Origin of the sequence: Chishuiella changwenlii (genome assembly GCF_900142565.1) — a bacterium.
GTDB lineage: Bacteria > Bacteroidota > Bacteroidia > Flavobacteriales > Weeksellaceae > Empedobacter > Empedobacter changwenlii.
The window spans coordinates 1-113,112 of the sequence record NZ_FRBH01000012.1 but is presented as its reverse complement, the minus strand read 5'-3'; the positions used below and the strand labels follow the sequence as shown (position 1 = coordinate 113,112).

The 113,112-nt window shown below is 29.6% G+C and carries 104 protein-coding genes; 52 read left to right on the top strand and 52 right to left on the bottom strand.

Going from position 1 to position 113,112, the window contains the following annotated elements:
- Positions 1–110 precede the first annotated feature (110 nt).
- Both BUA86_RS14475 and BUA86_RS14470 read right to left on the bottom strand, forming a co-directional pair.
- Positions 111–692, bottom strand: a complete 582-nt coding sequence (locus BUA86_RS14475) for a DUF5715 family protein (RefSeq protein ID WP_072933859.1) — start codon at positions 690–692, stop codon at positions 111–113.
- Between the two features lie 47 nt (positions 693–739).
- Positions 740–1,384 (bottom strand): DUF5715 family protein, encoded by a 645-nt coding sequence (locus tag BUA86_RS14470; protein ID WP_083580388.1) that lies wholly within the window; start codon positions 1,382–1,384, stop codon positions 740–742.
- Positions 1,385–1,641: 257 nt separating this feature from the next.
- On the opposite strand from BUA86_RS14470, the gene BUA86_RS14465 reads away from it, so the two are divergent.
- From BUA86_RS14465 to BUA86_RS16085, 3 genes are read left to right on the top strand one after another with little or no spacing between them, the layout of a single operon-like run.
- On the top strand, positions 1,642–2,517 hold the full coding sequence (locus BUA86_RS14465) for a carbon-nitrogen hydrolase (RefSeq protein ID WP_072933858.1): 876 nt from the start codon (positions 1,642–1,644) through the stop codon (positions 2,515–2,517).
- The gene (bla, locus tag BUA86_RS16090; RefSeq protein ID WP_072933857.1) at positions 2,507–3,235 is read left to right on the top strand and encodes a BlaB/IND/MUS family subclass B1 metallo-beta-lactamase; all 729 of its coding nucleotides are present in this window, start codon (positions 2,507–2,509) and stop codon (positions 3,233–3,235) included. The genes BUA86_RS14465 and bla overlap by 11 nt, the downstream gene beginning before the upstream one ends.
- Positions 3,236–3,238: 3 nt before the next feature.
- A complete protein-coding gene (locus BUA86_RS16085) occupies positions 3,239–4,300 on the top strand; it encodes an agmatine deiminase family protein (RefSeq protein WP_072933855.1) in 1,062 nt (353 codons plus the stop codon).
- 45 nt (positions 4,301–4,345) lie between these two features.
- Here the strand turns inward: BUA86_RS16085 and BUA86_RS14450 are convergent, their stop codons facing one another.
- Both BUA86_RS14450 and BUA86_RS14445 read right to left on the bottom strand, forming a co-directional pair.
- Complete coding sequence (locus BUA86_RS14450) at positions 4,346–4,729, bottom strand: hypothetical protein (RefSeq protein WP_072933853.1); 384 nt, start codon at positions 4,727–4,729, stop codon at positions 4,346–4,348.
- Positions 4,729–4,950 carry a VF530 family protein gene (locus BUA86_RS14445; RefSeq protein WP_072933851.1) on the bottom strand — a complete coding sequence of 74 codons (222 nt, stop codon included), beginning with the start codon at positions 4,948–4,950 and terminating at the stop codon, positions 4,729–4,731. The genes BUA86_RS14450 and BUA86_RS14445 overlap by 1 nt, the downstream gene beginning before the upstream one ends.
- 111 nt (positions 4,951–5,061) lie before the next feature.
- On the opposite strand from BUA86_RS14445, the gene rlmF reads away from it, so the two are divergent.
- Together rlmF and BUA86_RS14435 are read left to right on the top strand one after the other, a co-directional pair.
- A complete protein-coding gene (gene rlmF, locus BUA86_RS14440) occupies positions 5,062–5,976 on the top strand; it encodes a 23S rRNA (adenine(1618)-N(6))-methyltransferase RlmF (protein WP_072933849.1) in 915 nt (304 codons plus the stop codon).
- A gap of 88 nt (positions 5,977–6,064) precedes the next feature.
- On the top strand, positions 6,065–6,559 hold the full coding sequence (locus tag BUA86_RS14435) for a c-type cytochrome (RefSeq protein ID WP_072933848.1): 495 nt from the start codon (positions 6,065–6,067) through the stop codon (positions 6,557–6,559).
- Between the two features lie 57 nt (positions 6,560–6,616).
- Here BUA86_RS14435 and BUA86_RS14430 read toward each other — a convergent pair whose 3' ends face one another.
- Positions 6,617–7,627: a M20/M25/M40 family metallo-hydrolase gene (locus BUA86_RS14430; RefSeq protein ID WP_072933846.1), complete on the bottom strand. Its 1,011-nt coding sequence runs from the start codon at positions 7,625–7,627 to the stop codon at positions 6,617–6,619.
- Between the two features lie 140 nt (positions 7,628–7,767).
- Here BUA86_RS14430 and BUA86_RS14425 point away from each other — a divergent pair, with 140 nt between their 5' ends.
- Positions 7,768–9,669 carry an amino acid permease gene (locus BUA86_RS14425; protein ID WP_072933844.1) on the top strand — a complete coding sequence of 634 codons (1,902 nt, stop codon included), beginning with the start codon at positions 7,768–7,770 and terminating at the stop codon, positions 9,667–9,669.
- Between the two features lie 234 nt (positions 9,670–9,903).
- Here the strand turns inward: BUA86_RS14425 and BUA86_RS14420 are convergent, their stop codons facing one another.
- The 3 genes from BUA86_RS14420 to BUA86_RS14410 form a co-directional block, all read right to left on the bottom strand.
- Positions 9,904–10,155 (bottom strand): DUF6952 family protein, encoded by a 252-nt coding sequence (locus BUA86_RS14420; protein ID WP_072933842.1) that lies wholly within the window; start codon positions 10,153–10,155, stop codon positions 9,904–9,906.
- Positions 10,136–10,453, bottom strand: a complete 318-nt coding sequence (locus BUA86_RS14415) for a thioredoxin family protein (RefSeq protein ID WP_072933840.1) — start codon at positions 10,451–10,453, stop codon at positions 10,136–10,138. The genes BUA86_RS14420 and BUA86_RS14415 overlap by 20 nt, the downstream gene beginning before the upstream one ends.
- Positions 10,454–10,616: 163 nt before the next feature.
- A complete protein-coding gene (locus BUA86_RS14410; RefSeq protein WP_072933838.1) occupies positions 10,617–11,243 on the bottom strand; it encodes a peroxiredoxin in 627 nt (208 codons plus the stop codon).
- 376 nt (positions 11,244–11,619) lie between these two features.
- Here BUA86_RS14410 and BUA86_RS14405 point away from each other — a divergent pair, with 376 nt between their 5' ends.
- From BUA86_RS14405 to BUA86_RS16375, 5 genes are all read left to right on the top strand, one after another.
- The gene (locus BUA86_RS14405; RefSeq protein WP_072933836.1) at positions 11,620–12,339 is read left to right on the top strand and encodes a GLPGLI family protein; all 720 of its coding nucleotides are present in this window, start codon (positions 11,620–11,622) and stop codon (positions 12,337–12,339) included.
- A gap of 118 nt (positions 12,340–12,457) precedes the next feature.
- Entirely contained in the window at positions 12,458–12,847 is a 390-nt protein-coding gene (locus tag BUA86_RS14400; RefSeq protein ID WP_072933834.1) for a hypothetical protein, read from the top strand.
- Between the two features lie 168 nt (positions 12,848–13,015).
- On the top strand, positions 13,016–15,229 hold the full coding sequence (gene katG / locus BUA86_RS14395; RefSeq protein ID WP_072933832.1) for a catalase/peroxidase HPI: 2,214 nt from the start codon (positions 13,016–13,018) through the stop codon (positions 15,227–15,229).
- 163 nt (positions 15,230–15,392) lie between these two features.
- Complete coding sequence (locus BUA86_RS14390) at positions 15,393–16,166, top strand: isocitrate lyase/PEP mutase family protein (protein ID WP_072933830.1); 774 nt, start codon at positions 15,393–15,395, stop codon at positions 16,164–16,166.
- A gap of 4 nt (positions 16,167–16,170) precedes the next feature.
- Positions 16,171–17,223, top strand: a complete 1,053-nt coding sequence (locus BUA86_RS16375; protein ID WP_072933828.1) for a bifunctional transcriptional activator/DNA repair enzyme AdaA — start codon at positions 16,171–16,173, stop codon at positions 17,221–17,223.
- Between the two features lie 134 nt (positions 17,224–17,357).
- On the opposite strand, the gene BUA86_RS14380 is transcribed toward BUA86_RS16375, so the two are convergent.
- The 17 genes from BUA86_RS14380 to BUA86_RS14300 all read right to left on the bottom strand — a co-directional run bounded on the left by BUA86_RS14380 (position 17,358) and on the right by BUA86_RS14300 (position 44,115).
- Positions 17,358–19,478, bottom strand: a complete 2,121-nt coding sequence (locus BUA86_RS14380; protein ID WP_072933826.1) for a DEAD/DEAH box helicase — start codon at positions 19,476–19,478, stop codon at positions 17,358–17,360.
- Positions 19,475–20,437 (bottom strand): HamA C-terminal domain-containing protein, encoded by a 963-nt coding sequence (locus BUA86_RS14375; RefSeq protein WP_072933868.1) that lies wholly within the window; start codon positions 20,435–20,437, stop codon positions 19,475–19,477. The genes BUA86_RS14380 and BUA86_RS14375 overlap by 4 nt, the downstream gene beginning before the upstream one ends.
- A 135-nt stretch (positions 20,438–20,572) precedes the next feature.
- The gene (locus tag BUA86_RS14370) at positions 20,573–20,911 is read right to left on the bottom strand and encodes a cupin domain-containing protein (RefSeq protein ID WP_072933824.1); all 339 of its coding nucleotides are present in this window, start codon (positions 20,909–20,911) and stop codon (positions 20,573–20,575) included.
- A gap of 5 nt (positions 20,912–20,916) precedes the next feature.
- Positions 20,917–21,657 (bottom strand): rhamnogalacturonan acetylesterase, encoded by a 741-nt coding sequence (locus tag BUA86_RS14365; RefSeq protein ID WP_072933822.1) that lies wholly within the window; start codon positions 21,655–21,657, stop codon positions 20,917–20,919.
- A 353-nt stretch (positions 21,658–22,010) separates the two neighbouring features.
- Entirely contained in the window at positions 22,011–22,976 is a 966-nt protein-coding gene (locus BUA86_RS14360; RefSeq protein WP_072933820.1) for a pectinesterase family protein, read from the bottom strand.
- Positions 22,966–23,886, bottom strand: coding sequence for an alpha/beta hydrolase (locus BUA86_RS14355; RefSeq protein ID WP_083580386.1), 921 nt, complete (start codon positions 23,884–23,886; stop codon positions 22,966–22,968). Before BUA86_RS14355 ends, BUA86_RS14360 begins: the two co-directional genes overlap by 11 nt.
- Positions 23,873–25,540 (bottom strand): glycoside hydrolase family 28 protein, encoded by a 1,668-nt coding sequence (locus tag BUA86_RS14350; protein WP_072933817.1) that lies wholly within the window; start codon positions 25,538–25,540, stop codon positions 23,873–23,875. Before BUA86_RS14350 ends, BUA86_RS14355 begins: the two co-directional genes overlap by 14 nt.
- 2 nt (positions 25,541–25,542) lie before the next feature.
- Positions 25,543–26,355 carry a rhamnogalacturonan acetylesterase gene (locus tag BUA86_RS14345; RefSeq protein WP_072933815.1) on the bottom strand — a complete coding sequence of 271 codons (813 nt, stop codon included), beginning with the start codon at positions 26,353–26,355 and terminating at the stop codon, positions 25,543–25,545.
- A gap of 1 nt (position 26,356) precedes the next feature.
- A complete protein-coding gene (locus BUA86_RS14340; RefSeq protein WP_072933813.1) occupies positions 26,357–27,976 on the bottom strand; it encodes a glycoside hydrolase family 43 protein in 1,620 nt (539 codons plus the stop codon).
- Between the two features lie 2 nt (positions 27,977–27,978).
- On the bottom strand, positions 27,979–29,193 hold the full coding sequence (locus BUA86_RS14335; protein ID WP_072933812.1) for a glycoside hydrolase family 88/105 protein: 1,215 nt from the start codon (positions 29,191–29,193) through the stop codon (positions 27,979–27,981).
- Between the two features lie 12 nt (positions 29,194–29,205).
- Entirely contained in the window at positions 29,206–30,198 is a 993-nt protein-coding gene (locus BUA86_RS14330) for a DUF4861 family protein (RefSeq protein WP_072933810.1), read from the bottom strand.
- Between the two features lie 116 nt (positions 30,199–30,314).
- On the bottom strand, positions 30,315–31,925 hold the full coding sequence (locus BUA86_RS14325; protein WP_072933808.1) for a RagB/SusD family nutrient uptake outer membrane protein: 1,611 nt from the start codon (positions 31,923–31,925) through the stop codon (positions 30,315–30,317).
- 12 nt (positions 31,926–31,937) lie between these two features.
- Positions 31,938–35,039, bottom strand: a complete 3,102-nt coding sequence (locus tag BUA86_RS14320; RefSeq protein WP_072933806.1) for a SusC/RagA family TonB-linked outer membrane protein — start codon at positions 35,037–35,039, stop codon at positions 31,938–31,940.
- 93 nt (positions 35,040–35,132) lie between these two features.
- Positions 35,133–37,337: a pectinesterase family protein gene (locus BUA86_RS14315; RefSeq protein ID WP_072933805.1), complete on the bottom strand. Its 2,205-nt coding sequence runs from the start codon at positions 37,335–37,337 to the stop codon at positions 35,133–35,135.
- Between the two features lie 15 nt (positions 37,338–37,352).
- A complete protein-coding gene (locus tag BUA86_RS14310; protein WP_072933803.1) occupies positions 37,353–39,038 on the bottom strand; it encodes a DUF4957 domain-containing protein in 1,686 nt (561 codons plus the stop codon).
- Between the two features lie 13 nt (positions 39,039–39,051).
- Positions 39,052–40,875 (bottom strand): RagB/SusD family nutrient uptake outer membrane protein, encoded by a 1,824-nt coding sequence (locus tag BUA86_RS14305; RefSeq protein ID WP_072933801.1) that lies wholly within the window; start codon positions 40,873–40,875, stop codon positions 39,052–39,054.
- Between the two features lie 18 nt (positions 40,876–40,893).
- Positions 40,894–44,115, bottom strand: a complete 3,222-nt coding sequence (locus BUA86_RS14300; protein WP_072933799.1) for a SusC/RagA family TonB-linked outer membrane protein — start codon at positions 44,113–44,115, stop codon at positions 40,894–40,896.
- Positions 44,116–44,539: 424 nt separating this feature from the next.
- On the opposite strand from BUA86_RS14300, the gene BUA86_RS14295 reads away from it, so the two are divergent.
- Positions 44,540–45,559 carry a LacI family DNA-binding transcriptional regulator gene (locus BUA86_RS14295; protein ID WP_072933797.1) on the top strand — a complete coding sequence of 340 codons (1,020 nt, stop codon included), beginning with the start codon at positions 44,540–44,542 and terminating at the stop codon, positions 45,557–45,559.
- A 1-nt stretch (position 45,560) separates the two neighbouring features.
- On the opposite strand, the gene BUA86_RS14290 is transcribed toward BUA86_RS14295, so the two are convergent.
- From BUA86_RS14290 to BUA86_RS14240, 11 genes are all read right to left on the bottom strand, one after another.
- Complete coding sequence (locus BUA86_RS14290; protein ID WP_072933796.1) at positions 45,561–47,174, bottom strand: UxaA family hydrolase; 1,614 nt, start codon at positions 47,172–47,174, stop codon at positions 45,561–45,563.
- Positions 47,175–47,186: 12 nt separating this feature from the next.
- Positions 47,187–48,638 (bottom strand): tagaturonate reductase, encoded by a 1,452-nt coding sequence (locus tag BUA86_RS14285; protein ID WP_083580391.1) that lies wholly within the window; start codon positions 48,636–48,638, stop codon positions 47,187–47,189.
- A 19-nt stretch (positions 48,639–48,657) separates the two neighbouring features.
- On the bottom strand, positions 48,658–50,181 hold the full coding sequence (locus tag BUA86_RS14280; protein WP_072933794.1) for an MFS transporter: 1,524 nt from the start codon (positions 50,179–50,181) through the stop codon (positions 48,658–48,660).
- 53 nt (positions 50,182–50,234) lie between these two features.
- A complete protein-coding gene (locus BUA86_RS14275; RefSeq protein WP_072933792.1) occupies positions 50,235–50,903 on the bottom strand; it encodes a bifunctional 4-hydroxy-2-oxoglutarate aldolase/2-dehydro-3-deoxy-phosphogluconate aldolase in 669 nt (222 codons plus the stop codon).
- A 2-nt stretch (positions 50,904–50,905) separates the two neighbouring features.
- Positions 50,906–51,913 carry a sugar kinase gene (locus BUA86_RS14270; RefSeq protein WP_072933790.1) on the bottom strand — a complete coding sequence of 336 codons (1,008 nt, stop codon included), beginning with the start codon at positions 51,911–51,913 and terminating at the stop codon, positions 50,906–50,908.
- A gap of 8 nt (positions 51,914–51,921) precedes the next feature.
- Positions 51,922–53,319, bottom strand: coding sequence for a glucuronate isomerase (uxaC, locus tag BUA86_RS14265; RefSeq protein ID WP_072933789.1), 1,398 nt, complete (start codon positions 53,317–53,319; stop codon positions 51,922–51,924).
- Positions 53,320–53,337: 18 nt separating this feature from the next.
- A complete protein-coding gene (locus tag BUA86_RS14260; protein ID WP_072933787.1) occupies positions 53,338–54,120 on the bottom strand; it encodes a gluconate 5-dehydrogenase in 783 nt (260 codons plus the stop codon).
- A 5-nt stretch (positions 54,121–54,125) separates the two neighbouring features.
- On the bottom strand, positions 54,126–54,962 hold the full coding sequence (kduI, locus tag BUA86_RS14255) for a 5-dehydro-4-deoxy-D-glucuronate isomerase (RefSeq protein WP_072933785.1): 837 nt from the start codon (positions 54,960–54,962) through the stop codon (positions 54,126–54,128).
- Between the two features lie 363 nt (positions 54,963–55,325).
- Positions 55,326–56,330: a type I glyceraldehyde-3-phosphate dehydrogenase gene (gene gap / locus BUA86_RS14250; protein ID WP_072933784.1), complete on the bottom strand. Its 1,005-nt coding sequence runs from the start codon at positions 56,328–56,330 to the stop codon at positions 55,326–55,328.
- A 24-nt stretch (positions 56,331–56,354) separates the two neighbouring features.
- Positions 56,355–57,338 (bottom strand): 6-phosphofructokinase, encoded by a 984-nt coding sequence (pfkA, locus tag BUA86_RS14245; protein ID WP_262891213.1) that lies wholly within the window; start codon positions 57,336–57,338, stop codon positions 56,355–56,357.
- Between the two features lie 75 nt (positions 57,339–57,413).
- The gene (locus BUA86_RS14240; RefSeq protein ID WP_072933782.1) at positions 57,414–58,067 is read right to left on the bottom strand and encodes a DUF4294 domain-containing protein; all 654 of its coding nucleotides are present in this window, start codon (positions 58,065–58,067) and stop codon (positions 57,414–57,416) included.
- A 61-nt stretch (positions 58,068–58,128) separates the two neighbouring features.
- On the opposite strand from BUA86_RS14240, the gene BUA86_RS14235 reads away from it, so the two are divergent.
- Positions 58,129–59,220, top strand: a complete 1,092-nt coding sequence (locus BUA86_RS14235) for a M42 family metallopeptidase (RefSeq protein WP_072933780.1) — start codon at positions 58,129–58,131, stop codon at positions 59,218–59,220.
- Between the two features lie 68 nt (positions 59,221–59,288).
- Here the strand turns inward: BUA86_RS14235 and BUA86_RS14230 are convergent, their stop codons facing one another.
- On the bottom strand, positions 59,289–60,335 hold the full coding sequence (locus tag BUA86_RS14230) for a glucosaminidase domain-containing protein (RefSeq protein ID WP_072933779.1): 1,047 nt from the start codon (positions 60,333–60,335) through the stop codon (positions 59,289–59,291).
- Complete coding sequence (locus tag BUA86_RS14225; RefSeq protein WP_072933777.1) at positions 60,332–61,249, bottom strand: 1-aminocyclopropane-1-carboxylate deaminase/D-cysteine desulfhydrase; 918 nt, start codon at positions 61,247–61,249, stop codon at positions 60,332–60,334. Before BUA86_RS14225 ends, BUA86_RS14230 begins: the two co-directional genes overlap by 4 nt.
- A gap of 457 nt (positions 61,250–61,706) precedes the next feature.
- On the opposite strand from BUA86_RS14225, the gene BUA86_RS16150 reads away from it, so the two are divergent.
- From BUA86_RS16150 to BUA86_RS14190, 7 genes are all read left to right on the top strand, one after another.
- Entirely contained in the window at positions 61,707–61,868 is a 162-nt protein-coding gene (locus BUA86_RS16150) for a DUF5522 domain-containing protein (protein ID WP_178300429.1), read from the top strand.
- Complete coding sequence (locus BUA86_RS14215) at positions 61,865–62,599, top strand: DUF2911 domain-containing protein (RefSeq protein WP_072933774.1); 735 nt, start codon at positions 61,865–61,867, stop codon at positions 62,597–62,599. The genes BUA86_RS16150 and BUA86_RS14215 overlap by 4 nt, the downstream gene beginning before the upstream one ends.
- A 220-nt stretch (positions 62,600–62,819) precedes the next feature.
- A complete protein-coding gene (locus tag BUA86_RS14210; protein ID WP_143147341.1) occupies positions 62,820–63,080 on the top strand; it encodes a hypothetical protein in 261 nt (86 codons plus the stop codon).
- 304 nt (positions 63,081–63,384) lie between these two features.
- A complete protein-coding gene (locus BUA86_RS14205; protein ID WP_072933770.1) occupies positions 63,385–64,824 on the top strand; it encodes an ABC transporter permease in 1,440 nt (479 codons plus the stop codon).
- The gene (locus BUA86_RS14200; protein WP_072933769.1) at positions 64,825–66,171 is read left to right on the top strand and encodes a DUF3526 domain-containing protein; all 1,347 of its coding nucleotides are present in this window, start codon (positions 64,825–64,827) and stop codon (positions 66,169–66,171) included.
- Positions 66,165–66,860, top strand: a complete 696-nt coding sequence (locus BUA86_RS14195) for an ABC transporter ATP-binding protein (protein ID WP_072933767.1) — start codon at positions 66,165–66,167, stop codon at positions 66,858–66,860. Before BUA86_RS14200 ends, BUA86_RS14195 begins: the two co-directional genes overlap by 7 nt.
- Before the next feature lie 130 nt (positions 66,861–66,990).
- Positions 66,991–68,607: a glycoside hydrolase family 10-like protein gene (locus tag BUA86_RS14190; RefSeq protein WP_072933765.1), complete on the top strand. Its 1,617-nt coding sequence runs from the start codon at positions 66,991–66,993 to the stop codon at positions 68,605–68,607.
- A 145-nt stretch (positions 68,608–68,752) separates the two neighbouring features.
- Here BUA86_RS14190 and BUA86_RS14185 read toward each other — a convergent pair whose 3' ends face one another.
- Complete coding sequence (locus tag BUA86_RS14185; RefSeq protein ID WP_072933865.1) at positions 68,753–69,442, bottom strand: zinc metallopeptidase; 690 nt, start codon at positions 69,440–69,442, stop codon at positions 68,753–68,755.
- A 186-nt stretch (positions 69,443–69,628) separates the two neighbouring features.
- Positions 69,629–70,408, bottom strand: a complete 780-nt coding sequence (locus BUA86_RS14180; protein ID WP_072933764.1) for a T9SS type A sorting domain-containing protein — start codon at positions 70,406–70,408, stop codon at positions 69,629–69,631.
- 123 nt (positions 70,409–70,531) lie between these two features.
- Here BUA86_RS14180 and BUA86_RS14175 point away from each other — a divergent pair, with 123 nt between their 5' ends.
- From BUA86_RS14175 to BUA86_RS14150, 6 genes are all read left to right on the top strand, one after another.
- Positions 70,532–71,656, top strand: coding sequence for a GNAT family N-acetyltransferase family protein (locus tag BUA86_RS14175; RefSeq protein WP_072933762.1), 1,125 nt, complete (start codon positions 70,532–70,534; stop codon positions 71,654–71,656).
- Positions 71,656–72,813, top strand: coding sequence for a M14 family zinc carboxypeptidase (locus tag BUA86_RS14170; RefSeq protein ID WP_083580385.1), 1,158 nt, complete (start codon positions 71,656–71,658; stop codon positions 72,811–72,813). The genes BUA86_RS14175 and BUA86_RS14170 overlap by 1 nt, the downstream gene beginning before the upstream one ends.
- A 28-nt stretch (positions 72,814–72,841) precedes the next feature.
- A complete protein-coding gene (locus BUA86_RS14165; protein ID WP_072933760.1) occupies positions 72,842–73,390 on the top strand; it encodes a thioredoxin family protein in 549 nt (182 codons plus the stop codon).
- A complete protein-coding gene (locus tag BUA86_RS14160) occupies positions 73,383–74,003 on the top strand; it encodes a DUF4230 domain-containing protein (protein ID WP_229731915.1) in 621 nt (206 codons plus the stop codon). The genes BUA86_RS14165 and BUA86_RS14160 overlap by 8 nt, the downstream gene beginning before the upstream one ends.
- Before the next feature lie 120 nt (positions 74,004–74,123).
- Positions 74,124–75,164 carry a tetraacyldisaccharide 4'-kinase gene (lpxK, locus tag BUA86_RS14155; protein ID WP_072933758.1) on the top strand — a complete coding sequence of 347 codons (1,041 nt, stop codon included), beginning with the start codon at positions 74,124–74,126 and terminating at the stop codon, positions 75,162–75,164.
- Positions 75,148–75,960, top strand: coding sequence for a purine-nucleoside phosphorylase (locus BUA86_RS14150; RefSeq protein ID WP_072933756.1), 813 nt, complete (start codon positions 75,148–75,150; stop codon positions 75,958–75,960). The genes lpxK and BUA86_RS14150 overlap by 17 nt, the downstream gene beginning before the upstream one ends.
- A 56-nt stretch (positions 75,961–76,016) precedes the next feature.
- Here the strand turns inward: BUA86_RS14150 and BUA86_RS14145 are convergent, their stop codons facing one another.
- The 3 genes from BUA86_RS14145 to BUA86_RS14135 all read right to left on the bottom strand — a co-directional run bounded on the left by BUA86_RS14145 (position 76,017) and on the right by BUA86_RS14135 (position 78,331).
- The gene (locus BUA86_RS14145) at positions 76,017–76,739 is read right to left on the bottom strand and encodes a hypothetical protein (RefSeq protein WP_072933754.1); all 723 of its coding nucleotides are present in this window, start codon (positions 76,737–76,739) and stop codon (positions 76,017–76,019) included.
- 66 nt (positions 76,740–76,805) lie between these two features.
- Positions 76,806–77,240: a hypothetical protein gene (locus BUA86_RS14140; protein ID WP_072933753.1), complete on the bottom strand. Its 435-nt coding sequence runs from the start codon at positions 77,238–77,240 to the stop codon at positions 76,806–76,808.
- A 149-nt stretch (positions 77,241–77,389) separates the two neighbouring features.
- Complete coding sequence (locus BUA86_RS14135; RefSeq protein WP_072933862.1) at positions 77,390–78,331, bottom strand: MBL fold metallo-hydrolase; 942 nt, start codon at positions 78,329–78,331, stop codon at positions 77,390–77,392.
- Positions 78,332–78,557: 226 nt separating this feature from the next.
- On the opposite strand from BUA86_RS14135, the gene msrA reads away from it, so the two are divergent.
- Positions 78,558–79,091 (top strand): peptide-methionine (S)-S-oxide reductase MsrA, encoded by a 534-nt coding sequence (gene msrA / locus BUA86_RS14130; protein ID WP_072933751.1) that lies wholly within the window; start codon positions 78,558–78,560, stop codon positions 79,089–79,091.
- A 6-nt stretch (positions 79,092–79,097) separates the two neighbouring features.
- The gene (locus BUA86_RS14125; protein ID WP_072933749.1) at positions 79,098–79,514 is read left to right on the top strand and encodes an OsmC family protein; all 417 of its coding nucleotides are present in this window, start codon (positions 79,098–79,100) and stop codon (positions 79,512–79,514) included.
- Between the two features lie 94 nt (positions 79,515–79,608).
- On the opposite strand, the gene BUA86_RS14120 is transcribed toward BUA86_RS14125, so the two are convergent.
- Positions 79,609–80,148 carry an NADPH-dependent FMN reductase gene (locus BUA86_RS14120; protein WP_072933747.1) on the bottom strand — a complete coding sequence of 180 codons (540 nt, stop codon included), beginning with the start codon at positions 80,146–80,148 and terminating at the stop codon, positions 79,609–79,611.
- 132 nt (positions 80,149–80,280) lie between these two features.
- On the opposite strand from BUA86_RS14120, the gene BUA86_RS14115 reads away from it, so the two are divergent.
- Complete coding sequence (locus BUA86_RS14115; protein WP_072933746.1) at positions 80,281–80,841, top strand: Crp/Fnr family transcriptional regulator; 561 nt, start codon at positions 80,281–80,283, stop codon at positions 80,839–80,841.
- A gap of 70 nt (positions 80,842–80,911) precedes the next feature.
- A complete protein-coding gene (locus tag BUA86_RS14110) occupies positions 80,912–81,238 on the top strand; it encodes a DMT family transporter (RefSeq protein WP_072933744.1) in 327 nt (108 codons plus the stop codon).
- A gap of 3 nt (positions 81,239–81,241) precedes the next feature.
- On the opposite strand, the gene BUA86_RS14105 is transcribed toward BUA86_RS14110, so the two are convergent.
- The gene (locus BUA86_RS14105) at positions 81,242–82,174 is read right to left on the bottom strand and encodes an SRPBCC family protein (protein ID WP_072933742.1); all 933 of its coding nucleotides are present in this window, start codon (positions 82,172–82,174) and stop codon (positions 81,242–81,244) included.
- Positions 82,175–82,297: 123 nt separating this feature from the next.
- On the opposite strand from BUA86_RS14105, the gene BUA86_RS14100 reads away from it, so the two are divergent.
- The 5 genes from BUA86_RS14100 (at position 82,298) to arfB (ending at position 88,903) form a co-directional block, all read left to right on the top strand.
- On the top strand, positions 82,298–83,092 hold the full coding sequence (locus tag BUA86_RS14100) for a LytR/AlgR family response regulator transcription factor (RefSeq protein ID WP_072933740.1): 795 nt from the start codon (positions 82,298–82,300) through the stop codon (positions 83,090–83,092).
- The gene (locus tag BUA86_RS14095) at positions 83,079–86,111 is read left to right on the top strand and encodes a sensor histidine kinase (RefSeq protein ID WP_072933739.1); all 3,033 of its coding nucleotides are present in this window, start codon (positions 83,079–83,081) and stop codon (positions 86,109–86,111) included. Before BUA86_RS14100 ends, BUA86_RS14095 begins: the two co-directional genes overlap by 14 nt.
- A gap of 262 nt (positions 86,112–86,373) precedes the next feature.
- Positions 86,374–87,327 carry an aldo/keto reductase gene (locus tag BUA86_RS14090; protein WP_072933737.1) on the top strand — a complete coding sequence of 318 codons (954 nt, stop codon included), beginning with the start codon at positions 86,374–86,376 and terminating at the stop codon, positions 87,325–87,327.
- A gap of 1 nt (position 87,328) precedes the next feature.
- Positions 87,329–88,501: an MFS transporter gene (locus BUA86_RS14085; protein WP_072933736.1), complete on the top strand. Its 1,173-nt coding sequence runs from the start codon at positions 87,329–87,331 to the stop codon at positions 88,499–88,501.
- 9 nt (positions 88,502–88,510) lie between these two features.
- Positions 88,511–88,903: an alternative ribosome rescue aminoacyl-tRNA hydrolase ArfB gene (gene arfB / locus BUA86_RS14080; RefSeq protein ID WP_072933734.1), complete on the top strand. Its 393-nt coding sequence runs from the start codon at positions 88,511–88,513 to the stop codon at positions 88,901–88,903.
- Here the strand turns inward: arfB and BUA86_RS14075 are convergent.
- On the bottom strand, positions 88,893–89,180 hold the full coding sequence (locus BUA86_RS14075) for a DUF1294 domain-containing protein (RefSeq protein ID WP_072933732.1): 288 nt from the start codon (positions 89,178–89,180) through the stop codon (positions 88,893–88,895). The two genes, arfB and BUA86_RS14075, sit on opposite strands and share 11 nt — an antisense overlap.
- Positions 89,181–89,279: 99 nt before the next feature.
- Between BUA86_RS14075 and BUA86_RS14070 the strand changes: the two genes are divergently transcribed.
- Entirely contained in the window at positions 89,280–89,999 is a 720-nt protein-coding gene (locus tag BUA86_RS14070) for a 3-ketoacyl-ACP reductase (protein WP_072933730.1), read from the top strand.
- Positions 90,000–90,094: 95 nt separating this feature from the next.
- On the opposite strand, the gene BUA86_RS14065 is transcribed toward BUA86_RS14070, so the two are convergent.
- Together BUA86_RS14065 and BUA86_RS14060 are read right to left on the bottom strand one after the other, a co-directional pair.
- Positions 90,095–90,925, bottom strand: coding sequence for an ABC transporter permease (locus BUA86_RS14065; protein WP_072933729.1), 831 nt, complete (start codon positions 90,923–90,925; stop codon positions 90,095–90,097).
- Position 90,926: 1 nt separating this feature from the next.
- On the bottom strand, positions 90,927–91,826 hold the full coding sequence (locus BUA86_RS14060) for an ABC transporter ATP-binding protein (protein WP_072933727.1): 900 nt from the start codon (positions 91,824–91,826) through the stop codon (positions 90,927–90,929).
- An 80-nt stretch (positions 91,827–91,906) separates the two neighbouring features.
- Between BUA86_RS14060 and BUA86_RS14055 the strand changes: the two genes are divergently transcribed.
- From BUA86_RS14055 to BUA86_RS14020, 8 genes are all read left to right on the top strand, one after another.
- Complete coding sequence (locus tag BUA86_RS14055; RefSeq protein ID WP_072933726.1) at positions 91,907–92,785, top strand: ChaN family lipoprotein; 879 nt, start codon at positions 91,907–91,909, stop codon at positions 92,783–92,785.
- A gap of 484 nt (positions 92,786–93,269) precedes the next feature.
- Positions 93,270–93,803 (top strand): hypothetical protein, encoded by a 534-nt coding sequence (locus BUA86_RS14050; protein ID WP_072933724.1) that lies wholly within the window; start codon positions 93,270–93,272, stop codon positions 93,801–93,803.
- 336 nt (positions 93,804–94,139) lie between these two features.
- A complete protein-coding gene (locus tag BUA86_RS14045) occupies positions 94,140–94,430 on the top strand; it encodes a hypothetical protein (protein WP_072933722.1) in 291 nt (96 codons plus the stop codon).
- 11 nt (positions 94,431–94,441) lie between these two features.
- Positions 94,442–94,879, top strand: a complete 438-nt coding sequence (locus BUA86_RS14040; RefSeq protein WP_072933720.1) for a hypothetical protein — start codon at positions 94,442–94,444, stop codon at positions 94,877–94,879.
- A gap of 1 nt (position 94,880) precedes the next feature.
- Positions 94,881–95,387 carry a hypothetical protein gene (locus BUA86_RS14035; RefSeq protein ID WP_072933718.1) on the top strand — a complete coding sequence of 169 codons (507 nt, stop codon included), beginning with the start codon at positions 94,881–94,883 and terminating at the stop codon, positions 95,385–95,387.
- An 18-nt stretch (positions 95,388–95,405) separates the two neighbouring features.
- Positions 95,406–95,807, top strand: a complete 402-nt coding sequence (locus tag BUA86_RS14030; RefSeq protein ID WP_178300428.1) for a DUF3997 domain-containing protein — start codon at positions 95,406–95,408, stop codon at positions 95,805–95,807.
- A gap of 5 nt (positions 95,808–95,812) precedes the next feature.
- Complete coding sequence (locus BUA86_RS14025) at positions 95,813–96,004, top strand: hypothetical protein (RefSeq protein ID WP_072933715.1); 192 nt, start codon at positions 95,813–95,815, stop codon at positions 96,002–96,004.
- A gap of 18 nt (positions 96,005–96,022) precedes the next feature.
- Entirely contained in the window at positions 96,023–96,418 is a 396-nt protein-coding gene (locus BUA86_RS14020; protein ID WP_072933713.1) for a hypothetical protein, read from the top strand.
- 46 nt (positions 96,419–96,464) lie between these two features.
- Here BUA86_RS14020 and BUA86_RS14015 read toward each other — a convergent pair whose 3' ends face one another.
- Positions 96,465–98,342, bottom strand: a complete 1,878-nt coding sequence (locus BUA86_RS14015; protein WP_072933711.1) for an Nramp family divalent metal transporter — start codon at positions 98,340–98,342, stop codon at positions 96,465–96,467.
- A 252-nt stretch (positions 98,343–98,594) separates the two neighbouring features.
- Here BUA86_RS14015 and BUA86_RS14010 point away from each other — a divergent pair, with 252 nt between their 5' ends.
- The 3 genes from BUA86_RS14010 (at position 98,595) to BUA86_RS14000 (ending at position 102,378) form a co-directional block, all read left to right on the top strand.
- Positions 98,595–100,829, top strand: a complete 2,235-nt coding sequence (locus BUA86_RS14010) for a RelA/SpoT family protein (RefSeq protein WP_072933861.1) — start codon at positions 98,595–98,597, stop codon at positions 100,827–100,829.
- A 484-nt stretch (positions 100,830–101,313) separates the two neighbouring features.
- Positions 101,314–102,075: a type I methionyl aminopeptidase gene (map, locus tag BUA86_RS14005; protein ID WP_072933710.1), complete on the top strand. Its 762-nt coding sequence runs from the start codon at positions 101,314–101,316 to the stop codon at positions 102,073–102,075.
- Positions 102,076–102,078: 3 nt separating this feature from the next.
- Complete coding sequence (locus BUA86_RS14000) at positions 102,079–102,378, top strand: hypothetical protein (RefSeq protein WP_072933708.1); 300 nt, start codon at positions 102,079–102,081, stop codon at positions 102,376–102,378.
- A gap of 71 nt (positions 102,379–102,449) precedes the next feature.
- Here BUA86_RS14000 and BUA86_RS13995 read toward each other — a convergent pair whose 3' ends face one another.
- Together BUA86_RS13995 and BUA86_RS13990 are read right to left on the bottom strand one after the other, a co-directional pair.
- Positions 102,450–103,820, bottom strand: coding sequence for a peptidylprolyl isomerase (locus BUA86_RS13995; protein WP_072933860.1), 1,371 nt, complete (start codon positions 103,818–103,820; stop codon positions 102,450–102,452).
- Between the two features lie 307 nt (positions 103,821–104,127).
- Entirely contained in the window at positions 104,128–104,988 is an 861-nt protein-coding gene (locus tag BUA86_RS13990; RefSeq protein ID WP_072933706.1) for a beta/alpha barrel domain-containing protein, read from the bottom strand.
- A 63-nt stretch (positions 104,989–105,051) separates the two neighbouring features.
- On the opposite strand from BUA86_RS13990, the gene pepT reads away from it, so the two are divergent.
- Complete coding sequence (gene pepT / locus BUA86_RS13985) at positions 105,052–106,293, top strand: peptidase T (protein WP_072933704.1); 1,242 nt, start codon at positions 105,052–105,054, stop codon at positions 106,291–106,293.
- A gap of 88 nt (positions 106,294–106,381) precedes the next feature.
- Positions 106,382–107,050 carry a head GIN domain-containing protein gene (locus BUA86_RS13980; RefSeq protein WP_072933702.1) on the top strand — a complete coding sequence of 223 codons (669 nt, stop codon included), beginning with the start codon at positions 106,382–106,384 and terminating at the stop codon, positions 107,048–107,050.
- A gap of 68 nt (positions 107,051–107,118) precedes the next feature.
- Here BUA86_RS13980 and BUA86_RS13975 read toward each other — a convergent pair whose 3' ends face one another.
- Entirely contained in the window at positions 107,119–107,571 is a 453-nt protein-coding gene (locus BUA86_RS13975) for an SRPBCC family protein (protein ID WP_072933700.1), read from the bottom strand.
- Between the two features lie 105 nt (positions 107,572–107,676).
- Between BUA86_RS13975 and pafA the strand changes: the two genes are divergently transcribed.
- From pafA to BUA86_RS13960, 3 genes are all read left to right on the top strand, one after another.
- Entirely contained in the window at positions 107,677–109,317 is a 1,641-nt protein-coding gene (gene pafA, locus BUA86_RS13970; protein WP_072933698.1) for an alkaline phosphatase PafA, read from the top strand.
- Positions 109,318–109,538: 221 nt separating this feature from the next.
- Entirely contained in the window at positions 109,539–110,996 is a 1,458-nt protein-coding gene (locus tag BUA86_RS13965; protein WP_072933696.1) for an alanine/glycine:cation symporter family protein, read from the top strand.
- Between the two features lie 108 nt (positions 110,997–111,104).
- Positions 111,105–112,457, top strand: coding sequence for a DEAD/DEAH box helicase (locus BUA86_RS13960; protein WP_072933695.1), 1,353 nt, complete (start codon positions 111,105–111,107; stop codon positions 112,455–112,457).
- The last annotated feature ends 655 nt before the right edge of the window (positions 112,458–113,112 follow it).

The window sequence follows — 113,112 nt, the reverse complement described above, 5'->3', positions numbered from 1 at the left end:
TATTAATAAATTGAATTAATGCTATTTATGCATAATAAATTAAATATTTAAAATGCAATATTAATTTTTTGATTCTAGTTTTAAGAAATTGTTAACAAAAAAGAATTGTTTTAGTAATTTCTCACAATAATGTGAAAACATTTACTTTTACTCTCTTTTACGTAGTAAATTTTACCAGTACTTACATAAGATTTTAAAATATTTTCTAAATGATTTTGAAGTTTAGAATCAATTCTAACATTATGATTAAATCGGATATATGAGATGTCGAAAGAAGCACCAAAGTTGTGTGCACTGTCATTAGAAGAAGCATTGCTGTTAACTCCTCTTAATCTATTTTGATCCTGTAAGGTTCTTGTTAAAGAAGTAACAACAAAAAAGTTTTGTCCAGTAGTTTTTACAAAATCTCTGGCAATGTTACGAAGGACATCTTTTCCTTTAGGAATTAAAAAAGCGTGACTATGAGACAAATCTGCTATTCGCCATCCATAACCACGCTGTGCTATTCTAACCAATTTTCCTTGATTGGTATATTTATCTAATTGTTTATTGTCTTTTATGAGCTCTAATTTATGAGATTTTGCAGCCTCTAAATGTTGTACGTATTCTTTAGAAGGTTCTATAATTATTCTGCTTTGAGCAGAAACATAAAAAAATGAAATACAAAATAAAACGGCAAGTAAATTCCTCATATTAATTAATTATTCTTTGTAAAAATAACAAAGAAACTCAAAAAATACTACATTGTTGTCGATTTAAATTGTTCTGGATTACGAACTGTTACATGAAAACAATGTTGACGGTATTCTTTAATGTAATATATCTTACCATCTTCTTGCAATTGTTTTAAAATTGCTTCTAAATTTTCACGATGCTTTTTACTATAAGTATACTTGTTGTTGAATTTAGTGTAAGATAAATCGAAGGCAGCACCATAATTATGTGAACTATCACCTTTAGCTGCATTGCTATTAACTTTTCTTAAACTAGATTGACTTTCTTCTGACCTTGTAAGTGATGTAACTGCAATCGTTACATTATTTTCGTCTAGAAACTGTGAAGCTATTTTCTCTAAAACAGATTTTGCTTTCGGATTAAGAAATGCTTTACTGTGGGTTAATTTTTCTATTGTGTAACCATTTCCTTCCTCTGGTACAGCAACTAGTTTTTTTAAGATAACCATTCCGTCAATTTCGTCGAAATTTTCTATTATGGGCATACTAAAAGACTTTGCTGCTTCTAGATGATCGTCATAGGTTATTTTTTTTGTTGAAATGGAAATGGAATTTTTTGAAGTGTTTTCTGCTAAAATGTAACTTTCTTGGCTCTGAGCTGAACTGTATATTCCAAGGCAAAAGCAAGAAAGTGCAATCAATTTTTTCATATAAATAATTTATTACGGCACAAAAATAGAGGTTGCATTTTAATAAAAGGCTGTTAAAAATAATAAAATTAATGTAAAGTTTTATCAAAGGTTTCTTAAAATGGTATTGATTACTAATATTTTATTTTTTGTGAAGGTTAATAAAAGTTAATTAAATTAAGAAAAATATAAATTCTTTTATCCTTATTAGTTATCCTACTAAAATCCGTATTTTTGTACGATAATTATCACTTATTTTATACATCGATTAAGTTAATATGGCAAAGGTTAAAGTTGGTTTGGTACAAATGACATGTACAAAAGACAAACAAGAAAATTTAAATAAAGCAATAGAGCAAGTAAAAGTTGCAGCTGCAAAAGGTGCTCAAATTGTATGCTTACAAGAATTATTTACATCATTATATTTTTGCGACGTAGAGGATTATGATAACTTCGATTTAGCAGAAGCTATTCCTGGTCCATCAACAGATGCGTTATCTGTTGTCGCAAAAGAATTAGGTGTTGTAATTATTGCTTCATTATTCGAAAAACGTACACAAGGATTATATCACAATACAACAGCAATTTTAGATGCTGACGGAACATATTTAGGAAAATACCGTAAAATGCACATTCCAGATGATCCTGCTTTTTACGAAAAATTCTATTTTACACCAGGAGATTTAGGTTACAAAGTTTTTGAAACTAAATTCGGAAAAATTGGAGTTTTAATTTGTTGGGATCAATGGTATCCGGAAGCTTCTCGTATAACTGCATTAATGGGAGCTGATATTTTATTTTATCCAACAGCAATTGGTTGGGCAACAGATCAAGACGAGGAAACAAACAAAGACCAATATAATGCATGGCAAACAATTCAACGTTCGCATGCTGTAGCTAATGGAGTTCCTGTAGTTTCTGTAAACCGTTGTGGTTTCGAGCAAGATGGAGCTATGAAATTCTGGGGTGGTTCTTTTGCAACAAATGCACAAGGTCGTCTTTTATATTTAGCTTCTCATGAAAATGAAGAAACAGAAGTAGTTGAATTAGATTTAAACGAAACAGATTTTTTCCGTAAACATTGGCCATTTTTAAGAGATCGCCGAATTGATTCTTATCAACCAATCACGAAACGTTTCATTGATGAAGATTAATTCAATTTTTAAAAAACTATTTTTAAGTTGTTCATTCTTAATAGGTTCATTATTATTGGCACAAGAAAAACCATTAATAATAGAAGAATTAACACCAGAATTATATGTTCATACAACATATAATACGTTTAAGGGGACAAAATATTCAGCAAATGGAATGTATTTAATTACAAAGAAAGGAGTTGTTTTATTTGATACACCTTGGGATGAAACGCAATATCAACCCATATTAGATTCTATTAAAAAACGTCATAATTTACCTGTAATTGCAGTATTTGCTTCGCACTCTCACGAAGATCGTTCGGGCGGTTTTGCGTATTACAATAAATTGGGAATACCAACTTATGCAACAAAGCAAACAAATGCTATTTTAAAAAGTAATAATCAAGCAACTTCTACAAAAGAAATTAAGTTGGGTAAGACTTATAAAATAGGAGGAGAGCAATTTGTTATTGAATATTTTGGTGAAGGTCATACAGTAGATAATACAGTTGTCTGGTTTCCGAAGTATAGAATTTTAAATGGAGGTTGTTTAATAAAAAGTGCGGAAGCAGTAGATTTAGGAAATGTAGCCGAAGCTAATGTAAATGCTTGGCCAAATACAATAGATAAATTAATGCTTCAACATCCTATTATTCAGAAGGTAATTCCAGGACATGATAATTGGAGATTAACGCAACATTTAGAAAATACGATAAGACTCTTAAATAAAAATTAGATTTTGAAAACAATAGATACATCAAAATACCCAAAAGATTTAGGTTACAGATTTCCTGCAGAATGGGAAGAACATGAAGCAACATGGTTATCTTGGCCACATAAAGAGGCTTCTTGGCCAGATCGTATACATTTAATATATCCTGCATATGCAGAATTTATCGCCGAATTATCTAAAGGCGAAAAAGTTCGTATTAATGTAAAAGATGAAGAAATGAAAGCTTTTGCAATCTCGCATATAGAGAAAACAGATGCAGATTTAACACAAGTTGAATTCTTTTTTCACGAAACAAATGATGCTTGGTGTAGAGATCATGGACCAGCTTTTTTAATTAATAAAGAAAATAAAGAAAATCCGAAAGTAGTTGTTGATTGGGGATTTAATGCTTGGGGAGGAAAATATCCACCATTTGAGAATGATGATGTTATTCCAACAAAAATAGCTGAAGCATTTAATTTACCAGTTTTCTATCCGAGAATTATTATGGAAGGAGGATCTGTTGAGTTTAATGGAAAAGATACTTTGATGACATCAAAATCTTGTTTATTAAATGAAAATCGTAATCCAGAATATTCACAAGAACAAATAGAAGATTTTTTGAGAAATTATTATGGTGTTTCTCAAATTCTTTGGGTTGAAGATGGAATTGTTGGAGACGATACAGACGGACACATTGATGATACAATACGCTTTGTAAACGAAAATACAGTATTAACAGTTGTAGAAGAAAACAAGGAAGATGATAATTACGAGTTATTACAAGTAAATCTTCGTCAATTACAAGAAATGAAATTAGCAGATGGTCGTTCATTAAACATTATAGAATTACCAATGCCAGATGGCGTTTATTGTGAGGGAGAACGTTTACCAGCATCTTATGCAAATTTTTATATTGCAAATAAATCGATTATTGTACCAACGTACCGTTGTGCAAAAGATGATATTGCTTTAGAAATTATTCAAAAAGTATTTCCAGATCGTAAAGTTGTTGGAATAGATTCTACAGATATTATATGGGGATTGGGATCTTTTCATTGTTTAAGTCAACAAGAACCAAAAATATAAATCAAAACCGATTCGTAAGAATCGGTTTTTTTATTATATAGTTGTTTAACTAAAATCTACATGATAAACATCTGTTTTATTTCGAGGAATTTTTCGGTATTCGAAACCACCCGCTTGCGGTATTAATTCAACTAAATCAAAGGATTTACAGCTTTTTGGTAAACCATTAAAAATTAAAGTAAAATCTAAACTAGAGTTTTCTTCAATATAGGTCCAATTAGGATACATTGTAATTCCGTCAGCAAAAACTAATTGACAGCGTTTTCCTGTTGTATTATCAATTAAAAAAGTAGATGGCCAAATACGCGCTGCATTAGCATATTCATCAGCATTCATACGACAATGAATAATTACTTGACTTTCTTCTTCAATATTTGTTAAAAGTTCAGCATCAATAAAAATCTTTTCTTCAAGAATTGTTGCTCCCATTATTTTGCAATTTTTTTGATATATAATTCTTCTACTTTTTTTCTTGCCCAATCGGTTTTTCTTAAAAACTTTAAAGAAGATTTTAAACTTGGATTATCAATAAAACATCTAATATTTATTTGATTTCCAAGACCTTCCCATCCTCCATAATAGATTACCAATTCTTCTATAATATCATCTAAACGTTTTCCGTGAAGAGGATTATTTTTTTGACTTTCCATTGTGCAAAGATAATTATAAATAGATTACATGAAAAAGACAAACATGTAAAACCAGCATAATAATTACAATAAAATGCAAAGGTTGTCTTACTTTTGCATAAATATCTTTGTATGAGTACTCCTGAAAAGAAGAGTAAATTAAAAAAATTACATTCTCGTAATCGTCATTTAGCTCCTTATAATTTCGAAAAATTGTGTGCAGTTTATCAGCCACTTTCTAAATATATTAAACCAAATAAAGAAAACGAACCTACTATTACATTTTCTGATAGAGAAGCTGTAAAAGCATTAAATAAGGCTCTATTAAAAACATATTACGATATAGATTATTGGGAATTACCTAAAGATAATTTATGTCCTCCAATTCCTGGTCGTGCAGATTATATACATTATGCCGCAGATATTTTAGCAGAAAGTTTTGATGGTGTTATACCAAGAGGAAAAGATGTTAAGATTTTAGATATAGGTGTTGGTGCAAATTGTATTTATCCAATTATTGGAAATTATGAATACGATTGGAATTTTGTTGGTGCGGAATTAGATTACGAATCACATAAAAATGCAGAAGAAATTGTAAAGAAAAATTCTAGATTACGTAATAAAGTTGACATCAGAATGCAATTTAATCCTAATAATATTTTCAAGAATATTATTAAACAAGGAGAAAAATTTGATATGACAATTTGTAATCCACCATTCTTTAAATCGAATCAAGAAGTAATGGAGCAAACGATGCGTAAGATTAAAAATCTTGGAGGTACATCGGATCAAAAACCTATTCAGAATTTTGGTGGAAATAATTCAGAATTATGGTGTAGAGGAGGAGAGCGCTTATTTATTACTAAAATGATAAAAGAAAGTGTAGCTTATAAACATCAAGTAAAATGGTTTTCTACTTTAGTCTCTAAAAAAGAAAATGTTCGAATTTTAGAAGGTATCTTGAAGAAAGAAAATACAAGAGATTATCGTATTGTAGATATGCAACAAGGAAACAAAGTTTCTCGCTTGTTAGTTTGGCGTTTTTAAGTTTATTTAAACTTAATCCAAATTTTTTAAAGCTATATTTTAGGATGGATTATTGTTTTTAATTTGTGAGTATTAAAGAGACACAAAAATGAAAACAAAAAAAATCTTAGCTCCCTTAAGTGTAATTGCATTAATGTTAGTGATATTTTCTTTTACTACGAGTAGAACTATCGACAAAGGAAATAAAATTTCAGATCCACAATGGAAAAACTTAAAAGTTTTACCACAAAATATTTCAGAAGATAGTTTGAAAGGATTAATGAGAGGTTACAATGATGCTCTTGGAGTAAAATGTAATTACTGTCATGCAAATAATGCAGAAACTAAAAAAATGGATTTTGCAAGTGATGCTAAAAAAGAAAAGGAATATGCACGTCACATGATTTTAATGACACGTGAAATAAATGCAAAAAACTTTAATTGGAATAATGCTAAAAATCCTGAAACGATAAATGTTGTAACATGTACAATGTGTCATAGAGGAAATACAAGTCCTACAAAATCTCTGAAAGAAGCAGAAGAAGTAAAAAGTGTTACAGAAGTAACAAAACCTTTAAAAGAGGAAATTAAAAAATCTAAATAATCATCAAATTAAAAAATCTCCATTATGGAGATTTTTTAATTTGATGATATACCATCATTATTTCGTTGCTTTATCTACAACTGGTCTATTTTCAGCATTTGCTAAAATCCAAGCTGTATTAAAAGTTAATTGTGTACGACGTTTTAATAAATCATATTCAATTTTATCTGGTGTATCTCCTGGTTGATGATAATCATCGTGAACACCATTAAAAAAGAAAACAGATGGAACATTATGCTTTGCAAAATTATAATGATCAGAACGATAATAAAAACGATTCGGATCGTTTGGATCATCATAACGGTAATCTAAATTAATTCCTAAATCTTGGTTTGCCTTTTTTACAGCATTATATAAATCAGTAGATAACATATTAGAACCAATTACATAAAGAAAGTCTTTTGTTTCTTTATTATGTTCGTAATCAATTCGTCCAATCATATCAATATTAATATCAGCAATAGTATTTGCTAAAGGAAAAATTGGGTGATCAGAATAATATTTAGAACCTAATAATCCTTTTTCTTCTCCAGAAACATGTAAAAACAAAATAGAGCGTTTTGGTCTAATTCCTTTTTTCTCAGCTTCTCTAAAAATTCGAGCAACTTCCATTACACCAACAGTACCAGATCCATCGTCGTCAGCACCAGCGTATAATTTTCCGTTTTTTATTCCCTCATGATCATAATGAGCAGAAACAACTAAAATTTCTTCAGGTTTTTCAGAACCTTGTATAAATCCCATTACATTGCGCATTTCTCCTTTAACACGAGGAAATGTTCCTTCTGGGATTAATTGAAAATAATTATTATTTGGACCATTAATTCCTAATTCTTTATAATAATTAGAAATATAATTACCAGCTTTTATTTCACCTGCCGAAGCTGCATTTCTACCTTCCATTTCTGGACCAGCAATAATGTAAAGGTTCTTTTTAAGCTCAGCTTCAGAAATTTTTTCTGAATATTTCGTAAGCTCTTTTTCATACTTTGCTTGCGAAATTGGTTGAGTAGAAGTACAACTAATTAGCGTAGCAGTTAAGCTAATTGCAAATAAAAATTGTTTCATGTGAATTTTTGATTTAAATTTAAATTTAATCTAACCTAACAAAATAAAAAAGAAAATTTGTATAAAAAATCAATATTTATGCAAAATAAACACTGTTTTGATGTTGACTTTTTTATATTTGTCCGTTTTTTAAATCAATTATGTCACAATTATTCAGAAAAAAAACCGTAGAATCAATTTTAGCCGAATCACATAAGAATTCTGCTACAATGAAAAGAACCTTAGGGGTTCGGGATTTAACAGGTTTTGGAATCGCAGCTATCGTAGGTGCAGGAATCTTTAGTACAATTGGTCGCGCTAGTTTTGAAGGTGGTCCAGCTGTAATTTTCTTATTTATTTTTACAGCCATAGCATGTGGGTTTACCGCATTTGCTTATGCCGAATTTGCTTCGCTAGTACCAGTTTCTGGTAGTGCTTATACCTATAGTTATGTTGCTTTTGGAGAATTATTTGCTTGGGTAATTGGTTGGGCATTAATTATGGAATATGCCATTGGTAATATTGTCCTCGCCATTTCTTGGAGTGATTATTTTACCACCTTGCTCTCTGGTCTAGGAATACATTTACCAGAATGGATGACGATGGACTATTTTACAGCGAAAAATGGTTTTGAATTTGTGACAAACGAATTAGCGAAAGGAAAAACATTAGAAGGAATTGCAAATTCTCCTTATGCACAAGAAATCCCGAAGTATTTAGCATATAAAGATGCTCCATTTGTAGGATTTAATTTAGTTGTAGATATACCAGCTTTATTAATTACATTTCTAATTACTGCGCTTGTTTATCGTGGTATAAACGAATCTAGGAAAGCAAGTAATGCAATGGTAGTTTTAAAATTGGCCGTTGTATTTCTAGTAATAATTGTAGGAGCTTTTTATGTTAATCCTGATAATTGGAACCCATTTGCACCGAATGGAATAGGAGGTGTTTTAGCAGGAGTTTCATCTGTTTTTTATGCCTATATTGGTTTTGATGCCATAAGTACAACGGCAGAAGAGTGTAAAGATCCTAAGAGAGATTTACCAAGAGGTATTTTTGCATCTATTATAATTTGTACCATTTTATATGTGTTAATTGCAATGGTAATTACAGGGATGGTGCATTATTCTGAATTAAATGTTGGTGATCCACTTGCATATGTTTTTGATAAAATACAAGATTTAAAATGGCTTGCAGGAATTATTGCTTTTTCAGCAGTTATTGCAATGGCGAGTGTATTTATTGTTTTTCAGATTGGGCAACCTCGTATTTGGATGACAATGTCTAGAGATGGATTATTACCTAAGAAATTTTCTAAGTTACATCCTAAATTTAAAACACCATCTTTTGCAACTATTTTTACTGGTTTTGTAGTAGGTATTCCAATTCTTTTTACAGATTTAGAATTAGTGGTTGATGCTTGTTCTATCGGAACATTGTTTGCTTTTGTGTTAGTTTGTGCTGCTGTTCTAAGAATGGATGCTGATCCTAATGCTAAAAGAGGAAACTTTAAAACACCATTTATAGATGCGAAGTTTGTAATGCCAATTGTAACCTTTTTTGTTATTGCTGTTTGTGCGACAACATTTAAGGCAGATATGGCAGATTTCTTTACAAATAAACCACAACCAACTCCTGTAGAGAAATTTGTAGGGTCGTTAACATCAAAAGAATTAAAAGATTCTTACACAACTTTAAATAATATTACTGGAAATGAAGTAGAGTATTTAGATGATTACTTGAAAAGTTTAAGCTCAGAACAATACGAAAGTACATTACAAAAGTTACCAGTTTACGAAGACAAAAAAACAGAGAAAGGTTGGGATGTTTTTAAACATAAAATTCCAATGTATATTTTCTTGTTAATTTATATCTCAATGGTCATTCGTTGTTATTTTAAAAGAACATCTATTATTCCATTAGCAGGAATGTTATGTTGTTTTTATATGATGGCACAATTAGGTCTAAAAAACTGGTTAATATTTCTAATTTGGTTAGCAATCGGATTAGTTATCTATTTTGCTTATGGATATAGAAAGAGTAAATTGAGAAATATATAATCAATTATAAATAATTTATAAAGCTGTTTTTACGTTTGTTTAAACAGCTTTTTTATGATTAATTGATATGTGATTCTGAGTCTGTCGAATCATCATTTATATAGTAACCTATTTTTTCCCGCTGAAACAAGTAGCTTTCTACTTTTTAATCAATATATTATACAATAAAATCAATAAAAAAACCTCAATAGAAGTGAAAAACTATTGAGGTTTAATTTTATATTTTAAATGAGATTATTTATCAATAGATCCCATTACACGTTGCATAAAAGTATTAGCAGCAGTACGTTCGTCCATACCTTCATCTTCCATCATTTGTTTCATTTCAATTGCTCCACAAATGTTAGAAATCATTTCACCAATTATTTCCTGTTCTGGTTCTTTCACAGCAGGAGAATCAGCATAAACTTCTAAAACTTCTAATGTAGTTTCCATTGCTTCAATAGAAACATTTTTTGCTAAATTCTTAAATACCGGCAGCTTCATTTATTAATTCTTTTACAGCATCAATTTTAGATGCAGTTACTTGTCCTACATTTTCTCCTCCTTTAAAAACTGCGAAAGTTGGTAAATTTGGAACATCAGCTAATTTTCTTGATTCTACTAATTTCTCAGCATCAACATATAAAAATTCTGCTTGACCTTCGTATTCAGCCGCTAATTTTTTAAATTTTGGTTTTACTAAACGGCAATTACCACACCATCCAGCTCCGTATTGTACAATAACAATATTATTATCAGCAACAACTTGTGCTAAATTATCTTGTTCTAATTCTGCAAACATTTTATATTTTTTTATTAAAAATTGGTTATAAAAAAGGCTGTCTAAGGTTTTGAACTTAGTGATTTTTGTTGAAAATGAATTCATTAAAATCCTTGTGTCAATTTTATTAGACAGCCTTTATGTGAATTTTGGAATCTTAAAAAAGATAACCAATCATTTTTTATTAGTTAGCTGATAAGTAAGCAGCAACACCATCTTTTGTAGCGTTCATTGCTTCTTTACCTTCTTCCCAGTTAGCTGGACAAACTTCACCGTATTTTTCTACGTGTAAAATTGCATCTAATAAACGAACATACTCATCGATGTTACGACCTAATGGTAAATCGTTGATTGTTTCGTGACGAACAACTCCATTTTTATCGATGATAAAAGTTCCTCTGTATGCTACAGGAGCTCCTTCGAATGTAATAGAATCTTTTTGTTCGTTGTAAACGTACTCACCAGCTAATACACCGTAATCCATAGCAATTGTTTTTGCTAAATCAGCTACTACTGGGTAAGTTACACCTTCGATACCTCCGTTATCTTTAGAAGTATTTAACCAAGCTAAGTGAGATTCTTCAGAATCACATGAAGCAGCGATTACAACAGCATCTCTTTTTTCAAATTCAGCTAATTTAGCTTGGAATGCGTGTAATTCTGTTGGACAAACAAATGTAAAATCTTTTGGGTAAAAGAATAATACGATGTTTTTCTCTCCAATTGGTAAAGAAAAGTTTTCTACGATTTCATCTCCATCAATTACTGCTGGAGCTGTAAACAAAGGCGCTTTTTTTCCTACTAATGACATAATTTAATTTTTATATTTTGTTTTTACTTACTTAATTGAATAAAAATACAGATATTTTCTACCTTATTTTCTGACACAAATTTAGACGGATTTCTCAATTTCTCAATAGATTTTTCATTTCTATTTTAGATTAAACTATAAATAAAATTTATTAAGACATTATTTCTTTTTAATTGAGAATCGATCGTATTTTTTTAGCTCTCACCGCTAATTTACTACTATAAATCCTAAGTAAATATGATATTAATTATTAAGAAAGGGTTAAATATAGATATGAAATAATCCTATTAATTTTTAAATAATTAAAAAATAGATAAAACAATAAAGATTAGGTAAAGTTAATTTTATTTCTATATTTGTAGAAACAAAAACTAATATGATAAAATATTTAATCGTTCTTCTACCTATTTTCTCGTTTTCACAAGAAGCAATTAGAGTAGAGTATGAAATGAAGCAAGAGTTTGACAAACAAGCAAAAGATAAACTTGGAATAAAATATGCTGAAATATTGCAAAATTCTGAAAATAAGAGGTATTATTATGAATTGCTTGCCAATACAAAACAATCGCAATTCTTAGAAATAGAAAGAATTAACAATGACCAAAATTCTAAAGGAGCAACATTAGGTTTATCTACAAATGTAAGTGCTAATATCTATAAAGATTTTAACATGAACGTATTGTATGAAGAAAATACAATGAAATCTAAACTATTGGTTAAAGATTCTTTACAGCATTTTACATGGGTTTTAACAAAAGATGAAGCTAGTGTTTTAGGTTATAAAGTGAAGAAGGCAACATACAGCAATAATAATCAAATGGTAGAAGCTTGGTACACAACAGAATTACCTTTTCGTGACGGACCATCTCGCTTTTCGGGTTTACCAGGACTTATTTTAAAAGTAAACTTTAAATTACCTTTTGTAGCAGATATGGATACTAATGTTTCATTTACTGCAATTGATGTAAAACCATATTCAGGAAAAATAGAAATTTCAAACAAATTTAAAATTGTATCGAGAGAAGAGTTTAAGAAGGAAGTAGAGAAAAACAGCTCAAAATTTAATACGATATCTTCTGGAGTAGAAAAAGATTAATTCTGTAATGAAATTAAAATCGCAAATGTTTTTAATTTCATTACAGAATTTATAGACTTTATTACATATTGTCATTTTTAATCATTTCTAAATGTAGTTTTGGTGGTAAATAACAATAATGAAAAAAAATCTTTGCCTAATTACACTTCTTTTGTCAATAATAGGTTTTTCTCAAGAATCTCAGTCTAAAATAAAAGTTTCTTTATTTGAAGGAGCTGTAGTTGCAGGTTATGTAGATAACGGAGGTTTTATAAATTTTACAGGACCAAGTGTTAGTTATAAACACAAGGATTTTAAAATGAGTGTAGGGATGTTACCATCTCTTCGAATTAAAGAAGATAAATCTCCAGGAACTAAGAATAGTGTAGTAACACCAAATTTAGGAGGAGGACTAACATTTGTTTATAAAAAAATAGCTTTACAAATTCCATTTTATTACAATACGAAAACTTCAACTCAAGATGGTGCTTGGAAAATGGGTATAGGTGTAGGATATTCATTTAAATAATGTAATGTAGAATTTATTTAGATAAATTATAAATAATAGTTATATTAAATGATTCATAACATAATAATAATTTATAGTTAAATAGAATGATTCAATTTCATTTTCCTAGTATGATTTAGTATATTTATGATATTTACAACATAAAACAAACGAAAAATTTAAAATACTATGGAAAATTTAGGAGGGGATATTTCAAAATGTCCATTTCATAACGGAACAATGAATTCTCCAGTTGCGGGAGAAGGAACTACAAACCGCGATTGGTGGCCTAATCATTTAAAAGTTGATATGTTACGTCAACACTCATCACTATCAGATCCTATGGGAAAAGATTTTGATTATGCGAAAGAATTTGAATCGCTTGATTTAGAAGCTGTAAAAAATGACTTAAAAGCATTAATGACAGATTCGCAAGATTGGTGGCCAGCAGATTTTGGTCATTATGGACCTTTATTTATTCGTATGGCTTGGCACAGTGCAGGAACTTATCGTGTACAAGATGGTAGAGGTGGAGCAGGAGCAGGACAACAACGTTTTGCACCCTTAAACTCTTGGCCAGATAATGTAAGTTTAGACAAAGCACGTCGTCTTTTATGGCCGATTAAACAGAAATATGGAAAAAAAATATCTTGGGCAGATTTACTAATCTTAACAGGAAACATGGCATTAGAATCTATGGGATTCAAAGCAATAGGATTTGCTGGTGGGCGTCCTGATGTTTGGGAACCAGATATGGATGTGTATTGGGGATCAGAAAAAGTATGGTTACAAGAAAGCGGTGGAGAGAATAGCCGTTATTCAGGAGATAGAGATTTAGAAAATCCATTGGCAGCAGTACAAATGGGATTAATTTATGTTAATCCAGAAGGACCAGACGCTAATCCAGATCCACTTTTGGCTGCTCATGACATTCGTGATACTTTTGATCGTATGGCAATGAATGATGAAGAAACTGTTGCACTTATTGCAGGTGGGCACACATTTGGTAAAACACACGGAGCAGGTGATGCAGATCTTGTAGGAAAAGAACCAGAAGCTGCTGGTTTAGAAGAACAAGGTTTAGGATGGGCAAGTTCTTTTAAATCTGGAAAAGGAGGTGATACAATTACTTCTGGATTAGAGGTAACATGGACGCAAAGACCAACAGAATGGACAAATCTTTTCTTTGAAAATCTATTTAAATACGAATGGAAATTAACGAAGAGTCCTGCAGGAGCTCATCAATGGGAAGCAATAGATGCTCCAGATGATGTTCCTTTAGCAGATGATATGTCGCAAAAACAAAAACCAAGAATGTTAACGACAGATTTATCTTTAAGATTTGATCCAGCATATGAAAAAATTTCTCGTAGATTTTACGAAAACCCGGATGAATTTGCAGATGCTTTTGCTAAAGCTTGGTACAAGTTAACACATAGAGATATGGGACCATTAGACCGTTATTTAGGTCCAGATGTTCCACAAGAAGAATTTATTTGGCAAGATCCAATTCCAGCAGTTAATCACGAATTAATTAACGATTCAGATATTGTTACGTTAAAATCTAAATTATTAAACTTAGGTTTATCTATTTCTGAATTAGTTTCTACAGCTTGGGCTTCAGCTTCTACATTTAGAGGTTCTGATATGAGAGGAGGAGCAAATGGAGCAAGAATCCGTTTAGAGCCAATGAAGAATTGGGAAGTAAATAATCCAGTACAATTAAATAAAGTTTTAACAGCTTTAGAAGGAGTACAAAAAGAATTTAATTCAACAGGAAAAACAGTTTCCTTAGCAGATTTAATCGTATTAGGTGGTGTTGCTGCAATAGAAAAAGCTGCATTAGATGCTGGTCATTCTATTTTAGTACCATTCTCTCCTGGACGTATGGATGCTTCTCAAGAACAAACAGAAATAGAATCTGTAGCGTATTTAGAAACACAAGGAGATGGTTTCCGTAATTACCGTAAATCTAAAAATCCAGCAGTTTCTACAGAAGAGTTATTAATTGATAAAGCTCAATTATTAAAACTTACAGCACCAGAATTAACTGTTTTAGTAGGAGGTATGCGTGCATTAAATACAAATTATGATGGTTCTAAACATGGTATATTTACAGATAGACCAGGTCAATTATCAAATGATTTCTTTATAAATCTACTTGATATGAACACAGTATGGAAAGCAATGGACGAACGTAAAGAAATTTATTTAGGTTCTGATAGAAAAACAGGACAACCAAAATGGACGGGTACTCGTGCAGATTTAGTTTTCGGTTCTAATTCAGAATTACGTGCAATTGCAGAAGTTTACGGAAGTGCTGATGCGCAAGAAAAATTCGTAAATGATTTTGTTGCTGCTTGGGCTAAAGTAATGAATGCTGATCGTTTTGATTTGAAATAATAACAAGATAACTTTATAATAACAAAAAATGCTAATCGTACGATTAGCATTTTTTGTTATGACAAGTTTCTAAATAAATCAACATAAAAAAATACTTGTTAATTTTTCGGTTGTTTCATAATGGTATTCAAGACTAGTTTTGCTAAAAATAAGAACCGAAATAATGACAACAACTTATCAAAAATTTTTAGAATTACACCAACAAGATAAACCTCTAATCATAGGTAATGTATGGAATGTACAAAGTGCAAAAATGTTCGAAAAATTAAATTTTCAAGCCATTGGAACATCAAGTGCTGCGATTGCACATTCTTTTGGACATGAAGATGGAGAACAAATGCCTCTTTCGGATCTTTTATTTGTTGTTGAAAGAATTATAAAAAATATAAACCTACCATTATCTGTTGATATAGAATTTGGTTATGGAAATACTGCTGAACAAATAGCCGAGAATATAATAGCTTTAGAGAAATTAGGTGCTGTGGGAATAAATATAGAAGATAGTTACTTAGAGAATGGAGAAAGAAAACTAAAAGATATTGCTCTATTTTCATCACTTTTAAATCGTGTAAAAAATATTCTAAAGGATAAAGGAATATCAATCTTTATAAATGTTAGATGTGATACTTTTCTTCTGAATGGTCCAGATGCTTTTGAGTCTTCAATTGATAGAATAAAAAAATATGAAGAGGTGGGGGCGAATGGAATTTTTCTACCATGTATAAAGAAAGAGAGTGATATTGAAACAATTATTTCAGCAACTAAATTACCATTAAATGTGATGTGTACGACAGAATTACCTAATTTTGAAGTTCTTGAAAAAATAGGTGTGAAAAGAATTAGCATGGGAAATTTTTTGAATGATTATGTTTATAATTCAGCAGAAAATAAAACAATTGAGATTTTAAAAAATCAATCTTTTAATAGTTTATTTTAAAAATATGGAGTTGACAACAGAGATTATGTACAAAGCAATACTTGAAAAGGATACGTCTTTTGAAGGTGTGTTTTTTACTGCTGTAAAAACAACTGGTATTTTTTGTAGACCTTCTTGTACAGCTAGAAAACCAAAGTTGGAAAATATTGAATTTCTAAAAACATCTAAAGAATGTATGACGAAAGGTTACAGAGCGTGTAAAGTTTGTAAACCATTGGATACATTAAATCATACACCAAAGGAGTTTCAAGAAATTTTAGACGAACTTTCAGAGAATCCAACACTAAAATTTAAGGATTACGATTTAAAGCAAAGAGGTATAGAACCAAGTCAGATTAGAAGATGGTTTCTGAAAAATCATAACATTACTTTTCATGCATATCAAAGAATGTTTAGAATAAATTCAGCTTTCAAGAAAATTAAAAATGGAGAAAGTATAACCCATGCAGCTTTCGATTCGGGATTTGAATCTTTAAGTGGGTTTGGGGATAGTTTTAAAAATATTTTTGGAGTTTCTCCAAAAAAGGGAAATCAGCAAACAATCATCGATCTTAAACGAATTGAAACTCCGTTAGGAACTATGTTAGCTTGTGCAACAAACACTGGTATTTGTTTGTTAGAATTTACTGACAGAAGAATGCTAGAAACAAGTTTAAAATCAATCTCAAAGAAATTAAAAGCAACAATTGTCCAAGGTAATAATCAACATTTTGATCTTTTAGAAAGTCAATTACAAGAATATTTTAATGGTGAAAGGAAAGAGTTTACTGTTCCATTGCATATCATAGGTACTGAATTTCAAAATAAAGTTTGGTCTGTTTTAATGGACATTCCATATGGCGAAACAAAGGCGTATCAAGAACAGGCTATAAGCATTGGAAATCCAAAAAGTGTAAGAGCCGTAGCAAACGCAAATGGAATGAACACAATTTCGATTTTAATTCCTTGTCATAGAGTCATTGGTTCTGATGGCGATTTAAAAGGATATGGAGGCGGACTTTGGAGAAAAAAATACCTACTTGATTTCGAAAAGAAAAGTTATAAGTTTAATAATTAATGAAGGGTTTAATATATAAAGGCTGTCGTGGGACAGCTTTTATAATTTTTTATTCGTTTAAAAAAAGTTATACATAATTAGATAAAAAAATAATTATTATTGGCAATTTTATTTTATCATTCTTATTAGAATATTTATATATTTTCAAAAAAATTATCTAATATGAAAATATCAAAATTGTCTAAATATATAGAACAAGAATCTATTATTTGTTCTTTTCCAATAGATTTTAGTTGGATTATTGCTTCTTCAATATTCATTTCGCTAACTTCAAAATTAATTAACTTGCAATGATTAATTTTTTTTGATATCATTCTTGGTAGTCCGTATTCTTCTAATTCCAATATGACAGAGGGCATAAATGCATTAGAACATTTACTTATAAAACCAGATATATCAATAAAATTTTCTCTGTTAATTATTCTATTTAAATTATTAAAATCATTTAAGTATCCTGAAAAATTATGACATACTCTTTTTTCTAATGCAAAAAAATCATCAATTGTTAACCCTTCTTTTTTTAGATCAAGCATCAAATTGGGTAGAGATTTTTTCCAGTTTTTAGAAATAATTTGAATGAATTTTTTTGCTTGATTGAATTGTAATGAATTAGCATTGTTAGACCAACGTAAACTTTTAGAATTAAGATAACATAATTTACCAAGTATATATTCCCAATCTTCTGATTTAATACTTTTAAGCATTTTTAAACTTTTCCAATCGTTGTAATTGTCTCTCAATTCTACGCATATTTTGTAAATTAAATCTTCGTCATTAGAGTTTAGTGAATTTTCCTCTCTTAATTTTCGATATATACCTTTGCCTAGAATAGATTCTATTTTATTTATATTTTGATTTGCAATTTTTTGATTATCTAAACTTATTTTAGATAGATAATTCTCATCTTTTATACCACCGATGAGAGAATTATCTACTTCAATTGACAACTGTATACTGTCTAAATTTTTTAGTTTGGGTTCTACTAACTCATATACGTTTCCAATAAAATGTTTAAACATTCTACCAGCTCTACCTTTTATATTTTTATATGATAGTGGCGTTAAATTATTATTGCCTTGTCCACTTTTTATTGACCAAATGATCACATTTTTTGCAGATGTATTTACACCTTCAATTAATGAGGAAGTAGAAATAATGCTATCAAGCCCACTTTTTTCATCGTCAAATAAAATTACTTGATATTGTGTAATGGATCTATGTAATCTTCCATTATGAATTCCAATGCCTTTTAATATTAATTGAGCTAATGCCCATTCTGGGTCGTAATTGTTTTTTAACCAATTTGAAAAATCTACAATCAGTTTACTTTTTTTATCCTCATAATTGTTTAAAAATAATTCTTGTATTGTAGAAATTTCCTTAAATAATGCAGCATAAATAAGATTTTTATGATTCTTACAAATTTTCAGTAAGAACTGTTTCTTTATTTCCTCATTATTGTTTATTTCTTTAAATACCTTGTGATGCTTAAGAACTACCGTATTAAAATCTAACTTTTCAACAGAGATCATTCCTTCTGTAAATGGGTTTTCTTTAATAGACTTTATATTTGGTGCTAAAAAATATTTTTGCTTTGATTTGCTATCAAGTTTTATCAAAGCTTCTTGTAATTTAACAGCTCTTTCTTTATCGTTGCTTTTACTTATTTTGTAAAACTCATCAATAATTAATAAATCAATTTCTTGAATTATATTACTATAACTAACAGCTCTTTCTTGTGGGAAGATGAAAATATTTTTGTCAGATAGTTTAATATTTGGAGTTGTAATTATTTTATATTCGCTTCCAAATTTTTTACTAATTCGTTTTCTTGTTTCGTCAGTTAATGATATTGTTGGTACGATAATAACAACATTTTTTGGTTTTTTATTTGCAATGAAGGCATCAATAATAAAACTTTTTCCAAAACTAGTAGGTGCACTCAACGCAATATTGTCACCTCTTAATAATGATTTTAAGATTGAAGATTGTTCAAAATGAACTGTCTGTGATTCAATCCCTGTATTAACTTTGAAAGACTCTTTGGCAAAGGCATCACTCCAATTGCTTGTGTTTTCATCTATATATTGATAAAGCCCTACTTCTCGAATTAAATGATTCACTAATTCGTTCTTTTGAATTTTATTTTCCTTTAAATCGTGCAATAAATGAATTACACCGTCACGTGCTTTTAAATAATTATCTTCTTTGATATAATTAAAAAGCTCTTTACATCTATCAAAATACTCAATCATATCTCGGTTCTTAAAGATTCGGCTCTAGTCAAAAAGTTTGATATTATTGTTTTTTTGTCAGGTACAGGAAAAAATATAAAATGAAATTTAATTTTATCAAAGTTCACTATTGGTTTAACCTTCAGATTATCCTTAATGGCTTTATTGTAAAGTTTTTGATAGAATGACTGAACTCTTTCTTTCTGATATTCTAATAATTTATTGACATATACATCTGAATTTTCCTTTTGATTACTTGTTATATTACAAACGTGTAATAATAGAATAGGAACATTTAATCTCGCTTTGACATAATCAATTGGAGAATCTGTATCTAAAATACTTATGATTTTATCATATAAGTCTGAATTGTCTTTTAAGTAACTCTTTAAATCATTGCTGTTACTAAGTATTCTATTTTCTGTATCAAATGCTGATTCAGAAAAAATATTTAATACGGAGTTTACAATTTCATATAAGCGAGTGTCTTCTATACTATTATAAAATTTAGCTTCTCCGTACCAAATTGAAAATTCATTTTCATTTTCTAAAACAATATGCACGCTATCAGCACCCTTTGCATTGTCATTAGAGTTTTGTTTGTTGAAAATTTTAGGAACTACTGGAAGTGCTTTGTAATGATGATGCATAATTCCATAAAGTAAAATTTCAGCTAATTCACTACCTTCTGTATCCGTATCATTGTTTTTTTTATCAATAAGTCTAAGTTTTTTGGCAGCCTTAATTAAAGAACTGTAGCTATCATCAACAATATTATCTCTTTCTTTTTTTGACAATGCAGTTTGAGCAATGTTGTTAAAAATAAAACTCTGAAATTTTTGGAATTGCCATTTATTATCAGAAAAATCATTGGCTACGCTTAAAACTTCTCTTCCATCTATTATTTTAAAATCTACGTCAGGACAAAAGTCCTTTAAACTTTTATTTAAATGAATATTAAACTTATCTAATTTGGACATTAAGTTGTTTTTAGTTGAATTATTTTTGTTTTTAAAATTAAACATAACTCATTTTCAAATCCAAATATAAACCTATTTCAATGAAAACAACAATACTTAAAAAGTTATTTTATTGTGAACTTTGAGCAATAAGCATTATTTCATAAAATCTTCTCTATAAGGTGTAAAAGAATCAATCAAAATACCTTCTTCTAAACATACAACACCATGTTCTATGTTAGGTTGAGCGAAAAATCCATCTCCTTTATTAAGAATTTTGGTTTTATTGTTATTCGTAACCTCAAAAGAACCTTCGGCAACGTAAGTAATTTGAGAATGGAAATGTTGATGTAAGGTACCAATTGCGTCTTTTTCAAATTTTACGATTACCATCATTATTTGAGAGTTGTAACCGACAAATTGTCTTTTTACTCCATTCCCTAAGTCTTCCCATTCCGAATTTCCATCGAAAAATAAATCTTTTTTGTATTGCATATTTATTATTTCTTTACAAACTTCTCAAATCCAATATTTAGTTTTTCTAATGCTTTCAGTGCTTTTTCAGCAGTTAATGTAGCACCCAATTTAGATAAATGTGTATCATCATGTTTACCATCAGGATAATAATTAACTTCTTTTGGCTCGAAATGTAAATACAATTTTTTAGATTTCTCTGGACCATAAGTCAAAACAATTTCTTCTGTAGCTTGTTGTAAATCAACAAAAGGAACGTCTAAATCTTTTGCAACCATTCTTACAACGATAGGGTATAAATTATGTGTATCAATTAAAACACCTTTTTCATTGAAATTTCTACGAACAATAGACGTCATTAAAATAGGAATAGCTCCTTTTTCTCTTGTTTCTTTTACATATCGTTCTAAGTTTGAACGGTATTGAGTAGCAGGATTCGTATAGCGTATAGAATCTTCTATTTTCTGGTCATTATGTCCAAATTGTATAATCACATAATCTCCCTTTTTTAATTGATTGTGTACTTTATCCCAACGACCTTCGGTTCTAAAACTTTTAGAACTTCTTCCATTTGTCGCATGGTTTTGTATTGTAATCTTATTCGTTAATAAAGTAGGCAGGATTTGTCCCCAACCATGTTCAGGATTTTCGTTAGGATTCACTTTATCTGCCATTGTAGAATCTCCTACTAAAAATAAAGTTGGTTGCTGTGCTTTAGTTATTCCGATTAAACACAGAAAAATAGTAATTAAGTATATTTTTTTCATTTATTGTTTTTTTATTCGTTTGTTTAAAAATGTCTTAGTTCTCGATACAAAATTCTTTTAGAATTCCACTCGAACTGACATTTTTTAATAGTAGATTTAGAAATTTTTTTTCTGTCAGTTCGAGTGTTTTTTGTAGAAAAATGTATCGAGAACTTAGTCAGAAAATAAATAGTTTATATAAAAAAACATCATTTCAAACACATTATGAGATCCTGAAACGAGTTCAGTATGACTAACTGGATGTTCATATTTTTTACTTCTAATTTTATTACATTTCGACAGGCTCAATGTGATATCGATACTTTTAATATCCTTATATCTTACAATCTTAGACCTTAAGTCTATTAAGGAGTCTACTCAGGAATCCATCCTCTAAATATTTTCTCTATGGTATACTTATCCAATTCTTTTTTCTTTAGTTGATGCGACCATTTTACACGATCAGATGAATTTGCTCCATTTCCTTTACTTTCATATTCTGCATAATAAGCAGTTTTTTCTTTGTCAGGAAACATTTTATCGCCAGCCCATTCATTCCAACCTTGTGGTAAAATATGCTTTCCCATTTCAGTATTAATAAAAACTGTTTTAGCATAAGGTCGCCATGGTCTTCCTAAATAAACTTTGTTTACTCCTTCTTTTGAGATTAAAAAACAATCGAAGAATACATAACCATAACTATTATCTTTATCTGTTGCAGCAGCTGTAATAAAAGAATTTGCTAAACTTTTTATGGTACAGTTTTTAAAAACAGCGGTTGCTTGTCCAAAAATAAAATCAGTCGTTCCTTCTATGTAACAATTTTCATAATATTGTCTGCTGTGATTAGTAGCAGTATACAAGGTATCTTGACAACCTAATAAACGAAGGTTTTTCCCAATAAAATAATCTCCTTCTACATGTAAAGCTACCGCTTGTCCTTTTGTACAATGTGTATTTTGAATACTAAGATTCTCTATTTTAATTTTTTCTCCCGTAACTAAAACAGTATAAGAAGTAAAAGTTGTCATTTTTTGATGAGTGAATTCTTCTATTTTTCCAGAGAAATCATCATTAGTAATGATTGTATTTTCGCTACTTTCTCCTTTTAATGTTAATTGATGTTTATTGGATGGAATAACAATTTTTTCATGATAAGTTCCATTTTTAATAAAGATTAATGCTTCGGCAGGACCTAAATCTCGAGTAGAATTTATAGCCTCTTGTATAGTTGTATAATCTCCTTTTCCGTCTTGTGAAACAGTAATTGTTAAGTAAGGATCTTTTCCAAAAACAACTGAAAAAAGAAATAGAAAAGTGAAGATGATTTTATTTTTCATGTTGCTTGAATAATTTATTTAAAAAGTTTAAAGTAATCGTCAATGTTTCGTTAAACCAAGGTTTAGCTAACCAAAAAGAATGTGGCGAATCTTTAATCTCGTGCATTTCTGTATAAATATGATAGTTGCTCAGAATTTTCATCATATCATCTCTACCAGCGTGAAATCTTGGCTGAGAGCTATTAATAAATAGAGTAGGAGGCGTATCTTTTTCTACAAATTCTAAAGGAGAAGCTTCTTTCCAACGTTCGAAATTATCATCTTTCCAACCATCTAACCAATAGGCAGCGTATTGTCCTTCTTCTGCTTCTTTATGAATAAAAGAAACTATTCCGTCTATGTTTACAATAGCTTTTATTTTGGATGATTTTACACCAACTAAAGTTGCTATTTGCGCACCTGCAGAAGCGCCAAGAATACTTATTTGTTTGGGATTAACATGATATTCCTTTTTATTCTTAATGAGATAGTTAATCGCACTATATACATCATCAATAGCAGCAGGATATTTTGCTTCGTCTGCTAAACTATAATTAATTGTCATTGCAACATATCCATTACTAGCCAATTGTTGTGCCATATAACGTTGATTTTCCTTACTTCCAGAAATCCATCCACCACCATGAATTAATACAATTGCAGGATTTTTTTTGACTGAATTTTTAGGAGAATAAATATCTGCTTTTAAAGAAACATTTTTTTCTTCTTTGTAAATAATATTTTCTTTAACAACGATATTCTCTGGTAAAGCAATTGTATTGATAGGCTCAATAAAAGGATAGTTTTTTTTGAGTTTTTGATAAGTAGATTCTATTGTATAAGGCGAAGCCTTTGGTCGTTCAACTTGACCAAAGGCTATTGCCATATAAAGTGGAAAAATAAAAATATTAATGTATTTATTGAACCGCATTTTTTTGTACAGATTTTGAAATGTTCACTCTCTTTTTGTCAACACTTTTAGGAAGTTTAACTTTAGAAGTTTTATCTCCTGTTACATTAACTATCGATTTATCGTTTGTAGTTTCAAATTGAACAGAATTTAAATCAATATTTTTACTGTTGTAGATTGTTGCACCAGTTCCGTCAGAATAATTGAATTTCACATTTTTTAATTCAACGCCATCTGCATCAACAATACTTAATGCTTTTTTAGTATCGAAAGTAGAGTTCTCTATTTTAATATTTTTGATATTCATTTCATTTAAACCACTTATGTAAAGCGCTTCATGAGATGAAGTAACATTAATATTTTTAAAGAAAATATTTCTCATTTGCGGTGTTTCTTCAGTTACAGGAATTGCTTTTTCTGTACGTTTTTCGTCATCAGCATTCTGATCATCTTCTATAATAGGAGAGTTTCCTTCATAAAACATATTAAAACCAATTGCTTGCGCAGGAATGTTAATCATATCAACATCAGAAATATAAATGTTTTCAATAATTCCTCCACGACCTCTTGTTGTTTTAAAACGTAAACCAATATCAGTTCCAATAAAAGTAGCACCAGAAACATGTATATTACGTACACCACTAGACATTTCGCTTCCTATTACAAAACCTCCATGTGCATGGTAAACTGTATTGTTTTTAATAATTACATTTTCTGTCGGCATAGCTCTATCTCTACCATCTTTATCTTTTCCAGATTTTATACAGATTGCATCATCACCAACATCAAAAGTATTGTTATAGATTAACACATTTTTACATGATTCTAAATCTAATCCATCTCCATTTTGAGAATACCAAGGATTACGTACATTTAGGTTACGAATGATAATATTTGAACTCATTAATGGGTGAATGTTCCAAGCTGGTGAATTCTGAAATGTAGGACCATCTAATAAAACACGATCAGAACTAACAATACTTACCATTACTGGACGTAAAAAGTCGTGAACTTGTTCGTATTCAGCTTCAGTAATTTTGTCAGGAACATTAAAATTAGAACTTAATTTATATCCTAATTTAGAACTTTCAGATGGAAACCATATTTTTTTGTCTTCAGATAAAACACCACCAGAAGCAACTAAGTTTTTCCATTGGCTATCTGTTAATTTACCTTTTTTAACGTAACGCCAAGCATCACCATTTCCATCAATAGTTCCATTTCCAGTAATGGCAATATTTTCTACATTTCTAGCAGAAATAGGAGAAACTGTACGAATTGTATTTAAACCTTCGAAACTTGTTTTTACCAATGGATAATCTTTAAAATCTTTACTAAAAATAAGTAAAGCACCATCTGCTAAATGTAAATTGATATTACTTTTAAGTTCTATAGGACCAGTTAACCAAATTCCACGAGGTATAACAACTGTACCACCTCCTTTATTACTTGTTTCTGTTATTGCTTTGTTTATAGCTTCGGTGTTTTTAAAAACTCCACCAGCCTTTGCTCCAAACTGCGTAATTTGAACCGAATAATTTTTAAAACTCGTTTCTTTTACTCGTGGCATATTAAATTCTATTCCTTTGTAAATGTTCTCATCTACTTGTGCATTCATTTGCGACGAACAGCTAAGTGTTATCGCTAAGGCGATTAATTTAAAATATTTCCTCATTTTTAATGTGTTGTATTGTTAATGATCTTTTTTAATTCTGTAAATACTAAAGCAGCTACAGCTTTAGCTCCAGCTATCTGAAAGTGTGTATTATCTTTTTGTCCATCTGGATATGCTTCGTAAAGATTTGCTCCAAAATTCATAAAATATACATCACTTACATATTTTTCTCCTTTTTTAGAAAAGAACTGCATAGAAATTTCATTTAAATCTAAGAAAGGTACATTCATTTCTTTTGCAATTTCTTCCGCAGCTTTAGGATAATCTCCATGTACATTTTCTAAATGTCCATTTTTCCAAGGATAGTTTCTTGCAACTGGACTTAAGATAATTGGAATAGCTCCTTTTTGTCTTGTTTGAGAAACATACAAACGTAAGAATTCTTTGTATCCTTCTATATTTACATAACGTTCTTGTTTATTTTCTGCTGCATCATTATGCCCGAATTGCATTAGAACATAATCTTTTGCATTAAGATTATCGAAAACTTCTCTCCATCTTCCTTCCTGAAAAAATGTACGTGTGCTTCGTCCACCTTTTGCTTTGTCTTTAATAACGACTTCTTTGTTTTTTAAAGTCTTAATATCATTCAAACTATCTTTTACAAAAAATGGTTGAAATTCTTGTCCCCAACCAGCAATTGGATAACGAGATTTCATGTAATCTTTTCCCGGGTCATAATTCCCTGTATAATCGGCTACGGTAGAATCTCCTATTAAATAAATAGAGACTGTATTTTGCTGTTTTTTTTGAGCAGAGATTGTTAAAGCAATCAATAAAAAAAACAAATTGACAAGATTAAATTTATTTTTCATTTTACTTTTTATTATTTGTTATTCTGAAATAATCAAAATCTGCATAACCTCCACGTTTTGCATCTTTCAGACTAATACTATATAAGCCTACTTTAGCACCAATCCATTTTCCTGGTTTGGCTTGAAATGGTTCTCCTATATCAGTATATTTTTTACCATTTTCACTGTAACTAAATTGACAAATTCCGTTTGGATCATTCACTTTTACTTGTAAATAGGCTTCGTTACTTTTTAGTTTAGTTTCGAATAAAACTTTTTCGGGATTATTTTTCTCCGCTTTTTCAGCACGAATTAATTGTAAATAAAATCCATCTGGTTTATTTGTAATAACTATAGACTGATAATCCGTTCCCATAACCACTAATCCAGCAGTTTTTCCGCTTGTAGCATCTTCTGGTGTAAGTTTTACTTTTGTAGATGCAGTAAAGTTTGGTGATGGGAATTTCTGAGTCAATAAATTAGGAACATTCCATAAGTTATTGGCATTTTCTGGTGTTTTAATCGAAAATAAACGTAAAAACTTTTGATTGGCTAATTTACTGTACCAAACAATATTTGGATTTGCACTCCATTGCCATTGTAGACCAATATCTTTTCCATCAAATTCATCTGTTTCTGATGGAGTTTGAATAGGATATGTTTTGCCAACGTTTGGTTTTTTGTAAGTTAATACAGGTTCTCCAATTCCATTTTTATCATTATCAATTCCCATAAATGGCCAATCATTTATCCATTTCATTGGTTGTAAATGAACTATTCTTCCGCCAGCATCAACATCTTGAAAATGATAAAACCAATCTTCACCAGTTCCACTATCTACCCAAGCACCTTGATGAGGTCCATTTGTAGGTGTTTTTCCTTGTTCTAAAACAATTTTTTCTTCGTAAGGACCATATATATTTTTAGATCTCAATACCAATTGCCAACCAGTAGCTACACCACCAGCTGGAGCAAAAATGTAATAATACCCATTTCTCTTGTAAACTTTTGGACCTTCAACCGTTGGATGATTTTCGTGTCCATCAAAAATATGAGTGCCTTTATCAATGACTTTTGTTCCTTCGGCATTCATCTTTTTAATCGTTAATAAGCTTTTTACACCAGCACGACTTCCTGCCCAACCATGAATCATATAGGCATCGCCATTATCGTCCCAAAAAGGACAAGCGTCAATTAATCCTTTTCCTTCTTCAATTAGAATAGGATCTTCCCATTTACCAAAAGGATTCTTCGTTTTTACCATGTAAATTCCAAAATCTGGATCTCCCCAATAAATGTAATATTCATTTTTATGAAAACGAATACTTGGCGCCCAAACACCATCTCCACGTTTTGGAGTTGCAAAGTGTTCTTTTGGAAAAACATCTGGTAAAGCATAATTAACCAATTGCCAATTTACCATATCTTTCGAATGTAAAATAGGTAAACCTGGCGCTTCATTAAAACTAGAAGCAGTCATAAAAAAGTCTTCTCCAACACGAATAGCATCCGGATCCGAATAATCTGCATATAGAATAGGATTTTTATATGTCCCATTTCCTAAATCTGAAACCCAAGTTTGAGCATTTAAAAATTGAAAACTAAAAACTAAATAAGATGCGATGAAAAATCTTTTTCTCATGATTATTTATTTAATTCTAATGATGCTAAAATAAAAGGACCAGTTCCTTTAGGATCATTTGCACGAATAGGCTCGTTAATATAATAATCGTAAGAACCATCACGATAAGGATTTCCTCCTAAGCCAGCAACAGAACAACATTTTTCTAAACTAACAATTCCTTTTTCGTCAACTTTTATAAACTCCTTTAAAATACCATTGTATCCTTTCTGAGCATCTTTCATGTATTTTTTAGGAAGGTAACCTTTGTTAACACCTTTTGCCAAGGTATAAACAAACATTGTAGAACCTGTTGCCTCTAGATAATTTCCTTGTTTACCACCTAAATCTAACACTTGATACCAAGTACCAGAAGAATGCTGAACTTTTACAATAGCCTCAGCATATTGGTTAAGATAAGTTGTTAACTTTTTATATCCAGGGTGATTTTTTGGTAAGTAATCTAAAACATCAACTAAAGCCATACCATACCATCCCATGGCACGTGACCAAAAGTGAGGAGATAATCCTGTGTTTTTATCTGCCCATTTTTGTTCTTTACTTTCGTCCCAACCATGATAATATAATCCTGTTTTTGGATCGCGGTTATATTTCTCAATCAAGTCAAATTGTAAGACAATTTTATCGAATGATTTCTTCGCTTTCTCAGTGTTTTCAAATTGTGTTGCATAACGTGCATGAAAAGGTTCTGCCATGTAAACACCATCTAACCACATCTGATGTGGATAAATTTGTTTATGCCAATAACCACCTTCTGATGTTGTTGGTTGTTCTGCCAATTGTTTATCTAAAGTCTCTAAAGCAATTTTAAAACGATTCTCTTTTGTTTTATCGTATAAATCTAAAATAGCATCACCAGACTTTATCATATCCAAGTTATAATTCTTGAATTTATAGGTCTGTATAACTCCATCTTTGTCTATCATTCTATTCGCAAAATCGTAGATGTAATTATAAAGACTTTGGTTATTTGTTTGCTCGTAAACTTTGTACATAGCATCTAAAACCAATCCATTTGTATAACTCCAACGAGGTTTTGTTTGGAAGTCTAAAAGAGTAGGATCGGGGAAGCGAATTGTTTCCGAGATTGCCATTCTTTCTGACCATTTTAAATTTGAATTTACTAAAGAAGTATTTTCAGTTTTCTTTTGGCTTGAGCATGAAATACCTAAAAATAAGGCACAAGCGCTTAATGTATATGTGATGAATGATTTCATATTAAATGAGATTTATAAACGATTGTTTTTTTGTAATTGAGTTAATTTTACATTTAAATCATTGTAAAAATCTTTTTCATTATTAATTCCGTCTGGTTCTTGTTCCCAAGCAGCCAAAATATAATACGTTACTGTTTTTGTTGTTGGTTTAAACACGATTAAGTGATCATGCTGACCATCAACTAAATTATCTACTTCAGAAGTTTTATAGAAAATAGCCATACCAAGTAAATCTGTTTTGCTAACTAATGTTTGCGCACCATAGGTTGCGATATATCCCCAAGAACCATCTTCGCTTTTCTTTTTCTGTAAAGGAATTTCTTTAAATTTAACTATCCCTGTGCATAATCCATCTGTATTAGCAGAAGTTTTTAGTTCAAATTTAGAGAAACGATCATACGGAAAAATAGAAACATTTGCTTTTACATCTGTTACATGATTTTCAGTTTTCCATTGCGTATAATTAATTTCGTAGCCAGAAGATTTCTTTTCATTGTAAACTTTTACATGTGTGTCTTTTACATCATTTAAATGTGCAACTTCACCATTTATTAATCTACCAAATCCACCAATACCTAAAGCTTTACCAGATTTTAAGATATCTTGTCCCCAAGGTTGAGCATTGTGATAAGAATCGAATCCATCTTGACCAACTTCTTTTAAAACCGAAGTTTTTACTTTTTTTCCATAAATATCAACAGCATTTCTCCAATCTAAATATAAACGAAAAGCTACATTTTGATTTTCCCAACCTGGACCTTCATAACGGATATCAAACGAATGATCTGTATGATTTGGATCTAAGCTTAATTCTTGTACATTTTTAAAAGTTCCACCAACATATTCTTTGTGACCTCTTTTTCCATCAACCCATTGACCGCCTTCTTTTACAGAAATTTCGGAATATGTTAAACCATTTTGAGCTTCAACACTAGATTGATTTTGTTTGTTGCAAGAAAGAATGCTGAATGCGGCTAATACGATACAATATTTTAGATTTTTCATGTGTGATTTTTTTTATTAATATAGTTTATTTCTTTTAATGTTTTAGTTTAAGAAAAGATGCCCTTTTAACAAGGACACCTTCTTAAAATTCAAAATTGAAAAAATGAGAAAAAATTTTAATATGCCGGATTTTGTTTAAAATCTGGATTTTTATTTAAGTCAATTGCCGATTGAGGAATTGGTCTTAATATTTTTAATAAACCGTTATTTCCATTAAAATTAGCTTGTTTAACTAAGAAGTTGTGTAAAGAAGCTCTCTCTACTAATTTACCCGTTCTCTTTAAATCAAACCAACGATTATATTCTCCAAGCATTTCTCTTGCTCTTTCATCTAAGATAAAATCAATTGATAATTGACCTGCAGTTACATTTTGTACTCCAGCTCTACGACGAACTTCGTTAATACGATCTAATGCTAATGTTGTATTTCCTAATTTTAAATAAGCCTCAGAAGCAAGTAAATAAGTATCTGATAAGTGAGATAAGATAATATCTCTCGTACTAGAGTTTTTACCAAATTGAGCTTTTGGATCATCAAATTTCTTTACAGGAATTGTCTGATAATCGAAATTAGGATTATTTTCTGCTGCATACGTTCCATAATTATGGTATTCTACACCAGGATGAGCAGCAATGTATTGTGCTTTATAAGTTGCATCACCAGCATGCCATTTAGGCTCGTAATAATGTACAACTTTTAATGTACTACGATCTGGTTTATCAAAATAATCAAAATAGCGATCATATACTTCTGTCATAAAAGTAGCTTTCCATCTTGTATCATCTTCTGTGTATAAACCTATAGCAAATTGAGTAGGGCATAAGCTATATGTACGATAAGGTGCTTTACCAGCTACTTCGCTACCACCATGATATGGACCAAAATAACTTCCTTGTGGATGACCCAATGTTAAAGGAGAAGTAGCAGAAGAAGCGACACTGTACTGTACAGAGAAAATAACTTCTGCATTTATTTCATTTTCTGGTGTCCAGAAACGTTCGTATGTTAAAGACAATGGTTGTCCTGCAATAGCTTCGTCAGCATATTGTGCTGCTAAACGAAAATCATCGTTAGTACCATATGTTTCATATCCTCTAGTAAGATAAACTTGAGCCAATAAGTTTTTTACTGCTCTCGCATTTACTTTTCCAGCATAAACATTATTGTCTAATAATGGTAAAGCTTCTTCTAAATCTTTTATAATAAATTGGTAAACCTCTTCAGCAGAATTTCTTGAAAAACTTAATTGCGTATCTTGAATATAATCTTTAATTAAACTTACATCTCCATAGGTTTGTACCAATAAGAAATAAGAATTTGCTCTTAAGTATTTTATTTCACCTATTTGATGAGGTAATACATTTGTTTGAGCTGTTTTCTCTGAAAAATAGATTCCCATATTTGCTGTTTGTATAGCAGCATAACATGCTTTGTATAATTGATCTACTCCTTCTGAGAACGCATTTAAATTCGTGTACTCACTTAACCCAGGAGGCTCAGCAGTTCTACCACGAGCGTATAAATCTGTTCCAGCAACAAATAACCATGGATCTTTTCCGTATATATTTTTTAGTTGTCCATAATTCGCATTCACTAAAGATGAAAACCCGTTTGCTGTTAAATAATATTCGTCAGCAACAACATTAGAAAGATTTTCTTCTTCTAAGAAATCACTACAAGAATATGTTGTACTAAGTGCTAATAATAATATGAATATTTTTTTCATGATCGATCGTTTTTAAAATTTTAAACTTAAACCTAATTGATAAGTAATAGAACTTACACGTCCTACACCTAAAGAAGCAGTTGCCCATTCTGGATCATATCCATCGTATTTAGTAAATACAAATGGATTGATAACATTAGCATATACACGTAAAGAATTTAAAACACCAATTCTAGCTAGCGTTTCTCTTTTAAATGTATATCCAAGTGCAATATTTTTTATTTTTACGAAAGATGCATCTCTATAATATCCAACTTTATTATCTCTCCAATACGTTCCTTCATTTAAAGGTTGTGGTGCATAATTTGTAGATTGAGGAGTAATTCCTGCATTATTATTAGGAATAAACCAGTCCATATCTAATCTAGCTCTACCACGGTCGTAAACATTCGTAAAGTTTTCATGAAATGGCGAATACGCTAAAACACCTTGATTTGTAATTAATGATGCTGATAAATCAAATTGACCAACTTTTAACGTTGTAAAAATACTACCAGACCATTTCGGGTCAGAATTTCCAAGAATAACACGGTCGTCTGGCGTAATTCTACCATCTCCGTTTACATCTCTAACTTTTGCTTGTCCAACAGTTTGTCCATAGCTAGCAGCTTCGGCTTCTTGACCATATTGCCAAACACCATCATAAATATAATTGTAATATGAGTTAATGTTTTCACCTATAAATAAGTTATTTCCAATATCATCAACTTCACTTTGTCCGTAGATAGATTTAATCTTATTTACATTTTTTGAAAATGTGAAAGTCGTTTCCCAACTTACTTTTGGTGTTTGAATTATTTTTGTAGTTAAAGCAACCTCAACCCCTTTGTTACTTACAGAACCAATATTTCCATTAATATAAGGCCAACCTGTTTCGAAAGGTAATTGTTGTCTCATTAATAAATTATCAGATAACTTATCGTAAACATCTACAGATCCCGTAATTCTATTTCTAAGAAAACCAAAGTCTAAACCAACGTTAAACTCTCTTGTTTTTTCCCATGTTAAATTAGGGTTTGCAATTCTACCACTTATCCAACCATTTGCAATTGTACCTGCATAATCATAGAACAATTGTTCTGTTAGTAAGTTTACTGTAGAATAAGGATCAATTATATTGTTCCCTGTATATCCCCAACTTGCTCTTAATTTTAATTCAGATACAGCTTTACTACCTTTTAAAAACTCTTCGTTATTAATTTTCCATGCAACGGCTGCAGAAGGAAAATAACCCCATCTGTTATTTTCAGATAATAATGACGAACCATCTGCACGTACAGAAACAGTAAGTAAATATTTATCTAATAATGAATAGTTAACACGCAAAGCATAAGAACTTAAAGTTTGTTTTAAGTAATTAGAAGCGATGTTGAATGTACTTTGAGAACCTGAACCAATGTTATGATAGCCACTATCAAAAGGAATGTTACGAGAACTTTGTAATCCCGTTTCTGTTCTACTAGAATAGATACTCTGTAATGCTAAAATATTAAATTGGTGAATCTCATTAATATCAAAATTAGCATTTACTTGATTATCCCACGTGTAATTAAAATTCTCTGTTCTGTTGATCCTTGCAGAAGCTAAATTGTTATTATTTGCACCTACAGATGTTAATGCTCCCCATGCTTCACCTTTTCTTCTTGAATCGAAGTTAGCAGAATAAGTTGTTTTAACAGATAACCAATCTAACGGACGATATTCGAAAAAGAAATTACCAATACCATTCCATCTTCTTGTTTCGTTTGTCGTGTTATTAATCTCTAATATAGGATTATATGTAGATGTTTTGTCAATTACAAAAGCACCTTGTTGATTTTGTAATTTTCCTGGTAAAGGAGTTAATCTACTATTACTTTGAAACTCGTAAGGACTTAAGAAAGGATTTAATCTAAATGCTTCTTGCATTGCAATATCAGAACCATCTTGTTGCTCTGTTAAAGAGAAACTTAAAGTAAGCCCAGTAGAAAATTTATCGTTTATTTTATGATCTAAACCTAAATTAACGTTGTATTTGTCTAATGCTTCATTTTGTAAATTTCCTTTTTCTTTTTGTACACCTAAACCAATGTTATAGCCAATTCCATTTTCTGAACGACCAGACATATTGATGTAGTTGTTTTGTGTAACCCCAGAACGAAGAACAGCATCATACCAATCAAATGTTTCATTATTTTCTACACGTCTTAGTAGTTCGCTATTTCTAGTTCCTAAAACTGCAGTTCTTAATGTTTGTGCACTTACTTGTCCAGTAATAGGATCTTTTCCTGCTGTAGCTAAGTAAGCTGATTGATGATAATTCCACCATTTTTGTCCATCCATCATTTTAGGTAAACGCGCAACCGCCTTTACACCATAATACGTTTCATAAGAAACCGTGAATCTACCTTTAGCAGAAGATCCATTTTTAGTTGTAACAATAACAACTCCATTAGATCCTCTAGAACCATAGATAGCAGTAGAAGATGCATCTTTTAAGATATCGATACGAGCAATATCTTGTGGATTTAGAAAGTCGATATCCGTAGTAGGAACTCCATCAACAACGAATAAAGGTTTAGAAGCTTCATTCATTGAGTTGTTTCCTCTAATTACGATATCAAATCCATCTCCAATACGACCAGTAGAAGTTGTGATTTGTACACCTGGTACATTTCCTTGCATAGCCTCCATTGGATTTGTCATATTCCTTTCTGTCAGCTTAGTGGCATCGATTACACCAACTGATCCAGTAAGGTCAGATTTCTTCGCTTTTCCATATCCTACAACAACAACTTCATCTAAAGCTCTGTTCTCAGATTCTATATCTGGAGTGTTATCAAAAGGTATTAATGTAATATTAAAATCTTGTGTTCCTGAAACAGGAATTTGCATTTGCTGAAAGCCATCATAACTAATAGTTATAACAGCATCCTCTGGAACACTTAATTCATAAAATCCATTCTCATCTGTACTTGTTTCGTATGTTGTACCATCTACATAAACGTCAACTCCAACTAATGGACTTCCATCTGTAGTGGATTTTATAATTCCCGAAATGGTTTTGTTCTCTTGTGCAAAAGCCGCTATTGGCAGCAGTAGGAGAGCGAGTAGTTTTATTTTTGACTTCCTCATAATAATGTGTGATTTTTTGTGATTTTCTGTTATTTTGATTTTGTGGTTTCCTGTTTTTACTTACATAAAAAAATATTTAGTTATACGATTGTTTTATAGTTTCCAATCTCCAAGAACTTTTTCTCTCGAATAAAAGTTACTATCGTTTGGATTGATTTCTTTACTCCATTTTACTCTATTTTTAGAGGCTCCTTGTCCAGTAGAATTAATTTCTCCGTAAAATGCTGTTAATTCATTAGATGGTTTTCCCCAGTTATTCCAACCTTCTTGGTTAATAGAATGATCCATCTTTGTATTGATAAAAATTACTTTAGCGTATGGACGCCAAGGTCTTCCCAAATAATGAGAGTTTGCTTCTTCGCCTTTTACAACACAATTATAAAATACATAACCATAAGTAGTTTCTTGTAGTGTAGAAGCAGCTGTTATATAACCTTTTCCTTTATTCTGAAGTTCACAATTTTCGAAAAAAGCAGTTGCTGCTCCAAAAATATAATCTACCGTACCCTCTATATAACAGTTATAAAAATATTGTCTAGAATTAGGTTTTACTAAATAGACTGTATCTTGATCTCCTAAAAAATTGCAATTAATAAATTTTGTTTTATCTGCTTCTGTACGTATTGCAACAGCTTGCCCGACACGTCCAGCAGTATTTTGAAATGTTATATTTTCTGCTGTAAAATCGTCACCATAAACAAAAAAAGAAGCAGAACCTGAAGTTCCTATTTTCTCTCCGATGTTGTTCAATTTAGAAGCATGATCATCGTAAGTTAAAATAGTTTTCGTTCTATCTTCTCCAATAAATGTAATATTCGTTTTAGATGTAGGCAAGATAATTTTTTCTTTATAAATACCTTTTTTTATAAAAACCTTTACCGTTACCTTGCTGTAATCTGGTAAATTTAAAACTAAATCTTGTATGGTTGTAAAATCTCCCGTTCCATCTTTTGCAACAACAAAATCATATTCTTTTGCTCTTGCAGACATTCCTTGATTGATATTTTCTACAAGCGACTCTGCATAAACTTCTATATTAGAATATTGAGATGATAAATTAAATTTTGAGCCGTCTTTTACACCAACATTTAAGTTATTTTTCTTTTCCCATTCATCTGGCATACCATCATTGTCAGTATCAATAAAAGTTGTAGACTTTAATGGAGGAAAACCTCCAACTTCGTTTTGAGAATTAATTATTCCAGTTTTACCAGCTGGATAACCATTTTTTAAATAATCGATTAGTCTATTATCAACCGCATCTCGTACATAACTAGCACCTACATATTTTGTAACCAATTCTAATGCTTGTTGTGGAGAATGAGTTTTGATTTCATTTTTTCCGAATTCCGTTTTAGACATCGTTTTCTGAGGCTCATCACATTGAACACCACCGTCCCAATTATTTGCTGTAATCTTAGGAAAATCATTCACAAAATTTCCACCAACATAAAACTGTCCATAAGGGATTGATGGATTGATAATACGATTTTTGTGTTTAGAAGCTGGACCAGATTTAAAGTAATTATTTACAATATTGTATTTTCCTTTTTCACCACCATAAATATTATTATCTCCCCAGTTATAGATGACATTATTTCTGAAATCTACCATTTCATCAGCAGGATTCACTGTAGATGCTGAACCACTAAAACGCGGATTTCTACTGTTGTTACTCATAATTAAATTATGATGGAATGAAGCAGGTTCTCCTCCCCAAATACCTCCATATCCGTGTGCACCTTTTTGATGAACTGATTGATTAAGTGCTTCTGCAATGATAGACCACTGTATGGTTAGATTTTTTACTCTGTAAAAAGAAATATTTTCATCTGTTGCCCAACTAAAAGAACAATGATCAATCATTATATTCTCAATATTTCTACCACCTAATGCATCTCCTTCAACTTTTGCTAAATCACCTAAGCGGAAACGTAAATAACGTAAAATAACATTGTTAGATTTTATTGTAACAGGATAGTTAGCGATTGTAATACCATCTCCAGGAGCTGTTTGTCCTAAAATACTAAGATTTCCATTATTGATATCTAATGGAGATTTTAAGTTGATTGTCCCAGAAACGGCAAAAACAATTATTCTATCTTGCTTTTTTGTAATCCCTTTTCTTAAGCTACCTTCTCCAGAATCGTTAAGATTAGAAACAATGTAAACTTCTCCACCTCTTCCACCAGAGGCATACCTGCCAAATCCTTCCGCAGAAGGAAAAGCAGGTATGTTCTGAGCAAATGAACACACATTGAGGATTAATGATATGATTGTGATTAAAAATGTTCTCATTTGGAGTTTATTTTATTAATTCCACCATCTTGGATCTCCAATTGCACTTCCAGTAGAAGATGCTGTTCTTAAAGGAGAATTAGTTGGTAATTGGAAATTTAGTGTTGTATTTGTCCACGATAACTCTTGTTCTTGATTATTTGCGCTTGTTGCACTAGTAGGAAGAACAAGTTTTTGTAAGTCTGCAGTTTTTCCATTTGTCAAATTATAGAAATTATTAAAAGAAAATACAGCAGAACTGTTTGTAGCTAAACGAATTAAATTATTATTAGCAAAACTTCCACCGACACGTGGTGAGTTAGCTAAGATATTATTCGTGAAATTTAATTTAATTGGAACATTATTGTTATCTAATAATGGATAGATAGACGTTTGTCCAAAGCTATTAATTGTACAATTATTAATATTAATAGTTGCATTAGCAGAAGGTGTTGTTATACTTTCTCTGTATCTGATAAATAAATCACCAACTTCTGTAAATGTTGAATTTTCTAAGTTAACTTGATTAAAAACTAATTTATCTAAATGTAAAAAGCCATAAGTTGATGCAGGGAAATTTCTAAAGAATGAATGTTTTATTTCAAACTTATCCATTATATATCCACTATTAGGACCTCTGTTTGCTCTAAAAGCAGCAGTAGAAACATCATGAACTAAACAGTTTTCAATTAAGATATTTTCAAAATTTGCTCTTGCTGCATTATTATTACTACTTGTAAGATTTATTAAATAAGCCGCTTTATTTGTCGTTCCATCTAAATCGATGTTTTTAAGATGTAATCCTGCTCCAGTATCATTTAATGTAAATTCTTTAAATAATACTTTTGTATCTTCTGCATTACCTGATATTCCAATTAATGAAACTTTTTTAGCGTTAATTGTTATCACATTATCTCCCGTATTGTATGTACCAGGATTTAACCCAATAACATCGCCATCTTTTGCATTATTAACTAATGCTACAATATCATCGCCAGGATTAGCTACAATAGTATAGTTAGTGGAAGTTTTAGTTGTAAAAGTTTGAACACCTACACTTGTATTTCCTTTGTAGATTTCTACACTATATTTTGTATTTGGATTTAATCCTTTTACAGTTTTAGAAGCAGAAGCAGCTTCTGCAGGAGAAATCTCGCTTGTAATTGGTGTTCCATAAACAGGTTCTTGACCAGATGCTTGAGTAAATGGTGTAAATGTTAGTTTTGTAACACCATCTGTTTTATCCCAACTTAATGTAATTTGAGATTCTAATACATTCGGATCATAAATAGGATGAAGGATTTGTACTCCAATTATTTTGAATCGTGCACTTTTCGACCAGTAAGATTCTGGTCTATTAGGTAATGAATTTGCTTTTACACGAACAAATAAATCCTTACGAACAGGAATTTCTTGATCAGTTAATACAACTCCAGCCGAATCTGTAACTTTCGAAATCAAGATTTCGTTAACGTTTGTAAAAAGAGAATCTGTTGAAACTTCTGTTGTATATTCAACTTCTTCGTTATTTGCATGCAAAGAAGCCTTCCAAGTGATTTTTGATTGTGTTTCACCATTCACGGCAGTTAAAGAGAATGGAGTAAACATTCTCATTGGGTCTGTAGATTCAGATTTTAAATCATCATCAGTACAAGAAGAAACTACGGCTCCTGCGCAAAGCAAAGTTCCTATAAAATATAATTGATAAAGTGTTGTTTTCATTTTCAAAAAATTTTTAGTATCCGTAATCTTGTGTTAAATTATAATTTGTATTGATGATATCTTGGAAGATTGGTAACAATTCAGAATGATTTGCTTTGTAATATTGCATCCAACCTTTTCTTTCGTCGTTAATCATTGTTGCAACCATTGCAGTTTGCCAATTAATTCTAGTATATCCAGTAGGAGTAGAAGCGGCAGACGGCGCATAGAAAACATTTCCTTTGTCTGTCCCAACAAAATAAGTATCTAAACTAAGTACTGTTTGTTGAGCATTTTGAGAAGGCGTATAGCTTCCCACTTTGTAATAGATGTATTTAGGAACATTTACATATTCACCAGTTCCATCTAATAAACGTTGTAGTTTTTGTCTTGTTTGTGTTACAACATCTCCTAACAGGTTCCATCTAATTAAGTCATATTTACGAATAGATTCTCCACCAAATTCTAATAAACGTTCTTGAACAATTTCTTTGAAAAAAGCATCGTGTCCACCAACATTTACCTCTGGCATTTGAGAAGGATTTTGACTAAATGCTCTTGCTCTAACTTCTCTTAAAGCTTCTATTGCACTTGCAGTTGGACCAGCATTTAATTCGTTTTCAGCTTCTGCATACATTAATAAAACATCTGCAAAACGTAAAACAGGCCAATTGATTCCTAAGTTTTGAGAAGGACCAGTAACTTTAGTCCAAGACTTTCTAAATTTTCCGTCTGTTAAAGCATCAATCTTAACAACTTGAGATAAGTCATCAGCATTAATTTCGAAAACATTTATAGTTACATCACGACGTTGGTCGTAACGATTAAATTCGTAAAAATAAGTTGGTAATGCAGTAAGACCACCACCACCGTTCCATTTAGAAGCAGCATTGTGTCTTAAACCATTGTAATAACCTAACTTACTATCTGTACGAGAGTTTCCTCCGAATGCACCAACTTGAAAAATCATTTCGTTTGTATTATCCATTCTACCTTCATTGATTGCACGGAAAACATCTTCGTAATTTGGATTTAAATTGTGACTTCCACGTTGTTGCATAATGTCAAACGTTTCATCTCTTGCAATTTGATAATATTTGTTTGCATCAGTTCCTTTAACCATTTGTACAGGATTTCTACGTAAAGAATATCCAGCTCTTGCTAAAGCAATTCTAGCTCTTAAACCCTTTACATATGCTTTTGTAACACGAGATGTAGGATCATTAGATTCTGCTCTCCAAGGAATAACTTTTGAAGCTTTTTCTAAATCAGCTAATAAAACCTCATATACTTCATCGCGATCTGTTTTTGGTAAAAAAATATGTTCGTATTGAGAAGAAGGTTTGTCTTGAAAAGGAACATCTCCCCAGTTACGAATTAATTCATAATAAAATTGTGCGCGTAATGTTAATGCTTCTCCATAATAACGATCCATTAAAGCTTTGTCGCTATTACTTCCTGTAGTGTAAACTGTAGAATTAGGAATATTAAATATTAATAGGTTTGCGCGTTCTATACCCGTATATAATTGTCTAAATGGACGATCTAATTCTGTATTTGTTGCACAAGCTGCGTACATACTAATTCCACGTCTATCGTTACAACTGTAATCACCAGAAGTTTTAAAATCGTCGGCAGCTTGTCCAATGATTGATGAAATTCTATTTCCATAACCATTGTCTCCAGCAAGTTGATTGTAAACTGCTATTAAGGCAGAGTAAGTATAATCTGTATCATTATAAACTTCAGATTCTGATGTGTTAGAAGGACTATTTACATCTAAATAATCATCACAAGAATTAAAAGTTAATAAGATTAAACTTACACCTAAGATTTTTATATATCGTTTTGTATTCATTTTTTTTAATTTGAAAGATTAGAAAGTAACATTAATTCCAGCCAAGAAGAATCTACTTCTAGGATAAGCCGCATAATCTACACCTGGTGTAAGAGGACTTGTTCTTCTTGTATTTGCTTCTGGATCATATCCTGAATAACCTGTAATTGTAAATAAATTATTTACAGTTGCATATACTCTAAATTTACTAATGAACTTAGTTTTTGCTAACATGTCTTGTGGTAAAGAATAACCAACAGTAAGGTTGCTAAGTTTTAAATAAGAACCATCTTCGATTGCATAAGAATGTAAAATATAGTTACCAGTAGATGGAGACCAAAATGTTGCACTTTCATTCATTGCAGCCAATTGTGTAGGATCTGTTACTCTGTTTCCGTTGTTATCAAAATTTCTCCATGCTCCAGCAACCTCTTTCAACATATTATTGTCTTTGTATTGAAAGTGAGTTGTAAATTCCATTCTATTTGCGTTATACACTTTATTTCCTACAGAGAAAGTAAAGAATAAACTTAAATCGATGTTTTTATATTGAAATTGTTGATTAATACCTCCATAAAATTTAGGTTGAGAATTACCCAATACTTTTTTATCATTATCATCGATAATTCCATCACCATTAAGATCTTTTAATTTTAAATCTCCAGGTTTTACTGCCTTAGAACCTAATGCAGCAGCAGAGCTACTCGCTATACCAGGTTTTAATGTGTATTGTTGATTTGCTGGGTTGTAATCAAAATCTTCTACTTTGTACCATCCATCTGTTACGTATCCATAAAATTGACCAATAGGTTTTCCTACTTCAACTTTAAAATCTTGAATACTATTTACCCAACCAGAAGATTGGTAATAATACTCTAATCCTTCTCCAGTAACATCTTTACCTAGAGACTTTATAATATTTCTATTGTGAGATACATTAAAATTAGCTGTCCATTTAAAATTACCTTCTCTAATGATATCAGCACCTAAAGAGAATTCGATTCCTTTGTTTTCTGTTTCTCCAGAATTCTGATATTGAAATTCGTAACCTCCAGTTTGTGGAATTTTAGCTAATAACAATAAATCTTTTGTATTTGTAATATAGGCATCTATAGAACCATAAATTCTTTTATCAAAGAAACTATAGTCTAAACCAATATTTTTAGATATTGTTCTTTCCCATTTAGTACTCGCATTCGCTAAACGCTCATTTGGAGCTAAACCAGGAACAACAGCATTATCAAACGAGTAACCCCAGTTACTAGAACTGTTAAAGAATGTACTGTATAAAAATGGCTCTATTCTATTGTTACCAGATGTACCGTAGCTTAAACGTAGTTTTAATTCGTTAATCCAAGAAGAATCTTTCATAAAACTCTCTCTGCTCATGTTCCAAGCGAAAGAAGCAGAAGGGAAGTATCCCCATCTATTATCTGGTGCAAAAACACTAGATCCATCTGCACGTAATGTTAACGTTAACATATACTTTTTATCGTAAGCATAATTTGCCTGACCGAAGAAAGAAGCTAAACGATCTACTGTTACAGCAGTAGAAACAGGATCCTGAACCATACCAGTAGGAGGAACAGCACTCTGAATATTTGCAAACGCTTGTTGTGGACTAATATTTTTTGGTAACCATTTTACATAAACTCTGTCTGTATCACCATCCGTTTTTACAATCTCTTGCCCAACCATTACATTTAATTTGTGTAATGAACCTAATTTTGGTGAGTATTGTAATGTATTTGTACTTGAAATACGTTTACTTCTAGAACCTCTTAAATCAATTACTGGTAAATTAGCATTTGCGCGAGCAACATTAGTTATATTACCATAAAAGAAATTATCTTGACGATCACTTTGTACATAACCAAGTACAGTTTTAAAAGTTAAACCTTTTACAATTTGCCATTCAAAATATCCATTCATTAAAATATTTTGTCTTTCATCTTCTCTAAACTCATTATTTGTAAGTAAAACAGGGCTAGTAAGATTAGTTTGAGCAAAATAATCAGGATCAAAGAAATCGACAAACGACTCATTTCCTGCTCCTGCAAAAGGTTGATACCTAACGGTATTTCTTAATTTATTATTACTTTGTGAACCAGTATTAGAAGTTCCAGAACCTGTAACAACATCTTTACTATATCTAAAATTAATTCCAACTTTTACTTTGTCACTAACTTTAGTGTTCATTTTAAAGTTGGCAAGATGCCTTCTGTAACCAGAAGTAATCATAATACCATCTTCGTTCAGATAATTTAAATTTAAACTATAATCTGTTGTTTTATTTCCACCAACAACAGAAATATTGTGATTCTGAGAAAATGCTTTTCTTCCAAAAACTTCTTTTTGCCAATCTTTTGGCTGCATACTTTTGTAAATGTCCATATCACGGAATTCACCGTATCTATTTCTAAAAGCATCAGCAGATTGTTGATCGCCAGCAATATTATATAGTTCGTATTGATTTCTTACGAATTCATACGGAGACATTACATCTAATTTATTTTGTATCTCTCTATAACCCGTATAGTTAGTATATGATATTTGTGTAGGTAAATTAAATCCACTTTTTGTTGTAATTAAAATTACACCATTGGCACCACGAGCACCATAAATAGCAGTTGAAGCGGCATCTTTTAAAACATCTATAGATGCAATTTCTTGTGGAGATAATATAGATAAGGCATTTTCTACTTGTATTCCATCTACTATATATAATGGACTATTATCTTGTGTAATAGATGTACCACCTCTTACTCTAATACTAATATCTGCTCCAGGTGAACCTTCGGAAATACCAACTTGTACACCAGCTAAACGACCTTGTATTGCTTCGGCAGCAGAATTAACTGCCATATCTTTAATCTGATCAGAATTAATACTTGCAACAGCACCTGTTAATTCATCTCTAGAAACTGAAGTATATCCTACAACAACAACTTCATTTAAATCTTGATGATCCGTAACAGATTCTATTAATTGTATATCTATTAAACCATTTTTATTTACAGGTATAAGTTGCTTTTGAAAACCATCGTAGAGTATAGTTAATGTGGCATTATCAGGAACATTTAGTTCATAATGACCATTTTCATCAGTAAAAGTTTCGTAAGCTGTTCCATCTACAAAAATTTCAACTCCAACTAATGGTGATCCACTAGCAGAAGTAATATTACCTGTAACAACCATTTCTTCTTGTGCAAAACTTGCAACAGGAAGAAGAAGTAGCGATAATAGTTTAATTTTAGACATCCTCATTTTATAAATCGTTTATTATATTATGTGTTAATAGTTATCGATTATGTAATCGATTGCAAAGATTAAAATAATTAGGTGTACAGAGGACACTAAAATATAAAATATTTTTTAAAATAAAAACGATATATTAAAAAAAGTTAAAAAAAAACTAAATAACTTAAGTATCTGTTATTTAATTATATATAATAGATATTGGTAGGGTTTAGTGCTTCGCAAATAGCTTTAATGTTAATTATTGGTTATTATTATTAGATTTATTGAAGTTATTGATTACATTAAAATTACATTTGTAATCGATTACAAATGTAATTTTAGTCCAAATTTTTTATATATTAGTGTGTACAAAATACAATAAGATTTGTTGAATTATATTTAAAGTATCTTTGCACAGATTGAAAATTAATATTCGATTATACCTATGAAAAAAAGTGTTACGATTTACGACATTTCTAAAAAACTTAATATCAGTGCTGCTACAGTTTCTAGAGCATTAAACAATCATCCTAAAATTAGCCAAAAGACAAAGGAACTTGTGTTAAGTGCGGCTAAAGAATTAAATTATATTCAGAATACTTTAGCACAATCTTTAAAAAGTGGGAAGACCAACCGTGTAGGAATTATTGTACCATATATTAACAGCAGTTTTTTTTCGTCTGTAATTCGTGGAATAGAAGAGGAGTTAACGCCTCATGGCTATCATGTTATTATATGTCAAAGTCACGAAGATGTTAATTTAGAAAAGAAGCAACTTAGTACATTATTAAATGCACAAGTGGATGGGATTTTTATGTCTGTTTCTAAAACAACAGAAGATACAAAGCATATAGAAAATGCAAAAAGCAAAACTCCAATTATATTTTTTGATAGAAAGAAAGATATTGCTGGAATAAGTACCGTTGTAATAGATGATTATAAAGCTGGTTATTTAGCTACTGAACATCTTATAGAACAAGGTTGTCGAAAAGTATGTCATTTATTAGGTGACTTAAGATTAGAAATCTATCAAAACAGATACAATGGATATTTAGATGCTTTGAAAGACAATGGAATTTTATTGAATAAAGATTATGTAATTCCAATTGAAAGTTCTGTTGAAGATGGAATAGAAGCAACTAAAAAATTATGGAAACTTGCTTCACCTCCAGATGCTATATTTTCTGCTAGTGATTATGCAGCTTTAGGTGTTTGTCAGGAATTAAGAAATAATAATATCCGTATTCCACAAGATGTTACTGTAATTGGTTTTAGTAATGAACCTTTTACACAGTATATGGAATTGCCTATTAGTTCTGTTGATCAGACTCCTGATATAATGGGAAAAATTTCCGCTCAAGTATTTTTGGAATACATCAACGAAAATTTTTCAGGGATAAGCATAGAAAAAAAGGTAGTTCTAAATCCTCAACTTTATATTCGAGAATCATCTAAACGAAAATAAATTAAAGAGAAACTCCTCTTTTCCAGGGAATAAAATCGTTTTGATTTAATAATTGAGCTTTAGTTTTTATATCTCCACTTGCTACTTTTATAATAAATTCCAATAATTCATCTGCTGTTTCATCAATTGATTTTTTTCCTGTGATTATTTCACCGGTATTAAAATCAATGATGTCAGGCATTTTTTCAACCAATGCATTATTAGATGAAATTTTAATTACTGGAGCAACTGGATTACCAGTTGGTGTTCCTAAACCAGTTGTGAATAAAACAATATTTGAACCTGATCCAACTAAAGCAGTTGTACATTCAACATCATTTCCTGGTGTACACAATAAATTTAAACCAGGTTTGTGTATATATTCTGTAAAATCTAATACATCTTGAATAGGAGATGATCCTCCTTTTTTAGCTGCACCAGCAGATTTCATAGCATCTGTAATTAATCCATCTTTTATATTTCCAGGAGAAGGATTCATATCAAAACTAGAACCAGCAGCAATAACAGAATCTTCAAAATCTTTCATTAATTGTAAAAAACGTTCTGCGTCTTTTTCTTCGACACATCTATTTACCAATTCTTGTTCAACTCCACATAATTCTGGGAATTCTGATAAAATTGTTGCTCCACCGATAGCTGCCATTAAATCTGATAATCTTCCTAATGTTGGATTAGCAGAAATTCCAGAGAAACCATCAGATCCTCCACATTCTAATCCAAGTACTAATTTTGAAATAGGAGCAGGCTTGCGTTCAATCTCGTTTGCCTGTTTAATTGCTTCGTAAGAATCTTTAATAATTCCATTTAGCATTTCATCAACAGTTCCAGATTTTTGTTGCTCATATATCACAATTGGTTTCTGATTATTTGGGCTAATTTTTTCTAATGCTTTTTTGAAAATATCAATCTGTAAATTTTGACAACCTAAGCTTAAAACAGTTGCACCAGCAACATTCGGATTATTTACATAACCAGCTAATAATCTTCCTAATGCTTCTGCATCTTGTCTAATTCCTCCGCATCCACCTTGATGTGTAATGAATTTTACATCGATGTTTTTAAAAACGCGGTAATCTTCAACTTCATTTGTTTCTACAGTTTCGGTATTATCATTAATTAACGAACGTAATAACAATTGATGTTTAGAAGGTTTATCAAATAATAATTCCTTTTCGAAAATGTCTTTTAATGTTTCAACATTTCTATTTTCACAAAAAACTAAAGGAAAAACCAACCAAATATTTTCTGTACCAACTTGTCCATCTGGACGGTGGTAGCCCATAAATGTTTTGTCTATCCATTTATCTATATTAGGAGCTGTCCAAGAAGTTGTTTCGGTTTTACCTTCAACTTTTGCACTTTTATGTTTTACGTTTTCAGTTGTAATAACTTCTCCTTTTTTAATAGGGTAAAGAGCTCTTCCTACAATAACACCGTACATGTAAATAGAATCACCCTCCTCTAAATCTACAGAAGCAAATTTGTGTTTTGCTTTAGTATCTTTTAAAATAGTAAACTCTAAATCTTCAACAACAATTTTCTCATTCGCCGATAAATCTACCAACGCAACAATTACATTGTCTGTTGGATTTACTTTTAGTGCTTTCTTTTGCATATAATTGTCATATTATGATTGAAGATAAATTGAATATGCTTTTTCAATTCCTTGTTTATCAATTAATTCTAATGCTTTCGAAATCTCGTCTACTAAGTTTTCTACTTTTGTAAGATCTTGATCCCAAAACGTTTTATTTTGCAAAATTAATGTAGAAATTTCATTGTAATTAGTTGATTTCCATATTTTTTCAAACTCATTAGTAATTTCTATATCATCATTCACAGGTAAAACTTCATTGTTCCAATTTCCTTTGTAAAAGCGTAATAAACAAGCAAATGCAAAGGTGATATTTTTTGGTAATTGATTGAATTTTTCTACATATTCTAATAAAGTTGGTAGTACACGAACTTTAAATTTTGAAATTGAATTTAATGCAATACTTGATAAATGATGCTTAATGAATGGATTTCTAAATCGATCAAAAACATCTTCCGCATATTCTTCTAGTTCTGCTTTTGGCAAGTTTAAAATGGGGATTATCTCATTGTAAACAATTTCTTTTACAAAGTTACCAGAAATAGTGTTATCGATTGCATTTTTAACAGTATCAATTCCCAACATAATAGAAAAAGGAACCATTGCTGTATGTGCACCATTTAAAATTCTCACTTTAGACAAGCGATAAGGCTGAATATCATTTACAACAAGTATTTGTTCATTCGCTTCGTTAAACGGTATTTTATCTAATAAATCTTTATTTCCTTCAATTGCCCAAAACAAAAATGCTTCTGCAACAACTATTAATTCGTCTTTGTAATCTAATTGATTGGTATAGTTTATTAGATCATCTTTCGGAAATCCAGGAACAATACGATCAACTAATGTATTATGAAATGAATTTGAATTCTCTATCCAAGTAGAAAACTCTGGCTCTAGCTTCCATAGTTTTGCATAATCTAAAATATATCCTTTTAAAATAATTGCATTATTTTCAATTAATTCGCACGGAATAATAGTTAAACCTTTTTCCGGATTTCCATTAAAATGCTGAAATCTTTTGTATAAAAGAGCAGTTACTTTTGCAGGGAAATTTTTGTGAACATTATTTCCTAATTCATTTTCAGAATCATCGAAAACAATTCCAGCCTCTGTTGTATTAGAAAAAATGAATTGTAATTCTTCTTCTTTAGCTAAATCTATAAAACTTTGATAATCTTCGTACGGATTAATTGATTTTTGGATAGCAGAAATAATCTGTTTATGCTCAATTGTTTGTCCTTTTTTTATACCTCTTGTAAATAAAGTATATAAATTATCTTGTTCTTCGAAAGTATTAAACGAACTTCCTGAAGGAGTAACTTTTATATTGGCGATTCCTGCATTAAAATTGGCATCTTTATTCAGTTTATCAATTACATAGTCTGTAAAAGCGCGCATAAAATTTCCTCCTCCAAATTGTATAACTTTTATAGGAAGTTCTTCTTTACTATTTATTATTTCTCTTGTTAAATTAATTTCCAATTTATTCAATTTAAAATTGTTATTTGATGACTTTATATTTCGGAACTAAAAGCTTCATGACAATCCATGCTGTTAAATATGCTATACCGCAAACAGTAAAAATAATCATATAACCTTTGTCTATTCCGTCTACTACGATTGCTCCAGATTTTTCTAAATTAGTTAGTAAATCTTCTGGCATTCGTTCTGTACTATATTGTGGAAATTTTTCTAATAATGGAATTCCATCTATTGTTGTCCATGCTTTGTGCGAATAATCAAATAAAACACCCGATGATTTATTAATGATAAATGAACCTATTCCACCAGCCATTCCTCCAATTCCAACAATTGTAGCAACTGCACTTTTAGGAAACATATCACTAACTGTAGAAAAAATATTAGCAGACCAAGCCTGATGCGCTGCACCAGCTATACCAATAATAAGTACAGGAATCCAGAATGTTGTAGCTCCTAATGGTTGTGCGACGATTGCTAATAAAGGGAAAAAAGCGAAAATTAACATGGCACGCATACGACCAGCGTAAGGATTCATTTTTAATTTATCTACAAAATATTTTGGTAACCAACCTCCAATAATAGACAATAATGTAATCATGTATAATACAAATAATGGAATAGAACTTTGTGTACTGTCCATATTATAAACAGAACTTAAGTAAGCTGGTGTCCAAAATAAATAGAACCACCAAACACCATCTGTCATAAATTTTCCGAAAGCAAAAGCCCATGTTTGTTTGTATTGAAAACATTCTTTGAATGTTAATTTTCTTTCTTCAACTTTGATTGCATTTTCTGTAACTTCTTCATCTTGTTGAATATATTGTAATTCAGCTTCATTTACTTTTGGATGATCTTCTGGTTTTTGATAGATGAAAATCCAAAATCCCATCCATACAAATCCTAATCCTCCAATAATAATAAATGCCATTTCCCATCCCATAGATTTTGCAATGAATGGAATAGTAAGTGGAGCAGCTAATGCTCCGACAGTTGCACCAGCATTAAAAATACTAGTTGCTAAGGCTCTGTCTTTTTTAGGAAAATATTCTGCTGTTGCTTTTATAGCTCCAGGAAAATTTCCAGCCTCACCAATTGCTAAGATTAATCGAGCAAAAATAAATAAGGTTACACTTGTAGATATTACAAGCGATACATTACTCACTTTCTCTAAGGTATCTTTTGCTTCTGCAAAGCTAACGAACCAGTCTCCAGTGATCCATCCAGAAGTTGCAATTCCGCAAAACGCGTGTAAACAAGCTCCGATAGACCAGATTGCAATCGCATATAGAAAACCTTTTTTTGTTCCCATTTTATCTATAAATCGACCAGCAAATAACATACTTACTGCATAAAATATAGAAAATAAAGCAGTTATATTTCCATAATCGTTATTATTCCAATGAAATTCAGGAACTAAATAATCTTTCCAAGTTAATGATAGAACTTGTCGATCTAAATAGTTAATAGTCGTAGCAATAAATAATAAACTACAAATAGTCCATCTAAAACTACTTGGTTTAAGAGTCATATTGTTTCTCATTTTTTCGTGTTAAATTTTTGTGTGTGGTTTTGAGTATTGAGTTAAGTTTTATTTCATCTTATTGTTTTTATATATTCAATTGATTGTTTTACAGTTTGTTTTATTTGAGGATAATTAAAATTACCATCTGGCTCTTTTGTAAATAATTGAGAGCCTAAGCCAACACAATATGCACCAGCAGAAATCCATTCTTTTAAGCTTTCTTCAGTCGCATTTACTCCACCAGTAGGCATTATATTAGTCCAAGGCATTGGTCCTTTTACAGCTTTTATAAAATCTGGTCCACCAACTTGTGTAGCAGGGAATATTTTTACAACTTCTGCACCTAGTTCCTCTGCATATGATATTTCTGAAACAGATCCACATCCTGGCATCCAAGAAATTTTTCTTCTATTACAAACTTTAGCAACTTCAGGATTAAGTGAAGGAGCAACAATAAAGTTAGCACCTAATTGTATGTATAAAGATGCAGTAGGAGCGTCTAAAATAGATCCAATCCCTAAAATCATTTCAGGAAGCTCCTTTGCAGCAAATTTTGTTAATTCAGCAAAAACTTCGTGAGCGAAATCTCCACGATTCGTGAATTCGAAAATACGAACTCCACCTTCGTAACAAGCTTTCAAAATATTTTTACAGATTTCTACATCTTGATGATAAAAAACGGGAACAATTCCTGTTTCTTTTGCTTTTAAAGCAACTTCTATTCTTGTAAATCTTGCCATTTTTATCTTTTTATTCTTCCTCCTAAATTTCCATTAACCACTTCTAATACATCTGCTACAGAAGCTAAGTTTACATCGCCTAAAATTGTATGTTTTAAGGCACAAGCGGCATTCGAAAAATCTAATGCTTTTTGATAATCGAAATGCATCAATCCATAAATTAAACCTGCCGCAAAAGCATCTCCAGTTCCAATTCTATCTACCACTTGATTAACTTCAATTTCTGTTGTTTCAATGTATTGATTATCAACCCAAGCGCGTCCTTTTGTTAATTGATTACTTGCATCTTTACCGATTCTAACTTTATCAAAAACTTTTTGGATAGAAGGAGTGGTATTTAGTAATGTTTTTGAAGCCTCAATAAAACCATCTTTATCTGAAGAGAATTGAGTTCCTAAAATTTCATTTATTTCATTTACACCTCCAATAAAAATAGTTGAAAGACCAACTAATTCTTTTAAAACTTCTTGTCCTTTTTTACCGTAATTCCAAAGGTTGCTTCTATACGCAGGATCTGTTGTAATATTGATTCCTTTTTCCTTTGCGATTTCTAATCCCTGTTTAAGTGCTAAATAAGCATTTTCTGAAATTCCTGGCGTAATTCCAGTCCAATGAAAATATTCGCAATCTTGTAAAGCAGCATTCCAATCAATATCATTTGGGTTGATATTGGCAAATGAACCATTTAATCTATTGTAAGCAATTCTACTTGGACGAACAGCAGAACCAACCTCTAAAAAATATAGTCCTAGAGGATGTTCGTTTTTATTGACTTGAGAAATATTAATTCCAAGACTTTTCATGTAAGAAATAGCTGAATCACCTACAAAATCATTCGAAACGTTTGTTATATGCTTTACATCGCATCCAAATGTAGATAGCGAAGCAGCAACATTCATTTCTGTTCCTCCAAAGAAAAATTCTACTTCTTTGCTTTGTTGTAAAGTTTTATTGTTTGAAGGTGATATTCTCATCATTACTTCTCCAAAAGTCAAAATTTTATTGCTCATAGGATTTCTTAAAATTCAAAATATTCTTTTGCGTTATGGTAACAAATATCTGAAATTGTTTTTCCAACTAATTCAAAATCATTTGGTAATTCACCATTTTGCATTTCTTCTCCAAAAAGATTACATAATACTCTACGGAAATATTCGTGTCTAGGGAAAGATAAGAAACTTCTAGAGTCCGTTAACATTCCAATAAAACAACTTATAAGTCCCATATTAGATAAGGCGTTCATTTGTTTTATCATTCCATCTTTTTGATCTAAAAACCACCAACCAGAACCAAATTGAACTTTACCTTTTACACTACCATCATTGAAATTTCCAATCATTGTTGCAAAAATTTCGTTATCAGCAGGATTTAAATTGTAGATAATTGTTTTTGTTAGCTTATCATTTCCATCTAAACGATTTAAAAATTTAGATAAGTTTGCAGCTTGTTTAAAATCTCCAATTGAATCCCAACCAGTATCAGGACCTAAAACTCTATGCATTCTAGCATTATTATTTCTAAGCGCGCCTAAGTGAAATTGTTGAATCCACTTAAACTGATGATAAGTTTCTCCTAAGAATAGGAGTATAGCTGTTTTAAATTGCTCAATCTCTTTTGCAGTTAATACATCTCCATTTCTTTTCTTATCAAAAATATTCTTGATTTCTGCATCTGTAAATTCTTCATAAGAAATGTAGTTTAATCCGTGATCACATACTTTGCAACCGATTGCATTAAAGTATTCAATTCTATTGTACAAAGCATCAGTTAAATCCTTGTAAGATTTAATTTCGATACCAGCAGTTTCACCAAGTTTTTCTATATAAGCATTGTAATCATCATTTTCGATCAAAATAGCCTTATCTGGACGAAAAGCAGTACTTACTTTTGTTTTAAAAGAATCATTTTGTAATGCTTTGTGATACTCTAAATTATCAGTAGGATCTTCTGTCGTACAAACAGTTTCAGCATTTACCAAACTTAATAATCCTTGACAAGATTTATCTGCTTGTTGTAATTGTTGAGAAGTATTTTGATAGATTTCAGTCGCATTTTTTTCATTTAATAACTCATCAATACCAAAATATCTTTTTAGTTCTAAATGTGTCCAATGGTACAATGGATTACGTAGCGTATGAGGAACTGTTTTTGCCCAAGCTTCAAATTTTTCTTGATCTGTAGCATCTCCAGTAATAAATCTTTCGTTTATACCCATAGTTCTCATTGCTCTCCATTTGTAGTGATCTCCAGCAATCCATACTTTTGAAATGTTTTCAAAAACACGGTTTTCTGCAATATCCTTCGGAGGTAAATGATTGTGATAATCTATAATAGGAAGTTTTTCTGCATAGTTAAAGTACAGTTCTTCTGCATATTTATTTTGTAGTAAAAATGTATCTGTTATAAAAGATTTCATATTAATTTGTGATTTTTTTTATTCGTTAGAAGGTTTACCTATTGTAGCTAAAATTCCACCATCAACATAAATAATTTGTCCATTGATGAAATTACTAGCCTCAGAAGCTAAGAAAATTGTTGTTCCAGCTAAATCTTCTGGATTTCCCCATCTTCCTGTTGGCGTACGACTGATGATAAACTCATTGAAAGGATTTCCATCAACGCGTATAGGTTCCGTTTGTGATGTCGCAAAATATCCAGGACCAATTCCATTAACTTGTATATTGTGTTTAGCCCATTCTGTAGCTAAATTTCTTGTTAACATTTTAAGTCCACCTTTTGCAGAAGCATAAGCCGAAACATTATCACGACCAAGTTCGCTCATCATAGAACATATATTGATAATTTTTCCAGCCTTTCTTTTTATCATGCCTTTTACAACTAATTGAGACATGATAAAAGGACCAACCAAATCAACATCAATTACCTTACGAAAATCTTCAACAGGCATATCGACTGCTAAAACACGCTTAATAATTCCTGCATTATTTACTAGAATATCAATTTTTTGATGCTTTTGTTCTATTTCAGCAACTTTTTCGGCAGCCAGTTTTTCATCAGTTACATCAAAAATATAACCTGATGCTTTATAGCCTTTTTGTGTATAATGAGCTAATGCTTCTTCTAATTTTGATGGAGTAGTGCTTGTAATTACTAATTCTGCACCAGCAGAAGCTAAACCTTCTGCCATTGCCATTCCTAAACCATGAGTTCCTCCAGTTATTAAGGCAACTTTTCCTGTAAGATCAAATAAATTCATATCGCTTACTTTAATTCGTTTGTTTTTACACCATCCATATCACCGTAATCCATATTTTCTCCTGCCATTCCCCAAATAAAAGTATAATTTGAAGTTCCTGCTCCTGAATGGATAGACCATTCTGGAGAAAGTACAGCTTGATGATTGGTCATAAAAATATGACGAGTTTCTTCTGGTTGTCCCATAAAATGACTAACTGTTTGCCCTTCCTCTAAATCAAAATAGAAATAAGCCTCCATTCGTCTTTCATGTGTATGCGCAGGCATGGTATTCCATACGCTACCTTCGTGCAATTCTGTCATTCCCATTTGTAACTGACAAGTTTCTAATACACTGTTTACTAAAAGCTTATTAATTGTTCTTTTATTAGAATATTTTGTTTCTCCTAATTCTACAATCTCAGCTTCAGCTTTAGTTACTTTTTTTGTTGGATATGTATGATGAGCAGGAGCAGAGTTAATATAAAAGTAGGGTTGTTCGTTATCTACTTTATCAAAAATAACTTCTTTACTTCCTTTACCAATGTATAAAGCTTCTTTGTTACCTAATTCGTAAACAGTTCCATCTACGGTAACTTTTCCTTTTCCACCAACGTTAATAATTCCTAATTCTCTACGCTCTAAAAAATATTCAGCTTTTAAATCGTCTGTTGGTTCTAATGTTAATGCTTTAGACGATGGAAAAACTCCTCCAACAATTAAACGATCGTACATAGAGTAAACTAATTTGATTTGATCCTTTAAGAAAATATCTGGAATTAGAAATTGTTCTCTAAGTTCTTCTGTTGTGTATTTTTTTACATCATTTGGATGATGGGCGTATCTAAATTCTGAATTTGTCATAATTTTAAATTAAGGATTTATGTAATCGATTACATTTTGTAGTCTAAAAACTTATCTTTTTGACGTTTTGTAAAAATATAAAAACATTTTTAATATTGTACATAAAACACCAATAAAATTTTTTATTCAATATAAATGCTTGTTAATGTGTTGTTTTAGAGTTTTTTAAAGTAGTTTTTAATATATTTATTTTGAAGTAAGATGTACAAAGTAAAATGTATAAAGTAAAAAGTATAGAGTACAAAGTATAAAGTATAAAGTAAAGTGTGCAAAGTAAATTGTAGAATGAAATTATAATAGAAGAAATAAAAAAGCTGTTCCAAAATTTTGAAACAGCTTAATATTATTAAAAACTAATTTGTATTAGATTTTTGAGATGTGTTGAACTAAATCAACAACTTTGTTTGAGTATCCAATTTCATTGTCGTACCAAGCAACTAATTTAACGAAAGTAGGGTTTAACATAATACCTGCTTCAGCATCAAATATACTTGTTCTTGTATCACCAACGAAGTCTTGAGAAACAACAGCATCTTCTGTGTAACCAACGATTCCTTTTAAATCTCCTTCAGCAGCTTCACGCATAACTTTTTTGATTTCGTCGTAGTTCGTTTCTTTTGATAATTTTACAGTTAAATCAACAACAGAAACATCTACAGTAGGAACACGGAAAGACATTCCAGTTAATTTTCCATTTAATTCTGGAATAACTTTTCCTACAGCTTTAGCAGCTCCTGTAGAAGAAGGAATGATGTTTACCATTGCACTTCTACCACCTCTCCAATCTTTTGCAGAAGGTCCATCAACAGTTTTTTGAGTTGCAGTTGTAGCGTGTACAGTTGTCATTAAAGCTTCTTCGATTCCGAAGTTTTCATGAATAACTTTAGCTAAAGGTGCTAAACAGTTTGTAGTACAAGAAGCGTTAGAAACGATAGTATCTGCAGCAGTTACTTTATCGTGATTAACACCCATTACAAACATAGGAGTATCATCTTTAGATGGTCCTGTTAAAACAACTTTTTTAGCTCCAGCTTCAATGTGTTTACCAGCAGTTTCTTTTGTTAAGAATAATCCTGTAGCTTCAACAACGATATCAGCTCCAATTTCATCCCATTTTAAATTTGCAGGGTCTCTTTCAGCAGTAACTCTAATAGTTTGTCCATTAACAACTAAATTTCCGTTTTCTACTTTTACTTCACCTTCAAATTTCCCGTGAACAGAATCATATTTTAACATGTAAGCTAAATAATCAACATCTACTAAATCGTTGATACCTACAATTTCAATATCTTCTCTCTCTATAGCAACCCCAAATACTAGGCTACCAATTCTCCCGAATCCGTTGATTCCAATTTTAATTTTTGACATAGTTATATAATTTCCCTTTATATTTTATATTGCTAAAATGTTAGCCACTTTAATTAATTCAGTATCGATTTCGTTATGTTTTATAATTGCTTCATCGATAGGAGTAAACACAATTTTGTTTGAGCGAATACCCGCCATTAAATTAGTTTTACCTTCTAATAAACCTTCTACAGCTGCAATACCTAAACGACTAGCTAATACACGATCATGACATGTTGGTGATCCACCACGTTGAATGTGTCCTAAAACTGTTACACGAATATCATATTCTTGGTGACGAGCTTTTACTTGCTTTGCAATTTCGTAAACTCCACCTAATTGTTCTCCTTCGGCAATAATAACAATGCTTGATTTTTTTCCTGACTCTTCAGAACGTTCTAATGAATCACATAAATCTTCTACACTATCACGTTGTTCTGGAATCAAAATATCTTGTGCACCAGAAGCTATTCCACTATTAAGTGCAATAAATCCAGCGTCACGTCCCATAACTTCTACAAAAAATACACGGTCATGAGAAGTAGCAGTATCACGTAATTTATCTACAGCTTCTACAACTGTATTTAAAGCTGTGTCATATCCAATTGTGAAATCTGTCCCAAAAATATCATTATCTATTGTTCCAGGGATTCCAATAAATGGAACATTGTATTCTTTGTGAAAGATATTTGCTCCAGTAAACGATCCATCTCCACCAATAACAACCAATGCATCTAGATTGTTTTTCTGTAAATGTTCGTAAGCTTTTTTTCTACCTTCTGGTGTTCTAAATTCTGTTGAGCGAGCAGTTTTTAGAATAGTCCCACCTTGGTTAATTATATTTTTTACGGAACGAGGACCAAGTTCAATCATATCATTGTTGATTAAACCTTCATATCCTTGACGTATTCCGATCGATTCTATTTGATAATATTTACAGGCTCTTACAACGGCACGTAAGGCCGCATTCATTCCTGGCGCATCTCCCCCAGAGGTTAATACACCAATTCGTTTTATATTTTTTCCCACTTTTTCCCTTTATTAAATCAAAAGTAATAAAAAAACAGCAAATAATTGTAATCAACTAACTAGTTAAACAATAAATTAATCTTCATCTACTGGAATAAGAGTTCCATCCGCAAAATCTCGTTGAAGAATAACAGCTATATATAAATCCTCTCTTGTTCTTCTAGGATCAAAAGTTTGTTTTAGGTCAATATTAAATGCTCCACTAGCTGCATTATATAAGAAAGCGTTTAAACCTCCTCGTAATTCTTTAATTATCTCGTAGGTTGTTTTATTCGTTTCTTTGTAAATTAATTTAGTAAGGATTTGACCGCGAGAACTTGACATGTTCTTTAGTTGATTCTCAAATTGATCGGCTAATTCTTTTTGACGAGATTTTACAAATTTCTTTTTATCTCGTCTTTTATCCATTGTTTGTATTGTATCAGAAACATAATTATATTCTTTTACAGCTTTTCTTACATACGGCCAAACATCTCTAACACGTTTTCTTAGCCATAAATAATACTTTTTCTCTAAGTCTGTTTTTAAATGAACAGAATAATAATTTGATTCGTTTAAATGAATTGTATCTAATGGATTAAATGTAAAATCATCTAAATTAATTGAATCATTTTTTATCTCTTGAACAGGGTTTTTACCTCCTAAATCTAAACCAAAAATTTGTGCATCTAATTTTGCACTTAAAAATAGCGTAAGGAAAGTAATAATATAGTACAAATGATATTTCATATAAAAAAATCGTTCAAAAATTGTTCCTAAAATTACTACATTTGTTCGTAAAATATATAAAATGAGTGCAAATAATTTATTTGACGAGAAATCGTTAAATTTTTTGGAAAACTATCTAAATACTGCTTCACCAACTGGTTTTGAGAGTGAAGGACAAAAAGTATGGATGGATTATATTAAGCCATTTGTAGACGAAATAAAAACGGATAACTATGGTTCTGCTTATGGAGTTATCAATCCGGAAGCTAAATATAAAGTTGTGATTGAGGCACATGCAGACGAAATTTCTTGGTTTGTAAATTATATTTCTGATGATGGATTAATTTATGTTGTACGTAACGGAGGTTCTGATCATATGATTGCACCATCTAAAGTTGTAAACATTCATACTAAAAAAGGAATTGTAAAAGGAGTTTTTGGTTGGCCAGCAATACATTTACGTCAAGGAGGAAAAGAAGAAGCACCAACACAAGATAAAATTTGGATAGATACGGGTTGTACATCAAAAGATGAAGTTTTAGAACTTGGTATTCATGTAGGTTGTGTCATCACTTATCCAGATGAATTTTTTACTTTAAATGACCGTTACTTTGTTTGTCGTGCTATAGATAATAGAATGGGAGGGTTTATGATTGCTGAAGTAGCACGTAAATTAGCAGAAAATAAAGATAAATTAGATTTCGGTTTATATATTGTAAATGCTGTTCAAGAAGAAATTGGTCTTCGTGGTGCAGAAATGATTACACAAACAATAAAACCTAATGTAGCAATTATTACAGATGTTACACATGATACAACAACTCCAATGATTACAAAATCGAAGGAAGGTGAACAAAAGTGTGGAGATGGTCCTGTAGTTTATTATGCGCCAGCTGTACAAAATAATTTAAGAGAATTAATTTTAGATACTGCTGAAAAAAATAATATTCCTTTTCAAAGAGCGGTTAGTTCTCGTGTAACTGGAACAGATACAGATGCATTTGCTTATAGCAATGGAGGTGTTCCTTCTGCATTAATATCTTTGCCATTACGTTATATGCATACAACTGTTGAAATGGTTCATCAGTCGGATGTAAAAAATGTTATTGAGTTAATTTATGAGTCAGTAAAAACGATTAAAAACGATCAGAGTTTTAAATATCATACTGTTTAATACTTAATTTATATTAAAAGAAATGAGCCGCAATTTTGCGGCTCATTTCTTTTATATTGAAAAATAATTTATGCTTTTATTTTAGATTTTAAATTTAGCCTTTGTCCAACTCTTGGTTGATCTCCAGGTTCCATTCTATTATACTTGTAAAGATTCTTAACTTTTATTCCAAATTGTTGAGAAATAGTATACATATCATCTCCTTCTTGTACTTTGTAAGAATGGTCAGATCCTTTAGATTTCTTTTTACCAAAAAATACGATTTGTCCATTTTTTAATTTAGATCCCATTTGGATTTCATTAAAATTGGCGATTTCAGATGGAACTTTATTATATGTTTTTGCAATTAAAGCAATTGTTTCTCCTGCTTGTGCAACAACATATGGAATATTATTTTTATGATTTAAGATACGTGTACCAGGTGCTTTTTCTCTTACCTCGTATTCTATTTTTTTACTAACTTTTTCTTCTTTAGTAGTAACAGCTGGTAAAACAACCTCTGGTTTGTTAGATTTTGTATTGTATTTTTGAGTATTATTACTTGCTAGTAAATCGTCTTGATTATTATATAAGTTATATAATTTAGCATAGACCTCTTCAGTAGATATGTTATCAAACTGATCTAAATTGTATTTTTCTATTCGTGATATTAATTTAGAAGGGTATTTAGGATCTGTAGCATAACCCGCTTTTTTTAATCCATTTGCCCATGCACGATAATCTTTATCATCTAAAGTAAAAAGTGACTTGTAGTAAGGTCTTAATGCTAAAAATTTAGAATGATCTCTATAACTTTCTTCTACAGATTCATATTTTCTAAAACATTCACCTCTAGCATCATCATCATGGTAAATTCTTGGTTTATCAAGCGACCATTCTTCTGGTCCTTTACATTTTATTCCAAAATGATTATTGGCTTGATCTGCTAATCTACTTTGTCCTCCACCAGTTTCTAATAATCCTTGGGCTAATGTAATACTCGCAGGAACTTTATACAATTGCATTTCCTGAACAGCTAAAGCAGCGTGTTTACGAATGTAAGTTACGTCTTTACTTTCTTGTGCTTGAGTTGCGATTGTCGCTATCAAACTAAAAATGTATATCAACTTTTTCATTCAATAAGTGTTTTGTTCTTTTTTTTCAGAAGTTTATTCATTCCTTCAATTCCTTGTAATCCACCAGTATGAATCATTAAGATAGTTGAATTTTCTTCGAAATAATTATTTTTAATTAACTCCATTATCCCAAAAACCATTTTTCCTGTATAAATAGGATCTAATTGAATTTGGTTAATTCGTTTAAAATCATTTACAAAAGTAATTAATTCTTCGTTAACTTTTCCATATCCTCCAAAATGAAATTGATTAAAAATAGTAAAATTCTCTTTTTCTGTTAAGTTACGTATATCATTTACAATAAAATCACCTTTTAAACTAGGGAAGCCTAAAATGGTTTGATGGGGTTGCGAGCTTTCTATTACACCAGCAATAGTTCCTCCAGTTCCGATAGCGGTTGCTATATAATCAAAATTAAAACAGTTATCGTATAAAATTTCTTTACACCCTTTTATGGCTAAATTATTTGTTCCGCCTTCTGGTATAATGTAAGTATCTGGAAATTGTTTTTGTAATTTTTCTAAAAAATCTGGCTGATCTTTTTGTCTGTATTCTTCTCTTGAAATAAAGTGAAATTTCATTCCACATTTTTTAGCAAAACGTAACGTAGAATTTTCATCTATTTTATTTTCTAATTCTTCGCCACGAATTATTCCAACTGTTTCAAATCCGTGTAATTTTCCAGCAGCAGCAGTCGCTGCAATATGATTAGAAAAAGCGCCACCAAATGTTAGAATTTTTTTGAAACCTAATTCTTTTGCTTCAATTAAATTATACTTTAATTTTCTAAATTTATTACCAGAAATTTCGGGATGATTTAAATCCTCTCTCAAAATACATAGTTTAATATTTTGAGTAGTAATTGTAGATAAATTGATTTCTTGTATTTCCGCTTTATATTCGTTCCAAATCATTTTATAAATAGTTTAAAAAGCTATAAAATTTTCGGTTTTTCAAATAATTTAGATTGTCTTCGTTAGCGTAAGCTTCTTTTTCGAAACTTATATTTCTGTATGCTTTGTGTTGATCTTTTGATATAATTAACCGAATAAAATACTCGATTATGTACCAAATGTAAAACAGAAAAATTAAGAGTTCAAGTTGTTGAATAAGATGAATTTTCTCGTGATTAATAATAGTTGGATTGTTTTTTAGATTTTTATCTCTCAGAATAATAAATGGAAAAATAGCTATTCCAATAAAGTTTTTCCGAAATATTTGACGTAAAACAATAACAAACATAAAAATCGTTTAATTAAAGATAATCTTAAGAATGTACAACAAGCATAGCTTTCTACAAAAGTAACAATTTATAAAGAGAATTCATTTAAACTTTTTTTCAAATTATTTTGTAATTTCACAGGATTAGAAATGAAAAAGTTTGAAGAAGGAGATTATTATTTATCTCCAGAAGGTTTCCGAATTTTTACGGCTCAATATTTAAAAAAGAGAGGATATTGTTGCAAAAGTGGTTGCAAACATTGTCCTTATGGCTATGATAAAAAAACTGATAAAATAAAAAGTAAAAAATGAAAAATACATCAACAATTTTAGCTTTACTTGTTGGAACTTGTGCTTTTGCACAAATGAAGTTTCCAGCAGTTAGTTCGCATGCAGAAATAGAACAAAAAGTTGGATTAACTGAATTTGAGATTGAATATAATCGTCCAAATATTAATAACCGAGAAGTTTTCGGAAAATTAGTTCCTAATGGAGAAGTTTGGAGAACTGGTGCAAATGAAAATACGGTTATAAAATTTGATCAACCAATAAAAGTAAATGGTAAAGAATTAGCGGCTGGTGAATATTCTTTGTACACAATTCCAAATCAGAAAAGTTGGGATGTTATTTTTTATAAAGATGCTAAAAACTGGGGAAATCCTCAGGAGTGGAAAGAATCTAATATAGCTTTAAAAGTAAATTCTCCTGCTACAAAAACGAAAGGTGTAAAATTAGAAACATTCGAAATTCGTTTTACAAATGTACAACAAGATAAAGCAGATTTAGTTTTAGCTTGGGATGATGTTTCTGTTGTTGTTAAATTAGAAACAAATACAAAACAAGCTGTTTTAGATATGATTAAATCTCAGTTGAATGAAAATTCTCCTGCAAGAGATTTTTACAACTCTGCTAATTACTATTATACAAATAAATTAGATAGAGCACAGGCATTAAAATGGATTAATAAAGCAATTGCTAAAGATGCAAAAGCACCAAGTTATTTTGTTGAGTTAAAAGAGAAATTAGAAAAAGAAAAATATTAAATTCTTTTCTAAGAATACGATATAAGCTACCATTTGGTAGCTTTTTTTATAACTAGTTCTTATTAAAATGTAAACTTTTGTTTATATTTTTTTCATTGATAGTGATGATTTATAAAATTAATGTAATTTTGTCGCATTAATAAAAATGAGCGAGTTTCTAAGAAAAATACTGATACTTCCTTTACTATTGATGTTTTTAATAAATGTCAGTGGAATAGGAGTGTGTATAGAACATTCTCAGCATAGTAACTCAACTTCAACCAAATTACATCAAGATAACAAAGAAACGTGTATTGATAATGAAGATGTGTGTCAGTGTTTACTTCACATGCACATGAATCAGGTTTTAATGCCAAAAGTTATTGTTATAGATACCCCAATTAGTTCTATTATTGATAATGAAATGCCTCAACCAAAGGCAATCAATTATCGATGCTTATTAGACTTCTTTAGCTCTAGGGCACCTCCATATTTAGTATAGTAGTTTAATAGTTAAAACTAAAATAGGTTATGCGTTCATAATTTATTTTTTGTTTAATGGATTCTTTATGTTTTTACATGTTGATTCCTTTGTCTATTCTATCTATTAAAGTATGAAAATGAATGTTTTCATATTCACTATACATCAATGTTTATTACTGTTTTTTAACAGTAAAAAAATCTCAAATTTACACATCAGATTACGAATTGTTATTTATAAAATAATAATGATAAATATTGATATTCTAATGATAATCAATGCTGTTTTATTGAAATACTAACAGTTACTTATAAATTTTAAATAAATGTCAAACTTTAAACAAATCGCTCATAAAACACGAAAAGATCTGTTCAAAGGCAAGCAAAGTCTACTAATTGCCACAACTGTTCTTCTTTTTTGTTTTCTGAGTATCGGAATTGGATTCATAAAATACAATGAAACGTTTTCCAAAGTAAAAGAATATCGTGAAGAAACACGAAAAAATTGGGAAAGTAGACCAGATAAACATCCACATAGAATGGCACATTATGGGTATCTAGTTTTTAGAATTGGACATCCATTAAGTGTATTTGATAATGGTTTGGATGATTATTTAGGGAATGTAATTTTCTTAGAAGCACATAAACAAAATACAGCCAATTTATCAGAAGCAGGAAGTTCTGGTGTTTTAGTAAGATTTGGTGCATTTAGTAGTGCATTCATTTTACAATGTATTGTTCCTTTAATTATTATTTTTTTAGGATTTGGTTTAATTGTTAGGGAAAGGGAAGATGCTACGTTAAAAATTTTGAATGTTCAAGGTGCTTCTCCAAGAGCAATTATCTGGGGAAAAATTATGGGACTTTGGCAATTCTCTTTGTTATTTTTAATTCCTGTAATTCCAATTGTTTTTTTAGCTGCAATTGGAACAGAAACAAGTACAACGATTGATATTTTATCGAGAATCTTAGTCATCTTACCAGCTTACATGATTTACTATTTCTTTTTTTGTACACTAACGGTATTAATTTCTGCAAATAGTAAAGTCTCTTCTTCAGCTTTAATTAGTTTAATTGGTTGTTGGTTAGTTTTAGTGATTTTTTTACCGAAAATAGTTCAATTCACAGCTCAAAATTTATATCCAACACCATCAAGAATTGCATTAGAAACAGAAGTTGAAGAAGATGTTTTAAAAGTAGGAAATAGTCATAATCCAGATGATCCACATTTTAAACATATTAAAGATTCTTTACTAACAAAATATAATGTAAAAACAACAGATGAGCTTCCTGTTAATTACGGTGGAATTGTAATGAAAGAGGGAGAAAGAATTAGTGCAAAAATATACAAAGATCATTTAAACGAACTACAAAGAAAATACAATAGCCAACAAAAACTAAACGAATTGTTTGGTTTTATAAATCCTTTAATGGCAATTAAAAATATTTCGATGACTGCTTCTGGAACAGATTATTTTGCTTATCAACAGTTTCAACTGCAGGCAGAAGATTATCGCTATAAGCTAGCACAACGCATGAATGATTTACAAATAGAACATATTGCGAATGTTAAGCCATTACCAGGAGAAAAAGCCGCAATGGTTACTAAAGATAATTGGAAACAGTTTCCTGATTTTACTTATCAATTCTCTTCGTTAAAGGAGAGTGTTTTTTCTCAAATAATTCCATTTTTAGCGATTATATTTTGGTTGTTATTATGTGTTATAAGTGTTGAATTAAGTGCTAAAAAATTAAAATTAATCTAAATGAATTATTACTTATTTAAACAATTTTGTAGAAATAAAGCGTACATTATTTCACTTATTATTTTATTATTTGCAGGTTTAAGCTCTTTATATACTGGGAAAAAGTTTTTAGATAGAAATGAAGATATTATTGCTAAAAGCGCAGCTTACCAACAAGAAAGTCTTGATAAAAATTTATCATTACATAGCGACGACATAGGATTACTATTATATTATGTAAAGTTTAATTTGGTAAATGAAATGCCAAAATTAACGGCATTAAATATAGGCTTAAGAGACCTTAATCCTTCTATACAAGGAGTTACAATAAGAAACTTAGAAGAACAAAAGAACAATTCTGATTTCTTTAACCCAGCAAATGCAGTTGTTGGTAATTTCGACTTTTCCTTTGTCTTAATTTTTCTTTTTCCTCTTGTAATTATTGCATTTTGTTACAATGTAATTTCAGATGATCAAGAAAAAGGAACATGGAAATTACTGGTTGTGCAAAGTAAAAGTATAAAAAAACTTATCGATACTAAATTATTCATTCGCTTTCTAGCAATTGTATTTGTCTATTTTCTACTCTTAACTGTTGCAATATTTTACATTGCAATTCCGATAAATTATGATTTTATTATTTATAGCAGTGTAGGACTATTATATATTATTTTTTGGTTTGTTTTAAGTAGATGGATAATTAGTTACCAAAAATCATCTTCATGGAATGCACTTTCTTTAGTTATACTTTGGATGGGAATGAATTTTATTTTTCCAATGTTAGGAAATATGGTTATTCAAAAAGTATATCCAACAAAAGAAGGCTTACAAGCACAAATAGAACAACGTGAAGGTTATCATAACAAATGGGACGAAAAGAAAGCAGAAACAATGAAAAGGTTTCATGTCATTTATCCTCAATTCAGTCATTATAATGTAGATGAGAATGTTAGTTCATCCTATATTTGGTATTATGCCATGCAACATCTTGGAGATGTAGAATCTTCATTGTCATCAAAACAGTATAATCATAAAATGGAACAGAGAAATAATGCTGCGATATTCATTGGTTATATTTTACCAAATATTCAAACACAATTAGTGCAAAGTAAACTTGCTAAAACAGGAATGGAAAACCAATTAAATTATGCAAATGGTTTAAAGGATTTTCATGAAAAGCAAAGACTTTATTTTTACCCACATATTTTCGAAAATGATAATGCCGATGTTATCAATTGGAGTAAGCAAACTGTAAAAACATTTATTGATTCAGAAAAAATAAATTTAGACCGTGTTTTTACACCTTACTTAATCATTATAGCTCTACTATTAATTCTATCACAAAATAAATACAAAAAATTATGCTAAAAACTGTTCATCTTCATAAAAAATATAATGATTTTACAGCACTAAAATCTCTTGATTTAGAAATTGGTAAAGGAGAAATTTTTGCTTTACTTGGTCAAAATGGTGCAGGAAAAAGTACAACCATTAATATCCTTTTAGGGTTAATAAAGTCTACTTCTGGTGATGCATTTATCAATGGGATTTCTGTAAAAAATAATCCACAAGAAATTAAAAAACATTTAGCATATATACCAGAAACAGTATTGCTATATCCTAATCTTACAGGAATAGAGAATCTAGATTTCTTTTCTAAAATAGCAGGGTTTAATTATAGTAAAGAAGAATTATCTGATTTTTTAAAAAGAACAGGTTTACAAGAAATTGCTCACCATAAACCTTTGGGCGGATACTCTAAAGGAATGCGTCAAAAAGTTGGAATTGCTATTGCATTGGCTAAAGATGCAAAAGTTTTGTTGTTAGATGAGCCTACTAGTGGTCTAGATCCCATTGCAACAGCTGAGTTTACAGAAATAGTTCGTCAATTTGGACAAGAAGGAAGAACTGTTTTAATGGCTACTCACGACATTTTTAATGCAGTAAGTGTTGCAACAAATATTGGAATTATGAAGCAAGGAGAATTAGTTCAGAATCTGCCTTCAAAAACATTTTCTGCTGCGGAATTACAAGAATTATATTTAAAGACGATATAATTTAATTACAATAATATATATTATTATAAATACTTATTTTCATAAAAAATAGATGCACAGTTTTTTGTGCATTTATTTTATGGTATATTTAGTACATTTGTAATGTATAATAGTCGATACTACTGAAAGAATGAATAATAAAATTGGAAAAATAATAGGGTTATTTTGCTTTATCTTAATAATACTAAGTTCGTGTTCTACAAGTAAAACACATAAAAAAGTTGTTTATAAACGCGTACCAAAAACTACTACTAAACCAGTTCAACCAGTAAAGAAGCCAGAAACTCCGGTTGTAAAAACTGAAACAGAAAAACCTAACACAGGTGTTTTTAAAGTTACTTTACCAGAAGTTAACAGAGAGTTTCGCGCTGCGTGGGTTGCTACAGTTGCCAATATCAACTGGCCATCTAAAAGAAATCTTACAACAGAACAGCAAAAAGAAGAAGCTATAAAATTATTAGACATGTTAGAAGATAATAATTTTAATGCGGTAATCTTTCAGGCAAGACCATCGGCTGATGCATTATACAAAAGTAGCTTAGAACCATGGTCATATTTCTTAACAGGAGAGCAGGGGAAAAGTCCATATCCATATTATGATCCATTACAATTTTGGATAGAAGAAGCGCATAAAAGAGGAATAGAGTTACACGTATGGTTAAATCCTTATCGCGCACATCACAGTAGTGGAGGAGCGGTAACAAGTGAATCTATGGTAAAAAAATCTCCAGAAAATGTAGTACGTCTTAAGAACGGAATGTACTGGTTTGATCCTGCAGATAAAAAAACACAAAATCACGTTTCTGATGTCGTTCATGACATTGTTTCTAGATATGATATTGATGGAATTCATTTCGATGATTATTTTTATCCATACGCTTCTTACAATGGAGGAGCAGATTTTCCAGATAATTCGACTTGGAATATTTATGTAAAAAATGGAGGTAAATTATCTCGTGCAGATTGGAGAAGAGAAAACGTTAATACAATTATAGAACGTATATATAAAGAAATTAAAAAGGAGAAGCCTTACGTTAAGTTTGGGATTAGTCCTTTTGGAATTTGGAAACCAGGTTATCCAGCAGGAATCACGGGTTCTTCTCAGTACGATGAATTATATGCAGATGCAAAATTATGGTTAAATAAAGGTTGGGTAGATTATTTCTCGCCTCAATTATATTGGCCAATCAATTCAACAGGACAAAGTTTTCCTAAATTATTAGAATGGTGGAAATCAGAAAATACACATAATCGTCACCTTTGGCCAGGTTTAAATACGGTAGAAGTAAAAGTTTCTGATAGAACAACAGAAATTACAAACCAAGTAAAAATGGCTGGAGAGATATTGCAAAATAATGTTGGTGTTGTACATTGGAGTATTGCAGGTTTATCAAAAAATCCAACCATGTTATCTTATTTAAAAGAAGGGCCATATAAGCAAAAGGCGTTAATACCAAATATGAATTGGATTAAAGGAGATCGTTTAGCAAAACCAAGCTTATATATTAATAATAAAACAACAGATGTTGTAATGAACTGGAATGATAATAAAACATCTAATAATGTTTCTAAGTGGGTTTTATATACTCGTTATAATAATGATTGGGAAACAAATATTTTAGATAGTTCAAAAACTAGTCAAACAATATCTAAGCAGAAAAATGGTAAAAAATTAAATGCTGTTGCTTTAAAAGCTGTTGATCGTTTAGGAAATGAAAGTGATTATACGGCGGAGCAAATTAATTAAAATGTTTTATAAAGTACAGCGTACAAAGTAAAATGATTAAAGAGGAGGAGGAAGTTGTCTTCAAGATTATGAAGTATTTATATCATTAAACAAAAAAGGTTAACCAACGGTTAACCTTTTTTGTTTTGATATTTATATTTCAATATTAATCGCGTCTTCCGCCCATTGCCATCATTACAAAATATAATAATTGAGCTAATGAACCAATAGCAGCTACAAGATAAGTACGAGCAGCCCATTTCAAAGAATCCTTTGCGCCATCATATTCATTTGGTAATAACATATTTCTTCCTTTTAGCCAAGCTAAAGCTCTATTAGAAGCATCATATTCTACTGGCAAAGTGATAAATGCAAATGCTGTTGTAACAGCAAATAAAAATATACCAATCCATAATAATGTTGCATTTTTAGAAGAAATCATTACAACTAAACCTAACATCAAAATCCATTGATTTAATCGTGATGCAATGTTTACCATCGGAACCATTTTAGAACGAAGCTGTAGCATACTATAACCAACAGCATGTTGCACAGCATGTCCACATTCGTGTGCAGCAACAGCCGCAGCCGCAGCATTTCGTTCATGATAAACGACTTCTGATAAATTTACTGTTTTGTCTGCTGGGTTGTAGTGATCTGTCAACTGTCCAGGAGTAGAGATAACTTTTACATCTGTAATACCATTATCTGACAACATTCTTTCTGCTATTTCTCTACCAGACATTCCATTTGCTAAATGTACTTTAGAGTAATGCCTAAATTTGCTTTGTAGTTGGTTGCTTACAAACCAACTGATTAGCATAAAAAGACCAATAATAATGTAATAACCTGTCATGTATTTTAATTTTATTAATAGTTTATATTTAGTTACTGTCAAAAAGTATTCCAACCGTAATAATAAGACAAAAATACATTTTTTAGATTTTTATATCTAAAAAACAATAAAAAGTCAAGCAACAAAAAAGCGCTATTGAAAACTATTTCAATAACGCTTTATACTAAGTTAAAATATTAAAAGTGATTATTTTTTGATAAATTTAGTTGTTGTATTTCCATCTTTAGTCACAATATTAATAATATAATTTCCTTTAGATAGGTTAGATACATTTACTTTATCAGAATTATTTCCTGCTCCAACTTTTCTTCCTGTTAAATCATAAATTTCATATGATAAAACTTTAGCGTTAGATTTAATGTTTAATACATCAACAGCTGGATTTGGATAAACAGCTAATTTCTGTACTTTTCTAATGTCATCAGTTCCTAAACTTCCTTCACCAAATGTTACATTGTCTAATGTCATAGCCATATGATTGATTCTTGGAGTAAATTTGAACGCAATAAATTTTGCAGTTGTAGAAGAACCAAGCGCGACATTTTCATAACGAACTTTATTTTCTTCTGCCACTAATTCATATGCCTCAGTTACAGGAACAAATGTAGTGATGTCATTTTTATCTGTTAGTGTTCCGACTTGAATACTTCCTGTACTTCCTGGAAAAGAACCACCTGTAACAAATGCATCAAAAGATAATTTTTGAATGTCTGTAAATTCAGAAATCTCAGGTGTTACAAAATAAATTGGTACGTTTGGTGAAAACAAACTATAAGCTTGGAGATGAGAATTTGGAATCACATATCCTCTACTTGTTTCAGTTACTTTAGACGACCAACACTTTTGTGGTAATGCATCATTAGCAAATGTGCTAAAATCTTCGTTAATTTCTGTAACTGGTGTACAATCTTGTGCATAAGAAAAAGTTGCTAATGCAATTAATGGAATAAATAAAAGTTTTTTCATGTAAAAATTTTTTCCAAATATATATTAATTTTATTTATTCTAAATAAAAAGAAATAAAATTTATTGGTTATGTTTAAAATATATTTTTAATAAAATAGTCAAAACTTATTACATTTGTAGGCTATGAGCATTCGTATTAAAGAAGTACAATCAAAACATGATTTGGAGGTTTTTATTAAATTTCCAATGAACTTATATAAAGAGAATAAATATTACGTTCCGCCTTTTATTAACGAGGAAAAGGAAACATTAGATGTTTCTAAAAATCCAGTTTTTAAAGATGCAGAAGCACGTTATTTCCTAGCAGAAAAAGACAATAAAATTGTCGGAAGAATTGCTGCTATTATCAATTGGCAAGAAGTAAAAGGGCAAGGCAAAAACAAAATGCGTTTTGGCTGGTTTGATGTAATTGATGATATAGAAGTTACAAAAGCACTTTTATCTAAAGTAGAAGAAATAGCAAAAGAGAATAACTTAGACTACATGGAAGGTCCAGTTGGTTTTTCTAATTTAGAGAAAGCAGGAATGCTTACAATGGGATTTGAAAAATTAGCTACAATGGTTGGTTTATATAATTACGCATATTATCCTCAACATTTAGAATCTTTAGGGTTTGAAATGGCAAATGAGTGGGTAGAGTATGAATTACCTGCACCAACAATTTTACCAGAGAAAGTTGTTAAGTTTAATAAAATTATACGCGAACGTTATAAACTGAAGGAATTAAAGTTTAAAAAAACATCAGAAATTATTTCTTATGTAGACGAAATGTTCGATTTGTTAGATAAAACATACAGCGAATTAGACACTTATGTACCTATTGCTGATTACCAAATAGACTATTATAAAAAGAAATACATTCCATTTATCAACCCAGATTTTGTTAACTGTGTAGTAGATGAAGAAGGTAAAATGATTGCATTTGCTATAACAATGCCATCTTATTCTCAAGCTATGCAAAAAGCGAAAGGAAAAATATTCCCTTTTGGTTGGTGGCATTTAATGAAAGCAAGTAAGAATAACGATTCTGCTCAATTTTACTTGATAGGAATAGATCCAAAATTCCAAGGTAAAGGAGTTACAGCACTTATTTTTAGTGCAATGTTTGATACTTTTAGAAATAATAATATCAAATTCTTAGAAACAAATCCAGAATTAGCTGATAATGAGAATGTACAAGCATTATGGAAGCCTTATGATCCTGTTAATCATAAAAGACGTAAAACGTTTAAAAAAGCGATTAAGTAATGTTAGATATAAATCAATTAGAAAAAGATTATCCTAATTTTAGACAAGAAGGTTTTGATAAAAAATGGTTAAACTTTGAACAGTTAAATCATTACTTCTCTATAAAATCATCTGAAAAAGAGCAAATTGGTTCATCTTTTTTAGGTAATCCGATTTATAAATTATCATTTGGTACAGGAGAAAAAAGAGTATTAATATGGTCTCAAATGCACGGAAATGAATCTTCTGGAACTCGTGCAATGTTTGATGTAATTAATTTTTTTGAAGCAAATTCTACACTTGCTCAAACTATTTTATCTCAATTAACGATTGATTTTATTCCAATGCTTAATCCAGATGGAGCAAATGTGAATACGAGAAGAAATGCTGTTGGAATAGATATTAATAGAGATTTCTTAGCCAAACAATCAACTGAAATTCATGTTTTACTAAATCAAGTAGAAAAAGGGAATTATGATGTATTGTTTAATCTTCACGATCAAAGAACAATTTTTAATGTAGGACAAACAAATGAGCCAGCTACATTATCTTTCTTAGCGCCTTCTTTTAATTTAGAAGAAGAAGTAAATGATGTTCGTAAAAAAACGATGGGTATAATTCAAGCAATAAATTCTGATTTACAAAAAGTAATTCCAGGGAAAATTGGTCGTTATACTTCAGAATTTTACCCGATGTCAACAGGAGATAATTTTACCAAAATGGGGTATCCTTGTGTTTTGTTTGAGGCAGGACATTATCCAAACGATTATGAAAGAAATAGAACTAGAGAATACAATGCTTTGGCAATTATTTCTGGTTTAAATGCTTTAACAACAAAAACAGAGTTTCCTTATGATGAATATTCATCAATACCTCAAAACGGACAAAAATTTTTAGATGTTATTATTCGTAATGTTCTAATAAAACAAAATGAAAATTCTTCACTTATAGATTTAGGAATTTATTTTGAAGACGTTTATTCTGAAAAAAATAATTTAGTAGAACAAGTTGCAAAAATTATAGAAATAGGAGATTTAAGAAAATTTGTTGGTCATTTAGAATTAGATGCAGATAAAGAACTATTTAAAGGAATAGGAAAAGATTACCCATTACTTAATCAAATTGCAACATTTGAAATAGGAAAAATAAAGTGTGAAAATGGTCAGATTATTGACTAAATTTATATGCTTAAAAACTAAATTAACAATGAAAAAAATAATAATACTATCTCTCTTTTCAGCTTTAGCATTTACAAGTTACAGTTATGCTCAAGCAAAAGTACTTAATCAATCTATAACTAAAAGTGGAAAAAAAATGCTTGTAGGTGAATTTGAGCGTAAAGCTTTAGAAGATGTTGATTTTAAAAAATGGTATCAAGAAGAATATGATACTTACGAAGTTGAAAAACCAAAATTAGCTGGATTAAAAAACTTACAAAATTATACATTAGAGGTTTTTATAGGAACTTGGTGTCCAGATTCTCGAAGAGAATTACCACGTTTGTATAAAATTTTAGATGATATAAAATTCCCAGAAAATAAACTAACTACTTTTGCTGTAGATAGACAGAAAAAAAGCATAAACGGTGAAGAAGTTGGGAAAAATATTACACATGTACCGACAATTATCGTTTATGATAAAAATAAAAAAGAAGTTGGTCGTATTGTAGAATCTCCGGTTTCGGGTTATTTAGAAGAAGATTTGGCACAAATTGTGAATGGAACTCCATTGAAACCAAATTATTCAAATGATTAAAAATTTAAGCAGAGTAATTGTAATCATCGTTGCCTTTTTATTTGGTGTAATGATTACTTATTTTATTATCAATAAATTTAAAACAGAAGATTACAGCGAACAATCACACGTTATTGCATACCAGATAGAAAGGATGAATAAAATGGTTGTTGCTGAACAAACGTATTCTGATTTATATAACCATACATCAAAAAAATCGTTACCAGGTTTAGCTAGCTTTTATTCAGCAGATAAAAAAGTTACATTGTTGGTAAAAGCAAAAGCACAAGCAACGTACGATTTAAAAAAGATGGATATTAAACTAGATTCAGTTAATAAGAAAATTATTATTCAGTCTATTCCTCCAGTAGAAATAACAGTTTATCCTGATGTAAGTTTTTTTGATATGGATCAAAGCACATTCAATAAATTTAGTAAAGATGATTTGAATGGAATAAAAAAACGAGCTGTTGAACATGTTGAAAAAACAATAGATAAAACTTCATTAAAAAAAGAAGCACATCAGCAACTTATTCAAAATCTTGGAGATTTATATTTTCTTGCAAAAACATATGGTTGGACCATAGAAGATAAAACAACTTACGCAGGCGAACTTAAAAAAATATACGATTAATAAAAGAGCTTTTTCTACAATTAGAAAAAGCTTTTTTTTGGTTAAATTTTCAAATTGTATGATATATTTTTTTTAGAATATAATCGAAAAATAGTATTTTCGCTAAATAGAAAAACAAACATGAATTGGCGTAGACTTTTACTTCCTTTTTCTGCATTATACTGGATAGGAACTTCGGTTCGTAATGGGCTTTATAATACAGGAATAATGCGTTCTCAATCCTTTAATATTCCAATAATTAATGTTGGAAATTTAACTGTTGGCGGAACAGGAAAATCTCCTCATATAATGTACTTAATAGATTTATTGAAAAATGAAAAATTAATTGGTACATTAAGTAGAGGATATGGTAGAAAAACATCTGGTTTTTTAATTGCAAATTACTCTTCAAAGGTTTATGAAATAGGTGATGAACCTATGCAATTTTTTCAACGTTTTAAAAATAGAATATTAATAGCTGTTTGTGAAGATAGAGTTTTTGGTGCGCAAAAATTAATTGAACATTATAATGCAGAAGCTATTTTGTTGGATGATGCATATCAACATCGTGCAATAAAATCTGGATTTAACATAATGTTGACAGATTTTAATCAATTATATTATAAAGATTTTCTTTTACCAGCAGGAGATTTACGTGAGAGTAGAAGTGGAGTAAAAAGAGCTGATATAATTATTGTGACAAAATGTCCAGACCAAATATCAGAAGAGAAATTTAAAGAAATTTCATCTAAAATAAAATTGAGATCTCATCAACAATTGTTTTTCTCTAAAATTATCTATTCTAATAAACTGATTAGTAAGTTAGACGAAATAGAGAAATCTGCTTGGAAAAATCTGAATGTGATTTTAGTTACAGGAATAGCAAAAACAGAAGGACTAGTGAAGTTTGTAGAACAAAATTTTGCAAATGTTCTACATTTAGAATATCCCGATCATCATAACTTTAGTCAATCAGAAATTGAGTATATTTACACACGATACGAAAGTACGGAAGGTAGAAGTCGATTCGATAAAATTATTCTTACAACAGAGAAAGATTATATGCGTTTGATGGAAGAATCCATGATAAAAGAAGACTTGTATTATATTCCGATTAGTATTGATATAAACGATAAAGAAAAATTTAATCAAACTATTTTAGAGTATGTTAAACAGAATTAATGAAGCCGTAAAGCACATCAATAATTTATTACCAGATCAACCAGAATTTGTAATTGTTTTAGGTTCAGGTTTAGGAAAATTAGAAGATGAGGTAGAAAATAAAATTATCATTAATTATAAAGATATTCCAAATTTTCCACAAGTAACTGTAGAAGGACACAAAGGTCATTTAGTTTACGGAACTATTTTAGGTAAAAAAGTTCTTATGATGGCTGGACGTTTTCACTATTACGAAGGTTATACAATGGAGGAAGTAACTTTCCCAATGCGTGTTTTTAATGGATTAGGAATTAAAAAAGTTATTTTATCAAATGCATCTGGAGGAGTAAATCCTGCTTTCCAAGTTGGAGATATTATGTTATTAAAGGATCATATTAATATGATGCCAGAACATCCATTAAGAGGAAAAAATATAGATGAATTAGGACCTCGTTTTGTAGATATGTCAAAAGCTTACGACAGAGAAATGTTGAATGAAGCTGCTGAATTTGCAAAAGCAAATGATATTTTAGTTCATCAAGGAGTATATGTTGGTTTACAAGGTCCAACTTTCGAAACACCATCTGAGTATGGTTTAGTTCGTTTTATTGGAGGAGATGCTGTTGGAATGAGTACTGTTCCAGAAGTAATTGTTGCACGCCATATGGATATGAGAGTTTTCTGTCTTTCTATTATAACAGATTTAGGTGGACCAGAAATTTCTTTTGATGTATCGCACGAAGATGTATTAAATGCAGCTAATAGCGCAATGCCAAATGTAATAAAAGTAGTAAAAAGCGTTATCGAAAATTGCTAATCTTGTTACATTTCATCATAAAAAATAAAAGCCAGCTATAAGCTGGCTTTTATTTTTTATGATTTTGCGTTATTATTTAATGTTGTTATAAAATTAACAATATCATCAAACGTTGCTTCTTTTTCATTGAAACTAACATTGTTTTCTTTCGCCAGTTTTTTTAATGTCTTTTTTGTAAGTAAATTTCCAATACTACTTCTGTATCTTGATAAAAATGGACCTTTTTGGTTCGTAGTATCAATAAAAATAATTCTCGTATTGTTATTATTATTAGAAAAGTTTGTACCCCATTTGGTAGATTCTTTCATTAAAATACCATTTAAACCAAGTCCACCGTTTGAATTTCCTATTAAATTATTTATATATGAATTCTGTGGAATAAAGATTAAACAGTACTTACCAATGACATCAAATTTTACCCAAGTACTCCAACTATTAACATCAGTAGAATATCCTAAATTAAAAAAATAGTTTTCATTGTATTTTAAAGCCCATGATCTTGTTCCTTCTTCAAATTCCTGAAGAGTTTTTTTATCAATAATTTTTTGTGATTTTAAGATATTTGACGTTTTAGAAATAGAGTCAAATTGTTGTCTTGTTAGATTAGTTTTATTTTTTACCAAAGCAAATTTATCATTTGCGGTAATATTATTATTTATAAAATCATCTGTAGTTTTATAAAATGAAATAGGTAATGCAAATTTGTTATCAATTACAGAAACTTGTGCATTTATTATTAATGTAAGTAAAGATAGGAAAAAGGTAAATTTTTTCTTCATAAAAAATTATTTTTTGTTAGCGAAACAAATATAAACTTGTTATGAAGAAAAATTATTACTTAAAGATTATATTTTAACTTCTTGTTCAGAATTTGTACAATTACTATGTAAGATATAATCTATTAGTTTTCCATTTTCGAAACAAAGCAATATATCTTCTTCGTATATAGAAGTATGAGTTAATTGATTGAATTGAATTAACTTTCCTTGTGAAATTTTAATAATTCCAGAATACCAATCAGCAAAAACTTCTTCCTTTGTTGGGAAAATATAATTTAGCTCAACTTCGAACAAATCATCTAAATAACCTTTGAAATTAATTAAATATAATTCATCATTTCTTAATTCCCATTTTCCATAATACCCTCGCCAACAAGTTGGAGAAGGAGGTGTAAAATAGGGAGGATGATTTAAAGATTTAAAATAGCTATGCAATGGCTGTTCGGCAATGATAAACTGTTGTTGATCTATTAATAAAATTTCTCCTATTTGTGCAGTCATTTTTTTTTGTGGTTTACTCAAATTTAAAGTAGAGAACCCAAAAAATAAAATAACAAAATCACTATTTTATTGAAAACACAAAAATTGACCGACTAAAATAAATAATCAAAAATTATCCTGTCTTTAAATAATAAATATAATAATTGTTATTATTTAATCACGATTCTTTCACCTTGTTTTGGAAAAACATAATTAATTTTAAAAGGATTATTTTCTGATAATTCATTTATTATTTTTTGCTCATTATCACCTTTAGGTTTTATATGTGTAACAATAATTGTTAAGTCTTTAAGATGTTTTTTACCAACTTCTTTTGCTAATTTTTCCATCTCTTCGTTAATTAATTTTGGTGTTAAATGTCCAAAAAGTAAATGTTCGGGTTGAGCATTAGAAAAGGAAACTTCTAACATTAAAGTTTTTAGTTTTCCAGCTTTTATTTTAGATGCTATATTTTTCCAGATTATAGAAAGTTTATCAGATTTTTCTACTCTATCTGCTCCTGTATCGCCAAAATAAAGTACAGCATTTTTACTATTTTCGATTAAAATAGCAGCACTTTTTAAAGGATTTACATGGCTTAGTTCATAAACTGTTGCAGTAAAATTTGTATTTTCTATTGGAAAAGATTTTCCGATTTGAGAAGAGCGATATTGGTATTTATTAAGAATAGGACTCTCACCTTCATTTCCAAAATTTGCCCAAGCTGTATTGGTGAAATATTTACTTTTTAAAACATCAATTGTTTCTGTAATAGCATAAATAGGTTTTTTAGTATCTTCTGGCGAATTAATAATCATTCCAGAAAGATGATCCAAATGTCCATGAGAAATAAAGTATCCTTTTATATAATCTTTTAAAACAGTTGAATTATCTGTTGAAAATGTACCTTTTTCAATTCCCTTTTCAATTCCACTATAAATTGTACCAGCATCTAAGGCTAAATAATTAGTGGTATTTTCTTCTCCAATTAAATAAGAAGATAGGTTACTTTCGTTGCTTCCTCCATATACACCAAGAGGAACAATTTGTATATTTTGTGCCAAGGCGAAAAATGATAAACCAAAGCACAATGGAGTTAAATATTTTTTCATATCTAAAATAAAATTAATAGTATATTTTTCTATAAAAACTGTTGGCAAGTTACAATAAAAAATTAAGGAGGAAATTTCTTAGAAAACTATTTTATATGATACTTTATTGGAGATATAATCATTAAAAATAAAGTGATAATGTTATATATTTGTTATGCATTCTAATGTGAAATTTTTGTGCAAATTATTTAAATAAAATTAATAAAATAATATAAAGTCACTATTTATGGGAGTTGAGGTAGCAGTATTAGGAGCTGGGTGTTTTTGGTGCGTAGAAGGAATTTTTAATTCGATAAATGGAGTAGAGAAAGCTTTATCTGGTTTTGCAGGAGGTAACGTAGAGAACCCTACTTACAGACAAGTTTGTGATACAGATACAAATCATGCAGAAGTTGTAGAAGTTACATTTAATCCAGAGATAATATCATATAAAGAGCTATTAGAAATTTTTTGGAATATTCATAATCCAACACAATTAAATAGACAAGGGGAAGATGTTGGTACACAATATCGTTCGAGTATTTTTTATACTTCTGAGTTGCAAAAACAACAAGCAGAAGCATCTATTAAAGAATTTGATAATGGAACATTGTACGAAGATAAATTTGTAACTACAGTAGAACCTTTAGATAAATTTTGGCCAGCAGAAGATTATCATCAAGGATACTATAACGAAAATCCAGATCAACCTTATTGTTCAGCAGTTGTTGGACCAAAAATTGCAAAATTTAAATCGAAATTCAAACCGATTCTAAAATAATTTATAATGAAAATAGAATTAAACAGAATAAATAATGCTTCTCATTATGAAGCAACAGCAGCAAGTTCTTCTGTAAAAGTTAATATAGATGGACCAGAATCTATTGGTGGAGAAGGAAAAGGTGTTCGACCAATGGAATTGGTATTAATTGCATTAGGAAGCTGTAGTGTTTTTGATTTAGGAGAAATTTTAAAGAAACAACGTCAAGAAATTGAAGATATAAAAGTTGAAGTAGAAGGACAACGTAGAGAAGAAATACCAAACATTTTTACGAATATTCACATAACGTTTTATTTAAAAGGAAATATTGATTCTGATAAAGCAAATAAAGCCGCAGAATTAGCTGTAAAAAAATATTGTAGTGTACACGATATGTTGGCTAATGGTGGAATTGATATTACGTATGAGATTATTTTAAACTGATAGATAATATAGGGTAATATAAAAGCAAAAATCCGTCTTCATATTGATTTGAAAACGGATTTTTTACATGAAATAGTAAGTTATTAAGTATTTATTAAGCTATTACAAAAGAATTTTGAAAAATCTCAATTTTCTCTGCAATTGTATTTTTAAGCTCTTCGTTAGTAATTTCACCATTTTTAAAATTATCATTAAAAAATGGAAAAGTAGAACTTGCTATAATTTCTCCACTAGCAAACATTCCGAAATATTTTGTTGCAACTTCCATTACATTTCCACCACCATAACTTCCTGGAGAAGTACTTAATAATAAAAGTTTTTTCTCTTTTAAGAACGCCATATCGATACGAGAAACCCAATCTAAAATATTTTTTAAAGCAACAGAAAAATTACCATTATGCTCAGCTAAAGAAATAATTAAACCATCTGCAGCTTCCACTTTTTTATGAAAATCAACAGCTAATTCAGGAAAACCATTTTCTATTTGACGATCTATAGAATAAATAGGCATCTCAAAATCGTTAATATCAACTAAGTCAATTTCAACGTTTTCTAATTTTCCTAAAGTATAATTTAATAATTCTTTGTTTATTGAGTTTTTGCTGTTACTACCAGCAAATGCTAAAATTTTCATATTTTATTTTTGTTATTGTATGACGCAAATTTAAAACAGACCAAAATTATTTTTATTGATGTATGTTAGGATTTTAATTTTTTTTCAAAAAAAATATGTTCAAATGTTTATTTTTACTCTATAAACTATACCATGTATATTGAAGAAATTTTAAAAGATTTTTCTACATTAAGTAATGAATCTTTACAATTAATAATAAGTAAGATAAAATTAGTGTCGCTTCCTAAAAATACAATTTTAATGGATGCTGATAAAATTGAAAAAAAGGTTTATTTCATAAGAAAAGGAATGGCTAGAGCTTATACAATAGATGATGGTAACGAAATTACTTTTTGGTTTGGAAGAGAAGGAGATTGTATTCTTTCTATGAGAAGTTATGTTATAAATAAACCAAGCTACGAAACAATACAATTATTGGAAGATTGTGAATTGTATGAGATAGAAATGAAAGAGTTATTTGATTTATATTTATCAAATTTAGAAATAGCCAACTGGGGAAGAAAGTTTGCAGAAATAGAATTAATAAATACAGAAGAAAGATTCATCTCTAGGCAAATAGGAACAGCAAAGAATCGTTATGAAAAACTTTTAACAGAAAATCCATCTTTAATAAATAGAGTACAATTAGGATATATAGCATCTTATTTAGGAATTTCTCAAGTTACTTTAAGTAGAATTCGTTCCGAAATTTAATTGGTTTATTTTTTTACATATGTAAAAAAATAAACCAATTAAAGGATCCAACTTTGCATAAAAAAAGAAAATGAATTGGATTTTATTAATTTTAGGAGGGCTTTTCGAAATAGGGTTTACTTCTTCTTTAGGAAAGGCAAAAGAAACAACAGGTTCTACCATGTATTTATGGTATACTAGTTTTGCCATATGTTTGGTAGCAAGTATGACACTTCTAATAAAAGCCACTAAAACATTACCATTAGGAACAGCTTATGCCGTTTGGACAGGAATTGGAGCTGTAGGAACTGTATTAATTGGAATTATCTTTTTTAAAGAAGATATTAGCTTTTGGCGAATATTTTTTATTATTACATTAATAGGTTCAATATTAGGTTTAAAATTAGTTTCTCATTAGAAACTAATTTTCCGAAACCTTTTTAATGTGATTAAGTACACGATAATGTATTTTATGAATGATGTGATTACTCCATAATCTCCAATAAAATTCCGGATAAATATGATGCGTGTACCAAGTAGTACCAATTAATTCGGTTTTATTTTGACTAATTTTCTTTAATCTGAATTCCCCATTTTTCGAAATAAAATAATCATGTAAATGTGCTGCATCAAAATCCCAATAAGAAATTTCTTTCATTGGTGCAGGTTGTTCTAACACATCAAAAGCTAAATGATGTGGAGCATTCCAAGTTGTAATAGGCTCTACAAAACTACCAGTTGTAAAATTACAATACCTAATTGCACCTATTCCTTTACCATCAATTGTAGCATTAATTGGATAAGCAATTCCAGCTCTAAATAAAAGTTCTTTTGGCTCTTCTAATTCTGGGAAAGTAATTACATTTTCCCATACTTTTTCTATTGGTGCATCTATAATAATAGAAGTTGTTACATGAGATACTGATGGAATATTCTCTTTTTCTACAAATGATACTCCAATAATAGAAATAGAAAATAATACGATAATAGAATTAATATTTCTTACACTTTTATCAATATAAAGAAATGTTGTAAGTGCACCTATCGCAGAAAAAGCCAATAAAATAGGAGATGCCATTGCAACACAAATTAAACCTTCTATTGCTACTACCATTATTCCCAATGAAATAATCATAATGTTTAAAAAGCTTAATAATATTACTTTTTTTATGCTAAAAATATCATTTCTGTATTTTTTTAATAAAATAGTTGTTAAAAAGCCAATAAAAAAAGGTAACAAAAGAAAAATAGCTATACCATAAGATTCTGTTATTTTAAGTCCCACAAATAGAATAATTAATCCGACAAATACAGGGATATAGATATGTAAATAATTAGTAGAATTTTTTTTCATTTATAGATTGTTATGTTGCAAAAGTAGAGAAAATAAGGTTCTATTAATTTCAAATGATTGTAAAATTCATAAATATAAAGTAAATTTAAGGCTTATAGAATCGACAAAACCAAATCACCCCCAATGAAAAGTTACAAAGCACTAATAATTGATGACGAACATTTTGCACAAGAAGGTTTAAAGAAGATAATAGAACATATTTTTCCTGATTTTTTTATATCAATTGATTTAGCAATGTCTGTGAGAGATGGTGTAGAAAAAATAAAAGATAATAATCCTGATATTGTATTTTTGGATATTCATATGCCAGATGAATATGGTTTTAAATTATTCGATTATTTCGATGAAATATCTTTCGAAGTAATTTTTACTACTGCACATTCAGATTATGTTTTACAAGCGGTAAACCAATGGGGATGCTTGGGGTATTTAATGAAACCTATTGTTATTGATGAATTAAAAACATTAATTTATCGTTTTGAAAATAAACGAAATAATCCTTTAGAAATAAAAAATCAATCCTTATTAAAAGAAGATTTGGATGAAGGACTATCGAATGCGAATTTAAAATATTCTTTCAAAAACGAGCATGGTGTAATATTAATCTCTACAATTACAGAGGTTTTCGTTATCAAGATAGAAGAAATTGTATACTGCAAAGCAGACGATAGTTATTGCACCATATATACAAAAGATAAGGCTTTTGTTGTAACAAAAACTTTAAAAGACGTTGAATCATTAATTAATCAATCTAGTTTTTTCAGAATTAATAGATCTTATTTAGTAAATATAAATTTTGCAAAAAGAATAGATAAACGAAATAATATTTTAGAATTAAATTGTATACCTGAAACAGGAGAGAAGAATCTACCTGTCACAACTTTAGGATATAAAAATTTATCAAATGTCGTTTCATAAATATATATTATTCTTTCTATTATTGTTTTCGAAACAATTATTATTTGGTCAATTTATCTTTACTAAGCAATACACTTATAAAGATGGTTTACCATCAAATGAGATAAATTGTATTTATAAAGATTCCAGAAATATACTTTGGATAGGGACTCGCTATGGTGTTTATGTAAAAGACATGAGCGAGTTTAAAATGATAAAGCGATTTCAAGAAAAACAATTCAATAAAATTTCTAGTATTGTAGAAGATGGTGGAAAAAATATATGGTTTGCTAGTTATGGACAAGGTCTATTAAAATTTTCAGGAAAAAATTTTTCTGTAATCAACAAAGAAAATGGACTTGTTTCTAATAGAGTAAAGGGGTTATTTTATGATAAAGATTTTATTTATGTTGCAACACAAGGAGGCGTCTCAATTATCGATATAAAAAATAATAAAATTTATAATCCTTCTTTTGTAAAAAAAGATAATCTGATTTTCGAAGCATTATCATTTTTTAAATATAAAAATAAAATTTATGTATCCACTTCTGATCACGGAGTTTTAGAAGTTTCCTTAAATAATTTAAAATTAGTAAATCCATACAGTAGAATTAATTTTAGTTTTTTACATAACGAAGACTTTTTTTTAACGTCAGAAAGCGGATTGACTAAAATACCAATAAACGATTTTCTATTAAATAAATCTACATATAAAAACTATCAATATCCAACATTTAGAGATTATGCATATTCTGATGATGAAAAATCTATTTATGCTACAGGTTTCTTTTCTGCTACAGGTAATGGAATGGTTGCAGAAATTAAAAGTGACACGATAATAAACCAAACCGAAAAATTTAAAATCACTTCCGAATATATCAGTAATATATTAAATGATAGTCCAAGAAAAATACTATATATAGGAACAACAGATCAAGGATTGTATGAAGTACATTTAGATCATTTTCTTGATTTTACAAAGATAAATAATGAGAAAATAATCGGAATATATAACTACAATAATTCTCAATATTTTCTATCTCCGTTTGGTCTTTATTTGAAAAAGAATAATCAAACAAAAATTATTAAGAAAAGAGAAGAATTTTTCAGGTATGTGCATCAGAAAAGAGGAGATCATCAAAAAATAAAGACAGAAAATAATAAAAATTTCATTGAAATTGATTTTAATCTTCCAGAAGATAAACTACGATTTTATAAAGTAATAGGTCATTATAATTGTATATGGGTTGCAACTAATCTAGGAATTTTTCAACTTAATTTAGAAGGAGAGTTTGTAGATTATTTACCATATAGAACTTATCAATTTGCTTATTTTAATAATCAATTTATACAAGTTAATCCTCAAGGAGGAATTTTAATATTTGATAATATTAAAGAATTTAAGTATAAACATTTTTCTGCAAGTTTACCCAATGTTCCTCGTGATGTGTCAACCATATCTCAGAACGATAAAGCTGTATTTTTTGGATCAAATCTCGATGGATTATTTAAGTATGAGGACGGGAAATTTATTTCTTATTATCTAAATAATGAATTTAAGGAAAACAAAATAAAGCAGATAAAATGTATTTCTAATAATCAAATAATGGTTGCCACAGAGCTAGCTAAAGTATTTATTTTAGATATAAATGGTGATCATCTTAAAATCAATAAAGAATATAGTATAAGAGATTATGGAGGTATTAATATCTCTAAAATAGACAAGTTTGGTGATAATATTTTAATAGGAACAACTAATGCGCTTTTAGTTTTTAATCATGATAACTTTTTTACTGTAAATGAAGAGCAGGGATTTCTTAACAAGAATATGTATGCTTTAGATTATGATGGAAAATATGCTTATTTAGGAGTTGAAAATGGTTATTACACAATTAATTTAGATAGGGTAACAAAAAAGAGATATAAAAAAAATGAGATAATTATTACTAGTGTAAAAATTAATGATAAGTCACTTGGTAGAGAAAGATATTATTGGTTTAATTTGGTTGATAGGTATTTAGATTTAAAAAATGATGAGAATGAGATAAGTTTAGGTTTCTCTGTAAAGAATACATATTTTCCTAAGAATTATAAATTTCGTTATCGTTTAAATCCAAATGAACCTTGGAGTGAATATTTTAGTAATAATTTAATTTATTTTCACAATCTAAAATATGGTAGATATCATGTTGAATTAGAGATTACAGATATCTGTAATGATGATAAACAGATTATAGACTTTATAGATTTTAATATTGCAGAACCTTTTTATCTTAATATTTATTTCCTAATTATTTTAACGCTATCCATCGTATTTATTCTTTACCAGTATATTAATAGTAAAGTAGAAACCATAAGGAGATTTAATGACTTAAAAATAAATCAATTAGAAGAGAAAAATAAAGAAGAAAGAAAGAGATTGAAATTAGAAAATCAATTATCAGAAATAAAAATGAGTGCATTACAGTCACAAATGAATCCTCATTTTATTTTTAATGTACTTAGTTCTATTCAATATTATATTTTAGATAATGATATAGATAATGCACTTAATTCTTTAGGAAGATTCTCTCACTTAATCCGACAAATGCTTAATATTTCTACTCGTAATGAAATTAGCTTATCAGAGGAGATTGAGTTTTTAAAGCTATATGTTGAAGTAGAAAACTTCCGTTGGATGAATAAAGTAAGCTTTGATGTAGAAACAACATGTGGAATAGATATTTACAATGTAAAAATTCCTCCTATGCTTTTGCAACCATTAGTGGAAAATGCTTTTGTACATGCTTTTGATCAGAACTCTGTAAATCCTCAAATTATCTTAAAATTTTCATTTGATGAAAATTTATTAAAAATAGTTGTAGAAGATAATGGTAAAGGATTTTCTAATAAAAAGAGAAACGAAAAACTTTATGAATCTAAAGCATTAAGAATAATTAATGAAAGATTGAGGTTATTCAATCAAGACAAAGGAGAATATATTACGATTTCCTTTGAAAAATCACGTACTAGAGTATACCTATTGTTGCGTTTTAAGTAGCGAAATTGACTACCTTAGAATGTTATTTCACCCTCTTAAAATTATAATTAACGAAGTTTAAGTAGTTATATGAAGTCAATATAATACCAGCTGAGTATATTCGCGTATCGATTTCAAACTAAGTATTTAAAACTTAAACCTTATTTAACCAAACCTATGGAAATATTTTTAAGTACTCAGCGATTACAATTTTGACGTGTGAGTCAAAAAATGACAACGAAAAAAGCTACCATAACGGTAGCTTTTTTTTATATTTACCCTCATGAAGAAGGTACAATTAGGAGATACAGACTTACAGATTACTCCAATTATTTTTGGAGGTAATGTATTTGGATGGACTTTAAATGAGGAAGAGTCGTTTAATATATTAGATGCATTTGTTGAGAATGGCTTTAATGCCATAGATACATCCAACAATTACTCTCATTGGGTGAAAGGAAATGTTGGAACAGAATCTGAAAAAATAATTGGAAATTGGATAAAATCTCGCGGTAATAGAGATCAAGTTATTATTGCAACAAAAGTTGGTGGACGAAATCTTGTCCAAGAAAAATATAATAATACAAAGGCACATATAATAAAAGAGATAGAAGAATCTTTAATTCGTCTTAAAACAGATTATGTGGATTTATATCAAACACATTATGACGATACTGTTACTCCAGTAGAAGAAACATTGTCAGCCTATAATCAATTAATAAAAGAAGGTAAGGTTCGTTATATCGGAGCATCTAATTTTTCATCAGAAAGGTTAAAAGAATCTTTAGATAAAGCTTCTCTATTTAATTTACCATCTTATAAAACATTACAACCAGAATATAATTTATACGATCGTCAACGCTTTGAAGAATTTTTACAACCTGTTGCAGAAAAATATAACTTAGGTGTGATACCTTATTATAGCTTAGCAAGTGGTTTTTTATCTGGTAAATATAAATCTGAAGAAGATTTAGAACAAAGTCCTAGAGGAGAACGTGTAAAAAATTACTTAAACGAAAGAGGTTTTCAGATTTTAGCAGCTTTAAAAATTTTATCAGAAAAATATAATGTAAGCTATGCTGCATTATCATTAGCTTGGTTATTAAAACAAAAAACAATTGTAGCACCAATTGTTAGTGCAACTACGAAAACACATTTAGCAGCATTTTCAGAAGCTTTAAACTTAGAATTATCGCATGATGATGTTCAACTTTTAACAGAAGCAAGTCGTTATTAAAATGGAACATGAATTAAAACCTAAATTAACTCCTATAGTCTTATGGATAATGATTATTGGGAGTGGTTTAGTTGTCGCAAATAATTACTATAATCAACCTCTTTTATCCTTGATTTCTAAAGACTTTCATGTAAATGAAAGTGAAGTATCGAATATTGCAATGCTTACTCAGGTAGGTTATGCATTTGGTTTACTTTTTATTATACCATTAGGGGATTTATTAAAACGTAAGAAATTGATTGTAATCGATTTCTTTTTTATCATTTTATCGTTATTGGGAATGTATTTTTCTCCATCTGTAGAATGGCTATTTCCATTAAGTTTTTTAATAGGTTTTACTTCTGTTATACCACAAATATTTATACCGATGGCATCAGAATTATCAGAACCAAAAAAGAAGGCTGAAACTGTAGGTATGGTGATGAGTGGGTTATTAATTGGTATTTTACTTTCACGTGTTTTAAGTGGTTTTATAGGTGAATATTTAGGTTGGCGAGCTGTTTATTTAATAGCTGCATTTGTCATGTTTATTTTATGGATTTTAATCTCCATTTTTTTACCAGAAATACAACCTAATTATAAAGGATCTTACAAAGGATTAATGAATTCTATAATAGATCTTGTAAAAACTGAAAAAGAACTACGATTAGCATCTTTTAGAGGAGCGGCTGGTTTTGCTTCTTTTAGTGCATTTTGGACAACACTTGTTTTTCATTTAGAAGAAGCTCCGTTTTTTGCAAGTAGCGATGTTGCGGGTTCTTTTGGTTTAATAGGTGCTGTAGGTGCATTGTCTGCTGCATTTGTAGGAAGAATAAATAAATACCTGTCCACTTCTAAAATAATATTTTATTCAATTATTATCATGTTAATCTCTTGGGGATTCTTTTTTAAATTTGGATTTACATATTGGGGATTAATAGTTGGTGTAATTTTAATAGATCTTGGTTTACAATCTATGCATGTATCTAATCAGACAATTATTTTTAATTTAAATGCCAAAGCTAGTAATAGAGTAAATACTGTTTATATGACAAGTTATTTTATTGGAGGTTCTTTAGGTACTTATTTTGCAGCGAATGCTTGGACAAAATACCAATGGAATGGAGTTGTTTTTGTAGGTATATTTTTTGTAGTATTAAGTTTATTATCGCATTTAATTTTCTCAAAAAAATAAAGATTTGTTATGAAAAATTTTTCTTCAGAAATTTCCTATAAAACAGCTAGAAGCAGTGGAGCAGGAGGACAAAATGTAAACAAGGTAGAAACAATGGTTACTGCAAAGTGGCATATAGGGAATTCTATGTTTTTTACAGAAGAAGAAAAGGAAATTTTATTTGTAAAATTAAAGAATAAAATAAATACAGAAGGTTTTCTTCAGGTTAGTTCACAAGAGTCCAGATCACAGCTTGATAATAAAGAAAATGCGACAACTAAAATCTTAGAATTGGTAAAAAAGGCTTTAATTATCCCTAAAAAAAGAAAAGCTACCAAACCATCAAAAGCATCTAAAATGAGAAGATTAGATGATAAAAAACAACAATCAGAGAAAAAAGAAAATCGAAATTTTAGAATTTAAATAGTTTAAAATCCGAAGTATATAGCACATAGCAAACGGTTAACTGTAAAGAAATAATCAAAAATAATTTTAGTAAAAAAGAGATTTTTTTCGTCTTATGATGATATATTTTCATGGATAAAAGAGAACCTATTGTTCCACCAAATAATGTAGTCGTAAGTAACGTAAATTCAGAAATTCTCCATTTACCATTTTTAGCATTTATTTTATCTTGACGGAAAAATAAGTAAGAAATTACATTAATAGAAAGTAGGATAGTAAAAATATATTTTTCCATAATAAACTAAATATTATCGCAAATATAACAGAAATCTAATTTCTGTTTTTTAAACATTTATATAAATTTGAATACAATATCTCAAAATAATAATAAACTATGCAATCAATAAAAGGAAAAAAAGCCTTAGTGACAGGAGGAAGTAGAGGTTTAGGTAAAGCTATTGCTTTGGCATTAGCAAATGAAGGAGTTGATGTAGCCATAACTGGACGTAATAAAAATACATTAGAGGAAACTGTAAATGAAATTGAAAAATTAGGTGTAAAAGCAACTTATTCTGTTTTTAATGTAGCAGATAAAGGAGAAGTAAAAAAAGAAATTGAAACGTTGATCAATTCTTTCGGAGCATTTGATATTTTAATAAACAATGCAGGTATTGCTGCTTTTGGTAGTTTTATAGAAATGGACGAGGATGAATGGGAGGAAATCGTAAAAACTAATCTTTTCGGACCTTATTATGTATCTAAAGCTGTTTTGCCTTCTATGGTAGATTTAGGAAGTGGTGATATTATTAATGTATCATCGACAGCTGGTCTTAAAGGAAATGCTGTTACATCTGCTTATTCAGCATCTAAAGCTGGTTTAATCGGAATGTCAGAATCTTTAATGTTTGAGTTGAGAAAGAAAAATATTCGTGTTTCTACATTAACACCAAGTACAATTGCATCTGAAATGTCAAAAGATGTTTTAAAAATTACTGATGGTGATCCAGATAAAGTTCTACAACCAGAAGATTTTGCAGAATTAATTGTCGATATGTTGAAACTTAATAAACGAGCGCTTTTAGCTTCGGCTTCTTTATGGTCAACAAATCCATAAAAAATGCCCCTTAAAATATTTTAAGGGGCATTTTTTTATAACGGATTGTATGAAATTATGATTGTTTAAATTTTTGTATTTAATATCATTACAATTTATAAATCTCTTTTCTTGATAATAAACAATGTTAAACCAAGGAATAAGAAAATGTAGAAAACATTAGTTCCGAAAAATTCCCATTGTATATGATCTGGTGTAAATAATTTTCCTCCACTCATAAGACTTTGAATATCCATTGATGGAGAATCCAAAATCTCGCTATTAGAATTTAATGGTAGAAAATTTGTAAAGAATGTAAATTCTTCACCTGGTTTTGGAGGAGTTTTTCCAAATCGAACAAAAAATTCTACACCTTTTAAAATAGATTCTCCAATACTTAATACGATAAGTGATAAAATTGCAAACGCACTTTTTCTTAATAAGAAAGATAAGAACATTGCGAAAACGATGTACGCGAATATCTCTACAAAATATCCTGCTAAAAATTCTATTCCATTTACAAGATCAAATTTTTCGCTGAAAGAAGCTCCTAAACCAAGAACAAGTGCTGCAACAACAAAACTTGAAAATAAGGTAATAATAAGATTTAATATTATTTTAGAACCAAAAAATTCTGTTTTAGTTAAACCATCAATTGTATTTTGTTTAAATGTTCCGAAAGAGTATTCGTTTGTAATATTATTGATAACAATAATTGCTAAAAAGAATTTACCAAAACCAATTAACCAAGCAATATTATGCCAAATAGCTGGAAAATCTAACGCTCCTAATTTAATGAAATCTACTTCCATACCACTAATAGTTGGCTTAAAATTAGGTAAAGTAATTCCCATTAAAATAATCATAATAAAGTAGATGATAATAAAAATTCTTGTTCCTTTATTATAAAAAACTTTATTCCATTCTATGCTAAATAATCTTTTCATACTAGTTTTTTTGATTTTGAATTAATTGGAAAAATTGTTGTTCTAACGATTCTTTACGTTTCACTAAGTGACTAACAACAATACCTTGTTCGAATAATATTTTATTAATTTCTGCTGGATCTTTTTCTTCATTTAAAACAGCAATTACTTTGTTGTTCTCATTTTTTATTGTCGAAATAAACGGAAGATGAGACAAGGCATTCTGTAATGACTCTATATTTGTTGAAGCAACTTCTATACTTCCAAAACTAGAATTCATTTCTTCTACAGAACCTGCATAAAGCATTTTTCCTTGATTAAGAACAACCACATGAGAACAAACTTTCTCAACTTCATCTAACAAATGACTTGCTAATATAATTGTTGTTCCTTGTTCAGCAATTTTAATGATTAATTCTCTAATTTGAATAATCCCTTGTGGATCTAAGCCATTTGTAGGTTCATCTAAAATTAAAACCTCAGGGTCGTTTAACAATGCTCCAGCAATAGCTAAACGTTGTTTCATACCTAATGAATAGTGCTGAAATTTATCTTTTTTTCGTTCCAATAACCCTACTAATTCTAATTTCTCGTCAATTTTAGAATAATCAGCTTCTTTAATATCGGCAACAATCTCTAAATTTTTATGAGCAGATAAATAAGGATAAAATTTTGGACTTTCTATTATTGCTCCAATCCTTTTTAAAGAGTTATTATTAGGTTCTTCTTCAAACCATTTCCAATTTCCATTTGTAGGATTTAATGCATTTAAAATCATTCCTAGCGTAGTAGACTTTCCACTACCGTTTGGACCAAGTAATCCATAAACATTTCCTTTTTCTACCGAAAAACTAATGTCATTTACAGCGGTAAAGCTGCCAAATTTTTTAGTAAGATGATTAATTTCTAGTACTTTATTCATCGTAGTTTAATTTTGTTTTTATTATTAGTGTAAAAAGTTGTTATTTTGTTACAATTTAGAATTAATTTAAATAATATAAAATGCGAAAAATAGCAATTACTTTCTTATTTCTCTTAACAGTACTTGTAAATGCACAAGAATTAAAAGTTTATCAAATCTACAATCAAAAAGAAAAGAAAGTAGATTTTGGAAAAATGATTTCAGAACTTTCTAAATATGACGTCGTTCTTTTTGGTGAGCATCATAATAATGCCGTTAACCATTGGTTACAATTAGAAACAACAAAAGCTTTATATCAAAAAAAGAATGGTCAAATAACTTTAGGAGCCGAAATGTTCGAGCGTCATCAGCAAGAAGCCTTAACAAGTTATTTAACAAATAAAACAGATGATAAAACTTTTCAGTCTAGTACAAATCTATGGCAAAACTATAAAACAGATTATAAACCTTTAGTAGATTTTGCAAAAGAGAAAAAACTTCCTTTTATAGCAACTAATGTTACACGAAAATTTGCTTCTTATGTTTCTAAAAACGGATTATCGAGCTTGGATACAATTGCCGATACCGATAAAAAATACATAGCAAAACTTCCTTTCGAAATAGATTATGATGCACCAGGTTATCCAGAAATGATAAAAATGATGGGCGATCATGCTGGATTAAGAGCTAAACAATTTGTAGCAGCTCAAGCATTAAAAGATGTTACCATGGCAGAATCTATTTTATTAAATCAAAAATCGGGGAATTTATTTATTCATTATAATGGTGATTATCATTCTAAAAGTTACGGAGGAATTTATTGGTTTTTAAAGAAAGCAAATCCAAATTTAAAAATTGCTGTAATAGAAGTTTTAGAAGCACAAGACGGTACACTTTCTATTGATAAAGCAAAAGATGAAAGTTATGTTCCAACAGAATTTATAATTGTCTTTCCTTCAGCATCACCAAAAACGTTTTAATGAAAATAAATTCTTTATCTATATATACTGAAATAAGATAGAAGATCATATGAATTATAAAAAGAGATTAGCATTATGCTAATCTCTTTTTATTTATAATTATTAAATTAAATACTTAATATAGAGTTTGTTATATAGAAAATCTAGATTTTTGTGTTTTTAATAAATTTATTACGAGCGAATTAGCTTTATTTAATAATATAAATCAGATTTTTTTAGTCCTGATGGAACAGTGCTAGTTTTTTGTACCCATAAAGTGCAAAACATCTTAAAGAAAAATAAGATTACGAATGTTGAGTTAATGGACATTAATAAAATTCAAGCATATTCAGTAGGTAATGAATAAAATGGATTAATCCCCTGCTTGCGCGAGCGTCTCGCTCGTGTAAAGGATAATGTTGAGGAATTTTTATAATAGGTAAATAATGATAAAAACTGATTAAATTAAATTTTTAAATAAAACCCAATTATAAACTTAATATTCATGAAAACTTTAAAAGGATGCTTAATTTCGTTATTTATTTTTTTTATTTTCTGTTTTTCAATAACTTATTGTATTAAATATTTTACAATAAAATCATTTGAAAATAAATATGATGAAGTAAATAAATCTTGGATTCATTTACTAACTAATATAAATGATAAAAATGCCTATTTATACAAGAAAAGTTTGTTAAATGATAGTATTAATTTTTATGTTGAAAGAAATAATATTTATAAGGAGACTACTCAAAATAATATTAAAATTCAAGAAAATGAGTTTTATATAGATAAATATTCTCATGATACAGATTCTATAAATTCTTTATTGAATAGCTTAGTAAAAGATTATAATAATAAAGCTAAAAATTATAATTTTAGTAGACAGAGTTTTCCTAATTTTCTTTTTTTGAAAGGGAGTATTTATAATTTTACATTTAAATATTACTATATAAATTATGGAGAGATTAACGAAAATCCATTAATTAGGGAAGAAAGGGTTAATAATTTTATTGAAACTGGAGTTTTGAATGAGTAATTAATTTCCCTGCTGGTGTGAGTGTCTAGCTCATACCTTTAAAAGGAACACGTTTTATAAATTGATGTGTATAGATAATGCGAACACGAGCAGGATACTAGCGCTAGGTTGGGTTTACAATTATAACAAAAGATCATATAAATAAAAAGAGATTAGCATTATTTCTAATCTCTTTTTATTTATAGTTCTTAAATTAAATGCTTAATATAGAGTTTGTTATATAGAAAATCTAGATTTTTGTGTTTTTAATAAATTTATTACGAGCGAATTAGCTTTATTTAATAATATAAATTGTATTTTATAAGTATTAATTTATCTTAATAATAATTTACATCTATGGAAAATTTTCATACACAATCCGGAGGATTGATATTAGGAGCAATTAGAATGACTTCTCCACTTGCACAAATAGTTATCCGTGAAGATAGCTTGATAATTAATCACTCTCTCTTTTTTAAATTAGTATTTACTTCAGAAGATATTATTGATATTATACCCAATTATGACTTTTTTGAGAAAGGAGTTGTTATTAAACATAATAAATCAAAGTATAATTCTAAAATTATATTTAGAACATTTAAACCAGATAAATTAATAGAAGAAATAAAAAAAACAGGATTTTTTTAAACAAAAAAATAATGATTAGATATTTATTTATAGTAGTCTCTTGTTTAACTTTAATTGGAACACAATTAATGATTTATAATGTTTTCCGAGATATAAACAGTCAATTAAACAATTTTTTCGAGAAAGAAACAGTTACGTGTAAAATTGAAAATACAAGAGAACTTGAATCTGCTATAGGTAGAGGTACTTATACAGAAATACAAACAGATTGTGGAAATTATCCAATATTATTAGAAGATTTTACAAATAGTGATGTTATAAAAAAGGGAAGTTACTTATCAAAGAAACCTCAAAACAATGAATTTGAAGTTTTTTCGAATAATAAATCGTATCATTTCATTTTAACTTCTTACAAAGATTACGAAATGACGTTAAGAATTTTATTTTTTATTTCAACTGTCATAGTAATTTCGGTTACGTATTATAAGCTCTTCATAAATAAGAGTTAACATGAAAAAATGTATATTAATTATATTGTTTAGCTCTTTTTTGTTTGCTCAAAATACTGGCCAGAATAGTATTTACGAAATAATATTAAATCATGAATTTCCAAATAATTCTAAGAGACTTGTAATTCTTAATTATCAGCTTATACAATATGATAAATATAAAAAACTACTTTGTGAAGGAGGAATTGATTTTAAAAAGAATGAATTACTATGTTCTTTTAAAGATCAATCAACTTTCAAAAATATAGATCATATTTATATAAATCGAGAACACGAGGTATTCTATGAAAAAGATATAACAAAATATAATTACAAAAATTATAACAAAATACCTTTTGGTGTAACACAATTTTCTAATATTCTGAATACTGAAATTTCATCTAATTTAAAATTAGTGTACATAGAAAATTACTCTAGTGGTTGGGATGGTTTTGGTAAATTTTATCTTATGGAAAAAAGATATACTACATGGTTTATTAAGAAAATATATTTTTCTTGGATAGCATAATAGATGAATTTTTTAATTATGGAAAAATATTTTAAAATTGTAATTACGTTAGCTTTAATTAGTTCTTTTTCTTCTTGTAATGATATTAAAAGTAATCAAATTATAGGGAGATATTATTTAGTTGCTGTTGATACAAAAGATGATATGAGTATTGGCTATGAAGTTGATGAAAGTGGAAATACCGTAGATGTTGTTCCAGAAACAATATTTTCTGTTGGAAATAATGATAAATATATAATTGCAAAACAACACCCAAATACAAACAGAAAAATAACTAACTATTTTATAATTCCTATTTATAAAGAGTATACATATTTTCCTGAAAAGGGAGTAATTGGACCAATATCTTTAAATGAATTTATAGAAAAGCAAAAAGAATTAAATATATCAACTGTAACTTTTGATAAAACGATTAAATAATATTAATGATTTTAAAAAAACATATTGTTAAAAAATTAGCTCAAAGATTATCATTAAATTATTCAGATACTCAACAAGATTGGGATTTAGAAATGTCAGATTTAAACAAAATTGATGATTTCATTGAATTTTATAATTCCAATGATTTAGATTTTGAAGAAATAAAAATTTATATGTTGTTACCAATTATAGAATAATGAATTTATCAATTGAAAATGGATTTAACAGATATAATCAATAGAGTCGTAAAATTAGATTTATCTAATTGGTGCTTCAATTCTTTTTTTATTACAATAGATGAATTTAAACGTAAAGGTTTAAAGGTATCGTTTTGGGAAAATGAAGAAAACTGGGCTTCAATTAGTAATGCTGATAATATTACAGTAGGTTATCTATGGAATAAATACCCTTTATTATTTATAGAAAGTAGATATTTAAGCCTTTTAAGTGACACGTTTAATGAGAATAATGATTTAACTATAATTTCTGTAGATTCTCTACATTCAGATTTATTTAGAATGGATGATAATCTAGCTAGTTTATTTGATAGTTATATAAATTTAAATTCATTCACAGCAGAAGATTTATGGTTTGTAACAAATAGTAAATAATGGGAATATTTTAATAGGAGAGCAGTTAGTTTAAATAACTCCTCTTTTATTTTGCAATAAATAGTGGGATCTTTACTTTATGTCTTAATTTATTAATCGTTTCTCCAAAAATAAAATCCATAAATCCTTTATGGCCATGAGAACCAACAATAAGTAAATCTGCTTGTTGTTCTTCACAAATTTTAGCAATAGTATTTACACGGTTATTATATCCTAACTGAATAACTGTTTGTTTAAACAATGGACGAAGAATATGCGCATACTTCTCTAAACGTTTTAAATCAGATTGAGCCTCAGTATCATCCGTTTTTTCTCCTGTATATTTAACAGAAGCACTCTCAACAATATGAATTAAGATTAAAGTTGTATCTTGCTGTGCAAGTTGTGTAGCATAATTAATAATTTTATGATCTGTTTTAGAAAAATCTAATGCTATAGCAATACGAGAAAAATGTTGTGTTGTTATTTCGTTTAAAGTAAAAGGCTCAAAAGGTTCATGAATTTCTTTTATCTCCTCAGAATCCTTTTTTCTAATTATCGGAATAATAAAAGTAAGTAATAATAGTACTAATAAACCAACTTCTAATCCAACCAAAAATAATTTAAAGAGATACGAGTTATTATCTCTCATCCAATTATTAAATTCCTCGTAAACTAACTGAGCATTTAATATACAAATAATAAAAGCAATTGTCCAAGCAAAGAATTTTGTAATTGTAGAAATGGTAAATTTTCCCATTTGTTTTTTATCACTCACAAAATGAATAAGAGGAATAATAGCAAATGCCAATTGCATGCTCAAAATAACTTGACTAAATATTAATAACGAACCTACTTCATTTTCTCCAAAAATTAAAATAACTAATACAGCTGGTACAACAGCTAAAAGTCGCGTTAAAATTCTACGTAAAACAGGATTTATACGAAGATGTAAGTAACCTTCCATTACAATTTGCCCTGCCAAAGTTCCTGTAACAGTAGAACTTTGTCCTGCTAATATAAGTGCAACAGCAAAAAGTTTTGGAGCTAAATCTGTTCCTAAAGTAGTTCCTAATAAATGGTAGGCATCATTTAATTCAGCAACTTCATGGTAACCATTTTTATGAAAAACAGAAGCGGCTAAAATAAGAATAGCAGCATTTACAAAAAATGCTAGATTAAGTGCAATAGCGCTATCCCAAAAATTATATTTTAAAGCTCTTTTAATTGATTTATCGTCACGTTTTATTTTTCTTGTTTGTACCAAAGCCGAATGTAGGTAGAGGTTATGAGGCATTACAGTTGCTCCAATAATCCCTATACTTATGTACAAGGCAGTACTATTGGGAATAGATGGAATAAAGCCTTTTGCAACTTCACCAAAATCTGGTTTAGCTAAGAACATTTCGGTAAGGAAACATAAACCTATCATGGTAATTAATCCCACAATAAAAAGTTCCATTTTTCTCATTCCTAATCGTTGTAAATACAACAACAAGAAAGTATCTGCAAAACTAATTAAAACACCATATAATAAATCTATTCCGAAAAGTAAATTAAGTCCAATTGCCATTCCTAGAATCTCGGCTAAATCACATGCTGCAATCGCAATTTCAGCAAGAATATATAAAACGAAATTCATTCCTTTTGGGTAGGTTTCTCTATTGCATTGTGCTAAATCTTTTCTGCGGACAATCCCTAAACGTGTACACAAACTTTGTAAAAGTAAAGCCATAATGTTACTCATTAATAAAACCCAAATTAATGTATAACCAAATTGGCTTCCTCCGGCTAAATCCGTTGCCCAATTTCCAGGATCCATATACCCAACACTAATTAAGTATGCTGGTCCAAAGAAACTAAGTATTTTTTTAAACTTTCCCTTTTCAATTTTTACACTCTCGTGTACATTCTCTAATGACTTATTTTGGGCTTGTTGAGGCATTTCTATATTTTCAATTACTCAAATTTAAGTTAAATTGAATAGAAATTGTAGAATGTTTTCAAAGATTTTAATTGGCTAAGTATTTAGCATCTAATGCTCAAAATAAATATCAATAAAATATTTAAATTAATATTGTGTTATTTCGAGAGATTTTTCATCTTCACAAATAAGAAATATTGTATATTTATTACAGAAATTTAGAGGATATAGTGAGAATATATCTGCTTTTACTATTACCAAAACTAGAAAATGATGAACACTCCTCACATAATAACAGACGAACAGTTAGAAAAAGAGAACGTTGAGATAGCGAGACGCTATAGAGAAATGCTTCAGAACACCTATATAACATTATCTGATGAAGATAAGAAGTTAATTAGGCGAGCTTTTGATTTGGCTGTAGATGCGCATAAAGACCAACGTAGAAAAACTGGAGAACCATATATTTATCACCCAATTGCTGTAGCAAAAATTGTTGCAGATGAAATTGGTCTTGGAGCAACTTCTATTGCTGCTGCTTTAATGCACGATGTAGTGGAGGATACAGATTATACTGTAGAAGATATTGAGAAGTTATTTGGTGCCAAGATAGCGAAGATTATAGATGGTTTAACGAAAATTTCTGTTCTTAATAGACAAGATTTATCTATACAGTCTGAAAACTACAAAAAGCTTTTATTGACTTTATCTGAAGACGTTCGTGTTATTTTAATAAAAATTGCAGACAGACTTCATAACATGCGTACCCTAGAAAGTATGCGAGAAGATAAACAACTTAAAATAGCTTCTGAAACAGTTTTCATTTATGCGCCATTGGCACACAGAATGGGATTGTACAACATTAAATCAGAATTAGAAGATTTAAGTTTAAAATATACGCAGCCAGAAGCTTATTTAACAATCGAGCAAAAATTAACAGAAGCAAAAGCTCAGCGAGAAGATTACATTCAAAAATTTTGTGAAGTAATTTCAGAGAAGTTAGAAGCGGAAGGATTAGAATTTGAGATAAAAGGACGCTCAAAATCTATTAATTCAATCTACAGAAAAACAGTAAATCAAGGAATTCCTTTTGAAGAAGTTTTTGATTTATTTGCAATCCGTGTAATTTATAGATCAGACAAAAAGAATGAGAAATTCTTAGCTTGGAAAATCTATTCATTGATTACGGATTTATATATTCCAAATCCAAAACGTATGCGCGATTGGATTTCTCAACCTAAAACAACGGGTTATGAGTCTTTACACGTTACTGTTATGGGACCACAAGCACGTTGGGTAGAAGTTCAGATTCGATCAGAAAGAATGGATGAGGTTGCAGAAATGGGTATTGCTGCACACTACAAATACAAAGAAAATGTTTCGGATGATGATACAAAAGTAGACGAATGGATTCATCAGGTTCGAGAAATGCTTGAACAAGAGGATACAAAAGATGCAATTGAGTTTATGGATAATTTTAAATTCAATCTGTATTCTAAAGAAATCTACGTTTTTACACCAAAAGGAGATTTACACTCATTACCTAAAGGGGCAAGTTCCTTAGACTTTGCTTATTCTATACACTCCAATGTTGGTGATCATTGTTTAGGAGCAAAAGTAAATGGAAAATTATATCCATTATCTCACCAATTACAAAGTGGTGATCAGGTAGAAATTATTACTTCTACTCAGCAGAAACCAAAATTAGAATGGTTAGATTATGTTGTAACAAGTAAGGCGAGAAGTAAAGTAAAAGCATCATTAAATTCTGATAAACGAAAAGTTGCTGAAGAAGGAAAAGAGATTATTCAGAGAAAGTTAAGACATTTAAAAGTTGATTTTAGTGAGAATACAGTTAATCAATTACAACAATTTTTTAAATTAAGTTCTAGTCAAGATTTATTTTATAATGTAGCGATGGGAATCATTGATAATAATGATTTACGAAAGTTCGCTGAAAGAAATTCTGGATTTACTGGTTTAATTAATCGTTTCAGAAAATCTAGTTTCAATCCAACTAAAAAGGATGATGCTCCCGTAGATAAAACAAAACTAGATAGTTTAGTTTTTGGGAATGATGAAGAAAGATTAGATTACGAATTAGCAAGTTGTTGTAATCCAATTGCAGGAGATAAGGTTTTTGGCTTTATTACGGTTTCTAAAGGAATAAAAGTACATAAGGTAGATTGTCCGAACTCAGTTTCATTACAAGCTAATTATGCTTACCGTATTATAAAAGCAAAATGGATTGATTCTTCTCAACGTGAATTTAAAGCCTTAATTGAGCTACATGGATTAGATAGATCTGGTATGGTTAGCGACATAACATTGGTTATTTCTAAAAATAATTCATTGAATATGCACAGTATTAATCTTTCTGAGGATGCTGGTATTTTTGACGGAAAAATTACAGTATCTGTTAAAAATAAAGCTGAGTTAGAAAAAATTATGCTCGAATTAAAAAATATTGAAGGGATTCAATCTGTAAAAAGAACATATAAAAACTAATAACTTTTAAAAAAAAATAACAAATAAATCCGTTTATAAAAACGGATTTATTTGTTTAAAATCTTCTCCTTTTAAAACATGAAGTTGTTTAAATCTTCAACTGTTTTTATTTTAATTATTTAATTAATTCTATTATTATACCTAGTAATTCAGCTTCTTAATGATTTATAGCGAAATGAGATCCTGAAACGAGTTCAGAATGACATACAGGACTTAAACTAAATTTATCATTCGTAATATTTAGTTTTGTCATAGAAATCAACAAATTATACTTCCACAGGTTCACCACGACAAGCTTGAAATCCGTTATTAATTTATCTAAATTGAATTAATAATTACAGTATGTCTCAAACTAATTAATTTTCAATTTCACACTGAATAATGCTAATTAGAACTAAAATTTATTAAAAATATCATATTTCGTTTATTTATGAAGTAAATTTGCAAAAGATTTCAATTACCGAAATCAGATTTAATATAAGCAATGATAATAGAAACGGAAGAAGAGTTAAATGGGATAAAAAAAGTCAGCGAAGCTGTAGCCATTACTCTTAAGGAGATGAAAGATTACGTGAAGCCAGGAATTTCTACAAAAGAATTAGATTTATTTGGGGCTTCTATTATGCAAAAATTAGGATGTAAATCTGCTCCATACGAAACATATAAATTTCCTGGTTATACATGTTTAAGTGTAAATGAAGAAATTTGCCATGGAATTCCATCAGAAACAAAAATTCTAAAAGAAGGAGATGTAATTAATATAGATGTTTCAGGAGAACTTGCAGGTTTTTGGGCAGATAACGGAGGGTCTATTGTTGTAGGAGAGGATGTAAATGGTTATCAAAAAATAGTTGATGCTTCTATTTCTGCTTTACAAAAAGCGATTGCAGCTGTAAAATCGGGTGTAAAAATTGCTGATATTGGTGGAATTATTGAAAAAGAAGCAAAAAAACATCATTATAAGGTAATCGAAAATTTAACAGGACATGGAGTAGGGCTGTCTCTACACGAAGAACCTTTAGATTTATTAAATTATAGAGATGTAAACGATAAACGTAGACTTCGTAAAAATTCTGTAATTGCATTGGAAACATTTATTTCAGAAAACTCTAACGAAGCAATAGAACAAGCTGATGGATGGACTATGATAGGAAATAATCCTGGCGTTTTTGCACAACATGAACATACAGTTTTAGTAACATCCGAAGGTCCTATGATTTTAACATTAATGAATGAAAACTGGTAGAATATGAAGAATAACGATTATATAAAAATTGATAGAGAAATTGTAAAAAAAATGAGCGAAGATATACAAGCTTATTTAGTAGAAAACAATTTAGAGAGAGTGAAGACATGGAAAATGATGCCTTTTCTAATTGAGAAAGGTTACTTTCCTCATGATAGAAAGAAAGGTTATCCTTTGAGACAAGTTTTAAATGATTTAAACAAATCTAACGAATTGCACTTAATCCCTCAAGCTGCACCAGAATTTTTGGAAGTTGAGAATAAGAAAACATCTATTTATTGGTATTTTTCTCCAGTAAAATAAGAGATAAAATAAAAGAATAAAGCATAAAAAAAGCATCCTTAAGGATGCTTTTTTTATTTTATATGAAAGAATTATTTTACATTCTTTTTCTCCCAATCGATAGGGAAGTTACAACTTTGGTATTCTGCTCCAATTTTAATGTAAGCGTCACCAACTTGTCTTTTAACCCAATCCAATAACATCGTTCTTTCTTTGTCTTGTACAGCAAATTTTTGAATTCTGTAGTAATCTTGTTCATAGTTAATTTTATGAGCAGGATAAGATTTGTTTAATTTTAAAATTCTTAATGCTTTTCTGTTTTCGAAATCATCTTCAAATACTTGAGAAATATCTTCATCAGCTAATGTTGTAATAGCAGAAAACATTGGTAATGGTAAAGATATTTTTTCAAAACGATCATCACCAGAATTTTGATTCATTAAGTTACCAGAGTTAAATTTCGTGTATTTATCATCAGAGAAACGTAATGCAGCATCTTTAAATGTCATTTTGCCATCGTTAATTAATAAACGAATAGAATCTAATTTATTTGTAGCTTTTTTAATTTCTTCCTCTGTAGGTTTTAAAGAAATTAAAATGTGACGTAAGTCTAATTCTTGTCCACGACGCTTATCTAATTTAATAATGTGGTATCCAAAATCTGTTTTAAATGGTTCAGAAATTTCACCTTCTTGTAAATTAAATGCTACAGCGTCAAATTCTTTTACCATTTTACCACGAGAAACTTTTTTATATTCACCACCATTACTAGCAGAACCTGGATCTTCCGAATATAAAATAGCTTTTGTTGTAAAAGAAGCACCTTCTTCTATTTCTTTTTTAATCTCTTTTAATTGATCAATAATTTTTTGTTGATTTTCCTGAGAAACCTCTGGGAAAAGAACAATATGACTTAAAGAAACTTCATCTTTTACATCTGGTAATTCACCTTGGTGTTTTTCAAAAAATAAACGAACTTCTTCTGGAGTAGCATCTGCACCTTTCACAACCATTTCCCTTTTGTTACGAGCGTAAATGTTATCTTCAACAATATATTTAGTTTCATTTTTCATTTCCGCCATTGTACGGAATCCAAAATAATCTAAAATTTGTTTTTCACCACCAGCTTGAGCAACCCAACCTTCAATTTGAGAATTTAATTGGCGTGTTACTTCATCTTGTGTAACTTTTATTAAAGTATCTTGTTTTGCACGGTCAACTAACATTTTGTCTAACATAATGTCATTTAAAAAATCACATTTATTGTCAACTTTAACTCCTTGTTGTTGAGACATTAAATAATCACGATCAACATCCGATTCTAAAACAATTTGGCTACCAACAACAGCAGCAATTCCGTCTACTTTAGCTAGACGCTTAGGAGTTGATTTTGCTGTTTGTGCAAAAGTATTTACCGCAAATAATGTTGCAATTAACAACATCATACTCGATTTAAATTTCATATACTTTAATTTCATTTTAATTTTCATAAAGTTCGGTTTATATTCAACCGATGAGCAAATTTAACTTTTTTTGTTAAAGTCCAGCATATTTTAATTTCCTTTAACAAAAGAATTCGTTTTTTAATTTATTATTAAGATTAAATCAAGAGTCTATTTAAATTTATATTGTAATAGTGTTTATAGATTATTTTAAAGCGAGAATAGGCAAATTTTGTAATGATAATTGGGTTTTATCATGAAAAATTTAACGAATTCGTAGTTAAAAAGAAATATAAACAAATTATATAGATAAATTTTAAATAGACTCTTAGCCAAATGTTTTTAATGAAACATTCCATGCTGATTCAAAATCAAATAAATTAAGACCATGTTTTTCTTTGTGTTCGTTTGCAAAAGTAATTAATTTTTCTGTTGGCATATTTCCAACCATATTACTTTTAGACATAGGACAACCACCAAGACCTTTTATTGCACCATCAAATTTTCTACAACCATTGTTATAAGCTGTTTTTACTTTCTCATTCCATTCACTGTAAACAGTATGGAAATGCGCTCCAAATTCAATTTCTGGATAAAGAGGAACTAAATTCTGAAATAAACTATCTATTGTATCTGCTTTGGCAACACCAATTGTATCTGATAAATTGATAGATGTAATTCCTATGTCCGCAAATTTTCTAGACCAGTTTGTTACTAATTCTTCATTCCAAGTTTCACCATACGGATTTCCAAAAGCCATTGATAAATAAATTAACAATTGTTTTCCATTGTCAATAGCAATTTGATTAATCTCCTTAATTTGATCAAAAGATTCTTGTTGACCTTTATTCGTATTGTATTGTTGGAATTGCTCAGAAATAGAAAAAGGAAACCCAATAATGTCTACTTTTTCGTGTTCAGCACCTTTTACAGCACCACTTTTATTTGCAACAACAACAGATAATTTAGATTTTGATTGAGATTTATCTAAATTGTCTAAAACCTCTTTTGTGTCTGCCATTTGTGGGATTGCTTTTGGAGAAACAAAACTTCCACAGTCAATTGTATCAAAACCAACAGTTAATAAACGATTTATGTAATCAATTTTAGAATCTGTAGGAATAAAATCTTTCCACCCCTGCATAGCATCACGCGGACATTCTATAATCTTAAAATTTCGTTCACTCATTTTTTTGTTTATTTGCGCTTTAAAGGTAGATAATTTACTAATTTTGACAAAAATTAAAAACGCATGCAAACAGAATGGAGAGAAAAGTTGGTTAACCGCTTTTTAAAATATGTAAAAACTTACACAGAAAGTGAAGCATTTTTAGATAAATTTCCTAGTACAGATCGTCAATGGGATTTAGCAAAATATTTAGTTGAAGAATTAAAACAAATTGGTTTAGAAGATGTTTCTATCGACGAAAATGGATATGTTTTTGGATATGTTCCTTCAACTGTAGACCATGAAGTTCCAACAATTGGTTTTGTTTCACACATGGATACATCACCAGATTTTTCTGGAGAGAATGTACAACCTCAAATTTGGGAAAATTATGATGGTGGAGATATTAAATTAAATGAAAAAATGATTTTATCACCTTCAGAATTTCCAGAGTTATTACAATACAAAGGACAAACAATTATTTCTACAGATGGTACTACATTATTAGGAGCTGACGATAAAGCGGGAGTTGCTGAAATTGTAACGGCTGCAGAATATTTAATTGCTCATCCAGAAATTAAACACGGACGTATTGCAATTGGATTTACACCAGACGAAGAAGTTGGTCGTGGAGCAGATTTTTTTAATGTAGAAAAATTTGGTGCAGAATGGGCTTATACGATGGATGGTTCTGAGATTGGAGAATTAGAGTATGAAAACTTTAATGCTGCTTCTGGAATTATTACAATAAAAGGAAAATCTGTTCATCCTGGTTACGCAAAAAATAAAATGATTAATGCTGCAAATATCGCAATGGAATTTGCTGCACAGTTACCAAATGACGAAGTTCCTGAATTAACTGATGATAGAGAAGGATTCTTCCATTTAGCAAAAATGACTGGAAATGTAACTGAGGCTAAATTAGTTTACATTATTCGTGATCATGATATGGAACAATATGAAGCTCGTAAGGCTTTATTTTTACAATTAGCTGCAGATATTCAAGAGCGTTTTGATCATGAAGTTATTACAGCTGAAGTTTCAGATCAGTACTTTAATATGATAGAAAAAGTAAAAGATAAATTTCAGTCAGTAGAAATTGCAGAACAAGCATTAAAAGATACAGGAATTACACCAAATATAAAACCTATTAGAGGTGGAACAGATGGTGCTCGATTATCTTTTATGGGATTACCTTGTCCTAATATTTTTGCAGGAGGTCACAATTTCCATGGACCTTACGAATATGTTCCTGTAGAATCTATGGAAAAGGCTACAGAGGTTATTGTTCGTATTGCAGAATTAACTGCTGAGAGAGCAAAATAATTTAATTTTAATTAAATACTTAAAATTTTCTGTTTTGGTTTGAAATTTGTTTTTAATTTCACAATAACAAAACAGAAAATTTTTTTTTATGAAAAATATACTTTTAGCTACTGTAGCTTTATTTGGATCTTCTTTTGCAATGGCGCAAGAGAAAGTAAACATTGGAGATTTTAACACTCTTAAAGTTTATGATAAGATTCCTGTAGAATTAATTTCTTCTAGTAGTAATTATGTAGAATTGGATGGTGTTAATTCAAGTGATATTAAAGTTGAAAACACAAAAGGAGAATTAAGAATAAAATTGTCTGGAACAAAATTAATGCAAGGTGATGAAGCAAACGTAAAAGTTTATTATAAATCATTGTACGATATTCAAGCAAGTCAAGGTTCTAAAATTCATTCTGATGATGTTTTAAAGTCAAAGACATTAAACTTAACATCTAATGAAGGATCATCTATTAAATTACCAATTGAAGCTGGTAAATTAGAAGTTAAGATAAACTCTGGAGCAGAAGTTATCTTAACTGGTAGTACAGAATTTCAGACTGTAGTAGCCAATTCTGGAGGAAAGTATTTTTCGAAAACTTTAAAAGCTGAAAATTCAACTTTAACAACTAATGCTGGAGGTGAAATAGAAGCAACTTCTACAAAATCTGTTGAAGCAAAAACGAGAGCAGGTGGTAGAATTGATATTTATGGTAATCCAAAAGACCGTAACCAAAAGAAAGTTGCGGGAGGAAAAATTAATTTTAAATAATAATAATTTAACCGTTAATATAGTAAAAAAGGATGTTCAATTTATTGAACATCCTTTTTTCGTTAGTATTAATTAATTTCTTGTTTTTCAGAACTAATATTCTCAACATAGTTTTTTAAAGCAATTCGAATAATTTCTTCCCAACCAGCAACAAAACTATCTCTAGAAAAATTTTCATCATCTGGAGGAAAAGATTCAACACCTTCATGTGTTAATAATAATGTTGTTTGTGGTCCAAACTCATCTTTTAATTCTGATAGTTCAAATGTTACAACAGATTCTCCTTTATATACAGGATATACCCATGTATATGAAATCTTTTTATTCGGAATAACTTCTATAATTTTACAATGATGTAAATAAGAACCTCCGTAAAACTCGAATTCAAACCCTGGTATAGCTTCAAAATGTTCAATGTCAAAATACCATTTATCGAAAGCTGTTTTATTGGTTAAAGCAAACCATACATCAGCTACCGATGCATCAAATATTTCTGTAATAGTAATTGGTCTTACACTCATAATTATTATTTTTTAATTAGGTTATCTAAATATTTTATTATTAATTATTATTTAAAACTGTGCCAAAAATTTAATTGCTACATTTGTTATCGTAAATTTTTAAAAATGAAAATAAATAAAACTTTTTTAAGTGTTTTAGGGCTTTTTGCGGGATTATCAATGTATGCACAACAAGAAGTAAACCGTCCTAAATTAGTTGTAGGAATTGTAGTAGACCAAATGCGTTGGGATTATTTATATCGTTACCAAGATAGATATTCTAAAGGAGGTTTCAACAGAATGATGAATGAAGGTTTTAGTAATGAGAATACTTATATTCCCTATGTACCTACTGTAACTGCAATAGGGCATAGTTCTATTTATACAGGATCTGTACCAGCTATTCATGGTATTGCAGGGAATGATTTTATTATTCAGGCAACAGGACAAGAAATGTACTGTACACAAGATGATAGTGTAACAGGAGTAGGGACAGCAGGTAAAGCTGGAAAAATGTCTCCAAAAAATTTATTAGTATCAACAGTTACAGATCAATTAAAGTTAGCGACTAATTTTCGTTCTAAAGTTTACGGAGTTTCATTAAAAGATCGTGGAGGAATTTTACCAGCAGGACATTTTGCAGATGCAGCATTTTGGTTTGATGGTGAAACAGGAAACTGGATTACAAGTTCATATTACATGAATGAGTTACCAAAATGGTTAGAAAACTTTAATGGACAAAAACTTGCTGAAAAGTATTTAGATAAATGGAATACATTATATCCTATTAATACTTATGTGCAAAGTGAAAAAGATGGAAATCCTTATCGTGAAAATTATAAAGGAGCAACTAAAATGCAATTTCCTTATGATTTAAAATCATTGAAAAAAGATAATGGAATTGGATTAATTCGTAATACACCTTTTGGAAATTCATTAACAAAAGATATCGCGATTGCTATTATAGACAACGAAAAACTAGGACAAAACGAAAAAGGAATAACAGATTTTTTAGCAGTTAGTTTTTCTTCTACAGATTATGTAGGTCATCAATTTAGCCCAAATACAATCGAAACAGAAGATACATACTTACGTTTAGATAAAGATTTAGAAACATTATTTAATCACTTAGATAAAAAAGTTGGTAAAGGAGAATATGTTGTTTTCTTAACAGCAGATCATGGTGGAGCACATAACCCTAAATATTTCCAAGATAAAAGAGGAAATGCTGGATATTTCCCTACAGGAGAAGTAAAAAAAGGATTAAATGCTAAACTTACAGAAGAATTTAAAATTGGTGATCTTGTACGTTCTCTTTCTAATTATCAAGTACATTTAAATTATCAAGCAATTGAACAAAATAATTTGAACGAAGAAGCTGTAAAAGATGCAATTGTAAAATATATGCGCAAAGTAGATGGCGTTTCTTTTGTTTCTGATATGGATAAAATAGACCAAACACCAATTCCTGCAATTATTAAGGAACGTATGGTTAATGGTTACAATAGAAAAAGAAGTGGAGCTATTAATTATATCTTAGAACCACAATGGTACGGAGGAAAATTAAATGCAGGAGGAACAACTCACGGTACTTGGGGATCTTATGATGCACATATTCCATTTGTATTAATGGGATGGGGAATTAAACATGGAGCAAATAATAATCCTGTTCATATGACAGATATTGCGCCAACTATTTCTGCATTATTACACATAGAAGAACCAAATGGAAATATTGGGAAACCAGTAACAGAGGTTATTCAGTAAAAATAAGATAGAAAATTAAAACGTTTTTAAACGTATTTTTTATACAACCCCAAAAAGTTAATCGCTTTTTGGGGTATTTTTTTATTTTAATAATTGATAATTAGTTGCTTGTGTTTAAATAGAAAGTTTAAAAAAAAGAATTAAATCTTAAAAAAAAATAGAATATTATAATATTTTTTAGCATTTTAGCAAAATCAAACCAACCAACCAATTTAAATCTTATGGATGAATTAGTCAATTCAATCAACAGTTACGTGTGGTCTTACGCGTTAATAGGTCTTTGTGCCGTAACAGGAATATATTTTTCTATAAAAACAAAATTTCTACAAATTTTTTATATAAAAGATATGGTTCGCTTACTCTTTTCAGGTCAAAAATCAGAAAAAGGAATATCACCTTTTCAGGCATTTTCTTTAGCAATTTCTGGTAGAGTAGGAACAGGAAATATTGTAGGAGTTGCAACTGCAATTGCTATGGGAGGACCTGGAGCTATTTTTTGGATGTGGTTTATAGCATTTCTTGGAAGCGCTTCCGCTTTTATAGAAGCAACTTTAGGACAACTTTACAAACAAGACATTGATGGAGAATACCGAGGAGGACCTTCTTACTATATAGAGAAAGGTTTGGGAATAAAATGGTATGCTGTTTTATTTGCTGTTATAACAGTAATTAGTTGTGGATTACTATTACCAGGTATACAATCTAATAGTATATCATCAGCATTAATTAATGCATTTGATGTTCCGACTTATGAAATGTCAGGAATACCAATTAATATTGTAGGAATAGGTATCATCTTGTTATTAGCAATAATTATTTTTGGTGGCGTAAAGCGTCTAGGAAAAGTTGCAGAATTTGTAGTTCCATTTATGGCAGGAGCATATATTTTAATGGCAATTGTTATTATTGGGATGAATATTCAACAGATACCTAATGTGTTAAAATTAATTTTTTCTTCTGCTTTTAATCAAGAATCATTGTATAGTGGTGTATTTGGTTCAGCAATTGCTTGGGGAATTAAACGAGGAGTATACTCTAACGAAGCAGGACAAGGAACAGCTCCGCATGCTGCTGCCGCTGCTGAAGTTGGACATCCAGCTGAACAAGGTTTAGTGCAAGCTTTTTCTGTATACATTGATACTTTATTTGTTTGTACTGCAACAGCATTTATGATATTATTTACAGGGAAATATAATGTAAATGATCCTTCTGTAGCAGGAAATTTCCTTACACAAAATGTACCAGGTGTTGATTATACTGGATTTACACAGGCAGCTGTTGCTCATCATTTTGGATCTTTTGGAAATAGTTTTGTAGCTATCGCTTTATTCTTCTTTGCTTTTACAACTATAATGGCTTATTACTATTATGCAGAAACGAATATTACTTATTTTCTTAAAGGTAAGAGTTCTAAAGGATATATTTGGGCTTTGAGAATAGGTTTTCTTATTGCAACATATTACGGAACAATAAAAACCGCTGAAACTGCTTGGGCAATTGGAGATATTGGAGTAGGATTAATGGCTTGGGTAAACATTATTGCAATTTTATTATTAGGAAATGTTGGTCTAAAAGTATTGAAAGATTATAAAGATAAACGTAAAAAAGGAATTAAAAATCCAGACTTTGATCCAGAAGAACTTGGAATTAAAAGTGCTGATTTTTGGATGAAGAAATAATTATAAAAAAACTTGAGTTTCCTCAAGTTTTTTTATTTTTTATTAAATTCAATCAATTAGTAATTTTACAGTAGACGCAGTTTCGTAAAGAAAACTTATCTTTGCAAAATGGAAATTACATTCGCAGATTTCGAACTAACAAAACAATTGGATTCGGCTTTAGAAAAGTTGAATATCACAAAGCCAACTCCCATTCAAGAAAAATCATTTAAACCGATTCTTTCTGGAAGAGATATTATGGGAATTGCACAAACTGGTACAGGGAAAACATTAGCTTATTTACTGCCTTTATTAAAAACATATCAATATTCTAAAACCAATCAACCAAAGATTGTTATATTAGTTCCTACACGCGAATTAGTTGTTCAGGTTACAAGTATTTTAGAGAGTTTAGCAGAGTTTATTAATGTTCGTATTTTAGGAATATATGGAGGTGTTAATATTAATACACAGAAATTACTAGTTTACGAAGGTTTAGATATTCTAGTCGGAACACCAGGACGAGTTTTAGATTTGGCTATAGACAATGTTTTGTCTTTTAGAGAGATGAAAAAACTAGTTGTTGATGAGTTTGATGAAATGTTAAGTTTAGGTTTTCGCGCTCAATTAATTCATTTATTTACAATGATGAGCGATAAACGTCAGAATATTTTATTTTCTGCTACAATGACAGATCAGGTAGATGATATGTTAAATGAATATTTCAAAAATCCTATCGAAATTTCATTGGCTCGTTCAGGAACACCATTAGAAAAAATTACACAAACAGTAATTCCTGTTGAAAATTTCAATACAAAATTAAATTTAATTGTTCACCAATTAGAAGATAAAGCGAAGTATGAAAAGGTATTGATTTTTGCTAATAATAAAAAACATGCCGATTTAATTTACAATCATTTAGATGAAGTTTATCCAGAAGAATTTGGAGTAATTCATTCTAATAAATCGCAAAACTTCCGTTTAAGAACAATGGAAGCTTTTACAAGAGATGAATATCGTGGTATTATTACAACAGATATTATGGCTCGTGGACTTGATATTCCAGATGTTTCGCATGTTATTAACTTCGAAATTCCAGATGTACCAGAACAATATATTCATAGGATAGGGCGTACTGGTCGTGCTGATAAAAATGGACATTCTATTTCTTATTTCACAGAAAAAGAAGTAGATAGTTTAGATGCGATTGAGGAATTAATGGAAAAGGAAATTGAACAATTAGTATTTCCTGAAGAAGTTAAGATTAATCCTGTAAAACGCGAGTTTGAAAAAGATGTTGTAAAAATGAAAGCGCTAACAACTGTAAAGATTGAAGAAAGAGGTGCAGCATTTCACGAGAAGAAAGATAAAAATAGAAAGGTAAATTTAGGAGGTCCAACAAAAAGAAAGCCACCAAAATCTAAACCTAAAAACCGTGGTCAGCAAAAACAAAAAGCTAAAGCAAGAAAAAAAGGGAAATAATTTAAAATCTATTTTCTTTTAAAAGAATAAAATTTAAAAAATGGAAACTAATATTTTAATATTAGTTTCCATTTTTTATTTTCTAGTCTAAGTTCTCGATACAATTTTTCTTTATTTCATTTCGAAAAATCACTCGAACTGACAGAAAATTGTGTTGTAATTTTTAAATTAGAGGATGTGATGTTGAAATGAATTCAACATGGCAAAGTGTAGTAAATATAAAAATACTCTGTACTCTCTACATTTTACTTTTCCTGTCTATGTTCTCGATATAATTTTTCTTCATTTCATTTCGAAAAATTACTTGAACAGATATAAAATTGTGTTGTAATTTTTAAATTAGAGGATGTGATGTTGAAATGAATTCAACATCACAAAGTGTGTTTTTAAATACTAATTTGTTATATTATAATAAATCCGTCATTTCGAGTGAAATTCGTTTAGAATTTTGTATCGAGAAATAATAAGGATTAATAGATTTTCCAGTCTAAGTTCTCGATACAATTTTTCTTCATTTCATTTCGAAAAATCACTCGAACTGACAGGAAAAAAATACCTTTCTAACTTCTAACTTCTAACTTCTAACTTCTAACTTCTAACTTCTAACTTCTAACTTCTAACTTCTAACTTCTAACTTCTAACTTCTAACTTCTAA

Bases quoted from the DNA above. Each gene is read 5' to 3' on its own strand.
- BUA86_RS14100 (WP_072933740.1), top strand. From the start codon at position 82,298: ATGAAAAGTTACAAAGCACTAATAATTGATGACGAACATTTTGCACAA.
- BUA86_RS13965 (WP_072933696.1), top strand. From the start codon at position 109,539: ATGGATGAATTAGTCAATTCAATCAACAGTTACGTGTGGTCTTACGCG.
- BUA86_RS14275 (WP_072933792.1), bottom strand. From the start codon at position 50,903: ATGGCAAGATTTACAAGAATAGAAGTTGCTTTAAAAGCAAAAGAAACA.
- BUA86_RS14415 (WP_072933840.1), bottom strand. From the start codon at position 10,453: ATGTTTGCAGAATTAGAACAAGATAATTTAGCACAAGTTGTTGCTGAT.
- BUA86_RS14120 (WP_072933747.1), bottom strand. From the start codon at position 80,148: ATGAAAATTTTAGCATTTGCTGGTAGTAACAGCAAAAACTCAATAAAC.
- BUA86_RS14445 (WP_072933851.1), bottom strand. From the start codon at position 4,950: ATGGAAAGTCAAAAAAATAATCCTCTTCACGGAAAACGTTTAGATGAT.
- katG (WP_072933832.1), top strand. From the start codon at position 13,016: ATGGAAAATTTAGGAGGGGATATTTCAAAATGTCCATTTCATAACGGA.
- BUA86_RS14370 (WP_072933824.1), bottom strand. From the start codon at position 20,911: ATGCAATACAAAAAAGATTTATTTTTCGATGGAAATTCGGAATGGGAA.
- BUA86_RS14095 (WP_072933739.1), top strand. From the start codon at position 83,079: ATGTCGTTTCATAAATATATATTATTCTTTCTATTATTGTTTTCGAAA.
- BUA86_RS14105 (WP_072933742.1), bottom strand. From the start codon at position 82,174: ATGAAAAAAAATTCTACTAATTATTTACATATCTATATCCCTGTATTT.
- BUA86_RS14140 (WP_072933753.1), bottom strand. From the start codon at position 77,240: ATGACTGCACAAATAGGAGAAATTTTATTAATAGATCAACAACAGTTT.
- BUA86_RS16375 (WP_072933828.1), top strand. From the start codon at position 16,171: ATGGAGTTGACAACAGAGATTATGTACAAAGCAATACTTGAAAAGGAT.
- lpxK (WP_072933758.1), top strand. From the start codon at position 74,124: ATGAATTGGCGTAGACTTTTACTTCCTTTTTCTGCATTATACTGGATA.
- BUA86_RS14180 (WP_072933764.1), bottom strand. From the start codon at position 70,408: ATGAAAAAACTTTTATTTATTCCATTAATTGCATTAGCAACTTTTTCT.
- BUA86_RS14425 (WP_072933844.1), top strand. From the start codon at position 7,768: ATGTCACAATTATTCAGAAAAAAAACCGTAGAATCAATTTTAGCCGAA.
- BUA86_RS13980 (WP_072933702.1), top strand. From the start codon at position 106,382: ATGAAAAATATACTTTTAGCTACTGTAGCTTTATTTGGATCTTCTTTT.
- BUA86_RS14190 (WP_072933765.1), top strand. From the start codon at position 66,991: ATGAATAATAAAATTGGAAAAATAATAGGGTTATTTTGCTTTATCTTA.
- BUA86_RS14335 (WP_072933812.1), bottom strand. From the start codon at position 29,193: ATGAAATCATTCATCACATATACATTAAGCGCTTGTGCCTTATTTTTA.
- BUA86_RS14305 (WP_072933801.1), bottom strand. From the start codon at position 40,875: ATGAATACAAAACGATATATAAAAATCTTAGGTGTAAGTTTAATCTTA.
- BUA86_RS14050 (WP_072933724.1), top strand. From the start codon at position 93,270: ATGAAAACTTTAAAAGGATGCTTAATTTCGTTATTTATTTTTTTTATT.
- BUA86_RS14200 (WP_072933769.1), top strand. From the start codon at position 64,825: ATGAATTATTACTTATTTAAACAATTTTGTAGAAATAAAGCGTACATT.
- BUA86_RS14030 (WP_178300428.1), top strand. From the start codon at position 95,406: ATGGAAAAATATTTTAAAATTGTAATTACGTTAGCTTTAATTAGTTCT.
- BUA86_RS14020 (WP_072933713.1), top strand. From the start codon at position 96,023: ATGGATTTAACAGATATAATCAATAGAGTCGTAAAATTAGATTTATCT.
- BUA86_RS14390 (WP_072933830.1), top strand. From the start codon at position 15,393: ATGACAACAACTTATCAAAAATTTTTAGAATTACACCAACAAGATAAA.
- BUA86_RS14240 (WP_072933782.1), bottom strand. From the start codon at position 58,067: ATGAAATATCATTTGTACTATATTATTACTTTCCTTACGCTATTTTTA.
- BUA86_RS13990 (WP_072933706.1), bottom strand. From the start codon at position 104,988: ATGAGTGAACGAAATTTTAAGATTATAGAATGTCCGCGTGATGCTATG.
- BUA86_RS14045 (WP_072933722.1), top strand. From the start codon at position 94,140: ATGGAAAATTTTCATACACAATCCGGAGGATTGATATTAGGAGCAATT.
- BUA86_RS13960 (WP_072933695.1), top strand. From the start codon at position 111,105: ATGGAAATTACATTCGCAGATTTCGAACTAACAAAACAATTGGATTCG.
- BUA86_RS14115 (WP_072933746.1), top strand. From the start codon at position 80,281: ATGTATATTGAAGAAATTTTAAAAGATTTTTCTACATTAAGTAATGAA.
- BUA86_RS14010 (WP_072933861.1), top strand. From the start codon at position 98,595: ATGAACACTCCTCACATAATAACAGACGAACAGTTAGAAAAAGAGAAC.
- BUA86_RS14405 (WP_072933836.1), top strand. From the start codon at position 11,620: ATGATAAAATATTTAATCGTTCTTCTACCTATTTTCTCGTTTTCACAA.
- BUA86_RS14000 (WP_072933708.1), top strand. From the start codon at position 102,079: ATGAAGAATAACGATTATATAAAAATTGATAGAGAAATTGTAAAAAAA.
- BUA86_RS14015 (WP_072933711.1), bottom strand. From the start codon at position 98,342: ATGCCTCAACAAGCCCAAAATAAGTCATTAGAGAATGTACACGAGAGT.
- BUA86_RS14355 (WP_083580386.1), bottom strand. From the start codon at position 23,886: ATGCGGTTCAATAAATACATTAATATTTTTATTTTTCCACTTTATATG.
- BUA86_RS14325 (WP_072933808.1), bottom strand. From the start codon at position 31,925: ATGAAAAAAATATTCATATTATTATTAGCACTTAGTACAACATATTCT.
- BUA86_RS14300 (WP_072933799.1), bottom strand. From the start codon at position 44,115: ATGTCTAAAATTAAACTATTATCGCTACTTCTTCTTCCTGTTGCAAGT.
- BUA86_RS14330 (WP_072933810.1), bottom strand. From the start codon at position 30,198: ATGAAAAATCTAAAATATTGTATCGTATTAGCCGCATTCAGCATTCTT.
- uxaC (WP_072933789.1), bottom strand. From the start codon at position 53,319: ATGAAATCTTTTATAACAGATACATTTTTACTACAAAATAAATATGCA.
- BUA86_RS14450 (WP_072933853.1), bottom strand. From the start codon at position 4,729: ATGGGAGCAACAATTCTTGAAGAAAAGATTTTTATTGATGCTGAACTT.
- BUA86_RS14310 (WP_072933803.1), bottom strand. From the start codon at position 39,038: ATGAAAACAACACTTTATCAATTATATTTTATAGGAACTTTGCTTTGC.
- BUA86_RS14465 (WP_072933858.1), top strand. From the start codon at position 1,642: ATGGCAAAGGTTAAAGTTGGTTTGGTACAAATGACATGTACAAAAGAC.
- BUA86_RS14165 (WP_072933760.1), top strand. From the start codon at position 72,842: ATGAAAAAAATAATAATACTATCTCTCTTTTCAGCTTTAGCATTTACA.
- BUA86_RS14170 (WP_083580385.1), top strand. From the start codon at position 71,656: ATGTTAGATATAAATCAATTAGAAAAAGATTATCCTAATTTTAGACAA.
- BUA86_RS14400 (WP_072933834.1), top strand. From the start codon at position 12,458: ATGAAAAAAAATCTTTGCCTAATTACACTTCTTTTGTCAATAATAGGT.
- BUA86_RS14430 (WP_072933846.1), bottom strand. From the start codon at position 7,627: ATGAAACAATTTTTATTTGCAATTAGCTTAACTGCTACGCTAATTAGT.
- BUA86_RS14345 (WP_072933815.1), bottom strand. From the start codon at position 26,355: ATGAAAAATAAATTTAATCTTGTCAATTTGTTTTTTTTATTGATTGCT.
- pepT (WP_072933704.1), top strand. From the start codon at position 105,052: ATGCAAACAGAATGGAGAGAAAAGTTGGTTAACCGCTTTTTAAAATAT.
- BUA86_RS14195 (WP_072933767.1), top strand. From the start codon at position 66,165: ATGCTAAAAACTGTTCATCTTCATAAAAAATATAATGATTTTACAGCA.
- BUA86_RS14175 (WP_072933762.1), top strand. From the start codon at position 70,532: ATGAGCATTCGTATTAAAGAAGTACAATCAAAACATGATTTGGAGGTT.
- BUA86_RS14070 (WP_072933730.1), top strand. From the start codon at position 89,280: ATGCAATCAATAAAAGGAAAAAAAGCCTTAGTGACAGGAGGAAGTAGA.
- BUA86_RS14410 (WP_072933838.1), bottom strand. From the start codon at position 11,243: ATGTCATTAGTAGGAAAAAAAGCGCCTTTGTTTACAGCTCCAGCAGTA.
- BUA86_RS14290 (WP_072933796.1), bottom strand. From the start codon at position 47,174: ATGCAAAAGAAAGCACTAAAAGTAAATCCAACAGACAATGTAATTGTT.
- BUA86_RS14475 (WP_072933859.1), bottom strand. From the start codon at position 692: ATGAGGAATTTACTTGCCGTTTTATTTTGTATTTCATTTTTTTATGTT.
- BUA86_RS14420 (WP_072933842.1), bottom strand. From the start codon at position 10,155: ATGAAGCTGCCGGTATTTAAGAATTTAGCAAAAAATGTTTCTATTGAA.
- BUA86_RS14280 (WP_072933794.1), bottom strand. From the start codon at position 50,181: ATGAGAAACAATATGACTCTTAAACCAAGTAGTTTTAGATGGACTATT.
- BUA86_RS14075 (WP_072933732.1), bottom strand. From the start codon at position 89,180: ATGGAAAAATATATTTTTACTATCCTACTTTCTATTAATGTAATTTCT.
- BUA86_RS14125 (WP_072933749.1), top strand. From the start codon at position 79,098: ATGAAAATAGAATTAAACAGAATAAATAATGCTTCTCATTATGAAGCA.
- BUA86_RS14380 (WP_072933826.1), bottom strand. From the start codon at position 19,478: ATGATTGAGTATTTTGATAGATGTAAAGAGCTTTTTAATTATATCAAA.
- kduI (WP_072933785.1), bottom strand. From the start codon at position 54,962: ATGACAAATTCAGAATTTAGATACGCCCATCATCCAAATGATGTAAAA.
- BUA86_RS14025 (WP_072933715.1), top strand. From the start codon at position 95,813: ATGATTTTAAAAAAACATATTGTTAAAAAATTAGCTCAAAGATTATCA.
- BUA86_RS14185 (WP_072933865.1), bottom strand. From the start codon at position 69,442: ATGACAGGTTATTACATTATTATTGGTCTTTTTATGCTAATCAGTTGG.
- BUA86_RS14060 (WP_072933727.1), bottom strand. From the start codon at position 91,826: ATGAATAAAGTACTAGAAATTAATCATCTTACTAAAAAATTTGGCAGC.
- BUA86_RS14110 (WP_072933744.1), top strand. From the start codon at position 80,912: ATGAATTGGATTTTATTAATTTTAGGAGGGCTTTTCGAAATAGGGTTT.
- BUA86_RS14150 (WP_072933756.1), top strand. From the start codon at position 75,148: ATGTTAAACAGAATTAATGAAGCCGTAAAGCACATCAATAATTTATTA.
- BUA86_RS14260 (WP_072933787.1), bottom strand. From the start codon at position 54,120: ATGAATTTATTTGATCTTACAGGAAAAGTTGCCTTAATAACTGGAGGA.
- BUA86_RS14090 (WP_072933737.1), top strand. From the start codon at position 86,374: ATGAAGAAGGTACAATTAGGAGATACAGACTTACAGATTACTCCAATT.
- BUA86_RS14135 (WP_072933862.1), bottom strand. From the start codon at position 78,331: ATGAAAAAATATTTAACTCCATTGTGCTTTGGTTTATCATTTTTCGCC.
- BUA86_RS14470 (WP_083580388.1), bottom strand. From the start codon at position 1,384: ATGAAAAAATTGATTGCACTTTCTTGCTTTTGCCTTGGAATATACAGT.
- BUA86_RS14085 (WP_072933736.1), top strand. From the start codon at position 87,329: ATGGAACATGAATTAAAACCTAAATTAACTCCTATAGTCTTATGGATA.
- BUA86_RS14365 (WP_072933822.1), bottom strand. From the start codon at position 21,657: ATGAAAAAAATATACTTAATTACTATTTTTCTGTGTTTAATCGGAATA.
- BUA86_RS14215 (WP_072933774.1), top strand. From the start codon at position 61,865: ATGAAAAATACATCAACAATTTTAGCTTTACTTGTTGGAACTTGTGCT.
- msrA (WP_072933751.1), top strand. From the start codon at position 78,558: ATGGGAGTTGAGGTAGCAGTATTAGGAGCTGGGTGTTTTTGGTGCGTA.
- bla (WP_072933857.1), top strand. From the start codon at position 2,507: ATGAAGATTAATTCAATTTTTAAAAAACTATTTTTAAGTTGTTCATTC.
- BUA86_RS14035 (WP_072933718.1), top strand. From the start codon at position 94,881: ATGAAAAAATGTATATTAATTATATTGTTTAGCTCTTTTTTGTTTGCT.
- map (WP_072933710.1), top strand. From the start codon at position 101,314: ATGATAATAGAAACGGAAGAAGAGTTAAATGGGATAAAAAAAGTCAGC.
- BUA86_RS16150 (WP_178300429.1), top strand. From the start codon at position 61,707: ATGAAAAAGTTTGAAGAAGGAGATTATTATTTATCTCCAGAAGGTTTC.
- BUA86_RS14230 (WP_072933779.1), bottom strand. From the start codon at position 60,335: ATGAAAAAGTTGATATACATTTTTAGTTTGATAGCGACAATCGCAACT.
- BUA86_RS14055 (WP_072933726.1), top strand. From the start codon at position 91,907: ATGCGAAAAATAGCAATTACTTTCTTATTTCTCTTAACAGTACTTGTA.
- BUA86_RS14160 (WP_229731915.1), top strand. From the start codon at position 73,383: ATGATTAAAAATTTAAGCAGAGTAATTGTAATCATCGTTGCCTTTTTA.
- BUA86_RS14360 (WP_072933820.1), bottom strand. From the start codon at position 22,976: ATGAAAAATAAAATCATCTTCACTTTTCTATTTCTTTTTTCAGTTGTT.
- BUA86_RS14435 (WP_072933848.1), top strand. From the start codon at position 6,065: ATGAAAACAAAAAAAATCTTAGCTCCCTTAAGTGTAATTGCATTAATG.
- BUA86_RS14340 (WP_072933813.1), bottom strand. From the start codon at position 27,976: ATGAGAAAAAGATTTTTCATCGCATCTTATTTAGTTTTTAGTTTTCAA.
- BUA86_RS14295 (WP_072933797.1), top strand. From the start codon at position 44,540: ATGAAAAAAAGTGTTACGATTTACGACATTTCTAAAAAACTTAATATC.
- BUA86_RS14350 (WP_072933817.1), bottom strand. From the start codon at position 25,540: ATGAGGAAATATTTTAAATTAATCGCCTTAGCGATAACACTTAGCTGT.
- gap (WP_072933784.1), bottom strand. From the start codon at position 56,330: ATGTCAAAAATTAAAATTGGAATCAACGGATTCGGGAGAATTGGTAGC.
- BUA86_RS14205 (WP_072933770.1), top strand. From the start codon at position 63,385: ATGTCAAACTTTAAACAAATCGCTCATAAAACACGAAAAGATCTGTTC.
- BUA86_RS14065 (WP_072933729.1), bottom strand. From the start codon at position 90,925: ATGAAAAGATTATTTAGCATAGAATGGAATAAAGTTTTTTATAATAAA.
- rlmF (WP_072933849.1), top strand. From the start codon at position 5,062: ATGAGTACTCCTGAAAAGAAGAGTAAATTAAAAAAATTACATTCTCGT.
- BUA86_RS14315 (WP_072933805.1), bottom strand. From the start codon at position 37,337: ATGAGAACATTTTTAATCACAATCATATCATTAATCCTCAATGTGTGT.
- BUA86_RS13995 (WP_072933860.1), bottom strand. From the start codon at position 103,820: ATGAAATTTAAATCGAGTATGATGTTGTTAATTGCAACATTATTTGCG.
- BUA86_RS14270 (WP_072933790.1), bottom strand. From the start codon at position 51,913: ATGAGCAATAAAATTTTGACTTTTGGAGAAGTAATGATGAGAATATCA.
- BUA86_RS14375 (WP_072933868.1), bottom strand. From the start codon at position 20,437: ATGTCCAAATTAGATAAGTTTAATATTCATTTAAATAAAAGTTTAAAG.
- BUA86_RS14040 (WP_072933720.1), top strand. From the start codon at position 94,442: ATGATTAGATATTTATTTATAGTAGTCTCTTGTTTAACTTTAATTGGA.
- BUA86_RS13975 (WP_072933700.1), bottom strand. From the start codon at position 107,571: ATGAGTGTAAGACCAATTACTATTACAGAAATATTTGATGCATCGGTA.
- BUA86_RS14225 (WP_072933777.1), bottom strand. From the start codon at position 61,249: ATGATTTGGAACGAATATAAAGCGGAAATACAAGAAATCAATTTATCT.
- pafA (WP_072933698.1), top strand. From the start codon at position 107,677: ATGAAAATAAATAAAACTTTTTTAAGTGTTTTAGGGCTTTTTGCGGGA.
- BUA86_RS14320 (WP_072933806.1), bottom strand. From the start codon at position 35,039: ATGAGGAAGTCAAAAATAAAACTACTCGCTCTCCTACTGCTGCCAATA.
- arfB (WP_072933734.1), top strand. From the start codon at position 88,511: ATGAAAAATTTTTCTTCAGAAATTTCCTATAAAACAGCTAGAAGCAGT.
- BUA86_RS14145 (WP_072933754.1), bottom strand. From the start codon at position 76,739: ATGAAGAAAAAATTTACCTTTTTCCTATCTTTACTTACATTAATAATA.
- BUA86_RS14235 (WP_072933780.1), top strand. From the start codon at position 58,129: ATGAGTGCAAATAATTTATTTGACGAGAAATCGTTAAATTTTTTGGAA.